The sequence below is a fragment of the Neorhizobium tomejilense genome (genome assembly GCF_964254135.1).
Classification (GTDB): Bacteria; Pseudomonadota; Alphaproteobacteria; order Rhizobiales; family Rhizobiaceae; genus Neorhizobium; species Neorhizobium tomejilense.
Genome location: NZ_CAXUSO020000002.1, coordinates 1,359,605 through 1,474,947 on the forward strand (window position 1 = coordinate 1,359,605; position 115,343 = coordinate 1,474,947).

A 115,343-nucleotide genomic window follows, 5' to 3' on the forward strand; every position below is an offset into this window, starting at 1 on the left:
CAACCAGGAACCGTTTAATGAATACACCGCATCAGGTTTTCAGCGTTCTTTTCATTGGATTGCTTCCCGTCCTGTTCTCATGCAACGGCAGGACTGTATCGTCGGCGTCGCCCCAACGAATCTGCGCGCCCACTGCGGCTCAGGCACTTGCGGGGAAGCCAAGGCTAACTGATCAGGAAGTTATGCGGTTGACGGGTGCAACCATTGTCCGTCAGATCAGGCCGGACCAAATGGTCACTCACGATTTCAGGGGGAACCGCGTGACCATCGAGACGGATCCAGCAACGGGCCGGATCGTCAGGGCGACTTGTGGCTAGGCGATATTCCTCCATCTGCACCCGCGCGATTTGCTTTTAGCTGGCTGTAGCCGAGCACACGTCCGTCGAACGGAATGGTCGGCCTCTGTTCCCGCACCGGCAGCTAAAATCACGGCCGTTGATGGTGCAACCGGAACGAGCCATTCCGATGAAAACTCTACGATAGGACTATTAAGCTAGGAATGTCCTTCAACTGAATGGCTCGACGCTGGCGTGAGGTGGCGCTGAAACCAAAGCTACGCGTTGTGAGAATTTAGGCTGAGACTTTCGATGCGGGCCAGGCGGTGCAGCATCCTGAGGTCAACCAGGAAATCCCACTCCGATGAACAGATACCGATCCGCTAGTCACCTTTTCGGCCCAGGCGCTTAATCCGTTCCACTAACAGTTGGGGATGATAGGGATGGTCAAGCGGCCCGTCTTCGCATAGATCGCCGGCAACAGCCGCGATCTTCTCTACCGTGTGCGTCAAGATAATCTTGACCTCCGGTTGTTGTTTGCGAACGAAAGATGACACCGCGAATCCGCTGTCGTCCTTGAGGCCAACGTCCGTCACAACGATATCCACTTTGTGATGTGCGATCGCTTGTCGGGCCTCATCGGCACCCGTTGCCTCAAGAACGCGGTAGCCACACTCGCGCAGATATTGCGCGACCGCTGTCCGCTGGGGCGTATTGCTATCGACCAGCAAGATTGTTTCAGCGATGCTGTGGTCCATCACCGGTAGCTTTCATCAACTCTAACAGCCGTTGAACGGCATCCGAAGCAGGCTTGCTCATGACAAGGTGGCAGAGGTCCTGAGATTGCTCAACCAGATATGCTGCGCCAGAGACGATCGCGATCTTCATGTCGGGAAATTGCTCGCGCACATGGCGGGCGAGATCCAGCCCGTCCTTCTGGCCCGGCATCTGGATGCCGGTCACCAGGAGATCGAAATGCAGAGGATGGCGCAGCAGCTCAATGGCTTCGTCAGCCGAAGATACTTCCACAACTTCCCAACCCAAATCACGAATGCTCTGGGCAAGATCGAGCCGAACCAAGATCTCGTCTTCAGCGATTAGAACGCGAGGAGCGCCGCACGCTTCAATTTCTGTCGCGCTCACGTCATCAGGCGCCATTGCATCCCCTCTTCGGCCGTTGAGGCCAACGAAGAAGTCTTCACAGGACGATTAGTTCCTGCCTACAGCATTTTCCAGTCTGATTAGGGCCGCACTCAGTTGAACGGACCAAAGGAGAAGTCTGGCCGCTTGCCGAGGTCCTATCGGCCCCGTCGCTGCGGATACCGATGTGGCAATGGAGCGCTAAGCGCGGCTGTTTAAGGTGCTCGACGTCGGCAGGCGCTGCCGCTGCTTCGGGTGGAGGTCAAAACTCAGATGAGCGTCAGCCTGGTTGGACATCGATGTTGAACTCCAGTTTCTCAACGTTGATTCCCTCCCCTCGACTTTTTGAACGGTCGGATGCAAGCAGCCTCGCGCACGGCGCAGGAAACGCGCCGAGGTAATTGCAGGCACTTCTAGATAGATCCAGATTGCTATGCGATAGCGTGTTGGCATCTGAAAAGTGGGGCTGGTATGGTCCAGGGGCGTTTTGCAATCCGGTGCTGGGTCACGCCGCAATCCGCGGAACCTCCAGACGCCGAAGCTTACTTCGATGACATGCGGAAGCTGGAGCACTCAGTCGTTCGTCTCCTGCGTGGAGGGAAGTACAAGGTGGTCGTTGTCTACGATTGGGACCCGGCAACGAGGGGACAAACCGAGCTCGGCACATACACCTTGGAGGACATTGGCCAATTTTCTTGCACGGAAAGAAAGACCGGACCCTAGCCTGCTCATACCTCTGAGCGGCGCTGACCTAGCTCAGGTCAATCGCGGACGCACCAACGGATGCGGCATCTTCGAATGCAATGAAGGAATGCGAGGCCGTCGGTAGTGCGACGTGCGAGGTCATGCCGACCTTCGAACAGTGCGGCGCCTATATAGGCAACAAGGCGAGCTACGCGACGGGCATAGGTAGCACAGAAGCAGCAGCGCAGAAGGCTGCGAAGGCCGAATGCCCCGAGTGCTCATCGTCTCTGACTGCCATTGATGGAGCAAGCCCGCTGGCTTCAACCGGCGGACTGTCACTTTATCGTTTGAACCTGCTTAACCCGCCGCCCGTGAGGCGACGGGTTTGAAGGGGAGACACACCATCTGACGAAGCCGTTTGAATGGTGCCAGGGACGCTATGGCTTCGCGTACTCGCCAGATAAACCCCTCTGCTTCTCGCATGTTCCGGCGTCGGACTTCAGTCTGACTAACGAGCCTCTAACGTAGGACCGTTGTGTTTTGGTCTCATCTTAGGGGTGGATGCCTTGGCAAGCTGCTCTAGGTAGGGCGGCAACACCGGAGGCCCGATCATGGATTTCGTCTATGCGCCCGCTCTCATGTGCGGTTCGATCATTCTGGGAATTGCCCTCATCTATTTCGCGCTGAAGTAGATGAGCCTGCTTAGGCTAAGTTGGTCTCGGACCGAGGCTTACTCCGAAAAGCTGATTTGTGCATTGCGAGCAATGCTGGTTCTATGCTCGGCGGCTGGGGGAGAACTAGCCGGGGAATAGCATCGTGCGTATATCAGTGAGCGACAGCATCGACCTTGAGCAACAGGTCCGGATGTTCACCGACGTCATCAAGGATATGAGAGCCAGGCAGACCGAGCCAGCACCCTGTAAACGGATCGCCGACTACGAAGAGATTGTCGGCGAACTCAAGGAAGCCATCGCTGCCACGATATCCGCACGGCTGCACTAGGCTTGCGGAAAATTTGGAGACCCGTGTCGATTTGATTTCCGGGAGGAGATCAGGATGTACCCGACACCGCCCAGTCAGCACGAATTCCTGTTTTGCGTCCGCCAGACGGACGTACTCGGCTGTCTAGTCTCAGGAGCGTCGTGGTTGGCGTTCAACTAAGAGCGATGGGCATCCGAAAGGTAGCTATAGACGTTGCTACTTTAGGTGATCTAGCCGGGACATTGCTGGCGAACTACGTTCGGCGGCATGACAACCAACTCAAGAATTGCTGGTCGCCGAGCGGGGATTGGTGCTGGTGGGATAGTCCTGCTAGGCGCCGTCGTCGCCGGCTCCTATTTCGTGTCTATAGAGCGAAGCAGGCCGAGCAACTGCCGCCCATTCCTGGCGCAGCTATCGTGTCGCCTGCCCGCTGGAGTGAGCGTAAAAGGCCAACGCTTGCGGCTCAATCCCGACGAACGTCGAGATAAGGAAACCGCCGATTCCTCGTTTAGCGAGCGGTGGTTATAAAAGGGCGCACCTCAGGATCGGGTGCTGGGGCCGAACCACCGGCACGTATTCCATCACGAAGGCCCAGCCTGTTGCGATGCCCATCACGCCTTCAACGTGACGACCGCCCCTTCCAGATTATTCGCGGAGAACGACAACCTAGCCATGGCATCCTACATCTGCCCTTTGAGGCACTTGCCACCCTGAGGATCCCGCTCGGCGATGAAGTTGCCTCGTCATCGCTGCCGGAATCAACGTCGGAAGGCATGAACAGCTGGCAAGGAGATACGGGCCGCCGGGTGGAGATAACCAGAGTAGAGCGGGCGAATGAGAACGGCCGAATAGAACCTCATGGCCGTCCTCGGGATCCCGCTAAAGTAGATTTCGAAGCCCGACATGATGACCACACCGACCTTCGGCATCACGCGTCTATTAAAATCATGCCACGACCGCGGCCGTTGTCTTTGAACCCCTGAGGGCGTTCAAGCTCCAGATCCCGGGCCCGGCCGCGAATATGTAGAGAAAGACGATGCAATACAACATAGCGGGTTCGCCATGGTTGAGAACCGGGAAGAAGCCACCCGAGCCATGCGCGATAAAATAGGCGAACGCTATCAGGCCGGACAAAATGAACGCAACCGGCGGGGAAAAAGGCCAAACACCAGAAGGAATCCATCGGACGGCGGCGTGCGCGGATAAGAGTTGCTAGAATGGGGTCAGAACAAGGTAGTTGCCGTCCTCCCCTCACAGCATTGCAAAATGCCGAGGTGATGTGGTTGTAGCCCCCAGGACGGAGAAGACGGCAAAATGAAAGACAGGGTGATTAATGGCGGAGGCGGGGCACGAAGCCGCTATCCAATGGACTGATCTTCTGTTTCCTCGGCAGGCCATATTGCGAAAGCCAGCGATGTCCGCCTTGATGGGATCTGAACCGACGGCCCCGCTATTCCTATTTTCGCTTGGTGACAGATTGTCTATGCAGAGCAAGATCTTGGTTCGGCAGGACGGATGTGAACCGGCGACTGACAACCAATGATTCACTCGCGAAGCTCTGGCTTTTGCGAATGAATTTCGCGACAGAGATTCCCCCTAAAATTCAGCGGCGGCGATATTGACTCGAATGTTAGGAATTTCGCGACAATGCGGCCAACAGTTCGGCCAGTTGATCGGCTTGGGCGTCGTCCAGCTTGTCGCCTAGATGTCGCTGAATCGCCGCCGCATAGACGTTCCACATGCGCGCCTGCATGGCCCGGCCGTCCTCGGTGATGATGACCCATCGACCCCGTCCATCCTCGGAAAACACCTCGCGCTGAACAAGACCGGCCTTGTCTATTCGGTCGAGAAGCCGGGAAAGATTGTGCTGCGCCAAGAGGGTGCGCTCCTCGATCTCGTAGGGCCGCAAGCGACCACCCTCGGCCCGCGACAGCTCCAGCAGCACGTCATACCAGCCAAGCGAGGGAAGATCGGCCGCCTTTAAATCCTGCTCGATCGCGCCAAGCACGAGCTGCTGGGCGCGCATGAGACGCACCCAAGCCCGCGTGATGGCGGGAGAGGGCTGCTGTGCTTTGGTATCTGAACAATCGGACATAAATGCAGATACATGTATCTTGACGGACAAGGCAAGCCCTCATATAGATGCAAGTACATCTATAATCGGAGATCGTTTTTCATGACCCAAGAGCAATTAACGGACTACGGGGTAACGCTGCTGCGCGTCAGCCTCGGCGTGATGTATCTCGCCCATTCCATCGCGCTCAAGCTGTTCACCTTCGGCCTTGCCGGTACGGCGGGCTATTTCGAGTCCATCGGCCTGCCCGGATGGCTGGCTTATGGGACCTTTGCCGCCGAAGCCGTGGGCGGCACGATGCTGGTTCTCGGCATCTATGCGCGTTGGGTGGCCGTGGCCCTGATCCCGGCACTTCTCGGCGCGATCATCTGGGCGCATGGCGGCAATGGGTGGGTGTTCAACGCGCCGAACGGCGGTTGGGAATATCCACTCTACCTCATCGTCCTGTCTATCGCGCAATTTCTGCTTGGCGACGGCCGCCATGCACTCCGCCCCTCCCCCTCCCTTCGCTGATCTGCCCAAGGAGATTTCACCATGTCCAACGTAAAGCTGACCCTCATCAGCCATCACCTCTGCCCCTACGTGCAGCGGGCCGCGATCGCCCTGACGGAGAAGGGCGTGCCGTTCACGCGCCGCTATGTCCATCTGGCCGCAAAGCCGGACTGGTTCCTTGCCATTTCCCCGCTCGGCAAGGTGCCCCTGCTGATCGTCAAACAGGACGGTGGCACGGACATCGTGCTGTTCGAAAGCGCCGTGATCTGTGAGTATCTTGAAGAAACGCAGCCCGGCGCGCGCCTCCATCCCACCGATCCGCTGACGCGGGCGAGGCATCGTGGCTGGATCGAATTCGGCTCATCGATCCTCTCGGACCTCTGGGGCTTCGAGACCGCCAAGGATTCCGAAAACTACGAGGCCAAGCGCAACGCCCTGATCGACAAGTTCGGCCGTGTCGAAGCCGAGCTGGGCGACGGTCCATTCTTCGCCGGCTCGGCGTTCAGTCTGGTCGATGCGGTCTTTGCGCCGATCTTCCGCTATTTCGATGTGTTCGACACCATCGCGCCGACCGGCGCGTTCGACGCGCTGCCCCGCGTGACGGCATGGCGAAAGGCACTGGCAGCGCGCCAAAGCGTCCGCGAGGCCGTCACACATGATTACGCTGATCGCCTCAAGACCTTCCTGAAGAACCATGACGCATGGCTGCTGAAAGCCACCGCCTGACGAATTCGCAAAAGTCCCAATTAAAACGACGCTTGTCTTCCTGACTTTAGCGACATCGCAGAATAGGGAGTTTCGTGGCAGCCGGAATGTCCGGTGTTGGCGGTTCCGGTCAATCCGAAAGATTCCAATGATCCTGGCAGGTAATAACTGGAACACGAGTTGGATGTCCAGTTGTTCGACCGCACCCGTCGACGTGTCGCGTTGACTGACGCCGGCCAAAGTCTACTTGAAGAAGGTAGCGTCGCGCTCAAACAGCTGACTCTCGCCGTGGATATGGCGAAAAGAGCAGCACAGGGCCGTGTCGGAAGGCTGACGATCGGTTTTGCTGATGCTGCGGCGCTGAACGTTCTGCCCACACTGACGTCAGAATTTGCGCGGCTTTTTCCGGAGGTCAACATCATCCTCCATGAGATGATATCGGCCGATCAGGTCGAGGCTCTTCGAGCGGGCAGGATTCAGATCGCCTTCCTTCGCCCCGTCTTCGACGAAGAGGACCTTGAGACCGCTTTGCTGCTGCGTGAGCCCTACGTGGTTGCCATTTCGGGATGATCGGACAGCGACGGCATTGCGCTTCATGGAGATGGCAAAGAAATTCTACCGGCCGCCGCGATAACACTCACGGTGACGCGCCTTCATTGGCGAAGACGCTTGCCCGTATCCTTGTCGAAGAACAATGTCTTGTCAGCTTGCGGCTTGATTTTCAGGACGTCACGCTGCCGCGCCCCGATCCTGCCCTTAAAGACGCAAACAACGCCCTGCCCCCCAGGCTTGCCCAACTGCGTCTCCAACGCGGTCCGACTAGAGTCCGCCGCGCAACTTTGGCCGCGATGGGAACCAATTGCATGCGTGGGACCGCTGCTAAAACCGCTTCTCCCTTCGTCGAAACGTTCGACCTAGCTCCTAGTGAACCTTTGTTAGGGACAGATTTGAGAGCTTTTCCGGATTGCGTACCACGAAGATATCGGTGACCTCGCCATCAGCGTTGTAAGCAAACGTCAGTGCGCCAACGGGCTTCCCAGCATCTAGAAGGATCAGCCCCGGTGAACCGTTGATGTCTTCGACAGCGAGCTCATACGAAGACCACCATTGACTGAGATTGTCCGTAACAAAGGATAGGACGTCTTGCCCGATCAATATCTCATTGAGGGTCACAACCTTGCCGCCACCATCCGCTGTGAGCCGGACGTCTCTTGACAGAAGGTGAGCCAGGGGTGTCGGGTGCCCCGTTCGAACAGCCGTTTGGAACGCGGCGAGGAGTTCCTCCTGCCTCTCCACGGTCGGGTTGTACCGTCGGTGATCGTCGCCGATGCGGCTCTTGGCGCGGGAGACGAGCTTGCGGCAATTCGTTTCATTCATGTCGAGTGACGCCGCAACATCGGCATAAGACATCTCGAAGATCTCGTAGAGCAGGAAAGCCGCCCGCTCTCTCGGGCTCAGTCGTTCCAGCATCAGCAAAAAGGCTGTAGAAAGGGAAGACGCTAGATCCATTTGTCTCTCGGCCTCGTTCTCAGTGACGGCGTGCAGTGGTTCAGGGAGCCAATTGCCGACATAGTCGACCCTGCGGCGGTATGATGCTCTCAGGAGGTCCACGGAAATGCGGGTACAGACCGTCGTCAACCAGGCTCCCGGCGAAGCGACATCTGCCTTGTCCGCGGCTCGCCAGCGCAGGTATGTGTCCTGGACGGCGTCCTCAGCCTCCGCGCGCGAGCCGAGGATCCGGTATGCGATCCCCAGAAGTCGGGGCCGCATGGTTGCAAAGACCATCGTGTGTTCTTCATTGCAGCAGGCCGACGCGAGATCCTCGCGCCGACCCGAACTTTGCTCACTCACTTGCAAGACCTTTCATCCACTTCGGGGTCGCCGAGCGGAACTCTGACGGTCCCGCAAGCAGTGCCGCCGTTTCCCGCTCATATTCCGGGTACCATGGCTGTTGAGTAAAGTCGCGACCACTCGTCTGATCGGCGTAGAGCTGGAACACGACGATAACGTCAGGATCCTTGTCATCGATGCAGTAGAAATAGGCCGGTTGCTGGCTGTTAGCCGCCACATAATCACGGACGTATCTTTCCCAGATTTCCTGGACTTCGCTACGCTTGCCAGGCTTGGCAGTATGCCTTACGAAAAGGGCTGTCTTACTCACGCTTTTCTCCTAAGTTTTCATGCTTTGCTGAGGGTGACGGAAAGGGTGAATGGGCCAAACGCTCTGTCTGCGCGGTTAGTCTGTCTGTGGGATCAACAATTGCTTCTGGCGTGTCGAAGGACTCGTTGGACCACCAGCAAGGCGATCAGCGGTGCTAGCGAAAAGCCAAGGAACAGCGCTCTTGCTGCCGAAGAGGCGCCAGTTATGCCGCCCGGATCGATCAACCCACCCAGGTTGGCGGTCATACCGGCGATGGCTACGCCGAGCGCGGTCGCGGAAAGCTGCACGGTCGTCACACCACCCGCGGCCAAATCCCGTTCCGACGGGGGCGCGTTCTTGAAAACACTCGTTACCAGATGAGGCCAGACCAAGCCGATACCGAAGCCCACGAGAACAAGACCAAAAGAAATCGGAGCCAGGATGATGATTTGCCCTTGGCTGCTCAGGGGAAGCGTGGCGCACAGGATCAGCAGGCCGATGAAGACCGTCAGCGGACCGATGATTAGCAGGCGCGATGTGGATTTGTTTTCGACCGTGCCAGAGCTGACTATCGATGCTGCTGTCCAGCCCATTGCCATCAACGCGGCAAGATAGCCGGCGGCTAGCGGCGATTGCCCGTGAAGGATCTGCAGAAAATAGGGGACAAAGACATCCGGCTGCATGCTGATGACGAGAAAGGCGACCGTCGCGTAGAGGGCGGCGAGAGGACTGGAACTCGCGAGAGTTCCGGTCGGCAGGAGCCGTACGCTCGCGATGCGCTCTATCCTGAAAAGCAGACCGATGAGAAGCCCGGCAACGAGAAGCCCGGCGATGTTGATGCCGAGAATGGTGCTCGTGCTGCCGGCCGAAACACTAAGCACGGCAACAGTGAGCAGAAAGAGTTGCCGGCCAGGCAAGGCCGAGCTGTCACCTTCTGCCCCAGCCTTGCGGCCAGGAAGAACAAGCCAGGCGATCATTCCAAATATCCCGATGATTGGCACCAGCGACCAGAAAGCGGCGCGCCACGCGCCCGATTCCGCGAATGCACCGCCGACGGCCGGGCCGATGAGAGTGGAGACGCCCCACATGGCGGAGATCAATCCGATCGCGCGAGACCACAGATGCTGTGGGTAGACCTCCCGGATGACGGAGTAGGCGAGCGCGTAGAGGAACCCTCCTCCCAGACCCTGTACTACCCGCCCACCGAGAAGGATCGGCATGCTTGGAGCGAAAGAGCAGAAGGTAGTGCCTATTCCGAAAAGAATCGCTGCCGCCGCGTACGCCCCGCGAGCCCCGGTTTTACGGAGCAGTCGCACCGAGAGAGCGGAGCCGAGGATCGAGGCGACGACGAAAAACGTCGTGCTCCAGGCGTAGTAGTCGAGTCCTCCGATCTCGGCGACAACCGAAGGCATGACCGTGGTAACGATGTAGATGTTGATTGCGTGAAGGGTGACACCACCAGCAAGTGCAAGCGAAAAGACCCCGTTTCGTCCGCGGAGAAGCTGTGCCCAGCCACCGGAAACGGGCGGAGAGGAGATGTTGGCTGTCATAGTGCCTCCAAAGGGTCTGCCATCCATCTGGAGGCAGCAACAGGTTACTTTGCTGGCATGACGAATGGACTTGGAGGTTTGTGACGCACCCAGAAAATTTTTTTGGCCAACCTGGCCGTAAGCCATCCGGTGCCAAACTCCCTTGTTAGTCTCCCCGGAGATGAGCCTCGGTTCTGTGATCCGGAATCAGCCGCCCAGTCAGCCACATTGCTTCAACGCACGTTCGAGCCGTCCGCCAAAGTGGATGCTGTTCAGATATCCGTGCAGAGCTTCAGAACGTACCCATACGGGTCTGTGGAAACGGAACCCGTTGTTGTGTTCAACAGCGATCCCGATGCGATCGGGGTAGGCGCAGGCCCTGCGGTTTGCTGATCCTGCCGCCCCCACTGCAACTGCCGATATCGGCTGTTTCAGCCGCACCGATTCCGAGCTGGCTGCGAGCATGGCATGGCGAGGGTCCCGTATCGGGTTCGGTTGGCCCGGGGCCTTCCTCTTGGTAGAAACGGGCTCCTTACCCCTCGTGCGGTCACGATCGTTGCTCAAGGTGCTTATGCTTAAAGGTGCGGGACCGCAGGCTGTCGCCAAAATGGATCGGTGACCGAAGGGTCCACACTCCCGGCTCTCGGCTCGTCAACGCTTTTCGCGGGGATCGAGTAGCGCGAAATTGCGGAATGCTACTACTCTTCAAACCGGAAGAAGGTTCGGTCGCCTTGATGGGAACTGAGCCCCGACACGTTATTCTCCGTGCCGTGAGACCTACCACGCCAACGCTGTACGCCAAGACGAACGCGCTTTGAGTTTAAGGATTTTGAGCACCTCTGCGGTTCAACGTAATCGAGTATACACTGGTCGTCGCAGTCATGAACAGCTGATGTTTCGCGTGGCCGCCAAAGCAGAGGTTGGAGACTAGTTCAGGAACAAGTACCTTTCCTATCAGGTGCCCATCCGGGGAAATGCAATGCACGCCATCTGCCGCCGAGGACCACATATTGCCATCGCTATCCATTCGGAAACCGTCTGCGCATCCTGGGCTGATGGTGTGAAACACCTCGCCGCCGGAAAGCGCGCCGCTGGAGGCAACATTGAAAACCCTGATATGTTGGGGGTCTGAGCCGAACATGCGTCCGGTATCGGCGACATAGAGCCGGGTTTCATCGGGACTGAAGGCGAGGCCGTTGGGGCAGTTGAAATCCGCCAAGGCGACTTCGATCTCTCCAGAAGGATCGACGCGGTAAACGTGGCACGGCAGTTCCTGCTCGGCCAGAAAGCCTTCGTAGTCCGTCATGATCCCGTAGTGCGGATCGGAGAACCAGATGGAGCCGTCCGATTTCACCACCACATCATTGGGAGAGTTCAGGCGCCTGCCCCGATAGCGGTCAGCCACAATAGTGACGGAACCGTCAAGTTCCGTGCGCGTCACACGGCGCGTGCCATGTTCGCACGTTACCAGCCTTCCCTGCCTGTCGCGCGTATTGCCGTTGGCAAAGTTCGAGGGCTGTCGGAACGTGGAGACCCCAGCGCCTGGAGACCAGCGGAGGATGCGATTGTTCGGAATGTCGGAAAAGAGGAGGCATCCTGCATCACCGAACCAGACCGGGCCCTCGACCCAGTCAAAGCCCGTCGCAATCTGTTTCACCGGCGCATTGCCAAGGACGTATCGGCCAAACAGCGGATTGACCACTTCAAAGTACGACATGCCGGCCTTCCCTTTCTGGAAGCTGTGAGAACGCTATCGATATCACCCGATACCCTTGATATGAACAGGCAAGGGTGACGAGATGTCTGAAGGCCCCGCCTGCGGCACCTCAATGGCCGCCGGGACGGCAGCGCCCTGGTCTGCCGGTCTCGCAGAAGACAAAGGCGGCGCTGATCCGGATCGCCCCCTTTTTGTTCCGCCAGAAGACCTCTCTGCAAGTCAGATAAAGGCGATCTGCGCCTTCATCGCCTGGCTCCGGTCACTCGCCAGTTCGAAGGCTGTGACGGCCTCCCGCAAGGGGAGCGTGTGGGTGATCAGCGGCTTCACGTCGATGAGACCCTTCTGCATGAGCCCGACTCCGATGGCGAATTCTTCATGGAAGCGAAAGGATCCGCGCAGATCCAGCTCCTTGGCCGTGATAGCCATCATCGGGACTGCCATATCTCCGCCAAGCCCCAGCTGGACGATCACCGCCCGCGGCCGCAAAACAGCGATGGCCGCTGCGAGCGCCGCTGCGGCGCCGGAGCACTCGTAGAGGACATCGAACGTTCCTTTCCCTGCCCCATAAGAGGCCAGCGCGTCGGGTTCTCTCGCCATGTTGATCGTCCGGTCGGCGCCGGCTTTGCGGGCGAGCGACAGGGTGAATTCGGAGAGGTCCGTCGCGACGATTTCAGCGGCCCCAGCACGGCGAGCCGCCAGAATCGCCAGAACGCCGATTGGCCCGCAACCCGTCACCAGAACCCGTTTGCCCAACATTTCTCCAGCCCGGCGGGTCGCGTGGAGCGTCACGGCCAGCGGTTCGGCCATTGCCGCCTCGCCCGGCGTCAGGCCATCGGCCGAAACGCATTGGATCGCGTCCGCAACGAGAACCTCACGAAAGGCGCCTTGGACATGCGGAAACGGCATGGCGCTTCCGTAGAACCGCATGTTGAGGCACTGGTTTTGGTGCCCCTCCTGGCAGTAGCGGCAGGTTCGGCACGGACGGGACGGCGAAACGGCAACGAGCTGTCCCAACTCCAATCCTTCTACACCCTGTCCAAGGGCATCGACATGTGCGGAAACTTCGTGTCCGAGAATCATCGGTTCGCGTAGCCGGACGGTGCCGAAGCCACCGTGATTGTAATAGTGGAGATCGCTGCCGCAGATTCCACCAGCGGCAAGGCGAAGGCGCACCTCTCCTGGGCCTGGTGTTTCAATCGGACGCTCCTCGATGCGCAAATCCTTTGCGCCGTGAACAACGATAGTTTTCATCGCGGCCTCCTCAAAGGACTGGCGTCAACAGTGGCTGACCGGAAAAATGCGCCGTGAGATTATCGCGGACCAGTTTCCCCATAGCCTTGCGCGTCTCAATGGTTCCCGAGGCGTGATGGGGCTGCAGGAGGACATTGTCCAACGCCAGAAAACGCGGGTCGAGTTTTGGCTCTCCCTCGAACACATCAAGAGCCGCCGAGCCGAGTGCACCACTTTCCAGTGCAGTGAGCAATGCCTCTTCGTCGACATTGGAGGCGCGAGAGATATTGATCAACATCCCCTCCCCGCCCAGTGCCGCAATCACCTCGCGACCGACGATGTGGCGGGTGACTGGGGAAGCAGCCAGGGTGACAAAGAGGAAATCAGACCGCGAGGCGAGCGCCACGGGATCAGCAATATACTCCCAATCCGAAGCGAAATCCTTTGGCGCGACATCGGAATAGGCGATCCGCATGTCGAAGCCCTGGAGGCGCTTTGCAACCTCATAGCCGATGCGGCCAAGGCCGAGCACGCCTGCGCTTCGCCCCCATACGCGGCGCTTGAGCGGATAGAGGCCCTTTTCGACCCAGCTTCCATCTCTGACCCAACCTTCCGCACCGACCAGGCCACGCGACTGACATAGCATCATCGCTATGCCGAGGTCTGCCACATCGCTCGTCAATACATCAGGCGTGTTCGTGACGCGGATGCCGCGTTCCCGGCAGGCCGCGAGATCAACGGCATCGAAGCCGACCCCGTAGACGGAGACCAGTTCGAGCGCCGGGCAAGCCTCGATCATCGCCCGGCTGGCGCCAAGTTCGCCCCTTGTTGCAATGGCTTTGACGTTCGGACCGACAGACGCGAGGAAACCGGCCTTGTCGGCGGCCTCGAAATACCGATGGACCTCGAAGCTGGCAGTGAGTGGCGCCTCGTCCCATTCCGGATAGGGTCCGACCTGGAGGATCTGCGGCTTGTTCATTTGGTTTCTCCGTCTCTTGACAATCAATGTTATCGATAACATAAGAGACAATATTGTGGATGTCGAGAGAAAACGGAGAGATCAATGGGGCGAAGCTTGTTTGACTTGACCGGTTGCCGGGCCTTGATCACCGGCTCGTCGCAGGGCATCGGCCTTGCCCTTGCCCGTGGTTTGGCTGACGCCGGCGCAGAAATCGTGCTCAATGGACGCGATGCGGTCAAGCTGGCGCAAGCCGCGACAAGCTTCGGCGCCGGCGCCCATCAGTTGGTCTTCGACGTGACCGAACATGAGGCCGCGCGGCGCGCCGTTGACGAATTCGAAGCAAAAACGGGCGCGATAGACATCCTTGTGAACAACGCAGGCATGCAACACCGAACTCCGCTGGAGGATTTTCCGGCGGATGCGTTCGAACGGCTGATGCGCGCCAATGTTTCCAGTGTCTTCAACGTCGGACAGGCGGCTGCCCGGCATATGATCAAACGCGGCGCCGGTAAGATCATCAATATCGCCAGCGTACAGACTGCCCTAGCCCGCCCCGGCATCGCGCCATATACGGCCACCAAAGGCGCAGTTGGCAATCTGACCAAGGGCATGGCAACTGACTGGGCAAGATACGGGCTGCAATGCAATGCGATAGCGCCCGGTTATTTTGACACGCCGCTGAACGCCGCTCTGGTCGGCGACGCCGATTTTTCCGCGTGGCTGGAAAAACGCACACCGGCCGGCCGCTGGGGCAAGGTCGAAGAGCTGGTCGGCGCCTGCGTGTTCCTTGCTTCGAGCGCCTCCTCTTTTGTGAACGGACATGTGCTCTATGTCGACGGCGGCATCACGGCCTCTCTCTGAGGCCAGGCAACAATTGATATTGATGGGTGTTGCCGGATGCGGCAAGTCCTCTGTCGGAGCGGCGCTCGCCGTCGGGTTGGGCGCAGCCTACCTGGACGGGGATGATCTGCACCCATTGGCAAACATTGCGAAAATGAGCCAGGGAATCGCTTTGGACGACGACGACCGCTGGCCGTGGCTGACGCGAGTAGGACGGGCACTCGCCGCCTCCGAGAACCCGTTGATCATTGGCTGCTCAGCGCTCAAACGTGCGTACCGTGCCCATATCGCGCAGGAAGCAGGAGCGCCTGTGATTTTCATCCATCTTTCGGGCACGCCCGAGGTTATCGCAGCGCGGATGAAAGCCAGATCGGGGCACTTCATGCCACAGGGGTTGCTGGCAAGCCAGTTTTCGACGCTCGAACCGCCGGGGTCGGAGGAAAATGCGATCACTGTGGATATCGACGAGCCGCTCGACGCAGTCGTCGACAAGATTATTGCACAATTGGGAGGAATGCGAGGATGACGAACAGAGTTGCATTGATAGGCGCCGGAGCGATGGGCGGAGCTATCGGCGCACGGCTCTTGGAGACCGGCAACAACTTGACGGTCTTTGACCTGGACAAGGCCAGGGTGCAAGAGCTGGTGGGCAAGGGTGCAAAAACCGCAGCGAGTGCGGCAGAGGCAGCGTCCGTTTCGGACTACGTGATCCTCAGCCTCAATTCTCCAAAGATCGTGAGGCTGGCTGTTTTTGGCACCGGTGGTGTCGCCGAAGGTGCCGCGCCCGGAACGCTCGTCATCGACATGTCCTCCATCGATCCGGAAGCAACGAAGGCGCTGGCATCGGACGCTGCGGAGGTTGGTTTGCGCTGGGTCGACAGTCCCCTCTCGGGCGGCGCTCCAAAAGCATTGGTCGGACAGCTCACGCTGATGGCAGGTGGCAAAGAACAGGATGTCGCAGACGCGCATCGGGTGCTGCAACATGTCGCCTCGAACTACACCCACATGGGGCCGTCAGGTGCTGGCCAGACGACGAAATTGATCAACCAGGTTCTCTGCGGTCTGAATTTTCTGGCGGTGGCCGAAGCCACGCAGTTGGCGCTCGACGCTGGCGTGGATGCCGCAAAAATCCCGCAGGCGCTGAAGGGTGGCCGCGCCGACAGCGCCATCCTGCAGGAATACATGCCGCGATTCGTTGCCAAGGACTACCGGCGCACCGGCCGGATTGACAACATGGTCAAGGATCTGAACGGCGCGCAGGATCTTGCACGCCTGACCAACACGGCCATGCCACTCACAGCTACCTGCGCCGAAGTGCATCGGATGCTGACGGCCGCCGGCCTCGGTGGTGAGGATCAGGCCGCTCTGATGGAATTTTTCAAGGGTCCCAACAAGGATATCGCACAATGATCACACGCTATGCTCTCTTCGAAGGAACGGTGAAGGAAGGTCAGACCGAAGCGTTTCGGACCGCCGTCCTGGAGAATATCCTGCCAAAATGGAAAGCCTTCCCAGGTGCGCTCGAAGTAAGAGTGACCTTTGCGGATGCCCGGGACGAAGGGGCGCCGGAAATCCCGATGATCCTTGCGATCAATTATCCCGATCTTGCGACGGTTGAGACGGCGTTGGCGAGTCCAGCCCGCACTGCTGCCAAGGCGGCCACGGAAGAAGTCCTAGCCCGGTTCTTCGACGGACGCATTCACCACCATGTGACACAGGCAAACGAATTCCCACTGTAGCCCGCAAGATGCCCCGACAAGCGAGGCCCTTCAACGCTTCGCTTCTCTTTGTTTCCGCCGCATCAAGCTTTGCTCCCGTCCAATCACGAGCGACGCCACAACGGGCTTGCAATCCTGCGACAAACTCGCTGTAGTGCCGGTGATAACGATAACATGGGCCAAAATGCATAATATTCGCAAGCCAATCACGATGGCGGACATTGCACGCAGCACCGGCGTGTCGCCGATGACGGTGTCGCGCGCCTTCAAGCAGGACGCCTCCGTCAGCCAGGAAACCCGCGAAGCCGTGCTGCGTGCTGCGGAGGAACTCGGTTATGTCTTCGACAGCACCGCCGCAAATTTGCGTTCGCAACGCACTGACTTCGTGGCGGTCACCATTCCTTCAATCAACAACGCCAATTTCGCCGATACGGTACGTTCGCTGAGCGATGGCCTCGCGGAGAGGGGTCTGCAAATCCTCCTCGGCTACACCAACTACGACACGAAGGAAGAAGAACGGCTCATCGAGCAGCTCTTGCGGCGCAAGCCAGAAGCGATCGTGGTAACGGGGGGCAAACACACCCCACGCGCCCGCAAGCTCCTGTCGAACGCGGGAATCCCGGTCATCGAGACCTGGGACCTTCCTGAAGAGCCGATCGGTCACGTCGTCGGCTTCTCCAATGCACTCGCGGTGCGCGAGATGGTCAATCACTTCGTCTCTTCCGGCTATCGAAAGATCGCCTTCATTGGCGGTGACGCCGACCGCGACACGCGTGGCACCGACCGCCGGGCCGGCTTCATCGCCGCAATAAAGGATCACGGTCTGGATGCGGAACGCCTGATTGCTGCCGGCCCTCCGCCGATTTCGATGCGGGAGGGCGCGAACGCGATGGGACGGCTGCTGGAACAATTTCCTGACACCGAGGCGGTGATTTGCGTCTCCGACCTTTCCGCCTTTGGCGCGCTCACGGAATGTCAACGTCGCGGCCTTGCGGTGCCCGGACAAATCGCGATCGGTGGTTTTGGCGACTACGAGATCGGCGCAATCTGCGTTCCCAGCCTGACCACAATCAACGCGTTCGCGGCTGAGATCGGAACAAAGGCGGCGAAGCTCATTATCGACGTCCTGGACGGACGGCTGGCGAATGAATCGGGACGCGTGACGATCCGGCCGGACTTGATCCTGCGAGAGACCAGTCGCTGACGACCCCGGCCCTTGCTGTTGCGATACCAAGCGAACATTCGACAAGGTGCGGCGTCCACCACCCAACCCGATCTGCTCCTGCCGCCTGAGGGGCTTGCCCTGCGGCGGCAGGATGTTTGATGCGCTTTAACCCGGTTACTTAACGTCGGACTTCACGAACTGCCGCAACTCCTGTGTTTGCGGATTGGCAAAGAGCTCCTTGGACGGCCCCTCTTCCCAGATCGTACCTTTGTGCATGAAGATGGTTTTCGTCGCCACCCTTCGGGCGAACGCCATTTCGTGCGTTACAAGGATCATGGTCATCCCGTCGCGAGCGAGCGTCTCCATCACCGTCAACACTTCTTCGGTCAGTTCCGGGTCGAGCGCCGAGGTCACTTCGTCGAACAGCATCACCTTTGGCCGCATGGCAAGCGAACGGGCGATCGCCACCCGCTGCTGCTGGCCGCCGGAAAGCTGATCCGGGTAGGAATCGAACTTTTCCAGGAGGCCCACGAGCTGCAGCACCTCCCGGGCGATTTTCTGCGTCTCGGCCTTTGCTATGCCCTTCACGATGCGTGGCGCAAGCATGATGTTCTCACCGACAGTCAGATGCGGAAACAGGTTGTAGCTCTGGAAGACGATGCCGACATCGGTGCGCAGGCTGCGCAATGCTTTAGCATCTCCCCCAAGCGTGTGGCCGGCAATTTCCACGTGGCCGGAATTGATCTTTTCCAGACCGTTCATGCAGCGCAGCAGCGTGCTCTTACCGGAGCCTGACCGACCGATCAGCGCGAAGACCTCTCCGCGCCCGACACTGAGCGAGACGCCCTTGAGAACTTCGAGCGCACCGAAGCTCTTGTGAACCTTTTCAACGATTACTTCCGGCATGGAGCCTCCTTTCCAGCCAACGCGACAGCTGGGACAATGGGTAACAGACGACGAAATAGAGAACTGCAACCGCGACGAAGACGCGGAAGGGCTGGAACGTCGCATTGTTGATGAGTTGCCCCGCGCGAGCGAGTTCAACGAAACCGATGATTGAGGTAATTGAGGTGTTCTTGACCACCTGCACCGCGAAACCGACGGTGGGAGGCAGCGATATGCGGACAGCCTGCGGCAGGATGACGTAGCGATATTGTTGCAGCCGGGTCATGGCGAGGGACTCCGACGCCTCCCATTGCTGCTTCGGCACTGCCTGAATGCAGCCACGCCAGATTTCCGCCAGGTAACCCGATGCGTAGATCGTCATCGATGCACCCGCGGCAATCAGCGGCGGCAACTCCAATCCGGCAAGGCTCAGGCCATAATAGGATAAGAACAGGATCATCAGAACAGGAATGCCCTGGATGACCTGGATGTAAGTGCCGGCAGCAATACGCACCGCCTTTGTGCGCGAGGTGCGGGCAAGTGCCACGGCAAAGCCGAGAAGACCGCCCCCGATCAGTGCAATGACCGTCAGGACGATGGTCCATTGCAGTGCTTGCAGCAGGAAACCGAATTCATTGAAACCGAATGTTCTAAGCGTCATGCCTGTACCTCCGGCAGGGACGTCATGGTACGGCGGGCGACACGGCGGCCGAACAGCCACATACCGACGAGCGCCAGACAAGCACGCAACGCAAGCGCAAGCGCCAGATAGATCAGCGTGACGACGATATAGACCTCGAACGACCGGTAGGTCTGCGATTCAACAAAGGCGGCCGAAGCTGCCAGTTCATGCGTCGAAATCGCCGAACAGATACTCGAGGCCAGCATCATCAGCACGAACTGGCTGCACAGCGCCGGATAGACCTTGGCGATCGCCGGCACGATGATGACGTGGCGATAGATTTGAAAGCGGGTGAAGCCGAGCGCCTCGCCTGCTTCGATCTGTGACTTATGCACCGCCTCAATTCCGGCGCGGATGATTTCCGTCGAATAGGCGGCAAGATTGATCGTCATACCGATCAGCGCAGCTGTATCGGCGCCGACGCGCAGGCCGAGGCCGGGTAGACCGAAATAGACGATGAAAAGCTGGACCAGGAATGGGGTGTTGCGAATGATCTCGACATAGGCATCGACAAGAAATCGCGCGGCGCCGCCTTTCACTGAGCGGATAGAGGCAAGGACGACGCCCGCCGCCGAGCCAAGAAGGATCGAAAGGACTGAAAGTTTGATCGTCAGCCAGATGCCGTTCAGAATTTCATCCTGATACTGTGCAAGCACGCCGAATTGAAACGTATAGGACATAAGCGAGCTCCGTCGATGTTTCGTGGCCCGCCGACGGTTCCGCCGGCAGGCTCTCACGCAAACCCACTTAGAAGGACGGAAGCGTCGGCATTGGACGGCCTGTCCATTTGGTTGCAACCTTGTCGAGGTCACCGGAGATCTTCATCAGGTAGATCGCCGTGTTCAGCCATTGGCGCAGTTCGAAATCCTGCATCTTGGTCGCCATCGAGTTGCCCTGCTGGAAAAAGGTGAAGCCAACCTGCAGTCCGGCGTCCGGGCGCTGTTTGATGATCGCTTCACCCACTGTCGAAGGCAGCGCAACTGCATCGGCCTGTCCGGCGATGAGGGCCTGCGCGCTGGTGGAGTCGTCCTCAAATACGACGATTTGCATGCCGGGTACCGCGGCCTTTCGTAGCGCAGTCTCTTGCGACGAACCGCGATTGACCGCCACGCGCTTACCCTTGAGATCGGCAAGGCTCGCGAACTTTTGGTCAGGGCCGGAGATGATGTCCATGTTGAAGGCGCTGTACGGCTGCGTGAACATGACGGTCTTCGCCCGTTCGCCGGTCGGCGCAAGTGTGGCGACGAGGAAATCGACCTTGCCTGTCTGAAGTGCGGGAATGCGGGCGGGCGGGGTGAGCGGCACAAGTTCGACGGGTAACGACAGATACCCGCCAATCAGATTGGCGACGTCGACGTCATAACCTGTCGGGTTGCCCTTCTCGTCCACCATCCCCATAGGCGGTGCACCGGTCAGGACACCTATCCGGACTGAGCCGCGCGACACGATGTCGTTCAGCGTCGTCGCGCTAGCCTCGGCAGTCGCGGCCAGGCTTGCTATTCCTATTCCGATCGCAGTCAGCGTCGTCCGTACATAGTTTGAGATTTTCATCGTTCTTCCTCCACTTGTCATAATGATTGCTGCAAGGCATCTCGCCACGGAGCATGCGTTCACGGTCGCGAGCTCGCAGTTCCGCTCCTTCGGAGCGTCGTTCTCCTCCCAAACCGCCTGCCCGGACTTAAAACCGTCGCATCTGGCGTTATGGGGTTATCGCTAACCTAAATTGATGTTATCGATAACAATCGGGAGCGTCAAGTCTGTTTGTGCATCCCTGCAAAGAGGAGAAATATGTGAGGCAGAAACGCGCGAAGACCGTCACTCTTGTTGAAGTGGCCGCCAGGGCGGGCGTCAGCAGAATGACCGTCTCAAAGGTGATCCGGGGCGTCGGAAGCATCTCAGAGGAGACGCGAGCGAGAGTCAGGCGAGCGGCGGACGAATTAGGATATCTGCCCAACAGCCTCGCAGGATCGCTGAGTTCGCGCAGAAGCCGTATGGTGGCGGTCATCATCCCCTCGATCAGCGATATCGTCTTCTCCGAAGTGCTCAGCGGGGTGAACGCGGTGCTCAGACCGAATGGGTATCAAACGTTCATCGGCGAGTCGCATTTCGACCCGATCGTGGAAGCCGATCTTATTCGTGAAATGCTCTCGTTTCAGCCGGCCGGACTTTTGCTGAATGGCGGTATGGAGCGGAGCGCCGCTTCCATGAGGTTGCTTGAAAACCGCAACTGCCCAGCCATTCAGCTTTGGGATTGCGATAACTCCGGCCTCGATTTCGGGGCAGGCCCATCCCATGCGGAGGCAGGCCGTCTCGTTGCAATGCATTTTCTCGCGCGTGGCTTGCAGAGGATCGCCTACGTTGGTGCCGAGCTGGAGAAGGATCTTTGTGCCCGCCGCCGCTATCTCTCACTGCAGTCTTCGCTTGCCGCCGCCGACATCGCCCTGGTGAGCGTAACGTGCGAGCGGAAACCGAGACAGGCCGCGACCGGGCGCGTTTTGACGGAGCAACTCATGCGGACGCATCCCGACGTACAGGCCATCCACTTCCTGAATGACGCAATGGCGTTGGGCGGCCTGTCATATCTTCACGAAGCGGGTATAGCTGTCCCGGGCCAGGTCTCGGTAGTGGGGTTCAACGGTACGTCCATTCCCAATACGGTGCGCACCCGGCTCACCACGATCGATACGCCGCGAGAGGCGATCGGAGAGACGGCCGCTCGCGCGCTACTGGACATGCTTCGGAACGCGAACGCTCACCCCAGCAGGTCATGGCAAGCAGCGCTGCATTTGGTCCAGGGCAACACCACAGAAAAAATCTAGTTGCAGGTTTCCAGCTGATCCGTCAGGGAGTTTTATTGGGGTGTCTGTTAGAAACTGAAAAAATGGGCACCATTCGCGGTGCCTAGTTTGTTTGGGAGACGGTTGTTACATCTTGCGCCAGAGTTTCTTGTATTCGTCACGGTAGCCGTTATCTGGGTCGAAGCTGTTCTTCGGTCCACCGTCGAACTCGACATTGCCCGACGTGACGACGTGCAAGGGCGATAGGTAGCCGGACCAAGTTTCGCCGGCGAATGCGCGGTTCAGCTCATCGACGAGCTGCCATCCCTGCAGGTTCAAGGGTTCGGCGACCGTCACCTTCTGGAACTGACCGGCACGGATGCGCTGATAGGCTGATTCCGAACCATCGCCGGCTGCCACATTGATCGGTGCATCGGTGCCGCCCTTGCCCGCGGCTGCAAGCGATGGACCCATGAAGTCGAAATAGAGATCGTTGATGGCCAGCGAGTGGGTCCATTTGTCGCCGTATTTCTGCAGCAGCGACGTGGTCAGCTGCGGCATGCGCTGCGACGTTTCGGCGATCGGCGTGTCGACATAGGCGAGAACCGTGCCGCCGAGTACCTCGATCTCAGCCTTCATCTTGTCAGCCTTTGCGATGGCGATGGCATAGGTGCTGTCGGTGAAGATGATCACGCCCGGCTTGCCCTTGGCATCGACATAGGCGTAGTCGGCCGCCGCCTTGGAGACTTCCATGGCATCGGTGCTGACATTGGCGAAGAGACCTGTCTTTTTATCGGGGCCGATGACTGGTCCCGCATGCCAGGCGACGAGCGGAATTCCCGCAGCCTTCACTTGCTCCAGGGCCGGGGCCTGCTCGACGGCATCGAAGCCGTTGATGATGATGCCGGCGGGCTTCAGGGCCAGTGCCTGGCCGAACGCTGCCGTGCGGCCGCCGATCGAGCCGGCGCCATCCAGCACCTTGACCTCCCAGCCAATTGCCTTCGCGGCCTCCTCGACGCCGGTGGTCACGCCCAGGATGCCGCCATTCTTGAGATCGCCGGCCAGCACGACGATGGTCTTGCCTTCCTGCGCCTTGGGGCTGGTCTTCGGGCCGTCCCAAGCGGTGACGCGGGTGGCGTATTTGTCCACCACGGTCTTGGCATTGGCCATGGCATCGGCCAGCGCCGGGCCCGCCAGCATCAGTGCCAGCATGGCGACCGAGTTCTGGATCAGTGTTCTGCGTTGCATATTCTTTCCTCCCTTGAAGATAGTGCGGTTCGTGGAAACCTTTTTCGTCAGCTTGTCTGCGTTTTTGCGGGCAACGGGCCGGGGACCGCCGCCTTGCCGGCTGCGCCCCGTTTGCGCTGCGCATAACCGGCGATGCCGATAGCCACGAGCAGGGTGAGACCGTTGAAGAGCGGCTCGACAAAGAATGAACCGCCGATCTGCTGAATACCGGAGATGCCAACCGCCAGAATGACGACACCGATCATCGTGCCCCAGACATTGACGCGACCGGGCTTGATCGTGGTGGAGCCGAGAAAGGCACCGACGAGCGCCGGCAGCAGGTATTCCAGCCCTACGCTTGCCTGGCCGATGCGCAGTTTCGAGGCGAGCAGGACGCCAGCAAGCGCCGCAAGCGTCCCCGAAGAAACGAAGGCGCCGATCACGAAGCGGCGGACCGGGATACCGTTTAGCGCAGCCGCCTTCGGATTGGCACCGATGGCATAGACATAGCGGCCGATCGGCAGATATTCCATGATGATCCAGAGCGTGACGGCAATGGCCATAACGTAGAAGCCGGTGATGGGCAGACCAAACAACATGGTGCCGTTGAGCGCATAGAAACCATTGGGCAGAACACCCACCACCTGCCGACCGCCGGTATGCCACAGCGCCAGCGCATAGAGTATGGTGCCGGTGCCAAGCGTGGCGATGAAACTGTCGATCCGCGCCACCTCGACCAGAAGTCCATTGAGGAAACCGGTGAAGGCGCCGAGAGCCAGCACAATGGCAACAGCGATCGGCCACGGGACACCGAACATGGTCTGGAGACTGATCGCCAGAATATGCCAGAGCACGATGCCGTAGCCTACCGTGAGATCGATGCGACCGGAAGCCATCGGGATCATCGCCGCCAATGACAGAAGTGCGATGATCGCCTTGTCCGAAACGATCGAGCGCAGATTCAGCAGGGTCGGGAAGGTTGCGGGCAGCAGGACCGAAAACAGGAGGATCAGGAAGACTGTCAGAATGACGAGACCATAAACTGGGACATAGCGAGCGATCTTCTGACCAATGGTTAGCCCGGCCAGTTCGCCGCGCGTCGGCTCAAGCGCCGTGGATTCGATCGATTGCATGGTTCGTGGCTCCTGTGGTCTACAAGGCTTGCGGTCTAGGCCGCTTCCGATGCCGAAGCGGCGGAAATGACGGCGGATGTGGTCAGGGCCTCACCCTGAAGTTCGGCGACGATGCGGCCGCGCGAAAACACCAGCGCGCGGTGGCAGATGTGGGCGATTTCTTCGAAATCGGTGGACACGACAACGACGGCTAGACCGGCTTCCAATGCTTGGGCGATCAGTTTGTAAATCTCAGCCTTGGCTCCGACATCGACGCCGGCGGTCGGGTCTTCGGCGATTAGCAGTTTGCGAGCCGTGACTAACCAGCGGCCGACGACGACTTTCTGCTGGTTGCCGCCTGAAAGGGCTTCGATTGGAAGTCTCTGGTCGTTCGGGCGCAACCCTACCGCTTCACCGATCTTGCGGGCCCGCTTGGCCTCCTCGGCCGGCGACAGGAAAGAGAACAAGCCACGGCCGGATGCACCGGGGTTGATGAAAGTGTTTTCCCGGAGCGACAGCGACATCGCAACAGATTCCTCCGCCCGGTCGCGGGCGATCAACCCGATGCCGGATCTCATCGCTGCGACGGCGCTCGAAAGGTCCGGGGTTTCGTCGTCCAGGTGAATGGTGCCGCCAAATGCCTCGCAGCCAAACAGGGTGCGGCCTATGATTTCCTGACCGGCGCCGCGCAGTCCGACAAGGCCCAGAAGTTCGTTTCGGCGGATATCGAAGGATACGGGTCCTGTGCCGGCGCAGGTCAGGTTTTTCGCTGCAAGGACGGTCCTGCCAGGTGTGCAGGCGGCCTTGACGAAAAGCTGGTTGGCCGGGCGGCCGACGATCATCTCGATCAGGTCGTCCGGCCCCGTCTCGCTGACTGGCCGCTGGCCCACCAGCTTGCCGTCGCGCAAGACTGCGACGCGGTCGGCGATGCGAAAAATCTCGTCCAGCCGGTGCGACACGTAGATCATGCCAACGCCGCGTTCCTTCAACGGACGAATGGCGTTGAACAGCCGCTCGACTTCGTCGGCTGGAAGGCTTGCGGTCGGTTCGTCGAGAACCAGAACGTCCGCCTCGACGGCAAGCGCGCGGGCAATTGCAACAAGCGATTTTTCCGTGCGGGTGAGGTCCTGGACGCGGGTGCTGGGGTCGAAGTCGCAGCCGACCAGTGCCAGCGCCTCGCGGGCACGATCTTCCGTTCCGCGCCAGTCGATCAGCCGCGAACGCATGGAAAAGCCCTGCGCCAAACCAACATTCTCGCCGACTGTCATCCATTCGATCAGACCGAGATCCTGATGGATGAAGGCAACGGGTTGACGCGTGTTGGGTTTCGGCGGGCGGTGACTGTAAGGCTCACCGCGAAAGAGGATTTGGCCGCTATCCGGCCTGTAGATGCCGGCGAGCGTCTTGATCAGCGTCGACTTTCCGGCGCCGTTTTCGCCGAGGAGCGCCAGGATCTCGCCAGGGAGCAAATCGATGGAGACGTTCTCGAGGGCGCGAGTGCCACCAAATACCTTGGTGATGTTCTGGAACTCGATGAGTTTGCGATTGTCCACCCCTGCTCCTCCCAAAGCTTGCTGCCACCATCATATACTATGTTATCGATAACATCGACGTCAAGAGCATTTTCCGCTCCTAGTCAGGAATAGATCCAACGCAGCTCGTGTTGGTGTTCCGCCCATGTCAGCGCTCGGTCCATATTGGCGCGTGGATCGTCGCGGCGATTTTCGCGCTCGCCTTCCCCTTATGGGCCTCGCCATCCTGGCAATGGTCACGATCGATCAGGTGATGATCCGTTTGGTCCCTCCGCTAAAGCGCGCCATTTCGTAAGGAGACGGCGATGAAGAAATTCATTTATTGCCGGCCTGCTATGGTCTCGACCGTCACAGGGGCACTTGCGGCCGACATTCCGATCGACCTAGCGGCATTGCTTTCTATGGTTCCGCGCGTCGATGTTGGCGGCGGCTACCTCACGATGTCGCATCTTGGCGTGGTGCCTTTTGAGCTGTGACTCTCGCGGTCAGCCCCGGCGTTTCTGAATCCGGCATGATGTTGGCGGTGGTTATGATGCTGGGAGTGGTTTTGACACTTAGGACCCGCACAGGCGCAATGGTTGTTGGACGCATAAATCTCATCCACCAACCTATCGAAGGTTTCACGGTTCTTAAGGCTTGCACGCCTTGAACGTATTCGAACCGTCGACACGGTGGAGATGTCGTCCGCTCAGCAATGATTTCCGATATTTAACAAGCGGCTGGATATGGTGGGTCAAATGGCGTTGTCACTCGCTGTTTCGTTTGATCGGAATTACTTCTCCTCTTGCCCCTCCGAGGTTGTCCCGCGGCGTCGCGACGGGCTTAAGCTCCACGATTCTCGCAGCCTGCAGGCTTAGCCATCCGGATGGCAGACCTGTCAGACTTTCGACGTCGTGCGGAAACAGTGGTAGATCTTCACGCAAATCTTCTTTTGTGACTTGTCCCGCATCGACCAATGCCTTGAACACGTCCGCGAGCAATGTCGGCTCCTGCATCGGCCAAATGTCGTCAAACGGCTCCCGCCTGGAGTAGCCCTTTGCGCTGTATATTTTGTAGAGACGAATTGCGGAGCTTAGGCTACCGTGGGGGCGACGCCATCGTACATAAAGCGTCCCGTCGGGTAGAAGCGATTTCGGTGTTGTGAGGATGGATATGCGCATGCTTTGGGCCATTGGCGCAAGGCCGTCTGGATCAAGCGCTCGGCTTGCCGTTGGTCTTGGGTGTGTAGGGTCTGGTGCGGATGTGCTTGAGACCGAGGGCCTGCACGCATTCGCGAAGTCCCTGGCCTTGAAGCGCGTCAGAGCCAGTTCTTACTGAAAACTTTGAGGCTGGGCCGGGTCAAGATCTCATTCGAATTCGAAGTGGACCGTTCAATCGAAACTATCGAGCTGTCCCGACAGCGAAGTGGCCGTGCTAACGTCACCGCCACTTCGCATTTGGCCGGATTAGACCGGCCAGACAGACTGCAGCTTCTCGCCCGACAAGATACGATCTCTGGCCACGGTCTCATGCTTTCCAAGCGTGTCGGCCTGGTCGGCGACAGCGGCCAGGTGCTCCTTCGGGATGCAGACGACACCATCTACATCGCCAAAGATCACGTCGCCGGGTTTAATGGTGACGCGGCCGATCTTGATCGGGATCTGCGATTCGATTGGTTCCTTCTTTCCGGTCACGCCGACCGGGCTCGGCTCGGTGCCGAATAACGGGTAGCCGAGTTTTCGGACCTGTGCGAGGTCGCGTACCGTGCCGTTAACGATCGTGGCCGCCGCACCGCGTGTCTTGGCGCCCGAACTCATTAGCTCGCCGGAGCAGGAGCCCGGCGCACAGGAAGCTTCGCAGACGAGGACCCCGCCCTTCGGCGCGTTGTCGACAGCATTGTGATAGACGTCCTGTGGCTCGCCTTTGCGGTCTGACAAACCAAAAAGCACAGTCACGGCCGGTCCGCAGATCACCTCTCCTTCCGCCAAGGCACCCAGCAACTTGATGCCTTCCAGATGTCCCCAGAGGCCGAGCGCCTCCATGCTGTCGTGCACGTCACCCGAATACCAATTCTTCAGGCGCTCGATCGCGCTCCAGTCGACATCGGAATAGTCAAAATCAGGCATTACGTCTTTCCTCCCTTGGATGCTTTTTCAATGGCAATGCGCAGGTAGTTCGCGCTGTTGTCGATCTGGGCGCGGACCAACGCCTTTGCCCCAATTTCGTTGTGGTCGCTGATCATCTGATAGATCGCGGCGTGTTCGTCGTAGGCCTCGTCAAGCGACTTGGTCGGCACACGGCTCGTTACCTGGATGACTTCACTAATGAGGCTGGCGAAATTGTCATAGATGATCGACAGGATGCGATTGCCCGCCGAGTGGACGATGGCCAAATGAAAGGCCGCGTCGGCCTCTACGAAACCGGAGAAGTCCGTTTCATCCCGCGCCCTGCGCATGCGATCCAGATTCTCCTTAACCGCAGGAGCGATCGGCGCATCGGACGCGCAGACGATTTCGAGGATCTCCGTCTCGATCATGCGACGCGCCACCATCAGCTGCTGCAGATATTCCGGCTCCGCCGCCAACCGCTGACGGACCGTCACGGCCAGCGTATCGAGAAACTCGTTCACGTCCTCGCGCACCACGGTCGTGCGCTCACCGTGACGACGCAACAGGAGACCCTTGGTTTCGAGCGTGTGGATTGCCTCGCGCACGGCGCGGGTGGAGACACCGAACTCCTTGGCGATTGCGCTTTCGGAATCCAGCTTGTCGCCGATCTTCAACTCGCCGCTCAGAATGCTGGCCTCCAGCGCCGATGCCACCATGATGTGCAGGCGGTCTCGCTTCGGAACTGTGGATGTTTCAGCAGTCATCATGTCGGGCTCCCGCAGTCGTGTTTCGCTTTGACCTTTTGCAGATTGAGCGAAGTGGTTGACGCATCACCAATCATGCGCTTACAGTACTTATGTCATAAGTCATATGTCAAGTGTCGGTTCAGCGGGAGGATAGTCGCAGCGCCGCACGCAACAGGGAAACGGGAGGAGACATCGTGTCTTTAATTAATAAGTTCTGGCGCCATGCCGCAGCCGGAGTGGCTGGCGTGGCAGTGGTTCTGAGTGCTGGCGTCGCCATGGCCGAGTGGCCGGAGAAGGCCGTCACCGTGATGGTACCGTGGGCAGCTGGCGGCGGCACCGATGCCACCGCCCGGGCTGTGGCCGAGGGCCTGCAGAAGAAATTCGGTCAGCCCTTCAATGTCGTGAATCGCACCGGCGGTGGCGGCCTCGTTGGCCATTCTGCAATCGTCCAAGGCGCGCCCGACGGTTATACGCTCGGCGTCGTCACCATCGAAAGCGCGATGTACGAAGCGCAGGGCCTCAAGGGCGTGACGCCTGCGGACCTGACCTTCATAGGTCGCTTCAACGCCGACGCCATTGCCGTGAATATCCGCCCCGACGCCCCCTATTCAGATCTCAAGGGCCTGATCGAAGCCGTCAAAGCTGACCCGGGGGGCGTCGCAGCTTCCGGCGCAAACCGTGGCGGTCTCTCGCATCTTGCCTGGGTCGGTCTGCTGCAGAAGGCGGGCATCGATCCCGTTGCCGCAAACTGGGTTGCTTCGGATGGCTCAGCGCCGGCGCTGCAGCAATTGACATCTGGCGCCATTGCCGTGGTTTCCACCTCGCCCGCCGAAGCAAAGGCGCTCGTTGAGGCTAACCAAGCCAAGACCATCGCGATGATCTCGAGCGAGCGCAGCCCGCTTTATCCCGACCTTCCGACCTCGGACGAAATGCTCGGGATCAAGTGGTCGCCTCTTCCCTTCCGCGGCCTGGCCGGACCCAAGGGCCTGCCCGACGACGTCGTACAGAAGGTCAGCGCCGCATTGAAGGAAATCACAGAGGACGCAGAGTTCAAGAAGTTCATGACCTCGCGCGGCTTCTCCGTTGCCTATCAGGACGCCCCGACCTTTGCCGCGACCGTAAAGGCCGCTCATGACGGACTGAGCGAGACCATGAAAGCGGTTGGTCTGGCCAAGTAGCGGCCACAGCAAGAGACATTGACATGAAACTCAGCGAAAGACTGATCGGCCCCGGGCTGATCTTGTTCGGCGGAGGCGTGATCATCGCCTCCGCCGACCTGCCGCAAGTGCCCGGAGTCCGCTTCGGCGCTGACCTCATGCCGTCCATCACAGGTGGAGCGCTGATCCTTTTCGGCGGGCTGCTTGGCTGGAAAGCCTGGTCGAAGCCCCTGACCGAACCGCTGGTCGATACCAGCGAGTGGGAGGTGTCCCTGCGAAAACGGCTCACGGCGATCTGGACCATTGGTGCCCTGCTGGCGGCAACGCTGCTGTTCCAGTCCGTGGGCTTCCCGCTGATCGGCCTGATCTTCATGACCGTGCTGATGGTTCTGATGGGTGCCCGACCGCTCACCATCGCCATTGTCGCACCGCTGTTCGTCTTGGCGCTGCATCTGAGCTTCACCAGGATCATGCATGTGGAACTTCCTGCCGGGCCTCTGGGAGCATTCCTATGATGAGCTTCGAAACTTTCGAGACGGCCTTTTTTATGGTGATGGCGCCAAGCGTGCTGCTCGCTATTCTGATCGGCTCTGTTTACGGCCTGTTCATAGGTGCGCTGCCGGGACTGACTGCCACCATGGCGACAGCTCTGCTGGTGCCGATCACCTTCTACATGGAGCCGTTGGCGGCGATCGCGCTGATCGTGTCCAGCACGGCCATGGCGATCACCGCGGGTGACATTCCCGGAGCCCTGATCCGCATACCCGGCACGCCGGCCTCGGCCGCCTATACCGAGGAGGCCTACGAAATGACCCGGCAGGGCAAGGCCGGAGAGGTCCTGTCGCTCGGTTTCTTCTTCTCCGCCCTCGGCGGCCTGATCGGCGCCACTGTCCTGCTCGTCTCTGGACCGGCATTAGCGCAGGTCTCGCTGAACTTCTCCAGCTTCGAGTTCTTCTGGCTGGCGACGCTCGGCCTCATGACATGCGCACTGGTCAGTTCCGCTAATCCGGTCAGGGGTGCTGTCTCGCTTGTCATCGGCCTACTGTTGTCAACAGTCGGACTCGACGTGACCACAGGCCAGCCGCGCTTCACCTTTGACGTACTGGAGCTTTCGGGCGGCATCAGCTTCATCCCGGTCATGATCGGCATGTTCGCCCTGTCGGAAATCATCCGGGGCTTCACCGCTCTGGAGCGTGAGCTGCCGCCAGCGCCGAAGGTGGGCGACATCAAGCCCTATCGCGGTATGTTCGCGCTGCTGCGCAGGTATCCAATGAGCGTCGTGCGCGGCACTTCACTCGGCTCCGCCGTCGGCGCGTTGCCAGGCGTGGGCGGTGATCTTGCGGCCTGGATAGCCTACGGCATGAGCCGCAAGTTCTCCAAGACGCCGGAGAAATTCGGGACCGGCCACCCGGAAGGACTGGTAGAGGCAACCTCATCCAACAATGCCGGGCTTTCCTCCGCCTGGATCCCGGCGCTGGTGTTCGGGATCCCAGGTGACGCGGTCACTGCGATTGCGGTCGGCGTTCTGTTCATGAAGGGAGTTTCGCCCGGCCCGCGATTGTTCATCGAAAACCCGACAATGCCGACGGCAATCATCCTGACGTTTTTCGTCGCCAACCTGCTGTTGCTGCCGCTGGGCTGGTTCGCCATCAAAGGTGCGCGGCATGTTCTGTCGGTACCCCGCGCCGTCATCGTGCCGATGATCCTGCTGTGCTGCTTTGTCGGCTCCTATGCCGTCAACAACACGCTGTTCGACGTCTGGACCATGCTGGTCGCGGGTGTCGTTGGCTACCTGCTGGAGCGCAACGGCTTTCCCATCGCCCCGATCATCCTGGGCCTCGTTCTGGGACCCGTACTCGAACGGAACTTCATCATGTCGATGCAGATTGCCCGCGGCGACTTGCTTGGCTTCTTCGAGCGGCCGGTCGCCGGCGGCCTCGGCATCGTGGTTTGCACCATCCTCGTGCTTGCCATCCACCGCGCCTGGACGCGGCGCGGCCAAGGGCCGGATGCCAGTGATCCTGCCACAGTCCTGCCCGACGTCCCCAATTCAACAAAAGGAAATTTGCAATGAAAGATGTATTCTCCGTCAAGGATCGCGTCGCCGTAGTGACCGGCGGTCTCGGCCAGCTCGGCACCCAATTTACCAAGACGCTGGCCGGAGCAGGCGCCAAGGTCGCGATCTATAGCCGCCGCCCATTCTCGCGCCAACAGGTCGTCGAGAAATTTGGCGAACTCGCCGACAACGTCCGCGTTTACGAAGCCAGCGTGCGCGATAAGGAGAGCCTGATCAAGGCAACCGACCAGCTGATTGCCGACTGGGGCGTCCCGCACATCCTGATCAACAACGCCGGCATTGACAGTAAGCCAAATGGCGACGCTGATCAGAACGCGCCATTCGAAGACTATCCGCAGAAATATTGGGACGAAGTGATCGACACCAACCTTACGGGCGTGATGCTGACCACCCAGGTGATCGGCAGCAAGATGGCCGAAGCCGGCTGCGGATCCATCATCATGGTCGGCTCGATGTATGGTCTCGTGTCACCCAACCAAGCGCTCTATGCCTATCGCGAAGCACGCGACGGAAAGCCGTTCATCAAGGCGATCTCCTACGCCGCATCGAAATCCGGCTTGGTCAACATGACCCGCTATCTTGCCACCTACTGGGCGAAAAAGGGCGTGCGCGTAAACCTGGTTACCTTCGGCGGCGTCAAGACCGGCTCCTTCGACAAGGAATTCATTGATGCCTTCCTCGAGCGCGTCCCCATGGGCCGCCAGGCGGAGATCGACGAGTTCGGCCCGATCGTGCAGTTCCTCGGCTCCGACGCCTCCACATATATGACCGGCGCCAACCTGGTTCTGGACGGTGGCTTCACGGCCTGGTGACCGCAGGCGCTTATCTGACCCCCAACCCGCTTGGCCGGCTGAGCGGGTTTAATTTAGCAAACTCCAAAGGGAGTCCCTTCCGCGCTAGGTCTCAACGGTGAACCGACGTGTGGACCCGCTTTGACAAGCGCTCACTATTATGAGGTTAGCACTTGTATCGGCTAGAACAATCGGTAGGCGTTCACCTACTACCCACTTCGGGCCGCAAAGCTGCCGAACCCTCGCCTTGATGGGAACCGAACCCGCGGCACCCACATTACGGCTTAACCGGCTTGGAGAATCTACATCAAGTGCAACATACGCGATTGGAGGGTAGGGGATCAGCCTGTTTCACGCAAATGGGCGATGAACACTTCGGCGGGTGTTTTGTATCCGAGGCATTTGCGTGGCTGCGCATTCAGGTGATGGGCGAGGTCGACGAGCTGTTGCTGCGTGATGTTGGATAGGTCGGTGTCACCAGGCAGGAAGCGGCGGATCCGCTTGTTGGCGTTCTCGACAGCACCTTTCTGCCAGGGCGAGTTCGGGTCGCAGAACCAGCTCCTGGCGCCGATCCCGTCTTCCAAAGCCCGGAAGCCGGCAAACTCGGTACCGCGGTCGAAGGTAAAGCTGCGACGGGCAAAAGACGGCAGCGGCGAGAACGCATTGATGATCTTGTCCATGATCGGCCGCGAGTGGCGGCTGCGGTTCTTGATCAACACGGTGTAGCGGCTCTTGCGTTCGACGAGCGAGGTGATGTTGGCCTCGCCAAGCTCGCGTTTGAAGATCAGCAGATCGCCTTCCCAATGGCCGAACTCGGACCGATCATCAACAAAATCAGGCCGTTGCGAGATCCGGCACTCAAACGGGATGAGCCCGTCACGCGGCTTGCGGGATCCACGCGGCAAGCGTCGGCGACGTCGCTCAGGCAGGTGCTCGTAAAGGCCAAGTGGATAATCCTCCTTGCAGTAGATGAAGCGATAGATCGTTTCCGGGCAGATGCTGACTGGGCTGATCCCGTCAATCAACAGCCGGCCGGCAATCTGTTCCGGTGACCATTTGGCCTTCAGTCGATCGATAATCAGGTCTCGCAGCTGTGGATGTCGTCTGAGCTTGCGCAGCCGTCGGCGGCGCTCCTTGCTCATGTCGTCGGCAATGGTGCCGAAGTAACCAGTGTAATCTGGAAACTCGCGGTCGTGAAACGTGTTGCGCCTGAGCTCGCGATATATGGTCGAACGATGACGGCCGAGTTGGCGGGCGATCTCACCAACCGGCAGCTTGCGTTCCTTTAACTGATACAGATGGCGGCGATCGGACAGGGTGAGCTGCGAATAGCAGGGCGACATGCAAATTTCTCCAAGGCGAAGCCATTGATGTTATTGGCATGTCGCACTTGAAAATAGAATGTACCGCTGAAGCATCGTTTGCGGCGTAACGCTTGTTATGGAACTCACGCACAGCCTCGCTGCGCGGCTTTAGCATCTTGACCGGAGCGCCGTCCAAGCTCGCCTTTGTAGACGCTGGCGGGAATATCGCCTTCCATTGCGACGGCGACCGACGGCTGGCGATCAACCGAGGTTGAGCCGCTTTCGCAGATCGGCATTTTCAGCACGCAGCTTCTCGGCCAACTGCGTGCGCAGTCTTTGGTTTTCCTCTTCCAGCTGAAGAAGGTCCGCAAACTCGTCAACTGCCGCCACCGACGGTGCGGTCGCTGCCAGCACCGCCTTCGCAGCACGTTTGACAGGCGCACGTTTGGCGCTTGGCGCACCTTCGTCAGCCTTTGCCTTGCGTCCTCTCTTCGGCTTGACCGTTGCGGGCGCCGCAACCGTCGGCGTGTCAGCATCAGTCATCGTATTGTTTTCGTCGGCCATTATGGTCTCCTGTAGAGCCGGTGCATTTGTCTCCTGCTCGATCGGCGGTGTCAACAACGCCGCCGCCCGTTGTTCTCCGGCGAAAGACATTCCGGTGCTGTGAACCTGGGAAGTTTCCGGCAGGAACGGCATCGCCTCGTCCTGCAGATCCTGCGCAACGGACTTGAGATCCATGTCTCCCCAGATCGAGTTCGGATTGGAATTGAGTTTTCGCCGGCCCGATCTGTACTCGACGGCAAAGCTGCGCTGGACTTTTTTCACTTTGAGAGGCCTTGGATGTCTGCGGTGATGTTTCGGCGACGCTTTCAGCATCGCAACAAGCCATGCAGATAACCCCTATCGCCCTGGCGGTCCAGACCCATGGCCTCCGCAGCAAGCCGCATGACCTTTCGGACGCTATTGCCGTCAATGACGCATCGGGCACAGCCGCGGAAGATGATGGATAAGCCGTTGGGCATGTCGGCTCGAAGAAGAAATCATCTTCGATGCCATGCCGCCGGCGAATTGATCGGAGCCACAAACACCCCTTGTGTCGCCGTTGTATCCTTAGTCACATCCACATTCGAACGCTTTCGTCGTCCCCTCAAATCCCGGTGGCAATGTTATACAAGGCGCGCCGGGAACGTGCGGGAGCATGGCAGCTTCCGCCGTCTCGATCTAGCGCTATCCAGTCCCGCAGATGCCTCGAGCGTCTTTAACGCTGCGCAGAGGCGAATTCCCTCACGAGATCCCGCGTTTCCTGCTGCGCGATTATTACGGTTTGTTACGGCGGGGCCGCCTCCTCGGCCGACGGCAATAAGCGTAACAAAAAACACCCACCGGAGGGCTTCACCGTGAAACACAAGCCGTCGCAGGTTCCTCTGTTGGAGGACTGATTGCATCCGTGGCCTCGGCGACATCGACTTCGCCGCAGCCTGTGGGCCATCGGCCAATCTCTCCGAAGTCAAGACGGCGTCGCAAACCCGCATTACAATCCTTTGATAAAGTGCACGGGCCAAAGCGAAACCGACGGAACATACGTAATTACCATCAAAGCGGCGAATACCGTCAGAACGAACCATAAGAGTTGCGGAATGACTTTTTCGATCGGCAGATTGGCGACTGCGCAAGCGGCGAAGAGATTGACCCCAAGAGGCGGTGTGATCATGCCGAGCGCTAGATTAACCACAATGATCAACCCAAAATGAACTGGATCGACCCCATAAGCAACTGCGATAGGTGTCAGGATCGGCGCCAGCACGAGTATGGCGGCCGCCGTTTCGATGAACATACCAACAAGAAGAAGCAAAAGGTTGATTGCTAGCAGGAACGCGAACCTACTTTCGAACATCCCTTTGACCAAGGCCGCGATCTCATTGGCCAAGCCGGACCGGGCGATTAGGAAGGAGAATAGAGCTGCGGCCGAGATAATCAGCATGATCGCCGATGTAGCAAGCACTGTATTCTTCAGGATCGGGTAGAGGTCCCGCAATTTGAGTTCGCGATAGAGCATTGCTCCGACGACGACCGCGGCCAACACGGCAGCGGCGCTGGCCTCCGTAGGTGTGAACATTCCCGAATAGATGCCACCGAGAATGACGACGGGAACAAGAAGCGCGGGCATCGCCGCGCTCAGAGACGGCAGAAAACGCGGACGATCGCCCTTCCCAAGTTTTCCGATCCCGCGGATACGGCATAGAACCAGCACCAGCGCCATTAGCGATCCTGCAACCAGAATACCCGGCCCGAGGCCGGCAAGAAACAGATCCCCAATCGAGGTTTCGGTCGCAACTCCATAGAGGATGAGTGGGATCGAGGGTGGGATCAGCACGCCAAGTTCAGCCGAGCTGGCCTGTATCGACGCAGCAAACGGCGCAGGATATCCCTGTTTGACCATTGCCGGTATAAGGATCGCACCGATTGCAAAGGTTGTCGCGACGGAGGACCCCGAAACTGAGGCAAAAAGCATGCAGGTCAGAACGCATGACACCGCCAGTCCGCCCTGGACGCCACCGACTATTGACTTAGCGAGCTCCACCAGTCGGAAGGAGATGCCTCCGGCTGACATCAGATTACCAGCGAGAATGAAAAGTGGAATCGCCATCAGCGGGAAACTATCCAGCCCTGTGAACATCCGTTGCGCCACTAGCAATAGAGGGAGGCGACCCTGGACCTCAATGCCGATGATCGATGCCAGACCGATTGCGACAGCAATCGGCACGCCGACAAAAAAGAAAATAACGAGCGAAAGAGCGATTGCCGTGTTCATTTCGATGGCTCCGGACGCTCGAGCCACCCACCTTGAATGGCGCGCATAGCACTTGCCGCGCCTGCCAACACGATGAAGGCGGATGCAACCGGCACAGCGGCGTAGGCCCAGGACATTGACAAATCGAGCGCGGCGACTTTCTGGCCCGCGACCCGTTCGGCCATCGCCCATCCCTGCCAAAACAGGATCGCAAAGAAGACGATTGTAAGCAGCGCGGCGACCATGTGGAGCGCGAGGCCAAACTTCGGCGGCAGCGCACGCTGGATGATATCTACCGCGATCATGCCGCCTTCGCGAATAGCGGGCGCCACCCCCATGAAGACGCTCCAGATCATCGCAAACCGGGTTATGACCTCGGACCACGTCGAGGGATGACCAAAAATCAAACGCGTTAACACCTGATAGACCGCAAGTGCAGTGGCCGTGAGCAAAAAGGCAATGGCTAGCGCGAGAGCCAAGCGGGTAGTAAGCGCTTCGAGACGCAGAAAAAGCTTCATATGATGTCCTGTTCCGAAAAGTGGACCGGCGTTCGAGGCACCGGCCCGTACACGGCATACGGATTTAATGAACAGCCTTGATCCGTTCGACCGTTTCGGTGCCATATTCTTTCGTGTAAACAGGATAGGACGCTTTTTCAGCCAATTCGGCGAAAGGTGTTTTATCGATGTCGGTGATAACCTCCATCCCTTTCTCTCGCATTAAGGCAACGCCGGCGTCCTCCAGTCGATTGACCTCGGCTCGGTTTGCCGCAACCCCGGCCTTGGCCGACTCGTAGAACCATCCCTTTTCTTCTTCATTCAGGTCGGCAAACATTGAGGCAGACGCGAGAAAGATCGCCGGCGAATAAACGTGCCCCGTCAGCGAGGCATATTTCTGCACCTCCCAGAACTTTGATGCCGAGATAACGGTTACAGGATTTTCCTGCCCGTCCACGACGCCTTGCTGTAGCGCACTGAAAACCTCAGGAAAGGCCATCGGCGTCGGAGACGCACCCATGCCAGTAAACGCCGCCATATGGACCTTGTTTTCCATCGTACGAAGCTTCAGGCCGTTCAGATCGCCAGGCCTACGGATCGGATGAGTGCTATTGGTAATATGCCGGAAGCCGTTCTCGCCCCAAGCCAGACCGACCAGGTTGTTGTCGTCGACCTTTTTCAGAATCTTCTGACCGATCTCTCCGTCAAGCACCTTGCGCGCATGATCATAGTCGCGGAACAGAAACGGAAGGTCGAACGCATAGACATCTGGAACAAAGTTACCAAGGGGGCCCGTTGAGACGATTGCCATGTCGATCGCCCCAATTTGTAGCCCTTCAATTAAATCGCGCTCACCGCCAAGTTGCCCAGCTGGCGCCTGTTCACCGGTGAACTTGCCTTTCGAGAGCTCCTCTAACTTGTCAAAGAAAGCTTCAGCGCCAATACCGAAATGTGATGTGGGTGACGTGATCGTAGCAAGAATGATCTTCTGCTGAGCTTGTGCCGGTCCTGCCAGTGCGATCGCGACTAATGCGCCGATTATAAAGTGTTTCATCTCGTTCTCCTCCACTATTTGTCACTTTTGACTTCGTTCTTTGGGAGCCCCCGCTCACATGCGAATGCTCGATTAACGCCACTCGCCCCCCGGGCGGCACGCCGCGAACGAGCGGGCGCTGTCTGGGATAGCACCCCACCCTTCCGGGATGGGTGAACTGTAATCGTCAATGCACCACATCCGGCAGCACGAGGACCTCGTAGAGACCGAGTTCCGGTAGCTCAAACACAACCCCTGCGCTTTCGATACGGCCTTTGATTTTAGTGCCGGACTTCAAGAGGTGAGCGGGTCCGCCGTGTCCCTCAACTCGCAATACCCCTCCTGAAATCGGCAGGTGGGGCCCGAAGGATCGGGTCCGCATACCGCTCTGATTGATCAGATGAATGACGAGGCCGGCCTCCGAGCGCCCCAACACGATCTCGACCTGATCGGGCAAATCGGCAGTGACAACTGGAGTCGCAAGACCGGCTACACAATCTAGAAAGAAATCACGAATCTCGGTTGTACCGAATTCGCGATATGTACAACCTATGGTCCAGGGGAATTGCGTTACGCTACCGCCATTTTCCAGCCGGACAACAGCGGGACGTTTGCTTGGCACGTGGCCATAGCATTTTTCGGGTGGGCCGAAGGGTGCCCGGGGGAAAAGACATCCGATTTTCTCAGCACGGGGCTTCCAGATATAATCAGCATAGGCGCCATGGACCGCCACGATCCGGGGTGTAAAAGCAAAAGCGTTGGCTTCGCACTGCTCGACATCCGTCACGAAGGTAGACCAGAGCTCGCTCCCGGTGGTCGTCTCTCCAACGCGCATAACTGAGGGGCCGGTAGCAAGCTCGCCTTCGCCCTCACCGGTAGTCGCGCTGCTTCCGGTCAACACCAAATTTCCTCCAGCGTGAACGTAAGCATCCAACGCCTCGGCCACGTTGGAGCCAATTTGGCCGAGATTGGGCAGCACGATCATTTGGAATTGGCTTAACCGGCCTTCCGAAGCGATCTTCGAAATAAACTCGGCGGCTATCACGTCAAAGGGGAGATTACGTTCCGTCATTGCAGAGAATAACCCACGGAACTCCGATACCCTTTGCGGATAATCAGGGTCTGAGCGGCGAACCGGATCGGGTCGGACCAATGCTATGTTAGAGGCTGGCCGAAGACCGCGATATATCGCGTGATGGTCGCGGTGAAAGCTTTCGATATTACCTGCGAGCGGCAGGTTCACGAAAGGAATACGCCCTGGCGCCCCCATAATGTAGGTCGACGGATTACCGCCGCGCGCCATAGCCTGCAGCAAGTACTGCGCAAACATTTCTGGCTGCTCCCCCGACATTCTGTAAGGCATGTCAATGAATGATACCGAGTTCACCAATAGAGAGATCTCTGGCAACCCGGTCATATGCGCGCTAACGTTCTCTGATGTATTATGATGCCAGGGCTCGCGACCAATCGCGTTGTTCGCCTCGTAATAAACAATCGGAGCGCCACGCTTCAGGACCAGCGCCGCATCGGCGCGTCGAGAACTGATATGCGCAGCAATCCGGGTGCAGAGGGTCGTAGTAACCTCCTCAGCGAAATGCAGCCATTGCGCATAGTTCGGGTGAGTTGGACCATCTGGGAGGCACTTCCCATCGGAGTACGTCGCGAAACGTTCCTGACACGTCCCGCAGTTGCAGACGCCGTGATAGACGCGACTGTAGTCCATTTCAGAGAAGTCGAACCAGTTGAAAAAGAAGCCGTCAACCGAATACCGGTCCATTATCTCGTCGAGGATATCAAGCGACCTAATTTGATAATAGTCACGGTTTGGACATGTGCTGTAGAGGGTGTTGTAGATCTGCGGCGCACCTGTGGGAGACACGAACAACCACTCTGGATGCTCTAACGCGATGCCGCGGGACACCTTGGAAAAATCCAAACGCGACAAGATTTTGATGCCACGTTTTTTCGCCGCGGAAACGGCGTCTCCAATAAGGTCGCCCGAAGGACGGTCCGCAAGAAACGGATTGCGGGTTTGATAGGGCAGATCGCTCGGATAAAAAGAAGAGATACCCCCAGTGTTAAGCAACCATGTTGTCGCGCCCTGGGCTTCGATCCTATCCAGAGCCTGCTCAACGTCCATCGTAGCGTCGATTTCCTGCAGGTTGGTCTGGAACACCGAGAATGGGCGCCGCCACCACCTTTCAAAAATCGGGTTCGCGTGATCGGCAGTATGATCCAGTACGGTATCCGGTGGCATACTAGTCTTTCCTGGCACGTTGGGCGCTAGCTGAAGGCGACAGAGACGAAGATCCGCACGCGCCACGTCATTCTCGCCACGATCAAAATCTTTGCTCAGAGTATCTATTAGAACTCGGACTGCAGGGCTGTCAGCCATCGGCCCGATATGGTGGCAACACACACTCTCGGTGGACTCGTCATTTCTTGCGCCATATCTCCATCCTCACCGTTGCCGGCGACTTCTCCAGTGGTCATCACACTGCAGGCGGTTCACAGGCGACTTCTACCTTTACAACTTTTGCCATGTTTGAATATCTGTATTTATTTGTCAAACGAAATGTGTGACTTTGCGGGCAACCAAATGATCGGCTCCGGTATCGACCCAGGAGATCTATGGGAGTCGGGACTACTAGATCTTTCGCACACAACGTAATATCGTCCGCGCAATAGATTGCGGTGTACTGGTACCACCTGCGTAGATATCCTGTAGAATATCAGGCGGAATTGGCTTTCACTATTTCAAGACTATATGAGTTCATTTTTTATTTCACCGGCGTGAGAATTTTCCTATATGTGCAAAACAATGCGGAGTGATCTTTATGTCTTCTCCCTGTCCTATCGCCGCCTTCATGGTTTGGACGACGCCAGCTGTGCATGGAAGCGCCATATCGAGCTGTCCAGCAGTAATAATCGCAATGTTTAGGTCTTTCCGCGTAGTGCCATCTTGAAACCGGGTTCATACATCTCGTTGATCATCCGCTGATCGTGCAGCTCCAGAATACGCGATCCAGCAAAACCGCCCAGCCTAGCGTCGCGAACCACCTGAAGGTCCACGCCTGCAAGCCGCGCCAGAACAAGAGCTTCGCTCACCGCCTGGATGGTTAGTGCGACCCCGATTTGGTTCGCGACCTTCACAGTTTGCCGAGCACCGATATCTCCAACGCGGGATGTTCTTGCCCAAGACTTCAAGCACCGGGCCCAGAGCAGCAACTGTGTTCACATCTCCGACCATCATCATTGAAAGGTCCTCGCACGTGCGCCAGTTCGCCACCCGACACAGGCGCCTCCACGTACCACGCCACAATCGCTTGATTTTGTTTCCAAACTCTTTTCGCAATAAGCGTCCTTGCCACGCCATTTTGGGGGAATAGCACCGCGCCCACGTCAGGCGCGTCGGGAACAATTAAGATCCCTATATCGCCGCCCTCTGGGACTTCCGAAGGCGAGTCGCAGACCGTCGCCCCGAGCCCATCCAATATCGTGAAGCTTCTTTTGCACGAGCGATCGAGTTCGTGACCGGCTTCAACAAGCCGTCGACCAACGGTCGCCCATCATTCCAAGCCCGAAAAAAGCGACCATTGACATCTAGGGGCCTCCCTGAGCTTCTCGAAGGGCCGCTCCTGCATCGCGGTTGGGGAAACACTTATTTGCTCGCCCCAGCAGTATCGATATGACAACTTTTGACTAATCGCTCAGCTCTTATATGTATTTCTCCGAATCTGTTGTACCCTTGAGGGTGCGAGCGATTGGCTCGCACCCGGGAGCCTATGGGCCTCTCTTGTGCGGTCTTGGTTGGCTGTACTGATCCAGGTTCACAGAGAACAAAAGCATGGACACCGATAGGAGGAGAAGCGTGACAGATAGCGAAACGACTCAGAAGCTGTCGGACCTCTCCTATCAGGAAATGATTGGCCTCATCCGTGACGGGACCTGGGCGGCAAATACGCGCCTGCCATCGGAATACGAGATGGCGAGCCAGTTGGGAGTGTCACGCCCCGTCGTGCGCCAGGCCCTCGCCCGGCTGCGCGAGGACGGTTTGATTATGTCGCGCCGAGGTTCCGGCAGTTTCGTGACGCGCGAGCCTTCCGCAGAATTACAATACCCGGCGATTGCGAGCATCGCCGATCTTGAGCCTTTCGCCAGCTTCCGCGAAGGGGTCGAAGGCGAAGCAGCCGCTCTAGCGGCTGAACGACGCAGCGATCATCAACTGGGCGGGCTGCGTGCCATGTCCTCCTGCCCCCACGGCATTTCAGGCGAAGAGGGCGCCAACCATGATTTTGATTTTCATGTCAAGGTCGCGGACGCTTCGAGAAACCCTTTTTACGCCAACACTTTATTGTCGCTTCGAACCCAGGTCACTCTGTTCATGACTTTGACTTGGAAGGTCGCGGCACTCAGTGTCGGGTTCAGCACCAAAGTGAACCAGCAGCATCAAGACATTGTAGACGCTATCGAAGCCCGGAATCCCGAGCAAGCGCGCGCGGCCATGCGTTACCACATTAGATGGACTCACAGCAGGTTGATGAACGGCCAGTCGGGTGAGGTCGAATAGTTCCATAGTCGGAGTTTGGCGCAGCGCCGCAGCTATTAGATGAGAAAAAGGTACGACTCAGTGACCTACGGGAACGTTCAACCATGAATACGCGCGCCTATTGTTTTGAGTACCGGATCGGGGTCGAGGGCGAGGCGGCGGCAGCGGCGGCACTCCACCGGACCGAATTAGATATCGCCCGGCTGGAAGCAGCGATGATCGAACTTGAGACGCTGCACTCTGCTTCGCAGTTTTCTTTTGAGGCGGACTTCGAGTTCCACCTGTCGGTTGCGCGGGCAACCCACAACAGCTATTTCTTGAGCACCCTTGAAGCCATGCGATTGACAATCCGAAGCGGAATGTTGCTTGCTATTGCACCATCCAGCCTGATGCTTGAGACGAAGGGTAAGGCTATCCGCCAACAGCACCTCGCCGTATTCCGGGCGATCCTAAGGCGCGATGATGTGGGAGCGCGACAAATGATGCGCGAACATCTGTCTCGATGCCGACAGTCGACTAGGCACTGGGACGATGTAGAGGATCCGGTTGAGTTTGACCGACAACATTATTGAGGTCGCTTGGACTTGTTTTAGATATTGCGGAAAACCTTCGTTCGCCCCCAACTTCCTGCGCATGCTCTTTCCAGAGGGTTCCGCTGTTGCAATCTCGCGGAGCCAGATATTGCGCTTCAGGGTGACTGTCCTCAGTTTGTGATGATCTTCGTTCACCCTCGTAACCACGCACTACCGATGCCAACGTACTGGCGGCGAATTTCCAAGACACGCGATCCTAGCCGCTGGCCCATTGCACTCGGAAACCAGGCGTCAGCAGCACGTCTGGTACCGGGTACCTGCTTTGAAGGCTGGTGAAAGCCAGCCATAATGGTCGTTCCCCGAAAACAGTTACTGCCGCCGAGACCTTTGCGAGGGCAGCCTAGGTGCCCGGGAGGAGGCTGGGAGCTCGAACCTTGTCTTCATTATTCGCGAGCTATGTCTTAAAATGTCCGATTACGGGGGCCCCCTGAAAGCGCTTCGTCGGCACATCAGAGTGATAGTTGGTCGAAGGCCAACGATTTCGTCAACTTCTGAAACAAATCGGCGCCAGCTTGCGCGCACGCGCTATCTTCTGCAGGTGTCCCAGAACTAAGGCCGATGCCGCCCACAACCTCGCCGTCGACGATGATTGGAAGACCACCGGCCACCACAACCAGACGGCCGCCTATTGCCGTGTTGATTCCATAAGCCGGACTTCCCGGTTGGCTGGCAAGACCATAACTCTCAGTTGTTCTTCTGGCACCTGCTGCAGTAAAGGCCTTGTCCTGCGCGATGATCGTGCTCGTAACCTTGCCTCCGTCCATTCGCTCGAAGGCAACGAGTTGTCCAGATTCGTCAGAAACGGCGATGCACATAGGCACCCCGATTTGCTCCGCCTTCGCCCGCGCACCGGCGATGAGAACGCGGGCCTCGTCCAGACTGACTCGGTTGATCTTCAGCATAGTTTATCCTCCTGGGAGCGGTGAAGGTTTAAGACCGGGCTCGATTGAGGCGGCACGCTGAAAGGCAGCTTCAATAGCTATTCAGCTGGGTCGGACTCAGTCGTCGATAAAACGGTTGAGCATCTGGCGAGCGAACGAGATTCGGAGTTTGGAATTAATCCGCAAAAAGCTTTACGTGCAGATGGCCGTTTCAGTTTTTCACGATCCGGAATACGCCTGCCACCGCTCGTTTTTCTAGACGCGTTGTTGAGGCGCGGCTTCCTGCAGATGTTGCTTTTTCGATCACGTCTGCCGTTGTTTGGATCTACTTCATGGCAGCTTGGCTTTCAGCTCGATACGGCGGCGATGGAGGACCGGCTCGGTATAACCGTTCGGCTGCTCGCGGCCCTTGAGCACGAGTTCAAGCGCGGCCTGGAAGGCGACGGAACCGTCGAAATCCCTGGCCATCGGTGTGTAGAGCGGATCGCCGGCATTCTGGCCATCGACGACGCCGGCCATGCGTTTCATCGTCTCGACGATCTGCTCTTCGCTGGTGAGCTTGTGATAGAGCCAATTCGCCATGTGCTGGGCCGAGATGCGCAGCGTCGCGCGGTCTTCCATCAGGCCGACATTGTTGATGTCCGGCACCTTGGAGCAGCCGACACCCTGATCGATCCAGCGGACGACGTAACCGAGGATACCCTGCGCATTGTTGTCGAGTTCGCGCTGGATTTCCTCCGCGGTCCAGTTCGGCCGAACGGCGACCGGCACGGAGAGGATATCCGACAGTTTGGCGCGGGGGCGGCTCTTCAGGCCGGCCTGAACGGCGGTAACGTCAACCTTGTGATAGTGGGTGGCATGCAGCGTGGCCGCCGTCGGCGACGGAACCCAGGCGGTGTTGGCGCCGGCCTTGGGATGGGCGATCTTCTGCTCAAGCATCGCCGCCATCATGTCCGGCATGGCCCACATGCCCTTGCCGATCTGCGCATGGCCGGACAGGCCGCATTCGAGGCCGATATCGACGTTCCAGTTCTCGTAGGCCGCGATCCACGCCGCCTGTTTCATGTCGCCCTTGCGGATCATCGGGCCTGCTTCCATCGAGGTATGGATCTCGTCGCCGGTACGGTCGAGGAAGCCGGTATTGATGAACACGACCCGCTCGCGCGCCTCCCGGATGCAGGCCTTGAGGTTGATGGTGGTGCGGCGCTCCTCGTCCATGATGCCCATTTTCATGGAATTGGTGGGAAGACCGAGCGCCTGTTCGACACGGGCAAAGATCTCGCAGGCGAAGGCGACCTCTTCCGGCCCGTGCATCTTCGGCTTCACCACATACATGGACCCAGCCCGCGAGTTCTGGCGGCGACCGTTGGGGCCGATATCGTTGATGGCGATCAGCGCCGTCACCATGGCGTCCATGATGCCTTCCGGCACCTCCCTGCCCTCGCTATCCAACACTGCCGGATTGGTCATCAGGTGACCGACATTGCGGATCAGCATCAGCGAGCGGCGCTTCACGGTGATCTCGCCGCCCGCAGGCGACTTGAAGGCGGTATCCGGGTTGAGCTTGCGGATGAAGGACTTGCCGCCCTTGGCAACCTCCTCCTGAAGGTCGCCGTTCATCAGGCCGAGCCAGTTGCGGTAGACGACGACCTTGTCTTCGGCATCGACCGCGGCGATCGAATCCTCGCAGTCCATGATGGCGGTCAGTGCCGATTCCAGCCAGACATCGGAAATCTTGGCCGGGTCGTCCTTGCCGATCGCCGTCGTGGCGTCGATCAGGATCTCGATATGCAGGCCGTTCTTCGTCAACAGCAGATGGGTCGGATCGGCAGGCTCGCCGAGATAGCCGGCAAACTGCGCCGGATCGGCAAGGTTGACCGTCTTGCCGTCCTGGGCTGCCGCCGCAAGCGTTCCGCCCGTCACGATAAACGAGGTGACGTCCGTCCAGCTTGCTCCAGATAGCGGCACCGACTGATCGAGGAAGTCACGCGCCCAGGCGATGACCTTGGCGCCTCGGATCGGGTTGTAGCCCTTGCCCTTTTCGGCACCGTCCGTCTCGGGAATGGCGTCCGTGCCATAGAGTGCATCGTAGAGCGAACCCCAGCGGGCATTGGCGGCATTCAGCGCATAACGGGCATTCATGACCGGTACGACGAGCTGCGGACCGGCGATCTCGGCGATTTCCGGATCAACCTTGTCGGTCGAAACCGTAAAGTCCGGCCCTTCCGGCAGCAGATACCCAATGTCGCGCAGGAAGGCCTCATAGGCGGCCAGATCGCTTGGCGCACCGTTCTCGCGGTACCAGCCGTCGAGCTTTGCCTGGAAGGCGTCGCGCTTGGCGAGAAGTTCGCGGTTCTTCGGCCCCAGATCGTGGACGATCTTCGAAAACTCGGAGAAGAAGCGGTCGGCGTCGACACTGGTGCCCGGCAGCGCTTCCTTGACCAGGAAGTCGTGGAGCTTCTCGTCGATTGCGAGACCATTTTTTTCGATACGGGCCATCTTCATTTCCTGTCATTTCACTGCGGCGAAGAGCATTGATCCGGAAGATGTGCTTGCAGCGAGCATGGGAAGGACCCCGCCCTGCGAAGGCGGGAGTTGGTGGATTGACCAACAAAATTAAAAACTCGCACACGTTACAGCAAGGGATGGCGGTTTCATCCGCCGATCGAAAGCTCGCGCACTAAATTTAACGACCAGTCTTTTCGCGCCAAGCTCGATAGTCGATGAGGCTCTGCTCATCTGTAGCTGGATAGAGACCCAAGATCGACCGTCCGTTCAGCACCTCCTCGGCAACAAAGTCTTCGTATGCCGTCATCTCAGTGGCCTCGTCAGCAATCTCATCAGCGAGGTGCGCCGGAATGACGACTACGCCTTCACAATCTCCGACCACTATATCACCAGGGAACACCGGCGTGTCACCGCAGCCAATAGGCACGTTAATGTCGATCGCCTGGTGAAGAGTCAGATTTGTCGGCGCGGAAGGGCGATTGTGGTACGCTGGTATTCCGAGCTTCTCAAGGTCAGGCGTATCTCGGAACCCGCCGTCTGTCACGACACCCGCGACGCCACGAACCATAAGCCTAGAGATCAATATCGACCCCGCGGATGCGGCTCGCGGATCCTTGCGGCTATCGATCACGAACACCGCACCAGCCGGACATACCTCGACAGCTTTTCTTTGAGGGTGTTCTCGATCGCGAAAGACCTCTAACTGATTAAGATCTTCGCGGGCCGGCATATACCTCAATGTAAATGCTTCTCCGACCATCGTACCGGCTTGCTTGTTGATACGGTGTACGTCCTGGATCCATTGGTTCCTCAGTCCCCTCTTGTAGAGGGCCGTCATCAGGGTCGGTGTCGAAACAAGTTTCAACTTTTCCCGTGTTTCGACCTTAAGGTTTGTCAATTCTAGCTCCTCGCGAAAGCAGTCGCCGCGGCGAACGGCTGAGATACCGGCGGTCAATCCCCGCCGTTTTGGAATTTGAAATGGGAACCTTCCACCAAGGCTGTCAAGGAAGAGCTCGACCGCCCTTTCTGAAAGACGGTTGCTTCATTGAACCCTGGTTTATTGTTCGACTGGTTGTCCCACCATGGGGTCCAGAGAAGCCGATCTGGGTAAATATGTCAATAGTTGTCTTTTCTCGTGCATATTTGTGGTGCCGCAGGACTTCACTAGGGCAGCGTGTAGGTGGTCTTCACCACGGTGAAGAATTCAGCGGTATACCTGCCCTGTTCGCGCGGGCCGAAGGACGAGGCCTTGCGGCCGCCGAACGGCACGTGGAAATCGACGCCGGCTGTCGGGAGGTTGACCATCACCATTCCAGCTTCTGAATTGCGCTTGAAATGCGTCGCGTGCTTCAGGCTTGACGTGGCGATACCGGCGGAGAGGCCAAATGGCGTGTCGTTGGCGACCGCCAAGGCTTCGTCGTAGTTCTTTACCCGGATGACGGAAGCGACGGGCCCGAAGATTTCCTCGCGCGAGATCCGCATCTGGTTGGTCGCTTCGGTGAACAGCGTCGGCTGCAAATAGAAGCCGGGCGTGTCGCGCTTCACGAGTTCGCCGCCGAAGGCGAGCCTGGCGCCCTCGTTCTTGCCGATCTCGATATAGTCGGTGTCCTGCTTCAGCTGCTTGTCGTCGACGACCGGGCCCATATGGCTGCCGGCCTTCATGGCGTTGTCGACGTTGATCGTCTTCAGCTTCTCGGTGAGTGCTGCGACGAACTTGTCGTGGATGCCTTCCGTCACGATCAGGCGCGAGGAGGCGGTGCAACGCTGGCCGGTCGAGAAGAAGCCCGAATTGGCGGCGGCTTCGACGGCCACGTTGAGGTCCGCGTCGTCGAGGACGACCATCGGGTTCTTGCCACCCATTTCGAGCTGGAACTTGCGGTTATGCTCGATCGAGGCGAGCGCGACGCGCTTGCCGGTGCCGGTGGAGCCGGTAAACGTGATGCCGGCGAGGTCCGGGCTGTCGAGCATGGCCTGGCCGACGACCGAGCCGCGGCCCATGACGAGGTTCAGGACGCCCTTCGGCAGGCCGGCGCGGTGGAGGATGTCGACGATCGCCCAGCCGCAGCCAGGTACGAGATCGGCAGGCTTGAAGACGACGGTATTGCCGTAGCAGAGCGCCGGCGCGATCTTCCATGCGGGGATGGCGATCGGGAAATTCCACGGCGTGATGATGCCGATGACGCCGAGCGGTTCGCGCGTGATCTCGACGCCGATATTCGGACGGGCAGACGGCACCAGTTCGCCGGTCAGGCGCAGCGCTTCGCCGGCAAAGAAATCAAAAATCTGGGCGGCGCGGATGACTTCGCCGGTCGCTTCGGGAAGGATCTTGCCTTCCTCGCGGGCGAGAAGCGCGCCGAGTTCGTCCTTGCGGGCGAGGATTTCGTCGGAGGCCTTTCTGAGGATCGCGTGGCGTTCGAGGATGCCGGAGCGCGACCAGGCGGGGAATGCTGCCTTTGCCGCGGCGATCGCCTGTTTGGCGTCTTCGGCGCTGCCCTGGGCATACATGCCCACGACATCGTTGGTATCGGATGGATTGATGTTCTTGGAAGCGTCCGAGCCGACCCATTCGCCGGCGATCAGGTTCTGGTAGATGGTCATATCGCCTGTCCCTCTCTCTATTCATAAATTGGTTGGGAGCAACCGCGCGACAAAATTAGACAGGATGCCCAGAAAACCCTCATCGGCGCAGGAATTGACACAGATTTGTTATTTGTGCAATTAAGTTGCGGAAATTTGTTTTGAGCTTGGATGCTCCCAAGGAGGTTACGATGTCGAATATCGGATTCATCGGTCTGGGGACAATGGGACAGCCAATGGCAGAACGGCTGATTCAAGCAGGCCACAAACTCCGACTGAATAGGGTCAAAGAGGCATCGCAATATCTTGTTGATCTGGGGGGTGAGGCAGTGGAGACGGCTGCACAGGCAGCAACAGGGGCGGAGTTCGTAGTCCTGATGCTACCCAACACCGGGGACGTTGAAAAAGTATTGTTTCACGAGGACGGTGTTCTAGACGCTCTAGCTGCTGGGTCCGTGGTGATCGATATGAGTTCAATCGACCCAGTCGCCACGCGCGAGTTTGCAGAACGCGTAGAAGCGAAAGGCGCCTTTTATCTCGACGCTCCGGTTTCTGGAGGCGAGATTGGTGCGAAAGCCGGCACCCTTTCCATCATGGTTGGCGGTCGGGAAGCCCAGTTCCAGCGAGCACTTAGCCTGTTCGAGGTCATGGGTAAGAACATTACGCTCGTCGGGGACAATGGTGTGGGCCAGGTGGCCAAGGTTGCAAACCAAATGATCGTCGGGCTGACGATCGAAGCCGTCAGCGAAGCATTCGTCCTTGCTGAACGAGCAGGTGCCAATCTCGAAAAAGTCAGAGAGGCGCTGCTGGGCGGGTTTGCCCAATCGCGCATCTTAGAAGTACATGGCAAGCGGATGATCGATCAAACGTTCAATCCAGGCTTTGCGATACGCCTTCACCACAAAGATCTGAATTTGGCCACGAGTGCCGGCACCGCATTGGGTGTTCAGTTGCCCAATACGACGACCACGCGAGAACTGATGGCTTCGGCGATCGCAAAAGGAAATGGGGGCCTCGATCACTCCGCCCTTTTTCTTGAAGTTCGAGAGTTAGCCGAATAGCGCTCACTGTGAGCCAAAAAAGTCGGTGAGCCCAAGAGTGAAGCGTGGCCGCGAGGTCAGACAACCTGACCGACTTCAAGGAGACCAATGTGCAGGATGAGAGCGAAAGATCAGGATCTGTTCAGTCCGTAGACCGTGCAATGGTGCTCCTTGAGTTGCTCAGTCAGCAAAGTGAAGGATGCCGGCTGTCGCAGCTCGGCCGAGATGCCGGGCTACCTGCCTCCACCACACATCGCCTCTTAACGACGCTTGAGAAGCGGCGACATGTCCAGTTTGATCATGCTACCGGGAGATGGAATATCGGGCTGGGAATGCTAACGATAGGAGCAGCGTCCATAAGGCGTAGCGCGTTCGTATCGGTGGCCCAGCCATTTCTCCATCTTTTGCGGGATCGCACGAAGGAAACCGCGAACCTCGGGATGGCAGATGATGGAGAAATTACCCTCATTTCCCAGATCCCGAGCCGCCAGATCGTAAGATCGATCGGCGTAGTCGGCGGGCGGGTCCCGATGACCTCGTCCGCCATGGGAAAAGCGATACTCTCTACTTATCCGTCCGACGATATTGATGAGTTGATTTATCTGCGGCGGCCGACGAAACATACCCCGCGGTCGATCTTGCGATTGGATGTCCTGCGCCAGGAGTTGAAACTGGCCAGAGAACGAGGATACGCTGTCGACGACGCCGAAAACCAGAGCAATGTCAGGTGCATCGCAAGCGTGGTGTTCAATGAGCGAGGTGAGGCGATATGTGCGATCTCGATCTCTGGCCAAGTTGATCGCATGTCTCCGGATCGGATCGACAAAATTGCGCCAAAAGTCGTCGATACCGCTCGCAAAATTACCGATGCAATAGGTGGCATCAATCCCCTCTAAAACCAACAAGACGGTTTCGTTGCGGGAGATGAGTTCCAGCCAGCACTCATTTGAGAGCAACCTAGACTGACGAGAAATGGTGGTGCGTCTGGAGAGGCCCGCCGCTCTGCAGATGGATTGGCGCAGACTTTGGCGAAACACATTAATATGGAGATAGAGAGAACATGCTGACGATAAAGCGACTGAGCTTGGATGACGCTCGGATCTTGATAGAGGGCGCGGCCATCAAAGCAGCCGAGATTGGCGTCCCGATGTGTATAGCTGTCACTGACGAATCAGCACAACTGATTGCTTTTGAGAGAATGGACGGGGGCAAGGTCACGAGCACAACCATCGCAATGGATAAAGCCTTCACAGCGGCTGGTGCAAAACGAACGACAGAGAGCTACGGAGCCGCAAGCCAACCGGGAAGCCCTGCGTATGGCATCAACTCCGCGATCGGAGGCAGACTGATGACCGTCGCTGGAGGCATACCGGTTACCGTGGACGGTGACGTCGTTGGCGCAATTGGGATCAGTTCAGGCACTCCAAGCCAGGATGCAGAATGCGCTCAGGCCGGCATTGACCACTTTCTCTCAAGCATCCGATAAAGTGTGGGCTATCAGATATACAATTAGCGCTACGCGGGCATGTTCGGCCTCAGAACCTGCCCCGGTAGCGGTGCAGATATCTTCGCCTCGACCGCGAGTACCAACTCGTCCAGGAGCGGCGCGTTATCTAGCCGTCGCCGAGCGTAAAACCTCGATTGCTCGAAAGCATTTACAGTGATTAGGACAGCATCCTGCCCGAGGGCGTATCCCGAAGGAGGTATCGGGATCAAGGTGCATTTATACCGATGTGCGTTGCGTCCAATAGGACGATCTTTTCCGGCTTCGGGCCTCCATAAGCCCAGTCCAGAAGCTCCACTGTGTGCAGGATCGGGATTGTGGTGCCGGAGGCGATTTGGGTGATGCAGCCGATATTGCCGGTGGCGATCACATCGGCCTTGGTGGCTTCGATATTCCTGACCTTGCGGGCCTTCAACTGCGCCGAGATGTCCGGCTGCAGGATGTTGTAGGTGCCGGCCGAACCGCAGCACAGATGCCCCTCGCCCGGATCGCGGACAGTGAAGCCCGCCGCCTTCAGCAGGTTCTTCGGCGCCATGGTGATCTTCTGGCCGTGCTGCATCGAACAGGCGGAGTGATAGGCGACGTTGAGCCGTTTCGGTTCGAGCCTCGGCAGGTCGAGCGCCGACAGATATTCGCTAATGTCCTTGGCAAGGCTCGAAACCTTGGCCGCCTTGTCCGCATAGGCCGGATCGAGGCGAAGCATGTGGCCGTAGTCCTTGATCGTCGTGCCGCAGCCCGACGCGGTGATGATGATCGCATCGAGGCCGCCATTGTCGATCTCGCGCGTCCAGACGTCGACATTGCGGCGGGCAAAATCGAGCGCCTGCTCCTCGCGGCCCATATGGTGGACGAGCGCGCCGCAGCAGCCCTCGCCTTCCGGCACCACGACTTCGACACCGAACCGGGCGAGAAGCCGCAGCGTGGCGTCGTTGATGCCCGGATCGAGTACCGGCTGGGCGCAGCCTGACAGGATCGCTACGCGGCCGCGCTTCTCGGCACCAGGCGCGCGAGTGCCGGGGCTCGCGGAGTCGGAAACCTTGGCGGCGGATTTCGGCGCGAGGTCCAGCATCGCGGTCAGCGGGCTCAGCGCAGGAATACGCTTCAGGAGCGGCGCGAAGGGGCGACCGAGCTTCGCGAAACCAAGTGCCATGCGGAAGCGGGCGGGATAGGGCAGAACGGCGGCGAGCAGGTCGCGGATCAACCTGTCCATCAGCGGGCGCCGGTAGGTATTCTCGATATGGATGCGGGCATGGTCGACCAGGTGCATATAATCGACGCCGGACGGACAGGTGGTGACGCAGGCAAGGCAGGAGAGACAACGGTCGATATGGGTAACCACTTCCTCATCCGCCGGGCGGCCGTTTTCCAGCATGTCCTTGATCAGGTAGATACGGCCGCGCGGGCTGTCGAGTTCGTTGCCGAGCGTCACGTAGGTGGGACAGGTGGCGGTGCAGAAGCCGCAATGGACGCAGCGGCGAAGGATCTGCTCGGATTCGGCCACATGCGGATCGGCGAGTTGTTCGGGCGTGAAGGAAGTTTGCATCAGAGGGCTCCCGCCATCTTGCCTGGGCTAAAGATGCCCGCGGGGTCAAGTTTCTGCTTCACTCGGGCCGAGAGTGCCGCAACCGCCTCGGATTGCGGCTCGAAAGCGGCCGTCACCGTCTTCACCTGTTCCGGTGCCCGCATGAGCGTCGCATGGCCACCGCCAAGCGCTTTGATATAACGGCGCAGAAGCTCGGCTTCCGGATCAGCCTCCATGCGCATCCAGATCAGCCCGCCCTGCCAGTCGTAGAAGGCATCGACGCCTGCGTCGAGGCGAAGGGCAGCGACGAGTTGATGACCAACCGACGGCGCGACGGAAACGCGCCAGAGAGGTTTCTGGGTGCCGTCAGCATAGGGATGGACGTCGCGAATCTCGCGCCAGAGGGCATGGCTGTGATCCATGCCGAGCCGTGAGACTGGGCCAAAGCCTTTCATAACGGCTGCGAGCTTTTCTGCCCTTACCGACACGGAGGCGGCAAGCCCTTCGAGACGAAGAACGGTCGCCTCCCCTTCCGACAAAGAACCGCTGGCAAAGCGGCCTTTGACCGTTTGCGGCAGGTGGGCCGCGCCCGATACTTCGACCGGCAGCGCCATCGCCGCCGCCATCGCCTTTGCGGCGGCCGCGTCGTCGAGGCCGGAGATGACGATGGTCTCCACCGTCTGCGGCACCGGCAACACCCGGAAGGTCACTTCGGTCAGGAACCCAAGCGTGCCTTGCGAGCCGGCGAGCAGTTTGACCAGATCGAGGCCGGTGACGTTCTTCATCACCCGGCCGCCGGCGCGGATCGCCTCGCCCCGGCCGTTGATGAACCGAATGCCGAGCAAGCTGTCGCGGGCAGCGCCGGACACGAAACGGCGCGGGCCGGAGACATTGGCCGCAAACACGCCGCCGATCGTCGGCTCGCCGAGCGTGCCCATCACGCCGCGATGATCCATCGGCTCGAAAGCCATCATCTGCCGGTTGGCGGCAAGCGCCGCCTCGATCTCGGCGACCGGCGTACCGGCTTTGACCGTCATCACCATTTCCGCCGGCTCGTAATCGACAATTCCGGAAAGGCCGGTCGAGTTCATCATTTCGGCAGGCTCGCCGGAGTTGCCGAAACCGGCGCGGGTGTTGCCGCCGCACAGCGCAAGCTTCTTGCCGTCGCCGGCAGCATTGCCGATGATATAGGCGGCGTCCGTTTCGGAATTCGGGATCAGCGTCATGCGGCAGGCCGTCCATCGAGCGGAAAGACCTTGGACGGGTTAAGTATCCAGCCTTCATCGAAAGCGTAGCGCACCGCCATCTGCTGGTTGAGGTCAGCTTCCGAATACTGGTGGCGCATCAGGTCGCGTTTCTCGATGCCGACGCCATGTTCGCCGGTCAGGCAGCCACCGGCATCGACGCAGAGTTTCAGGATCTCGTTGCCCGCCTCCTCGGCCCTGGCCGCATCCTCGGGGTCGTTGGCATTGAACAGGATCAGCGGATGCATGTTGCCGTCGCCGGCATGAAAGACGTTGGCGACCCGAAGCCCGAAACGATCGACGATCTCGGAGGTCTTGTTGAGCACATAGGAGAGCTTGCCGAGCGGCACCGTGCCGTCCATGCAGATGTAATCGGCGATGCGGCCGGTGGCGCCGAATGCGGACTTGCGGCCTTTCCAGATCAGCGCCGCCTCGGTCGCCGACTGGCTTTCGCGCACCGTCTTGACGCCGTGGCGTCCGGCGATCTCGACGATCGCCTTCAGCATCGCGTCCATTTCGGCCTCGGAACCCTCGACTTCGACGATCAGCAGCGCTTCCACGTCGAGCGGATAACCCGCATGGGCGAAGGCTTCGCAGATCTCGATCGCCGGCTTGTCCATGAATTCAATGGCGACGGGGATGATGCCGGAACCGATGATATCGGCGACGCAGGCGCCTGCATGCTCGGAGGTATCGAAGCCGAACAGGACGGGACGAGCGCCTTCCGGCTTGGCGATCAGCCGAACCACGGCCTCGGTGACGATGCCGAGCTGGCCTTCCGAACCGCAGACGAGGCCGAGCAGGTCGTAACCCGCCGCATCCAGATGTTTGCCGCCAAGCTCGATCACCGTGCCGTCGACCAGCACCATCTTCACGCCGAGCAGGTTATTGGTGGTGACGCCATATTTCAGACAGTGGGCGCCGCCGGAATTCATGCCGATATTGCCGCCGATGGTGCAGGCGAGCTGCGAGCTTGGATCCGGCGCATAGAAAAAGCCGTCGATGCCGACCGCTTCGGAAATGTTGAGGTTGGTGACGCCGGCCTGCACGGTGGCGGTGCGGTTGGCGTAGTCGACTTCCAGGATGCGCGACATCTTGGACAAGCCGAGCACGACCGCATCCTCCTGCGGGATCGCCCCTCCGCAAAGCGATGTACCGGCGCCGCGCGGAATAACAGGGATACCCCTTCGGTGGCAGAAGCTAAGTACGGCAGCTACTTGTGCTGTCGTTTCAGGCAGCACGACTGCAAGCGGGACGCGTTTATAAGAGACGAAGGCATCGGTCTCAAAGGGTACAAGCTCCCGTGCTTCATGCACGAGGCTGGTGAGGGGCACGAGAGAGCGCAAGTCGGACAAAATCGATTGCCGGTTATTCAGCACGGCTGTCCGTGCGGGGAGAAATTGTATCTTACTCATGACCACCCCGAGGTTCACTACGGTTATAAAAAACGATATCGCCTGGCCGATTTGAAATCGCTGCCTGTTCATAGGCTTTCCACAATGCGGAAATCCCGACAACCGTGGTTCAGTCGGCGCTTTATGAAGCGTATGGGAATCCCAGTGCGGCAAGGCAGCGCCAGATGCCTGATACCCAAGGTTATTCCCCATGGACGATCGAGATTTCCTAGCCCGCCTTTTTACAGCCGCGGTGAAGGCTGCCGATCCGCTGACAGGTATTCGCAGACACCTTCCTGCTCCCCCAAAAAACGGTCGAACTGTTGTGATTGGTGCCGGAAAAGGGGCGGCGCAGATGGCCGCAGCGCTTGAGAGTGTCTGGGACGGACCACTTTCCGGAGTGGTCGTAACCCGTTACGGCTACGGCTGCAAAACGCGATCCGTCGAGGTCCTGGAAGCGTCTCACCCGGTCCCGGATACCGCAGGACTTGCGGGTGCCAGACGCCTCGTCGAGACAATTTCAAACCTGTCCGAAAACGACCTCGTGATCGCGTTGATCTGTGGAGGAGGCTCAGCTCTCCTTCCATCACCGCCTGCCGGACTTACTCTGGAAGACGAGATTGCAATGAACGAGATGCTGCTGGCATCCGGAGCCCCAATTTCGGCTATGAACGTGGTAAGAAAGCATCTCTCCACCATCAAGGGCGGGAGGTTGGCGGCGGCCACCAAGGCTCGTGTTGTAAGCTTGATCGTCTCTGACATTCCAGGCGACAACCCGGCCTTCGTAGCTTCTGGTCCAACAGTGCCGGACGCCACGACGCGGCACGACGCACTGGCGGTCCTGGAGCAGTACCGGTTGAGCCTGCCAGATGCGATGATCGCACATTTGAACTCGGCCGCCGCCGAGGCGCCGAAACCGGGCGACGCAGTATTTGCCCAGCACACACACTTTGTTATCGGGTCGGCTGGGGTATCGCTGGAAGCCGCCGCCGAACTCGCCCGAGCAGAGGGGGTGACACCGTACATTATCTCCGACTCCGTGGAGGGCGAATCCAGGCAGGTGGCGCTAGTGCTTGCGGCAATCTCCCGCGAGATCGCTCAGCGAGATCGTCCATTCCCCAAGCCCGCAGTTGTCATGTCTGGCGGAGAAACGACCGTCACCATTCGCGCCAAAGGCGGCAAGGGAGGACGCAACAGCGAATTTGCGCTAGCATTTGCACTAGCGATTGATGGATACCCGATTTCCGCATTGGCCGCCGACACAGATGGGATTGACGGATCGGGGGTTAATGCAGGCGCATTTGCCGATGGAACGACCGCGCGCCGGCTGCGGGCCGCCGGGTTTGACGGGCGCAAGCTTCTCGACGCCAATGACAGCTTTTCCGCATTCGACGCAATCGGTGATTTATTCTCGACCGGGCCCACAGGGACCAATGTAAACGATTTCCGGGCTGTGCTTGTTCGTTGAATGGCGCCTTAGGTTGCATGAGACACCGGAGATTCCCCGAACGAGGTCAACCCCAGGAGCGCATACTGGTCCTTGTTCGTCATGGCCAGAGTGACGGTAATCTCAACGATATGTTTACAGGATGGAAGGATCCGGGATTGACGCCCCAAGGGGTATTGGAGGCCAGGTGGGCCGGTCGTGTTTTAGCGCACGAACACTTGTCTTTCAGCATAGCCTTCACCTCCAAACTCAAGCGAGCGCAGCACACGCTTGACATCATACTGAACGAAGTAGGGCAGCCGTCGCTCAATGTTATTCAAGCCAAGGAACTAAACGAGCGTGATTACGGGGACCTCACTGGTTTAAAAAAAGAAGAGGCCCGCTCGGTATGGGGTAAAGAGCAGGTCGAGAAATGGCATCGATCATATGTTGTGGCACCGCCCGGTGGAGAAAGCCTGCGCGACACCGGGGCGCGTGTCCTGCCCTACTTCATTACGGAGATCCTGCCGCGCACGCTGCGAGGCGAGAAGGTTCTTATTGTTGCGCATGGCAATTCCTTGAGAGTTTTGATCATGGCTCTCGAGCGAATATCCGATGTGCAGGTTGCGATGCTGGAGGTCGCCACCGGCGTCCCGAGGGTCTACACGCTCAATTCCGACAGCACCGTGGCATCACGACGCATCCTTTGCGCTAACAAGGCCGCCGCTGACGGTTAAGATAGAGCTTTCCTTTCCACCTCGTGGAAAACCGCAACGGCGCTGCCCGCTCATTTGCCCCTCCCCTGTAAGTCTTCTTCCGTCGCCACTCTTCAATCGTGAAGAACCCGTGGGCTCAACCACAACCATTCCGATGGTGCGACATGTGCTACGAGAAAGGTTGTTGAAATGATAGACGAGCAAAGGGGCGCAGGTATCGGTCCATTTGTCACGGACCAGGAAGCACTCGATTTCCATTCGGAAGGCCGCCCGGGTAAACTCGAAATCAATCCCACCAAGCCGATGGCCACCCAGCGCGATCTGTCGCTCGCTTATTCGCCAGGCGTTGCCGTGCCTGTCCTGGCAATCGCCGCAAACCCGGCAACCGCCTATGACTACACGACGCGCGGCAACATGGTTGCCGTCATCTCCAACGGCACGGCGATCCTTGGCCTCGGCAATCTCGGAGCGCTTGCCTCGAAGCCGGTGATGGAAGGCAAGGCCGTGCTGTTCAAGCGCTTCGCCGACGTCGATTCCATCGACCTTGAAGTCGATACGGAAAATGTCGACGAGTTCATCAACTGCGTGCGGTTCCTCGGCCCCTCTTTCGGCGGCATCAATCTCGAGGACATCAAGGCGCCCGAGTGTTTCATCATCGAGAGCCGCCTGCGCGAGCTGATGGATATCCCGGTCTTCCATGACGACCAGCACGGCACTGCAATCATCGCCGCCGCCGGCCTGATCAATGCGCTGGAACTGACCGGCCGGGATCTCAAGACCACCAAGCTCGTCTGCAACGGCGCTGGTGCTGCGGCAATCGCCTGCGTCGAACTCATCAAGGCGATGGGCTTCAATTCGGAAAATGTCATTCTCTGCGACACCAAGGGCGTCATCTATCAGGGCCGCACCGAAGGCATGAACCAGTGGAAGTCCGCCCATGCGGTGAACACGACCAAGCGGACCCTCGCCGAGGCCATGAAGGACGCGGATGTCGTGTTAGGCCTTTCCCAGAAGGGCGCCTTTACCGAAGAGATGATCCGCTCCATGGCCGAAAGGCCGATCATTTTCGCGATGGCCAACCCCGATCCGGAAATCACGCCGGAAGAAGTCGCCCGCATCCGCGACGACGCAATCATGGCGACCGGCCGATCGGACTATCCGAACCAGGTCAACAACGTGCTCGGCTTCCCCTATATCTTCCGTGGCGCGCTCGATGTGCGGGCCAGCCAGATCAACGACGCGATGAAGATCGCCGCCGTCAACGCGCTCGCCAATCTCGCCCGCGAAGACGTGCCGGACGATGTTGCCGCCGCCTACCAGGGCAACCGCCCCCGTTTCGGCGCGCAATACATCATCCCGGTCCCGTTCGATCCGCGCCTCATCTCGGCGATCCCGGTCGCCGTTGCCGAAGCGGCGATGGAAAGCGGCGTCGCCCGCAAGAACATCGCCGACCTTGCCGCCTACGCCTCAGAGCTCTCCGCCCGCCGCGATCCGATCGCCGCGACCACACAAGGCATCTACGAGCGCGTCCGCCGCTTCCCGAAACGCGTCGTCTTTGCCGAGGCCGAAGAAGAACAGGTCATGCGTGCGGCGATTTCCTTCACCAACCAGAAGCTCGGCACTGCCATCCTTCTCGGGCGTGACGACGTCATCCGCGCGACGGCGGAAAAGGCCGGCATCGATCTCGACCGTCCCGGCATCGAGGTCGTCAATGCACGCCTCTCCAATCGTGTCGATGCCTATATCGACCACCTCTATGCGCGTCTGCAGCGCGAAGGCTTCCTCCATCGCGATGTCCAGCGCCTTATCCATAACGACCGCAACCATTTCGCCGCGACCATGGTCGCCATCGGCGACGCGGATGCGATGGTGACCGGCACGACCCGCAATTATGCGACGGCGCTCCAGGACGTCCGCCGCTGCATCGATCCGAAGCCGGGGCACAAGATAATCGGCGTATCGCTGGTGATCGCCCGCGGCCGGACGATTTTTGTCGCCGACACCGCCGTCCACGACATGCCGAACGCCGAGGATCTCGCCGACATCGCGGTCGAAGCCGCCCGCGTCGCAAAGCGGATGGGGTATGAGCCGCGTGTCGCACTCGTTGCCTATTCGACGTTCGGCCAGCCGATCGGCGAACGGTCGGAGCGGGTTCGCGAGGCGGTCAAGATCCTCGATCAGCGCCGCGTGGATTTCGAATATGACGGCGAAATGGGCGCGGACGTGGCGCTCAACTCACACCGGATGGAGCAATATCCGTTCTGCCGGCTCTCGGGCACAGCCAACGTGCTGGTCATGCCGGCGATCCATTCCGCCTCGATCTCGACCCGCATGTTGCAGGAACTCGGCGCTTCGACAGTGATCGGCCCGCTGCTTGTCGGTCTCGACAAGTCGGTGCAGATCACCTCGATGGGTGCGAAGGACAGCGACATCGTCAACATGGCGGCAATCGCTGCTTTCAAAGCTGACGAAGGTTAGGGCGCATAATACAAATCATTACAAACCGCCTCAAAAGCCTCAGATTCCCACGCAGGGCTAAACAGAAAAAAACAAGATTGACAAAGTTGTCATTAGTTGACATTTGTAGTCTGCGACGGACCTGAGCTCAAAGCGCCAGAAAATCGATCTTTTCACCTACCCGGATGCACGCTTCAAAGGCGAGCGGGAGGAGCCGGAGGCTATTATCGTGAATTCAACTACCCCCATGCGAAGACGGGAACGCCGCAGGCAAGCGATTGAGGCGTTCTTGTTTTTGCTTCCGTGGTTTGGCGGAGTACTAATCTTCACAGCGGGCCCGTTGCTCGCATCATTGTATCTGTCATTCACCAACTTTGATCTCCTGCAAGCGCCTGCCTGGATTGGGATTGAGAACTACGTCGAACTCTTTACGAGCGACCCTCGATATCTCAGAGCTCTGCGCGTGACATTTACCTATGTTTTGATCGGGGTCCCGCTCAATCTCGTATTCGCGTTGCTGATTGCTGTTCTCATGAACCAAAAGGTCGCGGCACTGGGATTGTTTCGCTCCGTTTATTATCTTCCCTCGCTCCTGGGCGGAAGCGTTGCCGTAGCAGTCATGTGGCGGCAACTTTTCGGCCGCGAAGGCGCCATCAACGATCTGGTTGCGCTGGTGGGAATAGAGCCTGCAAACTGGATTTCTGATCCCCGCTACTCGCTCTACACACTGATCCTACTGCATGTATGGCAGTTCGGTTCAGCAATGGTGATCTTTCTTGCCGGGCTTCAGCAAGTTCCAAAGGAGTTGTATGAAGCTGCCGAGGTCGACGGAGCAGGTCCACTGCAGAAGTTCCGGAATGTAACTTTTCCTCTTCTGACACCCGTTATCTTCTTTAACTTGGTGCTTGGAATTATCAACTCCTTCCAAGCCTTCACCTCGGCCTACATCGTCAGCGGCGGAAGCGGCGGACCGGCAGATTCTACCCTCTTCTACACGCTATATCTCTACCAGGAAGGCTTCATGAACTTCCGGATGGGGTACGCCTCGGCGATGGGCTGGATATTGCTGCTTATCATAGGCGCGTTCACGGCCTTGAACTTCTTCGCATCCAGCCGATGGGTCTTCTACGGAGACAAAAACTAATGACCATAGCTGATGAAGCGGTGAGCATCTCGGACCGAGCACTGCGTCCCGCACGATTCAACGCCTCACGCGTTGCAACCTACGTAATTTTGATCGCCGGCGCCACGCTGATGATCTATCCGCTGTTGTGGATGGTCCTCGGGTCCTTCCGCACGGACCAGGAGATTTTCTCAAGGTCCCTGGCTCTCCCTAGCACGTTAAATTTCTCGAACTTTGTGGACGGTTGGACGGCAACAAACCCATCTTTCACTCGGTATTTCATCAACTCGTTCATTATCTGCCTTGGATCTGTGATCGGCAACGTGCTGGCTTGCTCGCTCACGGCATTCGCGTTCGCACGTCTCGAATTTCCGATGAAGCGAGCGCTTTTCGGCATCATGCTGTTGACGTTGATGCTTCCGTCTCACGTTTTGCTCATACCCCAATACGTCCTATTCGTGAACCTCGACTGGGTGAACACCTATCTGCCTCTGATCGTCCCTAAGTTTCTGGCGACGGACGCATTCTTCATCTTCCTCATGGTTCAGTTTATTCGAAAGATTCCCAAGGAACTGGATGAAGCCGCGAGGGTCGATGGCTGCAGCACCTTTAGAATTTTCATAAGCATCATCTTTCCGTTGATGCAGCCGGCGATCATCACCACCACCATCTTTACGTTCATCTGGACGTACAACGACTTCTTCTCGCAACTGATCTACCTGACATCGCCGGAGATCCTCACGGTCCCAGTAGGCCTGCGTTCATTGGTCGACTCGTCAGGAGGATCCTATGGTCAGTTGCTCGCGATGTCGGTTCTCAGCATGATTCCGGTATTCGTCGTTTTCCTTTTCTTCCAGCGTCGTCTGGTTGAGGGCATCAGCACATCCGGACTGAAGGGATAATCGACTGCACTGACGAATAGGTCAGCTCTACAACCACGAAGTATTCCAAAAGGAGGAGGAATATCATGAACATTAAATCTGCTTCTCTCGCCATGCCCATAAATCGACGCCGGCTGCTTGCCGCCGGCGCTGGCGGCATCGCGTTGGCCACGATGGGACCAATTCGGTCGTTTGGAGCCGGCGAAACGGTTCGCTTCGGCATCTTCGGCAATGCCGAGAAACTCGCGATCCGAGGGCGAGCCGTTGCACGTTACGCAGAACTCAATCCGCAGGTAAAGGTCGTCTATGAAGGCGTTCCCAGCGACAGCTGGCCTGACAAGATCGCTGCGATGGTTGCGGGCGGTAACGCGCCCGACGTAATTACCATGGGTTACGACGACTTCGGCCAGTATGCGAAGCGGGGTGCCATCGAGCCTCTGCAAGGCTACGCCCCTCACCTTCTGCGGACAAATCTGTTCGATGAGCCGGTTCTTCAGCTCGGCCACCGAGACGGGAAGCTCTTTGGCATACCGATCGCCGTGAGCATCCAGGCCCTTTGCTACAACAAGACCGCTCTCGAGCGACTGAAGATGGGCTCCCTGCCTGAAAAATTCACCTTTGCAGAATACGCGAAGTTTTGCGCCGAGATTAACAAGGCTGACAAGAAAATCTACGGTAGCCACGACATGGCGTCGAGGATTGAAGACTTCCAGATGTATCTCGTCGCTCAAGGGCGGCAGATTTACAATGGGGAGCAACTCGCAGTGAAGGCTGATGACGTCGCTGCTTGGCTTGAGATTTGGGACCAAATGCGCAAGACCGGCGCAGCAGTTCCGGCAGACCTTCAAGCTCAATTTTCGGGTACGGAATGGCCAAACGCTCCCCTTGTTCGTGGTACTGCAGTTTTTGCGCGTATCACTTCGCAAGACTTGGCGGGCGGTTTCCAGGCTTTGACCAAGGACGAGCTCAACCTCATGACGCCGGTGTGCCCGAGCAAGGATACTGGACCAGGATATTATCCACGTCCATCTAGCTCACTTACGATCAACGCACGTAGCCAGAACAAGGAAGCTGCCGCAAAACTCATCGACTGGTTTGTAACTGATCCGGAATCGGCCAAGATTCTTGGTTTGGTGAGCGGGCCTCCTGCATCCCGGCCGGCGTTGGAAACTGTTCTCAAACTGCAAAATCTGAGTTCTGCTGACCAAAAGGTCTTGCAATACAGCCAGGAGGCCTTGCCCAAAGCGAACAAGGAACCCCAAACGCACCGAGCTCAACGCGCGATGACGGACTTGATGCGCCGCATCAACGAAAGCGTCGGCTTCGGGTCGTCCTCGGTCAAAGATGCCGCTCAGGAGTTCATCACTCAGGCGAACTCAATTTTGAAGAGAGCGTGAAGCAAAAAAACTCGATGTCCATGCCCGCTGCGGGCATGGACATGTTGCCTTAGCGCCGCCTGATGCAACGTCGCATCAGTGTTCAGACTGGGAAAAACGTATGCTTGAGAATACTGCCAAAACGGACATGCCTGCACGGCAGAAATGGTGGAGTCGGCCGTTTTCGAACATCCAGACGAACCTTCAGGAAATTGATGCAACAATGAGCGTCGATCACGCTCTCGATTTCATCGAAGCCCAAGGAGCAGACACCTGGCTTCTGAACGTCGGCGGCATCGAATCTTTTTATCCGACAGATCTTCCGTTCCAGGCACGAGTGCCTTTCCTCGCCGACCGGCCCTCGGGCGATCTTGTCGGCGACGCATGCGAGGCAGCGCAAAAGAGGAATATCAGGATTCTTGCGAGAATGGATTTCTCGAAAGTCTCCGCGCGGATTGCAAGGGAACATCCTGAATGGCTTTTTCAATCCCCGAAGGGTCAATATCAGGTCTACAATACGCTCTATAGCACGTGCCCCTGCGGAGACTATTATCAGGAGCGCTCCTTGGATATCATCGACGAGGTCGTCTCACGCTACCCCGTCAAAGGCTTCTTCATTAATTGGTTTAAGTTCTCGGAGGTCGACTATAGTCGCGTATATCACGGCGTCTGTCACTGCGAGAGGTGCAAAACCGCTTTTGCGAGCTATACCGATGATGCGGAGCTTCCTGACGGCCCTCAACACGGCAACTATTCCGTCTGGCTGCGTTTCGCGGCTAAGACACTCCAGGATCTTGTCGATAAGATAGCGAGACATCTCGACGAGAAATACCCTGATGTCGGGCTGATCATGAGTCGCGAGTCGCCTCTTATCTACTATGAGGCAAATAATGCCTTGGGACGTGAGCTTTGGCATCATGCCACATCCGAAGCAGTGAGCGTTTATCGGACAGGAATACCGGAGTCGGCAGTCCTGGTCAATTCGACATGCTTCGTAGATATGCCCTACAGAATGGCCGGAGAGCAGCCTGAGCACTTCGCACAATACCTGTTGCAGGCGCTCGCACGCGGAGGCAATCCTTCAACCTATTTGATGGGTTCGCCAGGTCGAATACCTTACCCAAATTTGCCGCAAGCGAGCGAGATCCAGCACTTTTTTCAGTCGAACCGCGATATATATGCTGCCTACCGTCCCAGCTCACGCGTAGCGCTGGTCCGGCCCGACCCCTTGCGCAGGGCAGACGCCGACTACGGGGAAGCGGTCTCCGAATACCGTGGGATCTATAACGCGCTTAAAGAGAAGCATATCCCGTTCGACGTGGTCGGCGCCGAGTTCATCCAGCGAATGGCAAAAGCAGGTAATTTGGCTCGCTACACCCTTGTCGTTTTACCAGACATTCGCGACATCGGAACGGGTACGGCAGATTGCCTGGACACCTACGTCGCCGCTGGCGGCAACTTGGTCCTGACCGCAAACAGTGGCGTGACGCAAGACGGCAGCGTCGAACTTGCCACGGCACCTTCGGTGATGCGGATCGAAGCCCCGAAATCGGGGATGGATTTGTGGGCAACGTATGTTGCGGAGACGCCGCAGCTCGACAGCAGAAAGTTTAGGTATGACGGGCAAATTTTGCCAGTCTTCGGCAGCTACGCCAGATACATTTGGAAGCCCACCGGCAAGAAGCTGGGAAACCTGCTTCCCCAGGCACCCTACGGCCCACCCGAGAAGTGCTACGGTCACATAAGCAGCGACGAACCAGGAGCGGTTCGCCTATCGCACCCCGCGGGATCGGTCTTGCAGTTCCCCTGGGCGATAGGACGCACTTATCATGAATTCGGGGCAGCGTCGGTGAGAGATTATTTCCTACGTATAATCGATGACCTCATCGAGACCGATGTAACGGCTGATTTGCCTGAACAGGTCGAGATGACGATTGGTCGAATTGATACCGGTGTGGTCATTCACCTCATCAATCAGACCGGTGCGCGCCGCAAGTCGTTCGGGCCGCATATTCCTGTCTCGGGTGCGACCATCCGTGTCCGCAACGGCACGGGCACCCCCAAGCTTTTGAAATCGCGCACCACACCGAGCACGCGGTTTGAAGAAGATCACATGCTGATCGAGTTACCTGAATTGGAGCTGTTCGAGGTCCTCTATGTTCCGACCTCACAGTAATCGCGCCTCTCAAACATCATCCAACGAAAGCTGACCTATGGCAAATCTCGAAATCAAACACGCGGAAAAGTACTACGGCAACTTCCACGCACTGAAGAACATCTCCGTTTCGATTGAAGATGGAGAGTTTGTTGTGCTTGTGGGTCCGTCGGGCTGCGGGAAGTCCACGCTTTTGCGTATGATTGCGGGCCTGGAAGAAATCAGTGGCGGCGACGTGGTGATCGGCGATCGCGTTGTTAGCGAGCTTCCCGCCAAGGAGCGTGACATCGCCATGGTTTTTCAGAACTATGCCCTCTACCCTCATATGACTGTTGAGCAAAATATGGGGTTCGCTCTGAAACTGCGCAGGATGCCGAAGACCGAGATCGAGACTCGCATTCGACGTGCTGCCGAAATTCTCGGGCTGGGCGCTCTTCTGGGGCGCTATCCTCGCCAACTTTCTGGAGGACAGCGGCAACGCGTGGCCATGGGGCGGGCTATCGTTCGAGATCCCTCGGTCTTTCTATTCGATGAGCCTCTATCTAATCTCGATGCCAAACTGCGCGTGCAAATGCGCGCGGAAATTAAGCAACTACACCAGAGGCTCAAGACGACTACGGTGTACGTAACGCACGACCAGGTCGAAGCCATGACGATGGCTGACCGGATCGTCGTTCTGCGTGACGGCGTAGTTGAGCAAATCGGTACCCCACTTGAACTGTACGACAATCCCGCCAATGAATTTGTCGCGGGTTTCATGGGAAGCCCGGCAATGAATTTCGTAAGGGGTGAACTGACAGAGAACGGGTTTAGGACCTCTGACGGCATCATTCTTCCCTACGGAGCAGGGTCTCGGACGGCGGTCACTTACGGCGTGCGCCCCGAACATCTGAAGGTAGATCCCGATGGGGTTCCATTCACAGTCTCCGTCATTGAGCCGATGGGTTCCGAAACCCAGGTAATCGGAACTATTGGCACGCAGAACGTAACCGCGCTTTTTCGCGAACGGATCCCTCTTTCTCCGGGCGAAATCATCCGCCTAAGGCCGATGGTGACCAATGTGCACCTCTTTGACGGCGGCGGCCGGCGCGCGGCTTGACAGACCGCATGATCGGCAAAAGCCGCCCTTGCTGATCACAGTGTCTCCGTCCGCGAATCGATACGGCAAATTTGCAAGACACTCGGTGTAAGGGGCGTCAAGCCATTCGAGATAGGGCACCGCAACGACGCCTTCCGGCCAAGAGAAAGTTTGTTGCGGTGCCCTATCTCGAATGGCTCGCTGCGCAATGGGCTACCAACAAGCGGAACGGTGGAAGAAGATCACCAATCTACACACCCCGCATGTTTGCGACGCGATTTGGGGTAAGCTACCTGGAGAGAGAGAGAGAGAGAAGCAACGGCACGAGCCTGGTCCGTCCTGAAACCACATCAGGCTGTACGCGCATTGCGTACAACTTGACCGAAAGGCGCTGTCATCTGCCTTAGTTCCGATGCACAGGTCATCGATCCAGTTAACCTAAAGAAATCGGGGGCGGCGAAGCGGAATCACGGGCAAGTCCGGACACGAGTCGGCGTTATAGCCGCTCCGCGCGATTCTTTCTGAGGCTAGTCAACCCTTCCGCCGCCGAGTAACAGCAATGTGACTCGACCGATTTTGTTACCATGTTAAGTAAATTGGCGACTGGGCATTGCGAAGGGGGTGACGTGGCCTTCCAATTGAGAAACAATCATGCTGCTGCAAATCCTATTGACGACGGTCGTCGTACCCTTCCTCTTTGGAACCTTCATTGCAGCCTTCGCAATCATCATTCCCGGCCAACGCAGGCTGCAGATCGCGCTCCTGATCCCGCTGGCGGCCGTGGCGATCCATGTCCTGCTTGAAGGGATGCCGGCCCTGCCGCCGGTTTCCGCAAAGCACAAGCTCCCCCTGATCCTTCTCGGCGGCGCCTTGATCTTCGGGTTGCAGGCCATGGTGCGGCGACCGTTGAAAATCCACATGAGCACAGTACTGACGGTCGTCGTGCTCGGCGGCTCGACCTGGCTTCTCGGAAAGAACGTGATGATGGCCGATCCGACCAAGGCCGGTGCCGCCATCGTCATCCTTTTGATTGCATCGGTCGCGCTCGGAGCAGTCGTCGCCAGACCGCGGGCCGGCCGGCCGGGTGGAGAATCTTGCTTAGCGGTGGCCTTACTTGCTGTCTCGCTAGCGGCTGCACTTAACGCTGCTTTTGGTGCTTTTGTAGGCATGGCGCAGATCGACGGGGCCCTGGCGGCGCTCACTGGTGGTTGGTTGCTGGTTGGCTATGTCCGCTATCTGATGGGCAATGACGACGCGCTAGCACTGCGTGGTGCCGAAGGACTGGCCTTTGGCTTTGTCATCTCGGTGCATGTGATAATGACGGCGCTCTTCACCCCGAAGGCATCGCCCATCGCCCTGGTGCTGGCAGTCTTGCCGCTGGCTGTCGCGTATTTTCTCGTTCGGGGCGCTGGCCTCGGCCGCGTTCCTCGGGTCCTGCGCCCCTTTGCCGCCGGCCTGCTCGCGGCCCTACCCGCAATCATTTCAATTGCCATCGCCGCCACGCTTTTTGACGGATGACGGCCACCTAGGTCCTGCCCATCGGGGCACATGAGAGGAGAGAGAATATGAAGCAAGTAGCCTTCGCTGCGGTCCTTTTTAGTGGACTCAACGCACAGGCGGCCTTTGCCGCCGACATCTACGAAATCGACCCGACCCACGCCTGGGTTTCGTTCAAGACCAATCATGCAGGCTGGTCCAACGCCCATGGCACATTCAAAGCTGTGAGCGGCACCATCGCTTTCGACAAGAATGATGTCGCCAAGAGCAACATCTTCCTGAAGATTGATGCCAATAGCATCGACACCAATTTTGAACAGCGAAATTCCGACCTGAAGAGCCCTGACTTCCTCAATGTCGCGGAATTTCCCGAGATTACATTCACCAGCACCGCCGTCGAAAAGACTGGCGACAAGACTGCCAAAGTGACGGGTGGCCTGTCGCTGGCCGGCACCGTCAAGCCCGTAGTGCTGGATGTAATCTGGAATGCGGAATCACCGTTGCCGTGGGATGCCAACACCATAAAGACCGGATTTTCGGCGACCGGAAAATTCAGCGGCCTGGATTTCGGCATCAATAAGCTGACAGATTTCGGGCTTGGCCCCGACCTGTCACTCGATATTGATATCGAAGCTATCAAGAAGTAACGCAATCGATCCGCTTGTTCCGGTGACCGGCGAAGTACGGCTTTTCCGGTCCCATCACCTTTGCATAGATCATGACGGGCAAACGGGAACGGGCAAAACTCAGCTGGCTTGACCATCGGACGGCAAGTGTGCCCCCTCGATTGTTCCGTTCTCTATGTCCGCATGCCTCTTCTCTTCGAGGGGTTGGCGCTGTCGCGCCTCGATGGGCGGCTTTTCCGATTAGTCGCCCAGTTCGCGCGTGTTCACTTGATAACCCTCTATCACCCGGGAACTCACGCTCAGCGATCAGCAGCGGCTCGATCTCCTGCAAATCTCGAAGAGCGCTACTGCCGGAAATCTACTCTGAACACCGCTGAATTCCCCGTTGCGCAGTGATCGAAGCGCGAAACGCCGAAATCAATAGCCAATGAATCAACCAGGCGAACGAAAGACGATCCCGCGAGACTGCTCGCTATTTAGCGAAACGACTGTTCGGGACTTGCCGGAATCGTTGTCCCGTCAATCCGAAAGCCGCACATCCACCGGGGGTGGAAGCTGAAACATGCCTAAAGACGGCGCATGGTGGCAGTCTAAGCGACTGTACTGGAAGAAGAGAAAAAAATGTGACACGCCAGTCAGGAAGGCAGCGGACCCGAGCGATCCGCAACCTGCCTGTATGACCTATTGGGCCGCCCACGTCGCAAAGCGAGTGTTGAGCGCGTCGATGTTGTCAATCCAGTAGTTGGCATCGAGCTTCAAGCCCACCGCCAAGTGTTCTGGCGCGGTCGGTAGAGTGGCCGCGAGAACCGCTGGAAGCTTTTGCTGCGCCTCAATACTGCCGACGCCGTAGCCAAGCTTCGCCGGCCATTCCACTTGCCTGTCCGGACGGCCGAGGAATTCGACGAGTTTGGTGGCCTGGTCCTTGTTGGGCGTACCCTTCAAGATGACCCAACTGTCGACATTGAGAATGTTGCCGGCCCACATGATGCGGAAATCGCGCTTGTTGTCGCGATTTGCGGCGCCTATGCGACCGTTGTAGGACGTAGTCATGGCAACTTCGCCCGAGCCGAGAAGCTGCATCGGCTGATTGCCGGCGGTCCACCAGACGATATCCTTCTTGATGGTGTCAAGCTTAGCGAAGGCACGGTCCACGCCCGCCGGCGTCGACAGAACCTTGTAGACCTCCGACGGCGCAACGCCATCGGCTATCAGCGCGAATTCAAGGTTCATTTTCGGGCCGCTGCGGAACGCGCGCTTGCCCGGAAACTTGGTTGTGTCGAACACATCCGCCCAGGTCTTCGGTCCGGCCTTGATGGATGCGCCGTCATAAGCGAGCACGATGCTGAAGATGTTGGCCGGAACACCGCATTCGGTCACCGACCCGGGTATGTAACGGTCGAGGCCGCCGATGAGAGCAGGGTCCATGGTTTCGAATAGGCCTTCCTCGCAGCCGAGCGCTTCCTCCTCGGACTCTACCTCAACGACATCCCAGTTGTTTGCGTCGCCGGAACCGACCTTCGAGCGTAGGACGCCGATTCCGCCGTCCCAACTGTCTTCCGCAAGCGGAATGTCAGCTTGCTTGCGAAACGGGTCGAAGTAGACCTGCCGCTGCGCATCCTGAAAGATGCCGCCGGCAGACACGACCGTCAAGTCGCGCGCATGCGCTGCGACGGACGCCGCGAGAAATGCACTCGAGAAGATTGTGAAAGTTAGTTTGTTCAGCATTTCAGTTCTCCCTTGCTCCGGTTAGAGCGCTTCCCCGTTGTTGTAGATTCGGTAGCGCTTCGTCGTAATAGATCCGCTCAGTTGCGTATTGCCCTCTTCAGCCTCATCGCAGCTAAGGGGCCATTCAGAACGTTTGCGGAAGGGCAGCTGCCGGAATATCAGTGATGACACTAATGGCTGCGCCAACCGTGCTGTTGCCGGTTTTCCACGTATGGGAATCCGCGCCGTAGACTTTGCCGATGGTTCGCATCGCGCGATGGTCCTCCACCGTCACGGCCAGGCACGGCACGAACTTTTCGCGCCAGCACATCAGGTACAGATCGTCGTCGAGTTCGAAATAGTCGGCCTCGTCATAGTCACCGATGCCGGCGTCAGGACCATGCCAGCAGTACCAGAAGTAGAACTTGTCGTTGATGTAGAAATGGTCGTAAACGTGTGTGTCGCTGTAAACGAAACGCAAATACTTGCCGGAAAGACGGGACGTTCTGGCAAAAGTCGGCAGCGGCGCGCCATTTATCGACGCTGACTGGTAAGTAATGGTTGGGACACTCTGCGACCCTGTCTTTTCCACGCGTGATACAAGATTTTCTCCATCGGCCTCCCGATTGACGACCGATCCTTTGATGACCATCGCCTTTCCGAGTGAGAGATCCAACCAGAGGCTAACCGACTGGGAGTCATCGTCCACCCGGACATAGTCTACGAAGTATTGCCCCGGGCGTACGAGAAAGGCTTGGTAGGGCTGCGAAGCATGCCCGCCATCACCGCTATCGCGCCAAGACAGGATCGCCCCGCTGCGGAAGGTCAGATCGAGAGTCGAACCGGCGGCGAGAGTAAGTGCAATGTGTTTGTCGATGAGTTCATCCGTTGGATCCTGCCTTCCGCCGGAATGGTTCTGCAGAATGTCTCCAATCTGCGGCCAGCTTGCTTTTGCGGCTTCTTTTTTTTGCATGACTTTTCTCCTCTTGTTAACCCCTGTGTCTAATCCGAAGGCACCTCAGCGCTTGTTGAGGTTGAGATGAAGAGCATTTCTGATCGTGGCCAAGCCCATCAAAGGCCTTTCCGGGCGTCCACGCGCGCCAGACTTTCATCAGGCCCCAATTCGAATGATCGGTCAGTCGCATCCGTTGACCTCGGCGTATATTTTGACGCACCGTCTCGCGAATTGCGACGCCAACATCTCCATTCCCTTTCAAATATCGCATCTCATCATGCACGATAATCGAACCAATGTGTCCGTTATTTGACGCTACAGGAGGCGCGTCCGTGCGTCAAGCGAGGTCGGAAGGTTATTTGCCGGGCGCCACTGCCTCAGAAATTATCCTTATATAACAAATATATAAAGACAAAACTCCGCTCTCCCAGGTTGCGCAAACATCTGGACTCGGCAAAGTGACAAGTTTGTCATCGATTGGCTTGACCAATCCAAACAGTCCCCATATTGTGTCGACTATCGACCGAAGGATGTCCGATTATCGACCGCCGTAACTGCGTACGGAGAGAGACACCTGGAGAATGGCCGCCGACTGAGAAACCACATAAGGAAAGACTTGGGGATGAGTCAGATCGCAGAGAAAATAAGCGGCCTAACTCGGTCATTCCGGATGAGCTTTTCTGCGGCGCCGCGCCCCAGGCTGGACGCGACAATGTCGCGGGTGGGTACCACACATGTCCTGTATTTCAACCGCCGGCCGCCGGTCTCCTATAGCTTCGGAGACAAGGTTGTTCGCTGGCCTTCGGAAGAATCCACCAGATAACCTACCCGGCTGGAGCGGCTACCTATCAGGCACTTCAAAGTGCAGCAGGGGCAGCGAGCCGAGGCGAGGGGCCGGCTGGGATCCGGAAATCCGAGCGATAAGCCAGGTGCTTGTCGGCGCCACCGGTACCTCGGTTAACGAAACCAAGCACTCAGCGGATAGGGCCCCGCAGGGAGAGAGTACATCATGAGCGAGCGAAACGAAGCAGCCAGGCGCATTCCACGCGGCGAGCTCTACATAGGAGGTAGATGGGAGCCATCGTCCGATGGGGCCACGCTAGTCGCCATCAATCCGAGCACAGAGCAGCCGCTCGGCATGCTTAGCCTGGCGACTGCGGCGGATGTTGGAGCCGCCGTTAATGCGGCGCGCAACCAGTTCGACAGCGGAGAATGGTCGCGCCTTTCCGGCACGGACCGATGCAAGCTGCTCTGGCGGCTCGCAGACCTAATCGAGGCGAACCGCGAACATCTCGCCTATCTCGAGGCTGCCGATATCGGGCGGCCTTTTTTCGAGCCGTTTCAGATCGAAATACCGCTCGCAGCCGATACCTTCCGGCACTTTGCTGGCTGGGCGGATAAGATCACCGGACAAACCTTCGACCTGCCAGACTTCAATGGACGCTCGCGCTATTCGTACACGCTCCGCCAGCCGATCGGCGTGGTGGCTGCGATAACCCCGTGGAACGCCCCCACCATGATCGCGTCGTGGAAGCTGGCAGCCGCGCTCGCCGTCGGCAACACGGTGATCATCAAGCCTGCTGAAGATGCCTCTCTTTCTACCATACGCCTGATCGAGCTGATCGAGGAAGCCGGCTTCCCGGGCGGTGTCGTCAACCTGGTTACCGGGACAGGCGCTATCGCCGGCGATGCGCTCGTCAGGCATCCTGGCATCGACAAGATCTCGTTTACGGGGAGCCCGGAGGTCGGGCGGCGGATCGCAGCCATCGCCGGGCAATCGTTAAAGAAAGTAGCTCTTGAACTGGGCGGCAAATCGCCCCAGATCGTCCGCGCAGACGCCGATCTCGAGATGGCGATAGGGGGCGCGGCCATTTCCTTTTTCGCCAACCAAGGGCAGACCTGTGCCTCCGGTAGCCGCCTGTTCGTTCATCGATCCGTCGTCGGCGAATTCACCGAACGGCTGGTCGCCGCAGCAGCGTCCATCGTGGTGGGTGACCCGTTCGCGTCCGACACCCAGATGGGCTCGCTGATCAGTGCGCGGCAGCTGGAGCGCGTGAGCGGTTATGTGGCGAAGGGTCAATCGGAAGGCGCGACGCTTCTCACCGGCGGCACGCGGCTAGATCGCCCCGGATTTTTTTTCAGGCCGACGATCTTCAGCGGCAGCAACGACATGACGATCGCGCGGGAGGAGATTTTCGGCCCCGTCGGCACCATCATCCCCTTCGCCGACGACGACGAAGCACTTCACCTTGCCAATGAGACCGACTATGGACTGACGTCGGTAGTCTGGACGCGCGATCTGGCAACGGCCAATCACTATATTCGGAAGCTCCGCTCGGGCTCGGTTTGGGTCAATGCTTGGGGGCCGCCGCATCCGGCCTTGCCGTGGCTCGGCCGCAAAACCAGCGGTATCGGCGAGGAACTCGGCCGGTCGGGTCTGCTTGCAAACACAACCGAAAAAACCGTGTCGATTGTCAGTTGACGGCCGTGATAGACTAATCGCAGAGTAAAATACGGGCGAATATCGCTAATAAACAGCTCGGTCCAACCGAGCGATAATCAAACTCGCCATCCCAGAAGCAAATCTAGGATTGGATGCCGACGTTAAATCGATCAAACGCTGCTTCTATCTCAGATCGACGATGACCTATTACGGCGAATACTGTTGACATCCTGCTGTTGCAGGCCACCTTGCCGGCGCACAGCAACACGATCGAGATGGAGCTATATTGAATTCCGTCAGCTACGTCCAACGATCGAGTATACGATGCCATCGTGGGCCTTCAGCATTGGCTCATCAGGCAAACAATCTCAGCAATAACCGAGATGGCGATTGCAAATGGACTTGATTTGCCAACCGAGATCCCGATGGGCGATCTAAACTTTGCGATATCAAGGTCATTCAAGCCGTCTTGTTTCAACCAGTCGACTTTCAGCGGCCGCTGCCGCTTTGCACCGATCATCCCAACATAACCCACTTGAGACCGCAGCGCTTGGGCAATGTTCTCTCTATTAGATTTAAAGTCATGATTGGCGAAAACGACGGCAGCGCGACGATCCAGGCCAAATTCTTCGAAAACCTTCCCCGGCTGCGTGGGGCGATAGACCTGGGGTGCGACAGGGGGTGGTAGAGACGGTCCGAGGGGTCGGACGAAGATGATTTCGAACTCCGCTTCTTTCCCGAGTTGAGCGATCGCAAGGGCAGTCGGATCAGACCCTATGATGAAAAGCCTTACCTGAGGGCGATAGCGCACCCAATAATGCACAGCATCGATCTGGCCTCCGGCTCGCGGTGAGGAAAAAGCTTGCTCAGCGAATTTGAGCCATCTGGGACCGAAATCGTGAGGACGTGACGCCGCGATCCGCTCCTCGCCGTCGGATATCAAGATTATATCCTCTCGCCTCGCGGCCATGTTCATGAGATTTTCAGCAACCGGATCGGTGGGCCGCATCCGTTCGATCGCAATAGTGACGGAAGCATCGCCAAATTGGCTCCCCCGACCATAGATCAACTTGCGCGGCTCTCCGTCAAGAAGGGTAGCCTTCGCGTGAAGAGCAACGTCGGCCTCTATGCATCCTCGCGAAAGGAACCCGGTCATGTTGTCGTCGGTAAAAGCCATCTGCGTTCCCGGCGGACGTGGCGAGCCTCCATCGGTGTGGATGAGTGTGGCAATCGCAACATCAGCACCAGCAATCAAATGCGCCAGAGCGAATTGCAGGACGTTCTCGCGAATTCCAAACATCGGCCAGTCTGGGTAGATCGCCGCGGTATCGGTCATGAACATTGGGGATACCTTTGAACACAGGAAGGCGCGACCCGCCGTTTAGGAGTTGGTCTGAACGCAGCTAAAAAGGTCAGGACCGCAATGAATTATCAGCCCTCGTCATTCGCAAATGGCTGGACACCACACCTGCGCACCGGCAATGAACAGTGCACGATACTATTCACCAGGAAGCTCCGATCGCTTCGAGTGCCGTATCCTTGGCGTTATATTCGTTCAGCGGATCGTCAAAGTTTTGAGGTACGCGATAATGTCTGCACGGTCGCCAGGTTTCGCGACACTTGTGGTCATGCGTGTGCCCTTTAACATCTTGGGTGGACCCGACAAGTAGGTCTCGAGTGCTTCATCGGTCCATACTACGTTCGAACCCATGATGGCATCGGAATAGCGAAAACCTTCAAACCCTCCGGCTTTCCGACCGAACACGCCATTCAAAGCGGGTCCGGTTTTATTCTGCCTGTCGATTGAGTGGCAAGCTGTACATCGATTGAAAAGTTGCTTGCCGCGGACCGCGTCCCCGTCTGCCGAAGCAGATGTAGGAGAGGTGATCCAAACCGCCGACAATATGGTGAGGATGCGGAAGGTTTGCATCAGCTTAGCCCTCCTTGAGGTATTCGGTATTGACCGGCAGCGTTCGCACGCGCTTGCCTGTTGCAGAAAAGATCGCATTGGTGACAGCAGGAAAGACCGCTGACGTTGCTGCTTCCCCTATCCCGCCGGGTGGCTCGGCGCTCGCAACTATGTGAGTTTCAACGTGGGGTGCCTCTTCGATGCGAAGCGGCAGGTAAGTGTCGAAATTGCTCTGTTCGACACGGCCGTTCTTGAACGTGATCGCGCCATAGAGAGCCGCGGTTAGGCCGTAAAGAGCGCCACCTTCCATTTGGGCCGCAATCGTATCGGGATTCACAGTCATCCCGCAGTCGACTGCCGTAACGATACGTGTCACCCGGACAGAACCGTCTGTTCCAACCTTGGCTTCGGCAATCATCGCGAGATACGTGCCGAACGCGAACTGCACGGCGACGCCGCGGCCCTCCCTGGACGGTAATGGCTTACCCCACCCAGCCTTTTCCGCGGCAAGTTTTAACACGTTCAACGCACGAGGATTCTCCGCGAGCAATCGCTTCCGGTACTCAACCGGATCGGCCTTCGCAGCATCAGCGAGTTCATCAATGAAACTCTCGACCACGAACACGTTGTGCGATGGCCCGACACCACGCCACCAGCTTGTCAGCACGCCTTGCGGCTCGACCTGCTTGAACTCGACTTGTATCGCCGGAAGCTGGTATGGGGGACGGGCTGCACCTTCTACACCATCGGGATCCACGCCGTTTTGCATGGCGCGCGGCGCAATACGAGCGAAAATCGATGATCCAGAGATACGATGCATCCAGGCGACAGGGTTTCCATTGGCATCAAGCCCCCCCGACATACGGTCGTGGTAGTATGGCCGGTAGTAACCATGCTGAATATCTTCCTCGCGGCTCCAGATAACCTTGACGGGGCCCTCGACCTGCATCGCCACTTTGAGAGCATGGACGATACCATCGACTTCGAGGCGGCGGCCAAATGCGCCGCCGACTATATAGTTGTTGATGATGATCTTCTCCGGCGCGAGGCCGGTAACTGTTGCGGCAGCTTGTTTGGCTGCGGAAAGGCTCTGAGTTCCGACCCAGAGTTCACATGCATCCTCTCGCACGTGAACGGTACAGTTCATCGGTTCCATTGCGGCGTGGGAAAGGAAAGGCAATTGGTAAACTGCGTCGATCCGCTGCGCGGCTGTTGCCAACGCATTGATCACGTCGCCTTCGCTCCGTGCGACGGCCCCTGGCTTGCGCGACTCCTCGTCTAATTGCCGTGTGATGTCGGCACTGGACACTTTTGCGTTTGGGCCGTCATCCCACTCGATGGCGGCTGCCTCCAGGCCCTTTTTGGCCGCTCCTGTATGATCCGCCACGACTGCCACCGCGCTGTCCGTCAGCACGACTTGGCGTACCCCCTTGATCGCCAACGCAGCCTTTTCATTAACTGATTTTGGCTTCCCGCCGAGAACTGGGGATACGGCGATCGCCGCAATCCTGGTGCCGGATGGTGATGCGTCGATACCATATTTGAGGGCGCCATTGACCTTGTCAGGTGTGTCCAGGCGCTTCGCGGACGTTCCAAGGAGTTTGAACTCGCTGGGGGATTTGAGGGTTACGGTTTCGGGTGAAGGCATGGGAAGCGACGCGGCAATATCGACTAACTCGCCGTAGGGCAGCCTCCGCTTTCTGGCCTCGTCGAAAATGAAGCCGTCTTCGGCGCGGCACGCCCCGGGATCTACATTCCACTTCTTGGCTGCAGCCTGAATGAGCAGCGTTCTGGCTGTCGCACCGGCCTTTCGCAGGGGCGTCCAGAACGCACGGATTGAGGTGGAGCCGCCTGTCATCTGACGCCCCAGCATTGGATGAGCGTAGAGAGCCTCGTTAACGGGCGCGTGTTCGAGCTTGACACCATCAAGTGCCACTTCCAGTTCTTCGGCGAGCAGCATTGCTTGAGCCGTATAGATTCCCTGGCCCATCTCCACTTGCGGCATTACGAGCGTGACAAGGCCCTTCCGGTCAATGCGAATGAACGCATTGGGAGCGAAGACACTGGTGGCGGCGATCGAAAGGTCGGGCCCGAACGCCAGGTTGACGACGAGTCCCCCGCCGACGCCAATGCTGGCCTTCAGGAAATGGCGCCGGTTCAGTTGTGGGCCGAGACTATCGTTCGACATGATTTTCTCTCCCTTACGCACTTGCGCGTTTGATGGCGGCACGAATGCGTTGGTAGGTCCCGCAGCGACAGACGTTCCCTGACATCGCGTTGTCGATGTCTTCGTCGACCGGTTTTGGCGTTTCGTTCAGCAACGCGGCGGCTGACATCAGCTGCCCTGACTGACAGTAGCCGCATTGAGCGACTTCAAGCTCAATCCATGCATCTTGAAGCGCCTTCCCATGGGCGATGGTATGCAACGCTTCGATCGTCGTGATCTGGCTTCCTCCGACGCTGTCCACAGGGGTGACGCAAGATCGCGTTGGCACGCCATCGAGATGGACCGTACAGGCTCCGCAAAGGGCTTGCCCGCAGCCAAACTTCGTACCAGTCATTCCAAGTACGTCGCGAAGCACCCATAGGAGTGGGGTGTCGCCTTCTACGTCAACTGAGTGGGTGCGGCCGTTGATTTGGACCGAATGTGCCATGCGTCTGCTCCAGCTGTGGCCGTTTGCTCGGCAGAAGATGGCCAGATTAGTGGCAGAGATAAATGGGGTATTGCTGCACTTAGTGTATAGCTGAGCTAAACAATCCCTGTGGCAGACCTCGATCCCCAGTCGCGGTCAGATCAATGAACGTCTAAGCTCGGAACAGATGTCAATGAAGGCACGCAGCTTTGGCTGATTTTGCGTGGTTTTGGTAAAGTACAGGAACAATCCGTCCGTCCCCGGTGAGTAGTCGAGCAGAACGGGCTCAAGTTGGCCTGCTATAACTTTTCGCGATGCGTGAAACGTCGAGGAATAGATGAGCCCCAGGCCGCGCACAGCGAGATTCTGCATGAGTTTGCCGTCATTCACCGTCAAGGGACCATTGGGTTCGATACTGATATTTTGCCCGTCCTCAAGAAACTCCCAGCGGTAGATGTCGCCTTTGGCCGGCCGCCGAAATCGAATGCATTTGTGTTTTATGAGATCCCCCGGGGCTTGAGGACGCCCATATTTCCGGAAGTAGTCAGGCGACCCGAACACCGCCCATTTGAAGGGCGGCGAGAGTCTCACCGCGATCATCTCCTTGGCTATATACGATCCGATGAGAATGCCCGCGTCGTAACCCCCAGCAACGAAATCCCGATGCGTATTGCTGACCGTTACATCGACTTTCACATTCGGCCAAGCTTCGCAAAAGGCGGGAAGTATCGGTTCTATGACGTGGGACAGCGCAAGTCGCTCGACGATGAGCTTCAACGTTCCCGACGGCTCGCGTGATGACTGGGATGTCTCCCCCAAACTCGTCTCGATGAGTAGCGCCGCTGGGGAAATTTTCTCAAGCAGGGTCACCCCCGCTTCCGTCAAAGAGATCCGGCGCGTCGTGCGGTGAAAAAGCGGAGCGCCTAAACGCCGCTCCAGCTTTTGCAGCGCTTGGCTGATCGCACCCGGTGTCACCTCGAGATCGAGAGCGGCCTTTCGAATGCTCTGCTGCTTTGCAATCGCTAGGAACTCGGGCAATCCATCGAAAGTGTTTTGCCGACTCATTTCATTTCTCCACGCAGACGCACTCAGAGTACCGTAGAGCAGAAAATCAACTGTCTATTTAATGTTGTTCGACAGCGGCGAAAATTTTAAACGTTTCGTCCGCAATTCGATCCTTCGACCCGCACACGACAGGCCGGCAATCATTCCAAGATAGCGACCCTGAGCACGATGGGAGGTCGTACCGCATCGGACACCTACGATCTCTGGACCGGTGATATGCGACGACGACGATCACGTCGGGTCTGTGATGCAATGCCTCCAGGTAAACGGCCGGGATCAGATTGGAAAGCCAAAAATGGTTTCGCGCCGCGCAGCTTCTCCTTCAGAAACCAGCCCAGTGGAATCCAACACATCATGAAGAATGTGTCAGCCCCCATATTCCGCGCAGAAACTCACCGCATTGAGGATGGGCACCCCATGAGAAACGCTAGTGTGTTTCCAACGCGGATGGCGAAGACGCAAGCAAGGATTTGGTGTACTCATGCCGGGGGTTTTCAAACACGGTGGCTGTGTCGCCAGTCTCGACAAACGTCCCCTTGTTCATCACCGCGACTTTGGTTGCCACAAGTCGGACCAGTGGTAGATCATGAGAGATGAAGATATATGCGAGAGCGCGCCGCTCCTGGAGTGTCATCAGCACCTTGATAACCTGGGCCTGCACGGACACATCCAAAGCGGAAACCGGCTCGTCGAGAATGAGAATTTTGGGCTCGAGAGCAAGTGCACGCGCGATGGCCACTCGTTGCCGCTGTCCGCCAGAAAGTTGGTTTGGATAGTAAGATGCAAAATGGTGCGGCAGATTAACTTCAGTGAGGAGCTCTTGAATGCGAGCCGGCCGCTCAGCCCTGTTAACGACGCCACTATGTATCTGCCAAGGCTCTGAGATCAGTTCGGCAACTGTCCTGCGGGGATGTAACGAGCCGTATGGATCCTGGAAAACCATTTGCATAAAGCGGCGTTGCCGCTGCATGTCGGCATTTGAAAAACGCAGGATGTCGTTCCCCTGATAGAGAACGGCACCGCTGTCTGCGTCGACGAGCCTAAGAAGGGTTCGGGCCAAGGTAGATTTGCCAGAGCCGGATTCACCCACAATTGCCATGCACTCGCCTGCCTCGAGAGTGAAGCTGATGTTGTTGACAGCGACAATCCCTCCAGGAGATCTGCCTAGCCCCCCGAAAGTCTTCCGGAGGTCCCTGACGTGGAGCAGGGGTGCACTAATTGCGGCTTGCCTATTACCATTCATCGAAAAGCTTCCCTATTGGCTCAGAGTGACCTGAGGGACAGAGTGTGGCATCCCACCACCAGATGAGGGATCTGTGACGAACGCATCCGGAATCGGTTCAAGTTGGCGCCACGACCGCGCGCGGGCCGGGTGCGCTTTCAAAAGAGCCTGCGTGTACGGGTGCTGAGGCCTCTGGAAAACCTCCTCGGTATCGCCTTCTTCGACGATCTGGCCTGCATACATCACGATCAGCCTTTTTGAAATCAGTCGCGCAACGGCCAAATCGTGGGTGACAAAGATAAGGCCCATGCCCGTTTCGGCTTGAAGCTCCTTGATGAGGTTCAGAATGCCCGCCTGCACTGTCACATCCAGAGCTGTGGTCGGTTCATCCGCGATCAGGATTTTCGGTTTCATACCGATCGCCATCGCTATGCAGATACGCTGTCGCATACCTCCAGAAAATTGATGAGGATAGTCGTCAAATCGTTCTTCCGCGTTTCGGATGCCAACTAGCTCCATCAGTCGGATCGCCTCTGCCCTTGCTTGGGTGCGATGCATTGCCAAACGAACCATGAATATTTCGCTCAATTGAGAACCGATCGTATAGACCGGGTTTAGGCCGTCCAAGGCATCTTGGAACACCATCCCAATCCCCAACCCACGAACCTTCTTCAGTTGCTTCTCATTGCGGCCGACGATTTGGGAGCCGTTGAACAATATGCTCCCACGGACGACACCAGGGGTATCAACCAGTCCCAACAATGAACGGCCAAGAACGGTTTTGCCCGAGCCGCTTGCGCCAACAACGGCTATCGCATCGCCCATCTCCATTGAAAAAGATACGCCACGAACAGCGTCTACTTTGCCAAAACCGCTCTCAAAGCTTATTTGGAGATCGGACACCTGAAGCAATGTCATGATCCGGCGACTCCCTTTTTCTTCTTTTTAGCCCTGAAGAATAGCGTGCTCTGGGCAGGATCTTCGACAGCGCGAAGCCAGTTGGAGAGAATATTTGCCGAAAGAGCGGTCAGTACAATGACGATCCCCGGAAATACCGCGACGAACCATGCAGACTTTAAATAGGCTCTTCCGTCGGAGACCATCATCCCCCAGTCCACATCAGGGCGTTGCAGGCCGATTCCGAGGAAAGTCAAGCTGGCCGCGGCAAGGATAACAGCAGCGACTTCCAGCATAGCGAGCGTCCTGACCGTCGGCAGCACCAGCGGGGCGATCTCACGCGTGATGATCCGCCAATTCGAAGCCCCGAGCGAGCGAGCAACCTCAACGAACATGCGCTCTTTGATTTCCATCGTTTGAGTGCGGCTCGTCCGAAGATATACGGGGATGCGCGTGATGCCCAATACGATGATGAGGTTGAAGATGCTCGGCTGGAGGACAAAGAGAACGACCAAGGCCATCAAGAGCGATGGGACCGTGTGGATGATGTCGGCAATACGAAGGAGAATATTGTCGACCCAGCCGCCAAAAAATCCCGATATCAAACCTATTGCATAACCTAGCGCCGAAGAAATCCCGACCGCGAAAACAGCGATGAGAACTGATGTGCGCGCGCCGACGATCAGTTGGAGCATGATCGGGCGACCCAAGCTATCTGCACCAAGAAAGAAGGAGAAGCCCTTGCTGAGCTGGAACGGCGCGAAGAACCGCAAGGAGATCGTCTGATTGTTCGCCTGATCTATAACCAGGGGGGCGACAGCGAACGCCAGTACAACCACCAACAAGAGCCATAATGCCGAGGCAACTGCTAGAGGCGATGAGACGAACATCTGCCATTTGGGAGATGTACGCCACCGCGAAAGCCTGTTTCCAGTCGTTGAGGGAACAGTAGTTTGCAAAATCCTTACTCCCTCAACCCAGCCTGATGCGCGGATCGACGATCATGCAGATGACGTCGATCAGAAGATTCAGGATGATCACCGAGACCCCGATAACTGCCACGCTTGCTTCCAGGACAGGGAAGTCTCGGTTGAGGATTGCCCCAACGATTAATTTCCCGATACCTGGAAATGCGAAAACCACGCCGACGATAACCGCGCCGTTGACCATACCCGCGGCTATGTCGCCGGCGACAGAAATGATGGGCAATGCGGCATTGCGAAGCGCGTGCCTGTAGACGATGCGACGTCCCCCGAAACCCCGCGCTCTGGCGTTGCGAATGTATCCGGAGGAAAGCACATCGATCATGGCACCGCGAACAACTTGGGTGAGGACACCTATCGGTCCAATACTGACTGTTGCCAAAGGTAAGATCCACGATTGCCAGCTGTTGCTTCCTGAAGTCGGCAGAAGTCGAAGCTGAACGGCAAATATCAGAATCCCGACAAGAGCAAACCAGAAGTGGGGCATGCTGCTGGTCACAAGGGAAACAATCGTGATAACGCGATCGATCGTTCGAAAGCGATAAACCGCGGCTAAAGAACCGAGCACCAAGGCGACGAGGATCGAGATAGTCATGGCTAACCCTGCCAGCAGTAAGGTCATCGGCATCTCGGTCAGGGCAGCCTCCATTGCTGGCCGCTGCTGCCAGATCGAGGTACCGAAATCGCCTTGTGCGATATTGCCAAGGAATATCCAGAATTGTTGGATGAGAGACTTGTCGAGGCCATACGCGCGGTTGAAAGCTTCGATCTGCGCAGGTTCGGCCCCTTCCGGGAAGAAGAGATCGATTGGCGAACCAGTCAGTCTGGACAGAAAAAAGACGACTACGACCACGCCGAGAAGCGTTACAAGCCCCGAGATGAGCCGCCGACCTAAGAACGTCAACATGTTATATTGTCCTCTGCTGCGGGAGCCGGTCACAACCTGACTCCCGCATTTGGCAGTAGTAATCAGTTATCGAGGCGAACGTCCGCAATTCGCACCTCGAGGCCAGAAAGCGGGTTCGGCTGATAGTGAACGCCTTCACCGAGCATGATCAATCGAATCTGCTCTGCAATCCCGATCATCCCGGCTTCTTTGAGAAGCAGCTTGGATGCCGCTTGGTAGAGCTCTGCTCTCTTGTCGCCAGCCGCGACCTCGGCTCCCGCAACCAATTTATCCAGCTCAGGGTTACAGATGGCGGAGTTGATGCCCTTGCACGTAATATACTTGGGATAGCTGAAGCTAGCATCGCCCGAGGTATTGTCGTGCGAGATCATTTGGAGCGTTGGGCGCTGTTCCGGCGGGAACGGCTGCCGCAAAAATTCGCGCCAAGCCGTATTCTCCATGCTCTTGATGTTGGCATTGAGGCCCACTTCCTTCAGGTTTTGCGCGATCGCCTGCACCAGTTCGCCGCCGTCGGGAAGGATATCCGGTCGCGTGATGATGTCGAAAGAGGTCTCAACGGGGTGCCCGTCTGCCTTGGCCGCTGCGATGAGCACCTTCGCCTTGGCAGGGTCGAACTTCATCGCATCGTTTTCGTTGTAGCCCGGAATGAACCCGTTCACCTGGGGGCCTAGCATCTGGTAGTAAGGCGCTCCGGTCATCCCAAGAATTGCTGGAACAATCGTGTCACGGTCGACCGCGTATGAAAGAGCTTGACGAACTCTTGGGTCGATAAACGGTTCCTTGTGGGTGTTGGGGCGCATCACGAAGATGCGGTTGTCCTTAAAGGTTACGGTGCGATCGTCGTCGGTCGCGTCCTGTGCTTGGATGCTGAGCGCAATGTTGGCCTCTCCTGTCTCAACCATGCTGGCTCTGACGGACGGCTCCTTGCGGACGATGTAGGTGACGTCTTTGATCTGCGGGGCACTTCCCCAATACCCATCAAAACGGGTTAACTTGACGGATTCGCCCTGCTTCCTGCTGACGAACTTGTAAGGGCCGGTACCGGAGGGGTTAAGAACCTTTGCGGCCTTCTTTTGGCTGGCGAGATCACCTATGTCGATGTAGGAGAGGCGCAGCGGAAGGATTGGATCTAAAACCTTTGTCGTCACCCGTAGAGTTAGGTCGTCAACGGCCTCAGCTTTGACGGGATCTGGAATTTGGCCGCTGTTCAGGCAAGCCAATCCCGGGTAGTCCGCCCCACCTTGCGTTCGCATGATGTTAGCGGCGGCGGCAGCGGCGGTAAAATCAGTTCCGTCGTGAAATTTAACGCCCTTTTTCAGTTTAAATTCCCAAACAAGGTCGCTCGTCTGTTTCCACGACTCGGCCAGGAGAGGCTCGACCTTCCCTTGCGTTGGGTTTACGTGGGTCAACGATTCAAAGATGTTCCCCCGGGTAATGTTTGCGTTTTGCGCCGGTTGTGTGTCGCATGGGTCGAGTGAGTCCAACTCCACCGCAAGAACCACGGTGATGGCTTTGTTCGACGTCTCTGCGAGGGTCGGCAGTGTGGTGAAGGTCGCCGCGATACTGGCGACACCTATTGCTGACAAGAATTTACCGTGCTTCATTACATCCTCCCTGATGTTAAGCGGGCAACCGCGGACGCGGCGCTTAGATGAGCCTTCTCCTCACGCTTTCGGCGTGAAAACGTCTTTCTCCGACAGTGCGTTGAGCAATGACTTCCCGTCGCGGTACCGGCGAATATTCTCCAAGATCATGTTGATTGAACGCCGCCGCTTGTCGGGCAGCCCCGGCGTCATATGTGGCGTCACCAATACGTTCGGCTGATCCCATAACGGTGAGTCGCCGGGTAAAGGCTCTTTGGTAAAAACATCCAAACCGGCCCCTGCAATCTCACCTGCCTCAAGTGCCTTGATCAAAGCAACTTCATCGATCACAGGACCGCGCGCCATGTTGATAATGAATGCCGTGTCTTTCATTCGAGAAAATTGCACAGTGCCAAACATATGGTACGTGACATCAGTAAGTTGGGTAGCCAACATGATGATATCGGATTGATCGACCAAAGCGTCGATGCTTTCACCACGTTCAGTGCACAGCATCAAATCGACATTGGTTGGCGACGTTACAACACTGCGATTGTAGGCAATCACTCGCATTTGGAATGCTTTGCCGAGAGCCGCCATTTCGGCACCAGTCTGACCGTACCCGACGATTCCCAGGGTTTTCCCTGCAAGCCCTAGCTTGTCTTCATAGCCTGGAATCGCGCGCCACGCGTGTTCGGCTTGCTTGGCAATGAGCTGTTTGGCATCGTAAGTTAGCGCGAGCGCGAAATAGAAAGCATGTTGTGCAAGGGCTGCAGCCGATCTCCCGGCTGAGCCCGTGACCAGAAGGCCTCTTTCAAAGATCTCTGGGCGGGCTGACTTCGTAAGGCCAGAATGATCGCAATGCACCCATTTGAGGTTTGGGGCGGAAACAAACCGCTCGTCCAAATCACCGGCGATGATCGCGACATCAACCGTCTGTAGAGCGCGAGAGATAGTGCGATCGTCGGTCGGCGAGCAGTGAATGAAATCCGCTGCGTCTACTGCGCTTTTCAATTCCTGCAATTCTTCTGGGCTGTAAGGCACGGTAGCCAGAACAGACTTGATCTCACGACGAGTCGACAAGCTAGGTTCGGCCGCTGACTGTTGCATCTCTCGTTAGTCCTCCCATTGATTGGAAAGCGGCCATTCTCCTAGCGAAAGGCACGTCATCCAAATTGATGTTATCTGTTCGACAACAAAATGCAAGTGCAAACAACTTCCCCCGGTGCCGGGGATGAGTTTTTTCGTAAGGGGAGAAGCCCCTTCACACAGCTTGGGGTTCTGGTCCTCTGCTCGACTGCAGCCCGAATTTGGCTATTGGCGCGCCCGGTACATCGACTGGAAAGGCGATCACCGTCCCGGCGACCCCTGGACTGTCCCCTAAGGTAAGCGAAGTGACGAACATGGTCTTCAGGTCGGGGCCGCCAAAGCAAGGCATGCTCGGAGCGGGAATCGGAAGAATAATCTTTCGATCAAGGCGACCATCCGGTGCGATGCGGTTTAAACATCCTGCAGTGACACCAGCAGACCAGTAAAATCCGTCGATGTCACATGCAGCGCCGTCCGGCCTGCCGTCAGCATCGTCCAGCTGGATAAGTTGCCGGCGATTGCTGATCCCACCGGAACCGAGGTCGTAGTCAAACGTCTGAACATAGCAGCCTCGACTATCCGAGTGGTACATTGTTCGTCCATCGGGCGACCAAGCAAGGCCGTTTGAGACAAGGAGTTCGTCCAAAACACGATTTACCGATCCGTCAGGATCGATTCTGAACAAAGATGCTACCGGTTCTTTCGGGTTCCTGGTGTCCATGCTCCCGACAAAAAAACGGCCGTCGGGGGAGACCTTCGCATCGTTTAACCTATTGGTCGGCCGATCTTTTTCCGGATGGCAAATGAACTCAAACTCGCCAGACTTCGGATCGAAGAAATGCACGCCATTTCGCAGGGCGACAATGATCCTGTCGTCGAGACATAAGCCGAAACCGCCAATTGTTGATGGCATCTGCCAATGGTTTAGTTGCCGATCTCCGAGGCTCAGTCGAAAAAGGGCCGGCCCGCGGATATCGATGAAGTACAATGCCCCTTCGTCGGCACTCCACAGCGGCCCCTCCCCCGCCCCTATTGGGAAGTCAATGATGTGCTCGACCTCGGGACGATCAATGCGCACGTTTGAATCTATCACTCTCACAGACGCTCCAAGGGGTAACGATGATCTGCCTGACGGTCTCTCTGACATTGTAAAAGGAACCGAAGCGCGTGCTTGCTTCGATGGGTGCTTTTAAGATCCTGAATCTTGGGCACGCATATCGGGCTTATCAGGTGTCAGAACTCGTCAATCTCAGTCGGGCTTGGCGCTGGAGCCGGGGCTGGAAATACACACATTCGGAAGCTGTACCGATCTCGTACGCGCGGCCATCGTCAGCGGGCATGTCTCCGATATTGCGACGACTAGGGTATTTGATGATCTCCTCTTCAACGAGTTCGACGCCCAGGCCCGGCGCGTTGGGCACAGGGAGGAACCCGTCCACGGCCTTGAGTACTGGCGTAACAACCTCGTACCGGCCAGGCCAATCGATCTCAACCCGTTCAAGCATTAATGCATTTGGTATTGTCGCCATTACATGCAGGGCCGCAAACTCGGCCACGGGACCAAGGGAGCCAGAATGGGGGGCCACACTGATGTAGTGGGCTTCGGCCATGGCGGCCATCTTTCGCATCTGTGTGATGCCACCAGCGCGACCAGTATCAGGCTGTATAACATCGACCAGCTCGCGCTCGATATAGGGGCGAACACCCCATATGTTGCTTACCCGCTCGCCCGCGGCCAGCGGCACATTCACCGCGTCGCGAACTCGTTGCAAAGCATCCAGGTTTTCCGGGGCTACCGGATCCTCCAGGAACAGGAGACCCAATGGCTCCAGTTGGCGGCCGACTGTAATCGCATCTTGCGCAGTCATCCATGACGGACCATGCGCATCAACCATGACATCGATCTTGGGGCCGACAGCTTCGCGAACCGCAGCAACTTTATCGAATTCGACGGCTCCGGTGAAACCGACCTTTACTGCCTTGTATCCACGATCCAGAAGCTCGCGGGCGCGCTCGGGCGTCTTGGCGTGTCCGTAAACGCCAATCTTGTCGCGGAAACGACCACCGAGGAGGTTCCAAATTGGCTGCCCCAGGACCTTGCCCTTGATGTCCCAAAGCGCCATCTCAATACCGGTCAATGCACCGCCGCCGACAGTCCCAAGCATGCCATGACCCATCGAGCCCACGAACATTCGGTGCCACAGTCGATCGATGTCACGGGGATCCTCACCGAGGAGAATAGTCCTGTAGTCCAGCACGGCCGTTTGGACCACGCGGGGCCAACCCGAGCACTCCCCAATACCAGAGACGCCTTCATCAGTTTCGATTTTTACGAACAACCAGTTCCGTGAACCCCGAAAATCAGCTTCACCTGCAACGCCGGTTGGCGACGCTCCGGGCAAGCCCGGCCGAGCACCAACCTGCATAAGATAGGTCTTAATATCAGTGATTTTCATCTTGTTACCCTTTGTCTTAAGCACCTTAGCTGGTGCGCGTTCATTTCGGGGTTGGCCCGACAGGCATCCCGGTTGGGCCTCGCCAAGCTTCGCGGGCTTCTCGACCAAGCGTGGGTCAGCGGGATTGGGATCGACAAAATGAAACGCCTCGAAACGGTGCCGCTGAGCGCCAGAGGGTATCCTGACCAGCCAACAAGCTGAAATCGGTATAACAGCTATTGACAGGAGTCAACAGGATTAGGCATATTCGGACACATTATGGCGTCATATTCATCGGCGTCAGCCGGCATTTCAGATCCTGCTGGCGTCCCTAGATTGAGACTGGATAATTCTGCCAAAGTTGTAAATGTTTGTGCAAGGTCGTATACACGGTGAGGAATTTTATCGTTCTGTGTTAGGTACATCAGAAGATCGGACCTCAGTGTGGGAACTGCCCCATGTGCAGCGGATGAAGGACAAAAGAGATGCCGTCGCGGGCGCCAAAAGCTGAGGTGGAACAGATGAATGACACGAATCTATATTTTCCTCTTCGAGCGAGCACATCGCCAGACCGGTTGAGCGATGTTGTGTACGATGGCATCGTCGGCTTGATCGCGCGGGGCGATCTCATCATTAATAGCCGGCTTCCTTCAGAAACCGACCTGTCGGATCGGTTTGCAGTTTCGCGAACCGTCGTCAGAGAAGCTCTCGGGAGGCTTCGAGAAGATGGCGTTATCGTATCGCGACAAGGCTCCGGATCATATGTGACGCGCAAACCCGACATGGCGGTGCTCCGTTTTGCGCAAGTCGGGTCCTTGGCGGACGTGCAGCGGTGCTTTGAGTTCCGGGCGGGGCACGAAGCTGCAGCGGCCGTGCTTGCTGCCGAGAAGTGGCAGGACGAAGATCTTCAACGAATGAAAGATGCGCTCGACCTTCTTGAAAAATGCCTCTTAAATGGGACGGTCGGCATCGAGGAAGATCGACTGTTTCACGAGGCAGTAGCGCAGGCAACACGCAACCAATACTATATATCAATCCAAGTTTCACTTGCGTCCCATATCGCCACCGGGATGAATATAACGCGTCAGCTAAGTCTGATGCGAACACCTGAGCGGCTTCGTTCCGTCCAACAGGAGCACGATGCAATTTTCGAAGCAATCCGGCAGCGTGACCAGAGCGGCGCCGGGCGGGCGATGCAGCAGCACATCCTGAACGCACGTCAGCGGATGTTCGAGGGAGTTTGACGTATGCCGGTTCGAGACAAGATTCCATCTGACGCAGATCCTGCGCCAGATCGAGGAATAATCTCCTCGAACAAGATGGTAGCATTGATCGGCGGATCGGGAAGGGTCGGCCAGCGGCTACGCCACGCCCTTCGAGGCAGAGTTCGGTCACTCCGCATACTCGACCTAGTCGATCCAGGTGCCCTGAGTGAAAACGAAAGCTGGTCCCAATTGGATATCTGCGATCAGGCCTCCACCACGGACGCTCTACAGGGAGTCGAAGCCATTATTCATTTGGCGGGCTTTCCTGGCGAAAGGCCAATAGAGGAAATTATCCGCGTCAACGTGCTGGGAACGCACAACGTTTACGAGGCCGCTAGACGTCTAGGGATATCGCGGATCATCCTTGGTTCAAGCAACCACGTGACCGGATTCTACCCCAGGGATCAAATAGTCTCGCCCGATGGGCCAATGCGGCCTGATAGCTTCTATGCTCTGGGAAAGTGCTGGAACGAGCTTGAGGCCGGTCTCTATTTTGAAAAATTTGGTATCGAGAGCTTCATAATCAGGATCGCCAATGCATCGATCGATCCAGAAGATCCGCGAAGTGATGACCGGAGCCGCGCAACCTGGATCAGCGCCCGCGATCTCGCCCAGCTTGTTGTCATCGGTCTTGAAGAACCAGGCATCGATTGCACCGCGGTGTACGGCGTTTCGCAAACCCCATATGAGTGGTGGGACAATGCCCGAGCCTATGAACTTGGATATCGTCCCCTCGACCGTGGAAGCGATTTCACCCAGTCAGCCAATATTCAGTCATCCTCGCCGCAGAACTCGCACATTGCTGGAAAATTCCAAGGCGGCCGCTTCTGTTCGATCGACCATGACGGTACCGTTCGCACACGCCGGTCGGTAGGGGGCACCCACAGCCGGCCGAGCGGCTCGGAGCAAAACCAGACCTGATACACACTTTTGCGGGCGAAGGAGGCGAACTCTGCCTTGCTCCTCGCAGGATCTCTCTTGATGAGCGTGATGATCAAAAGCGGTCCTTTCGAGGCCTTTTTCAGTCCTGAGAGCGGAGGGCGGCTGACCCGCCTATCGCACCGGGAATACGGAGAGGTTGTGGTACCAATGGCCGAGGGGCCATTCGATCCCCTTGATTGGCCGAAGGCCGGCGCCTTTCCGCTTTTTCCATACCATGGGCGGCTGACTGGTGCGATTCTTACCCATGACGGACGGCGGTTCGAACTTGAACGCAATCCAAATCGATACCCGGACGCCATGCACGGCCCAGGGCAAAGGCGACGCTGGCGGGTTGAACAAAAGTCACCTCATGCGCTGACAATGGAGTTGGATTATACGGCAGATCAAGATTGGCCGTTCGACTTTCACGCTTCGCAGCGTTTCGCGATTAGCGAGGAGCGGCTAGATGTCGAGCTTACGCTCACAAATCGGTCGCCAAGTTCCTTCCCAGCGGGGATCGGCTGGCATCCTTACTTTGTCGCTTCTCTGGACGACACTATTCTGTGTGATGCTGCGAAGCTGTGGGTGCCCCCAACCGGGGATCTTCCTATCCTTGAGCAACCCCGGCAAATGACTCGAGTTCCGCTCGCGCATGAAGCCATAACCAACCACCTCTCAGAGTGGTCACAGGCGACAATCGTTGCTGGCGACAAGATCACGACACTTTCAAGCGGTCCATCGCTCGACTATCTCGTCTTTCATCGCACGGCAGGTTACGCCTGTCTTGAGCCCGTTTCTCATCTAGCCGGTGCATTGTCTCTTCCCTCGCACGATCACGCGGCCGCCGGGTTGCTGATTTTAGAACCAGGAGAAAAGATGGGTGAACGACTATCGATCTTGATTAAGGGGAAGGAAGCATCGAACGCGTAGTCCACGTGACTCTGCCTAAATCCTAGTTCTGGAAACTTCCGTTAATGGCGCTAGAGACAAACTGAGCGTCACGTCGCCCCGGCGCTGGATTTGAAACCGGGAGGCATCTGGATTACGAACTCGAAAACTGTCTCACGCTAAATGGAGTGCCATCTTCGGGTTGCGGCACGGCACCTCGAACTGATTCGTCAGGGATCGCGCCGTCAGGCGCTCCGGTGTCGGATCGTCCACAACGTTGGGAAGCGATCGCGCCCGACGTCGGCGAACTGATCATGGACGAATCCAGCCACTAGGCCTGAGCCTTGGTCTCCGGTCAAAATCGACACTTTTGAAACGGTACGGTGAGCCTGTCTCCCCGGTCGCAGCACGGTTATCCCCGGGACAAATGCCCGACCTGCTCGGGGCAAGCGAGCATTGACTTGCCGAACATGTCGAAATATGGCAATTGTTGTCCAAATTAATTCCTAATCGTTGGTTGCGTTCTTGATCAGGTAGACATCTGTCCGCAATTGGCCGAAGAGAGCCCGAATGGGTTCGGATATGCCGAGGTTTGCGACCCAATAGGATCGGCCGCCGTTGGGGGAGCAACGGAGGCCGTGCAGCTCGAAACAGTTTTATGTCCTGCTTTGCAGGCTCGTATTTACATCTGGGAGGAGATCAAATGCGCGACGACGAAAATATGTCTTCCGGCGTTACCCGCCGAACATTCCTCGCAGGCGTTGGCGGGGCGGTTGCCCTGTCAGTTGCGGGCGGCAGCGCCAGCGCGGCTGCGACCAAGGAGGCGCCGCAGCTTGCGGCCCTCGTCAAGGACGGCAAGCTTCCGCCGCTTGCCGAACGTCTTCCGAAGAACCCGATGGTCGTAAAACCCTGGGAAAAGATAGGCACCTACGGCGGCACGCTGCGGCGCGGCCTTCGCGGTTCGTCTGACCATAACGGCATCCTGCGCATGGTCGGCAACCAGGGCCTGGTGCGCTGGAACATGGACTTCACGCAAGCTCTGCCGAATCTCGCGGAGAGGTGGGAAGTCAATGCGGATGCCTCGCAGTTCACCTTCTACCTCTTGAAGGGCGTGAAGTGGTCGGACGGCCATCCGTTCACGGCCGACGACGTGGTGTTCGCAATCGAAGATGTCGTCAAGAACAAGGAACTCTACAGCTCGACGCCGGCGCAGATTTCCGTGGCCGGCAAGCCGGTCGTGGTCGAAAAGATCGACGACTATACCGTCAAGTTCACGTTTGCCGCAGCCAACGCGCTCTATCTGGAAACTCTCGCCACGCCGCTCGGCCAGCAGCCCACATTGTTCGCCAAGCACTACTGCAGCAAGTTCCTGCCGAAGTACAACCCGAACCTCGACGCGGACGTGAAAGCGGCCGGTTCATCGAGCTGGCCGGACCTCTTCCGCGCCAGGTGCGGTGATACCGAAATCCCATCTCGCTGGGGCAACATCGAGAAGCCTACCCTTGATCCATGGGTTGTCAAAGAGCCCTATTCGGGCGGAGCGACCCGGGTGGTCATGACGCGTAATCCCTACTTCTGGCAGGTTGATACCGAAGGCAACCAACTGCCGTACATCGACGACCTGAATTTCAGCATCTCGCAGGACGTCGAGTCGCTGATGCTCAACGTCATTTCCGGCAAGATCGACATTCAGGAGCGTCATATAAACTCGCTCGCGAACAAGCCGACACTGTCGCAGAACATGAAGAAGGGCGATTATCGCCTGATGGCGCTAGAGCCATCGTCAGCTCAACAGTGCCAAATTTACTTGAACATGACACATAAAGACCCGGCCATGCGCAAGATCTTCGGGGACAAAATTTTCCGGCAAGCCCTTTCGATGGGCATCAATCGCCAGGAAATTATTGACATTGTCTACTTCGGCCAAAGTGAGCCTTATCAGACCGGACCGCGCCCAGGCCATCCTTGGCATCATGAGCGGCTTTCTCGCCAGTTCACGGAATTCGATCCGGAGAAGGCGAGTTCGCTTCTCGATCAAATCGGACTCAACAAAAAAACGGCGAACGGTATCCGACTGCGGGCCGATGGTCAGCCGCTGTTCTTCGCGATCGACGTTATCCCGACGCTCAATCCAGATCTGGTGGATGCACTCGAGCTCGTGAAGTCTCATTGGCTGGCGATCGGTATCGACATAAAGATCAATACGATGGAGCGCGCGCTCTACTATACCCGGGGCGACGACAATGCGCACGATGCACAGGTCTGGTCAGGAGCCGGCGGTCTTGACCCGATGCTAGATCCACGCGATTATTTTGCTTTCCATCCCCAGGGATCACGCTACGCCATTCCGTGGACGCTCTGGTACACGTCCAATGGCACCAAGGGCGAAGAGCCCCCGGAAAGCCAGAAGAAGCGCATGAAGCTCTTTGACGAGGCTCGTGCCACCGCCAACCTCGACAAGCGAGGCGCGACTATGAAGCAAATCTTCGACTTGTGCGCCGATAGTTTTGAAACGGTAGGTGTTTGCCTCGCTGTTGGCAGCTTCGGCATCATTCGCAACAATCTGCGCAACGTTCCGGAGAAACAGCCGGACAGCTGGTCCTGGCCGAATCCCGGCCCGGCCCTGCCGCAGCAGTTCACGTTCACGAGCTGATTTGCTCCAACTGTGCCGTCGCCCGACCGGCGGCGGCAAAATGGTGCCGGCGCGACCGTCACGCGGATCGCAGTGTGCTGTAGGCGATGTCAACGAGCGCAAGGGAAAAGAAGGCCTGAGCGTGGCCGTATAGCCGCACCATTGGGAAACCCCGGCGGGAGAACCGTTTTTCAAGACCGCGTCCGATGGGAATGTCGTTAATTGGGGGTGTCGATGTAGCGGCACCTCCTGCCCTTTGGGAAAAGCGCGGTCCGCCCCACGTGCACGACATGGTCATTGTTCCAGACAAGCGTGACCTTTTTTGGATCGGGAATTTTGCTTTCTCAATCAAAGCGTCACGTCCTACAAAGTCATGATCGTAGTCTATCAGGGAACCATACCCAAGTTCGAACAGGTCGACATAATGGTATCACTCGACACAAAGCTTCCGCCCAGCCAACCGATGCGATCAAGGTGGTACGGCGAGAGCCACTCCGGATAGGGCTTCATGTTCTCGCCCTAATAGATGGCAGGCACCGGCATCGGCAGCCAAGCCGATTCCCGGGCGCTGGTAGGATAAGCGAGCGCTGCAATTTTCCGAAAGCCGAAATGTGCTCCGGCACGCTCGACCGCGGCGAACGTCCTGATGGTCGTCCCATTTTTCCGTAGATTTCAAACTCTGGGGTTTCCGGCATGCCATGCCTGAAGGCACGCACCATCTCTCCAACGATCTGAAACTCGCCAACCGAGAAGAATTTGATCTCCGGCAAGGTTCCCTTCGTCACCTCCTTCATGAGATCGGCAGCATGTGGCCCCTGGATCTGGACGCGGAATCCATAGCGAGGCCCTTGGCGACAGACCAGTTGCCGTCGACTTCAGACATCACGTCCAGGTGAGACCAATGCAGATAACCCTCATTCATGCCCTGCGCCATTCTGCGCCGCCTATCGAAGAGGCTTTCGCACGTCATTGGCCGCAGGCCAGGCTCAGAAATCTGCTCATGAGTCACTATCGAGCGATCTTAAGCTGGATGGATGGGTAACGCCTTCGATGTTCGATAGGTTTCTAGCGTTATCGCGCTATGCTGTCACCTGCCAGACGGACGCTATTCTGTTTTACTTGCTCGGCATTCGGACCATGCATTGCTCGGGCCGCGGCGGAGCTCGCCTCGCTTCCCGTGCTTAAGCCCAATGAAGCCATGATCGACGACGCAAGCAAAGCCGGACAACGGATTGGACTCATTGCTACTTTTGCCCCGACGCTGCAGACGCTTCCAGGTGAATTTCCATCATCGGTTCGTTTGAAAACGGCTTACGCTGACGGAGCGCTTGCAGCCCTCGACCGCGGGGATGGTGAAGCGCATGTTCAAATTGTGGTTGATGCAGCGCTTCGTCTCGTCGACTGCACCTTATTGCACTCGTTCAATTCAGCCTCGCACGAGCGGCGCCGGCGGTCATTGCGGCAACCGGCAAGAGAGTTTTGACCACTCCTGACAGTGCGGTACTCAAGATTCGTAGGCTGCTGACTCAAGGATTTTGATCGAGGACCTCGAATACGGTCCGCCCGCATCGTTCCGCGAGTTAACGGGGTGTCCTGCGACAGACTGCGTTTCACCGTCGCGAAGCTTCGTGCTGCGAGCGGCATAGGGCTAGGTTGGTTGATCGAATACGTTGCTGAGTGGGCCGAAACAGCCGCGGCTTTTGAGTCACGATGAAGATTTCGGTGTCGCGGCCGACTTTGCAGTCTAGAAGTGCTTCCCCGACGTGGCGGGCAGAACCCGAGGCGGCCAACACTGCCGAACAAAAACATGCTCTTTAAGGCATGAACTATCCTAGAGGATCGTCGCAAGACCGAGCCTCAAGCTTGTGCTTTGATATCAGCGCGAGCGCCTCCGCCATGCAGGTCAGCAATCTCGGTCTGTGCACGCTCGGTCAAAACTAACTGCAGACCTGGACACGACGGCGCCTCCACTTTCCGCCATGATAATCTCAATTTGAGAGGAGACATCATGCGCTTCAAGAACAAGACCGCCCTGATCACGGGCGGGGGGACGGGAATCGGTGCGGCGATCGCCCGGCGGATTCGATTGGAGGGTGGGAATGTAACGCTAGTGGGGCGACGTCCCGATCCACTCCACGCAGTTGCCGAAGAGATCGGAGCCACGGTGTTTGTCGCAGATGCAGCCGACGGCGCCAGCATGAAAGCTGCCGCCCTTGCCGTCGCCGAGCAGTTCGGCAACCTGGATATTCTCGTGGCCAATGCCGGCGGCCATGGTGTCGGCCCTACTGTCAACATGTCGGACGAGACTTGGGATCTGGCGACCAGGCTCAACCTCAACACGGCCTTCGTCAGTGCGCGCGAAGCGCTGCCGCATTTGATCAAGAGCAAAGGCAATATCGTCGTGCTCGCCTCGATTGCAGGGCTTTTTGCCGGTCCGGATGCCGCAGGCTACGTCACCATGAAACACGCTTGTATTGGCTTGGCGAAATCGCTGGCTCGGGACTACGGCCGCCTCGGCGTGAGGACCAACACCGTCTGCCCCGGCTGGGTGACGACGGCGATGGCCGACGAGCAGATGGAATTCATCATGGAAAAATTCAAACTGACGAGCATCGAGGACGCTTATGCCCTGGTGACGAAAGACGTGCCGCTTGGCCGCCCAGCAACGCCTGAAGATGTCGCCAATGCCGTCTGCTTCCTGGCCTCGGCGGAAGCCGCGATGGTCAACGGTGCCATCCTGACCGTCGACGGCGGAGCCGGGACCGTCGATCTGCCCACGCTCGCATTCACCTGAGGAGGAGACAATAATGAACCAGAATCCGAAAGACTGGAAAACCTACGATCAATTCGCATACGGGATCGACGCGAACCGTCTGCCGGCGACGAATGCCCTTTCCGGCTCATCCCACAAGATCGTTTTTGACGATGGCCGCAAGCTCGAACTCACCTTCCACGATGACAATGTGCAATGGTCGGACGGCGATGACAGCGCAACGGACAAGGTCGAAGTCATCGAGGTTGCGCCCGACACCTTCTTCGTCGAAGTCATTTTCGCGGGTCGACCGAAAGAAGCCGAGACCTTGATCCTGAACGTTTCCCGCCGCCGCGTTCTCTCGATCTATTCGATCGTGCGCGAAAAGGAGCAATCCATCGGAGAGCCGCAGGTGGCGCAGATTTTTCGGCCCGGCATTGTCGAAGGCGGTGCAGCAAGCGGACCGGCGCCGGCCGAAAGCCGCGATCTGATCGGGCTGAGGGCGCATTTTACCTACAGCCCGAACCACGTCTACGAACATACCTATCTGTCGTCGCAACGCTATGCCTGGCAATGCCTCGTCGGCGTGCAACGCGGGCACGGCGACGTCGACCTGACGACCACCTATAAGTTCGATGACGACCAGTACATTTTCACCTTCCGGGAATTCAAGATCGCCGTGGCATCGACATTCTTCTACGATTTCAAAGATATGCGTTCGACCGGCAAGTTCCTTGGCATCACTGGCGATGGCCGTATCCAGAACAGCCCGGCCGGCGCCTTCATCCGCAAGGCGTCGATGACCTATTATCTTCCCGGGCAGGAACCCGTTTGAAAGGCAGAATGATGCGCACAGCTTATGAGATCGTGAAGGCACACTACGACGCAAACGCGCGCCGGGATGTGGACGGCATGCTTGCCGACATCGCCGCGGATTGCCGATGGACGGAAATGGATGGCTTTCCCTGCGCCGGCACCTATGTCGGCCCGCAAGAGGTCGTCAAAAACGTCTTCGCTGCACTCGGAGAAGCCTTCGACGGATACACCTTCACCCTGGAGCGCCTGCTGGATGCAGGCAGCGACGTGATCGGCATCGGCGATTATGCCGGGACTCACAGGCAGACCGGCAAGTCCTTCAAGGCACGTGTCGTTCACGTCTGGGGCGTCGCAGACGACAAGATTCGGCGCTTCGAACAATTCACCGACACGCTGCGTGTGGCCGAAGCAATGCGGTGAACGCGTGGGGCGCTGCCTGCCAAAAATTCACGCGGCGCCGACCTTTCGCCATTTGGACGGTGAAAGCGCGTAGCGGCTACGAAAGGCCCGGGAGAAATGCGCGCTCGAAGAGAACCCGAGTGCAAAGGCAATCTCGGATATCTCGCCCGGACGGCACGTCGCGTCCCGCAGCCGGGCCGCGGCTCTCTCCAGCCGCAAGCTCCAGATATAGTCGGCCGGTGTCGTGCCCTCGGCTTCGAAGGCGCGATAGACATAGCGTACGGAGCAACCCATACGGCGTGCGATCATGCCGATATCCAGATCTGGCCGCGAAATCTGGTCCGAGACGAAGTCCTTCACACGCCGTCGCAACAGGTCGAGGGAATGGGCGCTTGATCGTTCCCGCTGCGGATCGACGCCGATCATCGTGCGAATGAGTTCGATCATCGTCTGACCTAGGCTGGCGCGCGCGGTGTCGTCCAACTCGCCGATCTCACGGATTGTCGAATCCATCAGCGAAAGCAGGATTCGCTGCATTCCAGCATGCTCGGACATGGCGACAAAGGGATCCATCAACCGGGTGACCGCTGCGGCCGGCAGCGCACGCCGTGGCAATTGCAGGAGAAGCAGGCGGACAGCCGTGCTGTTGGTCAGGGTATAGGGACGGCTTGGATCATACATGACGAACGCGTCGGCCCCCACGGGGACATTGCGGCCATTTTGAGCGAGGGAGGAGCAGCCATGTGTCTGGATGACCAGTTTGATGGCGTCGGGATTGTCCGAGCCGAGGGTCACGCGATCGCCGAAAACGGTATGCGTATCCGCCTCCAGCCGCGTCAGGCGGCAGGTGCCGAGCATTGCCGACACCAGCCGGCATTTTTCTTCATCGCCACGTTGAAAATCGAGCCGCACGTTACCGAATATACTGCGGGCAACGCTTGGAAAATCCCTCCCCTTAGCGACCTCGACGGATGAGAAAACCGATTCCATGATGCCCTCCTCATGAGGTCTGGTAGCCGCCGTCGACCGGCAGGCAGACGCCGGCTATGTAGCGTACTGCCTCGGACGACAGGAAGACGATTGCGTCGGCGACTTCCGCCGCCTCTCCCCATCGCCCCGCCGGTATCCGGTTCTTGATCGGCGTCGAGACGATTTCATCGGCAAACAATGCGCGGCTCAGTGGCATTTCGATCCAGCCCGGCGCGACAGCGTTGACGCGAATATTGTCCGCCGCGAATTCCTGCGCCAACGACTTGGTCAATTGAACGATCGCCCCTTTGCTCGCCGAATAGCCCGGCCGATCGGCGGCGCCGAACGTCGAATACATGGAGGCGATGTTGATGATGGACGATCCGGATTTCATCCGGCCGCGGCCCAGGCGACAGCAGTCCATGACGGACGTCAGGTTGATTGCGATGACCTCGTCGAACTTCTCTTTCTTCCATTCGTCACGATCGCGGCTGACGCCGGTGCAGCTTACAAGGACATCGACCTGCTCGAGGGTCGCAAAGAAGTCGTTAAGAGCGCCGGGCTGAAGGACGTTGATTTCCCGGCTTTCGATCCGGTCGCTGTGCGGTCCGCTGGAGGCGCCAAGGCCGCAGCAGACGACGTAGGCACCGAGCTCGGCAAAACGATCGGCCGTCGCAGCCCCGATGCCCGATGTTCCGCCGGGAATTACGACCGTGCGGCCGGCAAAAAGACAGTTGGCAAAGGTCATCGTCTCTCCTTGATATCAGCTGGCGAGATAGGCGCCATGCAGGATTTCGGGATTGGCCTTCAACGTCGCTGAGGCACCGTCATAGACCAGCCTGCCGCGCTCCATGACCATCGCGTGGTCGGCAAGGTCGAGCGCAAGATTGGCGAACTGTTCGATCAGAAGCACGCCGATGCCATTTCGGGCCGCAATCTTCAGCGCTTCCGCCAGTCGCTTGACGACGGCCGGCGCCAGCCCGAGCGAAAGCTCATCGACGACCATGAAGCCGGGCTTGGCGATGAACGCCTGCGCCATCGCGACCATCTGCTTCTGCCCCCCTGAGAGATCGGAAGCCAGCTGGCGTTTGCGCTGGGCAAGTTCGGGAAATATCTCATAGGCCCTTTCGAGCCCCTCGCGGCGGACGGATGGCGACCCGTCGAGGGCGGCAACGAGAATGTTGTCTTCCACCGAGAGTTGACCGAGCACCCGATGCCCTTCTGGCACCAGCGCCAGGCCGGCCCGGCGGATGCGATCGGGCGAAAGCCCGTTCAGTGACATCGCGTCGAGCCGCATCGTGCCGCCAGCGACAGGCAGGACGCCAGCGAGCGCCATGACCATGCTGGACTTACCGGCGCCGTTGGCGCCCAGCAATGCCGTGATTTCTCCGCTCCGTATTGCAAAGGAGACATCGTGAACGACCCGTTTTCCACCGCGCTCGACGGCGAGGTTTTCGACGGCCACGGATGAGATCGCGGCCATCTCAGAATTCCCCCAGATAGGCGCGACGGACGTTGGGGTCGGCAAGCACGGTTTCCGTCGGCCCCAGCGCCAGCAGTTTTCCATAGTCGAGCACCATCGTTTCGCTGCACATGGCGCGAATGAGCTCGACGTCGTGATCGATCACCAACACCTGCGCCCCGACTTCGGCGGGGATGCGCAATACGAGTTCGCGAAACATGCCGCCCTCCTCTTCGGTCAAGCCGGCCGCGGGCTCATCGAGCAGAATGAGTTTTGGATTGCCTACCACGCATTTGCCGAGCTCGACCAGACGGCGCTGGAACAGATTGAGCGACTGGCCCGACTTGTCGGCCACGGTGCGAAGGCCGACAAAATCAAGAGCTGCATCGACAGCCGCAGCACGTTGAAGTGGTGCGATCACGTGATCCGCGATTGCGATGAGATTGCCCGACACCGACAGATCCTCGACGACTTGCTCGGTCTGGAAAGACCGGCGAAGGCCGGCGCGAACGCGCTGCAGCGGGGCAAGGTCAAGGAGTTGATTGCCATTCAATGCGACGCTGCCACGAGCCGGCCTGACGAAACCGGAGAGAACATTGAGCAGGGTTGTCTTCCCCGCGCCGTTCGGGCCAATCAGGCCGGCGATCGGCGCAGCGAGTGTCGCCGTCAGTTCATTGATCGGCCTGACGCCGCCGAACTGGACGACGAGTTTTTCGATGGCGATCATCGCGCCCTCTCCTTTGCCCAACGGAATTGCAGCCGGGTGACCAGTGAGGCGATCTGCCCGGCAATGCCGGACGGTGCCGTCGCCAATGCCTGGAACAACGCAACACCGAAAATCCCGATGGTCACATACCCATCGATGCCGAGATCGGTCAGCAATGCCGGCACCGCCCGCAGCAGCAGCCCGGCTATCAGCGCCCCGTACCAGTTGTAGACGCCGCCGACGATTGCCAGCGCGAAGAGGTTCAAGCTCTCGAAGGCACCGAAGGCGCGGCCGTCTAGCTGACCGACGTTTCCGGCCAGCAGTGCACCGGCGACACCAGCGAGGAAGCCGCTGAGCGCGAATGCCCATGCCTTGTAGGTCAGCACATTGACGCCGCTGGCAATGGCGACCGTCTCGCCTTTGCGGATCAGAGCCCAGGCGCGGCCTGGTCGCCCCAGCTTATGCCATTGCGCGATCAGCAGAGCGATCGTCGCCGCAAGACAAACATAGAGAAAGTAGCTGACCGCTCCCTCGGCAATTCCAGGCCGTGGCAGCATGGCGCGGCCGGAACCGTCGGCGCGGCCGAGAAAACCATCGCCGCCGTCGGGAAAGCCCCAGGCGCTGATGATGATCTGAAACGCGCCCGCCAGCATCAGCGTGACAAGGGCAAGATAAAGCCCTCTCAGGCGCAGCGCCGGCAAACCGAAGGCAAGGCCGACCACGGAAGCGACGATACCTCCGGCCAGAAGGCTGACTTCGAACGGCGGGTGAAAGGCGTGGCCGACACGAAGGGTTACCCAGCCGCCAACCCCGACGAGCGCGAATTGGCAAAGCGAGACGAGACCGAGCTGCCCATAGAGAATCGCCAGCCCCGCCACCGAGAGCGACAGCGCCACCGCCGACGTTGCGGCCGACAGCCAGTAGGAATTGGCAAAACACATGACCACGGCGGCAAACAGTGCCATCGTCGCGGGAACATGGAGAAGCTGTTTAGGAAAGCGGCCCACCCAGGCGCGCCCCGGTGATGCCTGTATCGTCTGCTGCGAAGCCATCATCGGTCCTTCAACACGGCCTTGGCCGTACTCCCCAAGATCGTGACGGCGACAAGCGCGATAATGAAAGGTGCGGCTGCGCGATAGGGCGATATCCAGGCGACCGGCGTGAGCCCAGCTTCGGCAATACCGATCAGAAGCCCGGCTACGGCCGTTTGCCACAGCGAGCGCAACTGGCCGAGAATTGCAGCCGCGATCGCCGGGATGACCAGCAACGTCAGGAACGTGCCCTGAAGGCGAACGAGGTCGGCGAGCAGCAGTCCGGCGAAACCGGAGAAGACGCCGGTAATGACCCAAGCCGCCGTCTCGGTGTAGAGGATGCGAACGCCGAGGATTGCGCTCAGGTCCCGGTCGTTCGCCAGGGCTCGCATGTCAAGGCCAAGGCGGGTCCGATCGAGCAGCAGCGTGATCGCGCCGACCATGACGACGGCAAGCAGGATGGCGATGATGCGCGTGTAGGTCAGACGAACGCCGAAGAGGGAAACGAACATCTGATCGGTCGGAAACTGCAGGCGACGCGGCAGTTCCCCCCAGATGATCCCCATCAGGGCGATGAGCACGAGTGCCGGCGCCAATGTCCCGACGGCACGCACGACCGTATCGCGATGCGACAGCATGGGTGCAAAGATGCGCCCATAAAGGAAGCTGATGGCCGTGGACACGACGACGGCCGCCAGGATGGCGACGGCAAGCGGCATTTTCCATTCGAGAAGCTGCCAGGCGCAGTGAGCGCCGATAGCACCAAACGCGCCGAAGGCGAAGTTAAGGACCCCGGTTGCCCGAAAGAGGATGACAAGGCCGACGCCTGACAAGGCATAGACGGCCCCAATTCCGAGACCCGATATCAGAAATGGTAAAAAGGTCATGAGCGGATTCCGATGTGCGGCCGAAGAGACGGCGGGTAGCGTATCCCGTGGCTCGGACCACGGGATGTGCGCAATGCCCCAATTTACGGAGCTATTCCGGCGCTCTTTTCAAAGGCGCGGATGTCGGCCAACTCCGGATCGGGCGATGGCGCGCAATCGGAAATCACCTTCCACTTGCCACCCTCGCTGACCGCCATGCGCGTTGTCGAATTTGCATTGTGGCGCGGTTGACCATCGCCGAAGTACCAGGGCGCGCAGAAAATATCGCTGGCAAAGCCCTTGACCTGCCGGATGGCGGAACTGGTGCTTTTGCGCGTGATGTCCTTGGGATCAAGTGACATCAGTGCCTTCTCGGCAATCCGGGCGGCAAGATATCCGGCCTGGGCGAACGTGTCGCGCGGGTCGGAAGGCTTGCCATATTTGTCCATGACGGCAAGCCAATTCTGATTGTCGGGCGTCGCTGCTTCGAGATCGTTGAACTCCATGTTGACATAGAAGTTTCCATCCCAGCCTGCGCCGATTGTCCCAGGCACCGAAAGGTCGTAGGCCGATGCGGCACTCAGGAACTTGATGGTCTGGTTGAGCCCCTGTTCTTCGGCCGCGGTCAGAAGCGGGATTGTGACGCCCTTGGGTAGGCCGAGGATAATGACATCAGGCTTGGAAGCCGCCGCCTGCAGGATGATCGAGGTCGAGTCGGCCGTACCGGGATCCATCAGGATCGTATCCGCCGTGAAGCCTTTTTCCTTGGCCAGAGACTTAATGCCGTCGCAGGACCATGTACCGACGTTCGGGATGTTCGGACCGATGCAAACCACCGACTTTGCCTTGAGCTGATCCAATGCGTAGCCCATGGCGCCCAGCGTGGAGACGCGCGGTCCGGCATTCGTCGCGGCGTAGTTCTCGGCAAAGAAGCACTCGCGAGGAACGCCGACGCCAGCGACGACGACAATGCCGGATTTCTTGTAAAAATCCGCGTTCGCGCCACATTCGACAAAGCTCGAATTGCCGACCATCAGCACCGCCTTCTCGTCGTTGACGAGCTTGGCGGCCAGCTGAGCGGCCGTCTCAGGATTCCACTGATCGTCTTCGACCAGATATTTCACCGGGCGCCCTTTGATCCCGCCATTGGCGTTCAAGCAGTCGAAATAGGCCTTGGCGGCCCTTGTCGAGTTCGAAAAATCGTCCGGGCCGGTTTTGCCGGTGATCGCACCGATGACAATCGGTTCGCCGGTCGCGGCCTTGCCGGTGTTGTCGCCGCAGGACGCAGCGGCATGAGCACTGACTGCCGAAAGAAGCATCAGGCCGAGGCCGACCGCCAGCCCCCTCATATCTATTCTCATCGTTTCCTCCTCCAGTTTTCGTTGCTGCCCGCACTCCCCGCGGACGTCTTCCATCTTGGAATTCCTGCGTCAGCCGGCAATCGCCTTGCCTGTCATGAAGGCGGCGGCACGCGCGGCAATCATCATCACCGGCGCGTTGGTGTTGCCCGATACCAGCGTCGGCATCACCGATGCGTCGCATACCCTCAGACCCTCGACGCCGCGCACCTTCAGATCTGCCCCGACCACCGCCATCGGATCGTCTGGCCGCCCCATGCGTGCCGTTCCTGCCGGATGGAAAACGGTCTTGGCCGTCTGCCGGATGTAGTCTCGCAATGCCGCGGGATCACTTTCGACCCCGGGTTTCGGCAGGACGCGTCGCTTGATAAGCTTCGCAAGCGCTGGCGCATCCAGAATGCGGATCGCTGTCTCGACACCGCGCACCAGCGTATCTAGGTCGGCCGGCTCGGAGAGAAGATTAGCGTTGAAATCTGCCCTGTCGTTCGGATCGGCGCTTCTGAGGCAAATGGTACCGCGCGAGCGCGGCCGGAGGTAACAGGGACCGATGCTGAGACCATGGCCGGGTTCGGGATCGCGATCGACGAAGCCCACAAGAACCGGCAGGACATGGAACTGGACATCCGGCTGACCCGTGCCGGCCGTATCCACGAAGCCACCGCATTCGACGACGTTCGACGCAAGCAGGCCGCGATGCGACAGCAGATAGCGCGCCATATGCCCGACGGCGCGAATCCCGCTGTCATGCCCGAGGATGGAGATCGGCTCGTGCGTTTCACCTTGAACCGGCACTTCAAGATGATCCTGATAGTTTGCGCCGACGCCTGGCAGGTCCGCCACCACGTTGATGCCGTGGGAGCGGAGATGCTGGGCCTCGCCGATGCCCGATAGCTGCAGGATCTTGGGTGTCGCGATCGCACCTGCCGTCAGGGCGATTTCCTTGGAAGCGCTGAATATGGTGCCGTCCTGCAACTCGACGCCCGTGGCGCGCCGGCCCTCGAACAGAATGCGGGCGACCTTTCGTTCGGTCAGGATCGTGACGTTCGGCCGTGTCTCCGCGTCGCGTAGAAACGCCTGCGCGGAACTCCAACGACGCCCCCGGTATGTCGTACTCTGATAGAACCCCACGCCTTCCTGGTCCGCACCGTTGAAGTCCGAATTATAGGGAATGCCTACTTGAGTGGCTGCCTGGATGAAGGCTTCACTCAACGGATGGCGGTGACGAGGGTTCGAGACGTGCAGGCCACCGCTCTGGCCATGAAATTCGCCACTGAGGCTCTCGTTATTCTCCAGCGATCGGAAAGCCGGCAGCACATCGTCGTAGGACCAGCCGTGGCACCCCATCTGCGACCAGGTATCGTAGTCGTTCTTGTGGCCACGGATGTAGATCATCGCATTGACGGAACTGCCGCCGCCGAGCACGTTTCCCTGCGGGGTAATGCAAGGGCGGCCGTTGAGGCCCTTCTCCGGCTCGGAGGCATAGGGGTGAATGTCGACACCCTTGCCGAGAACCTTAAAGAAGGTCGCTGGAACATGGATCCAGCGGTCGGTGTCACGCCGACCGGATTCGATCAGCAGGACCTTATTTTCAGGGTTCTCGGAGAGCCGGTTTGCCAGCACACAGCCGGACGATCCGCCACCGACGATGATATAGTCGAAGTTCGCCATGGCTCAGCTCAACACCGTCTGGATCGTGGTGAATTCCTTCAGCCCTTCGGCGCCGAACTCGACACCGATGCCCGATTGCTTGACGCCGCCAAAGGGGGCGTTCGGCTGGATCGTTCCGTGCTTGTTGATCCATACCGAGCCGCATTCGAGCTGCATGGCATAGCGCTTGGCTTTTTCGGCGTCCGCCGACCAGACAGAGCCGCCAAGCCCGGCGGGATTGGTGTTGGCGCGGGCGATGACCTCGTCGATATCGGTGTAGCGAATGATCGGCAGTGCCGGCCCGAACTGCTCTTCGTCGACGAGACGAACACCATGGTCGACGTCGGCAACAAGCGTGATCGGATAGAAGTAACCCGGCCGATCGATCGGCGTGCCGCCGGCGAGAATTCGGCCTCCGTTGGCGCGCGCATCATCGACAAGTTCGCGAACTTTGTTGAACTGCATTTCGTTCTGGACCGGGCCAAGAATGCTGGTTTCGTCAAGGCCGTCGCCGATCACGATCCTTCCGGCGTAGTCGGCAAGCCGTGCGCAGACGTCTTCATAAATGCTGTCGTGCACGTAAAGGCGCTTCAGCGCTGCGCAGGTCTGGCCGTTGTTGATGAACGCTCCCCAGAACAGGCCCTCGGCGATCTGCGCAGGATCGGCATCGGGAAGAACGATACCGGCATCATTGCCGCCAAGCTCGAGCGTCAGGCGTTTCAACGTCGCGACTGCCGAAGCCATGACCTTCTTGCCGGTCTCGGTCGAGCCTGTGAAGGTCATCTTGGCGATGCCGTCATGAGCGGAAAGTGCTGCACCGATGCTGTTTTCGCCGGTGATGACATTGACGACGCCGGGCGGCAGCACTTCATTCATGATCTCGACAAGACGGATGGTCGAAAGTGGCGTCAGCGGCGAGGGCTTGATGATGACCGTATTGCCCGCTCGCACCGCCGGGACAATATGCCAGCAAGCGATCATCACCGGCCAGTTCCAGGGTGTGATCGAACCGACGACGCCAATCGGCTTGCGATGCAATTCGACACGGCCCTCATTGTCGTCCTGCAGGATTTCGATGGGCAGATTCAGCTCTGCCGTATGGCGTGTCCACGCAAGCGCGCCGCCGATTTCGAACCGGGAGCCGAGACCATTGAGAGGCTTGCCCTGCTCCAGCGTCAAAAGCCGCGCGAGCTCCTCGCCATTGGCTGCGATCTTTTCGGCAATGGCGCGGCAGGCGGCCTGGCGCTCTTCTTCCGACACCTGGCTCCAGGTCCGAAAGGCGACTGAGGCTGCGGCAACGGCATGGTCGAGATCCGCCGGCGTCGCCAGCGGCATCTGACCGACGATGTCGCCGGTCGATGGGTTGCGAACGTCGGCATAGGTTGCGGTGTCGATGCGTGCTCCGCCGATGAACAGACTGTACTGCTTCACGATTGGCTCCTCCCTGAGCTTTGGAAGGAGTATGACGGGCCAGAAGAAAGCCGTCTTGGGCAGGAGCGCGCCGCGACTTGGTCTGAAACGCAACAGGCCGGCGGCTTATCAAGTATTCAAACCGCACTATTGTGCGGTTAATGTCACCGGCCTGAGCAGATCGGTCGGCGCGCAGTCGAACAGATCCTTGAAGCTGCGATTGAAATAGGAAATATCATTGAAGCCGGCCGAATAGGCGACTTCCGCGATCGTCCTTGGGCTTCTTTGATCTTTGATCTGCGCGATCTTTTCACGCACGAGGCGCAACCGCTTGTCACGGATGACCGTGGTGCAGGTCATGCCAATACCTTGAAAATCCTGCTGCAACGTGCGGATGGATACCCCGATCCGTGTCGCCAGCCACTTGGCGCTGAGATCGCTCTCGGTCAGGTGTCGGTCGATCAGTATGTCGACCATTTCCAGCCGCCGCGAAGCGCTGTCGTTGAGAGCGGACATGGCGTCGCCGTTTGAGACGAAGGCCTGTCGCGTTGCATTGAACATCAGGTGCCGCAGATTGGCAGACGCTGCATCCGATGCCGAATTGGACATGATCTTCGCCACCAGCGCACGCAGCATCATTGCCATCGGGTCAAAGGCCTCGAGTTTGCGGGCGATGTCGAAATCGATCGGGCTTTCGGCATACATGATCTGGCGTGGCAGATGCAGCGACAGATGATTACTGAACTGTCCACCGAAATGAAATGTCGTGGGCCGGGTCGAGTCGACGAGAATGCAATCACCGACATCCAGGACTGCCTGGTGGCCGACGTGCTCGAGACCACAGGACCCTTCCAGTTGCATGATGAGAAAAAGGTGTTCATTGGCGTCTCGGCGAATGTCATCCCAATCCCGATGGACGCGATCGAGATCATTGGAAACATGGGCGAACTCCATCCCGCAGACATCGATACGTCGGGCTGCCCCCGTTACGGCCTTGCCGCTCTCCATTGCTTTCGGATTGAAGTTGCCGCAGATCGATTGGAGATCACTGGTCCATTGATCATAGGGAACGGTAGCCCATGCGTGTTGCATCAGGGCCTGATTGTTCAAGAGCTCCAACTCTGCCTCCCAACAGGGTCAGTCAACGACATGTCCGTCTCGCGCGGCTCTCCCACAAGCGCAAAAAGGCGGCAACACCTGAGACCGGTAGATGAAAGAGTGTCGAAGATCGATCGCCCTGTCAATATATTTCACATGTTAACTAGAAGTCGTCATCCCGACTCTTCTCACCAGCTATGTTTTGCCGCCGCCATTCACTGGGCGGCATACCGGTCCGCGCGCGGAAAAAGCGCGAAAAATAAGCGGCATCCTTCAAGCCCACCTCGTAGGCTATGTCCTCGAGCGATCGGATGGTGAAAAGCAACAGCCGCTTGGCCTCGAGCAGACGGCGCTCGGCAATCATGTCCTTGACGCCCTGGCCGAAAGCCATGTGCCCGGCCTTGGCAAGAAGATGCGGCGTGGTGCCGAGGCTCGAAACGTAGCGCGCAACCGGCCAGTTCTCACGAAAATGCCGGTCGATCAGCCGTCGAAGGTCACCAGCAAGCAGGCGTTGTGGCGATTGTGCCAGCATCGGCGCGTCGGACGCCAGGCGTCCGATCTGGGTCAGCATGGCGGCAACCAATGGTGAAAGGATCGTATCGGCCTGGCCTCTCCCCTCGGCGTACTCCTCCAGGATCAATTGCATGGTCCGCCGAAGTCTCTCCCATAGCGCCTCCGCGCCCTGCCCCGTTACCATCACCGGGCGATCCAGCGGCAGCGTCGTCTGACCGGCGATCGACGGCAGCAGACTGTCTGCGATCGACACGACGACCGCGTCTGAAACAAGCGGATCGACGTTGAAGCCGTGGATGACGCCGCTCGGCACGAAGCTGGCGGCAGGCGCCAAAAAGTCCAAACGTTGATCTTCTATGAAATAGGATCCGCTGCCGTTGGTCCAGAAAGTGACCTGTATCATCCGATCATGTTTATGGGCTCGAACCTGGCCGGAATGGAGATTTGCTCGCGCCATCACTGTTTCGACATGAAGAAACCCGATCTCCAAAGGGCGATCCGGCTCGCCGTAGACAAAGAAATTTGGGACGATGTCGTTCATGCTGGCCGCCGTAAAAAGTACAAGTGATTTCCCCATTCTGTCCATGGTGGAAGGCGAATGCAAGGACTAGCATTTGTCTCATATCAAGGGAGGACGACATGCGATCAGAAAATTTCCGGGCCGATACCAAGCGGCCCTTCACCGGTGAGGAATATCTGGCATCCCTGCGTGACGGGCGGGAGGTGTACATCAATGGTGAGCGTGTCAAGGACGTGACCGCGCATCCCTCGATGCGCAATTCCGCCCGCTCGCTCGCCAGGCTTTACGATGCGCTGCATGCGGAAAAGACCAAGGAAAGGTTGACATCGCCGACCGACACCGGCTCGGGAGGCTACACCCACAAATATTTCCGCGTCGCAAAATCCTGCGCTGATCTTGTCGCCCAGCAGGGCGCGATCGCCGACTGGGCCCGAATGTCCTATGGATGGATGGGCCGGACCGCTGACTACAAGGCGGCATTGATGAATACGCTGGGCGCCAATGCCGACTGGTATGGTCCCTTCAAGGACAATGCGCTCGCCTGGCACAAGCGCGCCCAGGAAGCGGCCCTTTTCATGAACCACGCAATCGTCAACCCGCCGATTGACCGCCACAAGCCGTCCGACGCGGTGAAGGACGTGTTCGTTCATATCACCAAGGAAACCGATGCAGGCATCTATGTCTCGGGCGCCAAGGTGGTCGCGACGTCCTCGGCGCTGACACACTACAATTTCCTGGCGCAAAGCTCGGCGACGGTTACGGAAGACCCGTCGCTATCGGTGATGTTCATCGTCCCGATGAATGCGCCCGGCATCAAGATGTTCTGCCGCGTCTCCTATGAGGAAACGGCAAATCGTGTCGGCACGCCGTTCGACTACCCGCTCTCTTCCCGCTTCGATGAGAACGATGCCATCCTGGTTCTGGACAACGTCTTCATCCCTTGGGAGGACGTGCTGGTTCTGCGCGATGCGCCGAAAATCCTGTCCTTCCATCCCGCTTCCGGCTTCATGCACGGCTACTGCTTCCAGGGCTGCACGCGTTTCGCCGTCAAACTGGATTTCCTGGCAGGCCTGCTCGCCAAGGCTTTGCGGGCGACCGGCGGCGATGCCTTCCGCGGCAATCAGGCCGCGCTTGGTGAGGTCATTGCATTGCGTCACATGTTCTGGAGCTTCTCCAACGCGATGGCCTACAATCCGATCCCGTGGGCAAACGGCTCGGTGCTGCCCAATCTGGAGGCGGCTCTTGCCTATCGCACCTTCATGTCGGAAGCCTATCCCCGCGTCATCGAGACGGTGCGCAAGGTCGTTGCCTCGGGCCTGATCTACCTGCCATCCTCGGCCAAGGATTTCGGCAATCCGGAGATCGACCGTTATCTCGGCCAGTATGTGCGCGGCTCCAACGACATGGGCCATATTGAACGCATCAAGATCATGAAACTGCTCTGGGATGCGACCGGAACCGAGTTCGGCGGACGGCATGCGCTATATGAGCTGAATTATGCCGGTGCGCCGGAAGAAGTCCGACTTCAGGTGCTGAAGGGGGCCGAGCGTGGTGGACGGTTGCGCGAAATGGAGGCCCTGGTTGACACCTGCATGAGCGACTACGACGAAAACGGCTGGACCGGCGATACCTGGCTGCCGCCGATCGGTGCTGCAGACCCGTTCAAGTCTGCCGCTGAATAGGAGGCGACCATGGAGGAGGCCTTTTCCAAAACCGAGTTCCGCAACGCCATGGCGCGCGTCTGCGCGCCGGTCAACGTCATCACCACCAACGGACCCGCCGGTCGCGGCGGGTTCACCGCCACGGCCATGTGCAGCGTGACGGACGAGCCGCCGACGCTTCTCGTCTGCATGAACAACCGTTCAGCCCAGACCGCCCTCTTCGTCGAGAACCGCCGCTTCTGCGTCAATGTGCTGACCGGCGAGCACAAGGACCTTGCCGGATATTTCGCGGGCCAGCAGGCCGACATGGAGGCTCGTTATGCCGCCGCGGAGTGGATCAACCTTCGCTCCGGCAACCAGGCGCTTGCCGATGCGATTGTTTCCTTCGACTGCCGGCTGGTCGATGCGCGCCTCGTCGGCACCCACAACATCTTCATCGGCGAGGTCGTTGAAATCCGGACACGCAAGGATGGCCATGCGCTTCTCTATTTCGATCGCAACTACGTGCACGTGCCGACCCAGACGGGAAGCTTCGGTGGCTGAGGCGCGCTCGATGTCAGCCGCCCAGCCTGATATCGAGCGAGACCGGGTCCCGGAATTCCCAGCCCTTGACGACCACAGGCCCGACATCGCGAAGGGCGATGTCGGGCGCATTCTCGATAAGATAACGAAGCGCAACGGTGATCTGCTGGCGGGCAAACCAGCGGCCGGCACAGAAATGATGGCCGAAACCAAAAGCGGCGTGCGAACCTTCGGAGTGGCGGATATCGAAGCGTCCAGGATCGGTGAAGCGGCTCTCGCAATGGGACGCCGATGCAAGCACCGCCGCCACCGCCTGCCCGGCCGGGATCGTAACGCCGCCAAGACCGACGTCGTGCGTCGTCTGCCGCGTCTGGGTGCCGATCGGGGTGACCCAGCGCAGGCCCTCGTCGACGGCGCGCGGTAACAAATTGGCAATGTCCGCCTTCACCGCCGCGAACTGTTCGGCATTCTGCAGAAGCCCGGCCATGATCGAGCCTGCTCCGTGCCCGGGCTCCTGCATACCGCCGAGGAGAAGAACCTTGATGGTCGGCAGCAGGAATTCGAGGGCGCGCGTCTCGCCCTCGGGCATACCATCGTGCAGCATATGAGACAGGGCAGAACCGTCCGGCTCTGCGATAATGCGTGCCATGATCGGCTCCACGACCCTGCTGATCTCGGCGCTGACGGCATCGGCGATTTCCTGGCGTTCGGGATCGCACTCGAAATTGATCGCGCCTTGTGCCAACCCAAAGAACCAGCGGCGCAGGGTTTCGAGGTCCACATCCTGCAGACCGAGCGAGCGAGTGAGGCTGAGAATGGAGATCGGTTCGAAATAGTCCGCCATCAGATTGCCGCCCCGGGCTTCGCGCAGGCGCGATAGACGATCCTGCGCGATGGGAAGCACGAGATCATCCATATAGGTGGCGACCCGTTTCGGGTGATATTTTGGATCGACGCCGCTGCGCAGGTTCTTGTGAACCGGACCGTCGGTCGTGAGGATCGTGGGCTTCCCCCAGGTCCGGTCGAGCGGCGAACTCGCCACTTCGGCCGAGAACAGCTCAGGGCTTCTGGAGACCAGCTCGACATCCTTGAAGCGTGTCACGAACCAGAGGTTTACTGCGCGGGAACATAGGCGATCGGTGCCTCCCTTCGCAGTCGCTCGTAGATGGGATAAGGATCGGCCTCCAGTGCCTCAACTGTGATCTCCTTTGCGAATGTCATGGCGTGCTCTCCTCCCCCGAATGCTTTGCTCCGCACGAAGTCCTAGAGCTGGATCCAGGCCGTCTTCAGATTGTGATATTTGTCCATGGCATGCAGCGACTTGTCGTGTCCGTTGCCTGACTGGCGGATGCCGCCGAGCGGCACGGTGTTGTCGGCGCCGCCATAGGTGTTGACGTGGACGACGCCGGCCTTGACCCCTCGCACCATGCGATGGGCGCGCGACAGATTGCCGGTCCACACGGCTGAAGCGAGGCCATAGGGCGTGGCGTTCGCAATGTTGAGTGCATCCGTCTCGTCATCGAACGGGATAATGGCGAGGATCGGCCCGAAAACTTCCTCTTTGGCCAGCGTCATCTCCGGCGTCACGTCGAAAACGGTCGGCTGCATATAGAAACCGCCGGTTTCCTGAAGAATGCGCCCGCCGCCGGTTCTCAGTCTTGCCCCTTCGGACAGCGCCTGGTCGGCGAAACCGAGGTCCTTCTCGAGTTGGATGTCGCTGGAGATGGCGCCGGATTCCGTCGAGAGCAACAGCGGATCACCAACCTTTATCTTCGCGGCAATCGCTGAAACCCGTTCTGCGAAGGCTTCGTGGATCGACCGCTCGACCAGGAGCCTCGACCCGGCAACGCAAACCTGTCCCGAGTTTCTGAAGATGCCGAACGCCGACACCTTTGCGGCCTGTTCGAGGTCCGGAGCATCTGCGAAGACGATATTGGGGGATTTGCCGCCCAGTTCGAGATAGACCCGTTTCAGGTTGGAGCGCGCCGAATATTCGAGTAACCGGCGTCCGACGCCACCGGAGCCGGTGAAGACGAGAACATCGATATCGCCATGGAGGCCGATCGCTTCGCCGGCGACCGTGCCGCGGCCGGTGACGACATTGAACACTCCCTCCGGCAGGTCGGCTTCAGCGCACAGTGCCGCCAGTTTCAGAAGGCTGAGCGATGCGCCTTCGGCCGGCTTCAGCACGACCGAGTTGCCGGCCGCCAGCGCTGGCGCGATTTTCCAGGCGCCAATCATCATCGGGAAATTCCACGGCACGATAGCGGCGACGACGCCAACGGGCTCGCGGTGAATGAGGCCGAGAACACTTTCGGAGGTGGGCGCAATCTCCCCATAGACCTTATCAAGCGCTTCGGCGTAATAGCGGAAGGTGGCGGCCGCGCTGCCGGGCTCGGCCTTCAGGGCCATGCTGATTTCCGTCCCGTTGTCGCGCACGCCGAGCACCGCCAATTCAAGCGCATCGCGCTCTATCAGCTCGGCGATCCGGAAGAGGATTTTCTTGCGCTCGGCGGGCGCTGCCTTCGACCACGTGCCTTTCTCGAAAGCGGCGCGCGCAGCCTTGACGGCCAGATCGACATCGAC

The 115,343-nt window shown here is 58.3% G+C and carries 105 protein-coding genes and 1 pseudogene (2 of these 106 running past the window's edge); 44 read left to right on the forward strand and 62 right to left on the reverse strand.

Features of this window, described 5'->3' with window-relative positions; translation table 11 throughout:
* Both ACSQ3G_RS29175 and ACSQ3G_RS29180 read left to right on the forward strand, forming a co-directional pair.
* A protein-coding gene (locus tag ACSQ3G_RS29175; protein ID WP_436113258.1) for a hypothetical protein crosses the window boundary here: on the forward strand, positions 1–172 show its 3' portion. The gene continues 71 nt to the left of window position 1, outside the view; 172 of the gene's 243 nt are visible here — the last part of the coding sequence; the start codon falls outside the window, past its left edge; its stop codon occupies positions 170–172.
* Between the two features lie 10 nt (positions 173–182).
* Positions 183–317, forward strand: a complete 135-nt coding sequence (locus tag ACSQ3G_RS29180; RefSeq protein ID WP_245441356.1) for an I78 family peptidase inhibitor — start codon at positions 183–185, stop codon at positions 315–317.
* A gap of 341 nt (positions 318–658) precedes the next feature.
* Here ACSQ3G_RS29180 and ACSQ3G_RS29185 read toward each other — a convergent pair whose 3' ends face one another.
* Entirely contained in the window at positions 659–1,033 is a 375-nt protein-coding gene (locus tag ACSQ3G_RS29185) for a response regulator transcription factor (protein ID WP_105405424.1), read from the reverse strand.
* Positions 1,014–1,433 carry a response regulator gene (locus ACSQ3G_RS29190; protein WP_436112770.1) on the reverse strand — a complete coding sequence of 140 codons (420 nt, stop codon included), beginning with the start codon at positions 1,431–1,433 and terminating at the stop codon, positions 1,014–1,016. The genes ACSQ3G_RS29185 and ACSQ3G_RS29190 overlap by 20 nt, the downstream gene beginning before the upstream one ends.
* Before the next feature lie 746 nt (positions 1,434–2,179).
* Between ACSQ3G_RS29190 and ACSQ3G_RS29195 the strand changes: the two genes are divergently transcribed.
* Positions 2,180–2,488, forward strand: a complete 309-nt coding sequence (locus ACSQ3G_RS29195; RefSeq protein WP_436113227.1) for a DUF4189 domain-containing protein — start codon at positions 2,180–2,182, stop codon at positions 2,486–2,488.
* A gap of 427 nt (positions 2,489–2,915) precedes the next feature.
* A complete protein-coding gene (locus ACSQ3G_RS29200; protein ID WP_172746226.1) occupies positions 2,916–3,101 on the forward strand; it encodes a hypothetical protein in 186 nt (61 codons plus the stop codon).
* Between the two features lie 1,609 nt (positions 3,102–4,710).
* Here ACSQ3G_RS29200 and ACSQ3G_RS29205 read toward each other — a convergent pair.
* Positions 4,711–5,106, reverse strand: coding sequence for a MarR family winged helix-turn-helix transcriptional regulator (locus tag ACSQ3G_RS29205; RefSeq protein ID WP_436112771.1), 396 nt, complete (start codon positions 5,104–5,106; stop codon positions 4,711–4,713).
* Between the two features lie 150 nt (positions 5,107–5,256).
* Here ACSQ3G_RS29205 and ACSQ3G_RS29210 point away from each other — a divergent pair, with 150 nt between their 5' ends.
* From ACSQ3G_RS29210 to ACSQ3G_RS29220, 3 genes are all read left to right on the forward strand, one after another.
* Positions 5,257–5,667 carry a DoxX family protein gene (locus ACSQ3G_RS29210; RefSeq protein WP_436112772.1) on the forward strand — a complete coding sequence of 137 codons (411 nt, stop codon included), beginning with the start codon at positions 5,257–5,259 and terminating at the stop codon, positions 5,665–5,667.
* A 21-nt stretch (positions 5,668–5,688) separates the two neighbouring features.
* Positions 5,689–6,372 (forward strand): glutathione S-transferase family protein, encoded by a 684-nt coding sequence (locus ACSQ3G_RS29215; protein WP_436112773.1) that lies wholly within the window; start codon positions 5,689–5,691, stop codon positions 6,370–6,372.
* Between the two features lie 171 nt (positions 6,373–6,543).
* Complete coding sequence (locus ACSQ3G_RS29220; RefSeq protein WP_436112774.1) at positions 6,544–6,921, forward strand: LysR family transcriptional regulator; 378 nt, start codon at positions 6,544–6,546, stop codon at positions 6,919–6,921.
* 351 nt (positions 6,922–7,272) lie between these two features.
* On the opposite strand, the gene sigJ is transcribed toward ACSQ3G_RS29220, so the two are convergent.
* The 6 genes from sigJ to ACSQ3G_RS29250 form a co-directional block, all read right to left on the reverse strand.
* A complete protein-coding gene (gene sigJ, locus ACSQ3G_RS29225) occupies positions 7,273–8,136 on the reverse strand; it encodes an RNA polymerase sigma factor SigJ (RefSeq protein WP_436112775.1) in 864 nt (287 codons plus the stop codon).
* 58 nt (positions 8,137–8,194) lie between these two features.
* Positions 8,195–8,512, reverse strand: coding sequence for a putative quinol monooxygenase (locus ACSQ3G_RS29230; protein WP_436112776.1), 318 nt, complete (start codon positions 8,510–8,512; stop codon positions 8,195–8,197).
* A gap of 92 nt (positions 8,513–8,604) precedes the next feature.
* On the reverse strand, positions 8,605–10,041 hold the full coding sequence (locus ACSQ3G_RS29235; RefSeq protein WP_436112777.1) for an MFS transporter: 1,437 nt from the start codon (positions 10,039–10,041) through the stop codon (positions 8,605–8,607).
* A gap of 799 nt (positions 10,042–10,840) precedes the next feature.
* Positions 10,841–11,737, reverse strand: coding sequence for an SMP-30/gluconolactonase/LRE family protein (locus tag ACSQ3G_RS29240; protein WP_436112778.1), 897 nt, complete (start codon positions 11,735–11,737; stop codon positions 10,841–10,843).
* 219 nt (positions 11,738–11,956) lie between these two features.
* Positions 11,957–12,988 (reverse strand): L-idonate 5-dehydrogenase, encoded by a 1,032-nt coding sequence (locus tag ACSQ3G_RS29245; protein ID WP_436112779.1) that lies wholly within the window; start codon positions 12,986–12,988, stop codon positions 11,957–11,959.
* Positions 12,989–12,998: 10 nt separating this feature from the next.
* Positions 12,999–13,946: a 2-hydroxyacid dehydrogenase gene (locus ACSQ3G_RS29250; RefSeq protein ID WP_436112780.1), complete on the reverse strand. Its 948-nt coding sequence runs from the start codon at positions 13,944–13,946 to the stop codon at positions 12,999–13,001.
* Positions 13,947–14,030: 84 nt separating this feature from the next.
* On the opposite strand from ACSQ3G_RS29250, the gene ACSQ3G_RS29255 reads away from it, so the two are divergent.
* The 5 genes from ACSQ3G_RS29255 to ACSQ3G_RS29275 all read left to right on the forward strand — a co-directional run bounded on the left by ACSQ3G_RS29255 (position 14,031) and on the right by ACSQ3G_RS29275 (position 17,690).
* A complete protein-coding gene (locus ACSQ3G_RS29255; protein WP_436112781.1) occupies positions 14,031–14,789 on the forward strand; it encodes an SDR family oxidoreductase in 759 nt (252 codons plus the stop codon).
* The gene (locus ACSQ3G_RS29260; RefSeq protein ID WP_436112782.1) at positions 14,758–15,294 is read left to right on the forward strand and encodes a gluconokinase; all 537 of its coding nucleotides are present in this window, start codon (positions 14,758–14,760) and stop codon (positions 15,292–15,294) included. Before ACSQ3G_RS29255 ends, ACSQ3G_RS29260 begins: the two co-directional genes overlap by 32 nt.
* Positions 15,291–16,178 (forward strand): NAD(P)-dependent oxidoreductase, encoded by an 888-nt coding sequence (locus tag ACSQ3G_RS29265; protein WP_105403715.1) that lies wholly within the window; start codon positions 15,291–15,293, stop codon positions 16,176–16,178. Before ACSQ3G_RS29260 ends, ACSQ3G_RS29265 begins: the two co-directional genes overlap by 4 nt.
* Complete coding sequence (locus tag ACSQ3G_RS29270) at positions 16,175–16,507, forward strand: hypothetical protein (RefSeq protein WP_105403716.1); 333 nt, start codon at positions 16,175–16,177, stop codon at positions 16,505–16,507. The genes ACSQ3G_RS29265 and ACSQ3G_RS29270 overlap by 4 nt, the downstream gene beginning before the upstream one ends.
* A 163-nt stretch (positions 16,508–16,670) precedes the next feature.
* The gene (locus tag ACSQ3G_RS29275; protein ID WP_436112783.1) at positions 16,671–17,690 is read left to right on the forward strand and encodes a LacI family DNA-binding transcriptional regulator; all 1,020 of its coding nucleotides are present in this window, start codon (positions 16,671–16,673) and stop codon (positions 17,688–17,690) included.
* Positions 17,691–17,825: 135 nt separating this feature from the next.
* On the opposite strand, the gene ACSQ3G_RS29280 is transcribed toward ACSQ3G_RS29275, so the two are convergent.
* From ACSQ3G_RS29280 to ACSQ3G_RS29295, 4 genes are all read right to left on the reverse strand, one after another.
* A complete protein-coding gene (locus ACSQ3G_RS29280) occupies positions 17,826–18,557 on the reverse strand; it encodes an amino acid ABC transporter ATP-binding protein (RefSeq protein ID WP_105427522.1) in 732 nt (243 codons plus the stop codon).
* The gene (locus tag ACSQ3G_RS29285) at positions 18,538–19,197 is read right to left on the reverse strand and encodes an amino acid ABC transporter permease (RefSeq protein WP_436112784.1); all 660 of its coding nucleotides are present in this window, start codon (positions 19,195–19,197) and stop codon (positions 18,538–18,540) included. The genes ACSQ3G_RS29280 and ACSQ3G_RS29285 overlap by 20 nt, the downstream gene beginning before the upstream one ends.
* Entirely contained in the window at positions 19,194–19,898 is a 705-nt protein-coding gene (locus ACSQ3G_RS29290; RefSeq protein ID WP_105403720.1) for an amino acid ABC transporter permease, read from the reverse strand. Before ACSQ3G_RS29290 ends, ACSQ3G_RS29285 begins: the two co-directional genes overlap by 4 nt.
* Positions 19,899–19,965: 67 nt before the next feature.
* Complete coding sequence (locus ACSQ3G_RS29295) at positions 19,966–20,769, reverse strand: transporter substrate-binding domain-containing protein (protein WP_436112785.1); 804 nt, start codon at positions 20,767–20,769, stop codon at positions 19,966–19,968.
* A gap of 239 nt (positions 20,770–21,008) precedes the next feature.
* On the opposite strand from ACSQ3G_RS29295, the gene ACSQ3G_RS29300 reads away from it, so the two are divergent.
* On the forward strand, positions 21,009–22,037 hold the full coding sequence (locus tag ACSQ3G_RS29300) for a LacI family DNA-binding transcriptional regulator (protein ID WP_436112786.1): 1,029 nt from the start codon (positions 21,009–21,011) through the stop codon (positions 22,035–22,037).
* A gap of 105 nt (positions 22,038–22,142) precedes the next feature.
* Here the strand turns inward: ACSQ3G_RS29300 and ACSQ3G_RS29305 are convergent, their stop codons facing one another.
* Genes ACSQ3G_RS29305 through ACSQ3G_RS29315 form a run of 3 tightly spaced genes read right to left on the reverse strand, consistent with a single transcriptional unit; the run spans position 22,143 to position 25,887 of the window.
* Positions 22,143–23,243 carry an ABC transporter substrate-binding protein gene (locus tag ACSQ3G_RS29305; RefSeq protein ID WP_105403723.1) on the reverse strand — a complete coding sequence of 367 codons (1,101 nt, stop codon included), beginning with the start codon at positions 23,241–23,243 and terminating at the stop codon, positions 22,143–22,145.
* A 47-nt stretch (positions 23,244–23,290) separates the two neighbouring features.
* Positions 23,291–24,355: an ABC transporter permease gene (locus ACSQ3G_RS29310; RefSeq protein WP_436112787.1), complete on the reverse strand. Its 1,065-nt coding sequence runs from the start codon at positions 24,353–24,355 to the stop codon at positions 23,291–23,293.
* 35 nt (positions 24,356–24,390) lie between these two features.
* A complete protein-coding gene (locus tag ACSQ3G_RS29315; protein WP_436112788.1) occupies positions 24,391–25,887 on the reverse strand; it encodes a sugar ABC transporter ATP-binding protein in 1,497 nt (498 codons plus the stop codon).
* A 284-nt stretch (positions 25,888–26,171) separates the two neighbouring features.
* On the opposite strand from ACSQ3G_RS29315, the gene ACSQ3G_RS29320 reads away from it, so the two are divergent.
* On the forward strand, positions 26,172–26,342 hold the full coding sequence (locus ACSQ3G_RS29320) for a hypothetical protein (protein WP_436112789.1): 171 nt from the start codon (positions 26,172–26,174) through the stop codon (positions 26,340–26,342).
* Positions 26,343–26,612: 270 nt separating this feature from the next.
* Here ACSQ3G_RS29320 and ACSQ3G_RS29325 read toward each other — a convergent pair whose 3' ends face one another.
* The 4 genes and pseudogenes from ACSQ3G_RS29325 to ACSQ3G_RS29340 all read right to left on the reverse strand — a co-directional run bounded on the left by ACSQ3G_RS29325 (position 26,613) and on the right by ACSQ3G_RS29340 (position 28,720).
* On the reverse strand, positions 26,613–26,861 hold the full coding sequence (locus tag ACSQ3G_RS29325) for a hypothetical protein (protein WP_105403649.1): 249 nt from the start codon (positions 26,859–26,861) through the stop codon (positions 26,613–26,615).
* 72 nt (positions 26,862–26,933) lie between these two features.
* Positions 26,934–27,158: pseudogene (locus ACSQ3G_RS29330) on the reverse strand (integrase core domain-containing protein); the annotation flags it as partial.
* 153 nt (positions 27,159–27,311) lie between these two features.
* Positions 27,312–27,971 (reverse strand): RraA family protein, encoded by a 660-nt coding sequence (locus ACSQ3G_RS29335; RefSeq protein ID WP_105403650.1) that lies wholly within the window; start codon positions 27,969–27,971, stop codon positions 27,312–27,314.
* Positions 27,971–28,720 carry a FadR/GntR family transcriptional regulator gene (locus ACSQ3G_RS29340; RefSeq protein WP_105427083.1) on the reverse strand — a complete coding sequence of 250 codons (750 nt, stop codon included), beginning with the start codon at positions 28,718–28,720 and terminating at the stop codon, positions 27,971–27,973. Before ACSQ3G_RS29340 ends, ACSQ3G_RS29335 begins: the two co-directional genes overlap by 1 nt.
* 173 nt (positions 28,721–28,893) lie before the next feature.
* On the opposite strand from ACSQ3G_RS29340, the gene ACSQ3G_RS29345 reads away from it, so the two are divergent.
* From ACSQ3G_RS29345 to ACSQ3G_RS29360, 4 genes are read left to right on the forward strand one after another with little or no spacing between them, the layout of a single operon-like run.
* A complete protein-coding gene (locus ACSQ3G_RS29345; RefSeq protein WP_436112790.1) occupies positions 28,894–29,877 on the forward strand; it encodes a tripartite tricarboxylate transporter substrate binding protein in 984 nt (327 codons plus the stop codon).
* A 23-nt stretch (positions 29,878–29,900) separates the two neighbouring features.
* Positions 29,901–30,371 (forward strand): tripartite tricarboxylate transporter TctB family protein, encoded by a 471-nt coding sequence (locus ACSQ3G_RS29350; RefSeq protein ID WP_105403653.1) that lies wholly within the window; start codon positions 29,901–29,903, stop codon positions 30,369–30,371.
* A complete protein-coding gene (locus tag ACSQ3G_RS29355; protein WP_436112791.1) occupies positions 30,368–31,930 on the forward strand; it encodes a tripartite tricarboxylate transporter permease in 1,563 nt (520 codons plus the stop codon). Before ACSQ3G_RS29350 ends, ACSQ3G_RS29355 begins: the two co-directional genes overlap by 4 nt.
* On the forward strand, positions 31,927–32,745 hold the full coding sequence (locus ACSQ3G_RS29360; RefSeq protein WP_105427080.1) for an SDR family oxidoreductase: 819 nt from the start codon (positions 31,927–31,929) through the stop codon (positions 32,743–32,745). Before ACSQ3G_RS29355 ends, ACSQ3G_RS29360 begins: the two co-directional genes overlap by 4 nt.
* Before the next feature lie 320 nt (positions 32,746–33,065).
* Here ACSQ3G_RS29360 and ACSQ3G_RS29365 read toward each other — a convergent pair whose 3' ends face one another.
* The 7 genes from ACSQ3G_RS29365 to ACSQ3G_RS29395 form a co-directional block, all read right to left on the reverse strand.
* Entirely contained in the window at positions 33,066–34,067 is a 1,002-nt protein-coding gene (locus tag ACSQ3G_RS29365; RefSeq protein ID WP_436112792.1) for an IS30 family transposase, read from the reverse strand.
* A gap of 222 nt (positions 34,068–34,289) precedes the next feature.
* Positions 34,290–34,853, reverse strand: a complete 564-nt coding sequence (locus ACSQ3G_RS29370; RefSeq protein WP_436112793.1) for a transcriptional regulator — start codon at positions 34,851–34,853, stop codon at positions 34,290–34,292.
* A gap of 706 nt (positions 34,854–35,559) precedes the next feature.
* A complete protein-coding gene (locus ACSQ3G_RS29375) occupies positions 35,560–36,840 on the reverse strand; it encodes a TRAP transporter large permease (protein WP_436112794.1) in 1,281 nt (426 codons plus the stop codon).
* Positions 36,837–37,337: a TRAP transporter small permease gene (locus ACSQ3G_RS29380; protein ID WP_436112795.1), complete on the reverse strand. Its 501-nt coding sequence runs from the start codon at positions 37,335–37,337 to the stop codon at positions 36,837–36,839. Before ACSQ3G_RS29380 ends, ACSQ3G_RS29375 begins: the two co-directional genes overlap by 4 nt.
* Before the next feature lie 64 nt (positions 37,338–37,401).
* Positions 37,402–38,370: a TRAP transporter substrate-binding protein gene (locus tag ACSQ3G_RS29385; protein ID WP_436112796.1), complete on the reverse strand. Its 969-nt coding sequence runs from the start codon at positions 38,368–38,370 to the stop codon at positions 37,402–37,404.
* Positions 38,371–38,536: 166 nt separating this feature from the next.
* Positions 38,537–40,606: an alpha-amylase family protein gene (locus ACSQ3G_RS29390; RefSeq protein ID WP_436112797.1), complete on the reverse strand. Its 2,070-nt coding sequence runs from the start codon at positions 40,604–40,606 to the stop codon at positions 38,537–38,539.
* A gap of 680 nt (positions 40,607–41,286) precedes the next feature.
* Positions 41,287–41,502 (reverse strand): NAD-binding protein, encoded by a 216-nt coding sequence (locus ACSQ3G_RS29395; protein WP_436112798.1) that lies wholly within the window; start codon positions 41,500–41,502, stop codon positions 41,287–41,289.
* Between the two features lie 718 nt (positions 41,503–42,220).
* Between ACSQ3G_RS29395 and ACSQ3G_RS29400 the strand changes: the two genes are divergently transcribed.
* Positions 42,221–42,919 (forward strand): FadR/GntR family transcriptional regulator, encoded by a 699-nt coding sequence (locus ACSQ3G_RS29400; RefSeq protein ID WP_436112799.1) that lies wholly within the window; start codon positions 42,221–42,223, stop codon positions 42,917–42,919.
* An 83-nt stretch (positions 42,920–43,002) separates the two neighbouring features.
* Entirely contained in the window at positions 43,003–43,470 is a 468-nt protein-coding gene (locus ACSQ3G_RS29405) for a FadR/GntR family transcriptional regulator (RefSeq protein ID WP_436112800.1), read from the forward strand.
* 470 nt (positions 43,471–43,940) lie between these two features.
* Here ACSQ3G_RS29405 and ACSQ3G_RS29410 read toward each other — a convergent pair whose 3' ends face one another.
* From ACSQ3G_RS29410 to ACSQ3G_RS29425, 4 genes are all read right to left on the reverse strand, one after another.
* A complete protein-coding gene (locus ACSQ3G_RS29410; protein ID WP_436112801.1) occupies positions 43,941–44,393 on the reverse strand; it encodes a GlcG/HbpS family heme-binding protein in 453 nt (150 codons plus the stop codon).
* Between the two features lie 309 nt (positions 44,394–44,702).
* A complete protein-coding gene (locus tag ACSQ3G_RS29415) occupies positions 44,703–46,871 on the reverse strand; it encodes a malate synthase G (protein ID WP_436112802.1) in 2,169 nt (722 codons plus the stop codon).
* 187 nt (positions 46,872–47,058) lie between these two features.
* Positions 47,059–47,778 carry a ribonuclease activity regulator RraA gene (locus ACSQ3G_RS29420; protein WP_436112803.1) on the reverse strand — a complete coding sequence of 240 codons (720 nt, stop codon included), beginning with the start codon at positions 47,776–47,778 and terminating at the stop codon, positions 47,059–47,061.
* 266 nt (positions 47,779–48,044) lie between these two features.
* Entirely contained in the window at positions 48,045–49,478 is a 1,434-nt protein-coding gene (locus ACSQ3G_RS29425) for an aldehyde dehydrogenase family protein (protein WP_436112804.1), read from the reverse strand.
* A gap of 170 nt (positions 49,479–49,648) precedes the next feature.
* Between ACSQ3G_RS29425 and ACSQ3G_RS29430 the strand changes: the two genes are divergently transcribed.
* From ACSQ3G_RS29430 to ACSQ3G_RS29440, 3 genes are all read left to right on the forward strand, one after another.
* Positions 49,649–50,518 carry a 2-hydroxy-3-oxopropionate reductase gene (locus tag ACSQ3G_RS29430; protein WP_436112805.1) on the forward strand — a complete coding sequence of 290 codons (870 nt, stop codon included), beginning with the start codon at positions 49,649–49,651 and terminating at the stop codon, positions 50,516–50,518.
* 44 nt (positions 50,519–50,562) lie between these two features.
* Positions 50,563–51,393, forward strand: coding sequence for an IclR family transcriptional regulator (locus ACSQ3G_RS29435; protein WP_436112806.1), 831 nt, complete (start codon positions 50,563–50,565; stop codon positions 51,391–51,393).
* Between the two features lie 164 nt (positions 51,394–51,557).
* Positions 51,558–51,983, forward strand: a complete 426-nt coding sequence (locus ACSQ3G_RS29440) for a GlcG/HbpS family heme-binding protein (RefSeq protein WP_436112807.1) — start codon at positions 51,558–51,560, stop codon at positions 51,981–51,983.
* 226 nt (positions 51,984–52,209) lie between these two features.
* On the opposite strand, the gene glcF is transcribed toward ACSQ3G_RS29440, so the two are convergent.
* Genes glcF through ACSQ3G_RS29455 form a run of 3 tightly spaced genes read right to left on the reverse strand, consistent with a single transcriptional unit; the run spans position 52,210 to position 56,182 of the window.
* On the reverse strand, positions 52,210–53,544 hold the full coding sequence (gene glcF, locus ACSQ3G_RS29445) for a glycolate oxidase subunit GlcF (RefSeq protein WP_436112808.1): 1,335 nt from the start codon (positions 53,542–53,544) through the stop codon (positions 52,210–52,212).
* Complete coding sequence (locus tag ACSQ3G_RS29450; RefSeq protein ID WP_436112809.1) at positions 53,544–54,749, reverse strand: FAD-binding protein; 1,206 nt, start codon at positions 54,747–54,749, stop codon at positions 53,544–53,546. Before ACSQ3G_RS29450 ends, glcF begins: the two co-directional genes overlap by 1 nt.
* Positions 54,746–56,182: an FAD-linked oxidase C-terminal domain-containing protein gene (locus ACSQ3G_RS29455; protein ID WP_436112810.1), complete on the reverse strand. Its 1,437-nt coding sequence runs from the start codon at positions 56,180–56,182 to the stop codon at positions 54,746–54,748. The genes ACSQ3G_RS29450 and ACSQ3G_RS29455 overlap by 4 nt, the downstream gene beginning before the upstream one ends.
* 190 nt (positions 56,183–56,372) lie before the next feature.
* On the opposite strand from ACSQ3G_RS29455, the gene ACSQ3G_RS29460 reads away from it, so the two are divergent.
* From ACSQ3G_RS29460 to ACSQ3G_RS29505, 10 genes are all read left to right on the forward strand, one after another.
* The gene (locus tag ACSQ3G_RS29460; protein ID WP_436112811.1) at positions 56,373–57,629 is read left to right on the forward strand and encodes a glycerate kinase type-2 family protein; all 1,257 of its coding nucleotides are present in this window, start codon (positions 56,373–56,375) and stop codon (positions 57,627–57,629) included.
* A 17-nt stretch (positions 57,630–57,646) separates the two neighbouring features.
* Entirely contained in the window at positions 57,647–58,324 is a 678-nt protein-coding gene (locus ACSQ3G_RS29465; protein WP_436112812.1) for a 2,3-bisphosphoglycerate-dependent phosphoglycerate mutase, read from the forward strand.
* A 168-nt stretch (positions 58,325–58,492) separates the two neighbouring features.
* Positions 58,493–60,781, forward strand: coding sequence for an NADP-dependent malic enzyme (locus tag ACSQ3G_RS29470; protein WP_436112813.1), 2,289 nt, complete (start codon positions 58,493–58,495; stop codon positions 60,779–60,781).
* 226 nt (positions 60,782–61,007) lie between these two features.
* A complete protein-coding gene (locus ACSQ3G_RS29475; protein ID WP_436113228.1) occupies positions 61,008–61,904 on the forward strand; it encodes a carbohydrate ABC transporter permease in 897 nt (298 codons plus the stop codon).
* Positions 61,904–62,785: a carbohydrate ABC transporter permease gene (locus ACSQ3G_RS29480; protein WP_436112814.1), complete on the forward strand. Its 882-nt coding sequence runs from the start codon at positions 61,904–61,906 to the stop codon at positions 62,783–62,785. Before ACSQ3G_RS29475 ends, ACSQ3G_RS29480 begins: the two co-directional genes overlap by 1 nt.
* A 65-nt stretch (positions 62,786–62,850) precedes the next feature.
* The gene (locus tag ACSQ3G_RS29485) at positions 62,851–64,161 is read left to right on the forward strand and encodes an ABC transporter substrate-binding protein (RefSeq protein WP_436112815.1); all 1,311 of its coding nucleotides are present in this window, start codon (positions 62,851–62,853) and stop codon (positions 64,159–64,161) included.
* 100 nt (positions 64,162–64,261) lie between these two features.
* Entirely contained in the window at positions 64,262–66,316 is a 2,055-nt protein-coding gene (locus ACSQ3G_RS29490) for a beta-galactosidase trimerization domain-containing protein (RefSeq protein ID WP_436112816.1), read from the forward strand.
* A gap of 37 nt (positions 66,317–66,353) precedes the next feature.
* A complete protein-coding gene (locus tag ACSQ3G_RS29495; protein WP_436112817.1) occupies positions 66,354–67,394 on the forward strand; it encodes an ABC transporter ATP-binding protein in 1,041 nt (346 codons plus the stop codon).
* Between the two features lie 630 nt (positions 67,395–68,024).
* Entirely contained in the window at positions 68,025–68,891 is an 867-nt protein-coding gene (locus ACSQ3G_RS29500; RefSeq protein ID WP_436112818.1) for a hypothetical protein, read from the forward strand.
* 47 nt (positions 68,892–68,938) lie between these two features.
* Entirely contained in the window at positions 68,939–69,517 is a 579-nt protein-coding gene (locus ACSQ3G_RS29505; protein ID WP_436112819.1) for a YceI family protein, read from the forward strand.
* A 660-nt stretch (positions 69,518–70,177) separates the two neighbouring features.
* Here the strand turns inward: ACSQ3G_RS29505 and ACSQ3G_RS29510 are convergent.
* Both ACSQ3G_RS29510 and ACSQ3G_RS29515 read right to left on the reverse strand, forming a co-directional pair.
* Entirely contained in the window at positions 70,178–71,221 is a 1,044-nt protein-coding gene (locus ACSQ3G_RS29510; protein WP_436112820.1) for an ABC transporter substrate-binding protein, read from the reverse strand.
* A gap of 124 nt (positions 71,222–71,345) precedes the next feature.
* Positions 71,346–72,173: a MoaF C-terminal domain-containing protein gene (locus ACSQ3G_RS29515; protein ID WP_436112821.1), complete on the reverse strand. Its 828-nt coding sequence runs from the start codon at positions 72,171–72,173 to the stop codon at positions 71,346–71,348.
* Positions 72,174–73,164: 991 nt separating this feature from the next.
* Here ACSQ3G_RS29515 and ACSQ3G_RS29520 point away from each other — a divergent pair.
* Positions 73,165–74,637, forward strand: coding sequence for an aldehyde dehydrogenase family protein (locus tag ACSQ3G_RS29520; protein WP_436112822.1), 1,473 nt, complete (start codon positions 73,165–73,167; stop codon positions 74,635–74,637).
* Positions 74,638–74,938: 301 nt separating this feature from the next.
* Here the strand turns inward: ACSQ3G_RS29520 and ACSQ3G_RS29525 are convergent, their stop codons facing one another.
* The 13 genes from ACSQ3G_RS29525 to ACSQ3G_RS29585 all read right to left on the reverse strand — a co-directional run bounded on the left by ACSQ3G_RS29525 (position 74,939) and on the right by ACSQ3G_RS29585 (position 89,342).
* Positions 74,939–75,940 carry an XdhC family protein gene (locus ACSQ3G_RS29525; RefSeq protein WP_436112823.1) on the reverse strand — a complete coding sequence of 334 codons (1,002 nt, stop codon included), beginning with the start codon at positions 75,938–75,940 and terminating at the stop codon, positions 74,939–74,941.
* A 213-nt stretch (positions 75,941–76,153) separates the two neighbouring features.
* Complete coding sequence (locus ACSQ3G_RS29530; protein WP_436112824.1) at positions 76,154–76,528, reverse strand: c-type cytochrome; 375 nt, start codon at positions 76,526–76,528, stop codon at positions 76,154–76,156.
* 4 nt (positions 76,529–76,532) lie between these two features.
* Positions 76,533–78,695: a xanthine dehydrogenase family protein molybdopterin-binding subunit gene (locus ACSQ3G_RS29535; protein WP_436112825.1), complete on the reverse strand. Its 2,163-nt coding sequence runs from the start codon at positions 78,693–78,695 to the stop codon at positions 76,533–76,535.
* Positions 78,696–78,708: 13 nt separating this feature from the next.
* Positions 78,709–79,161: a (2Fe-2S)-binding protein gene (locus ACSQ3G_RS29540; RefSeq protein WP_436112826.1), complete on the reverse strand. Its 453-nt coding sequence runs from the start codon at positions 79,159–79,161 to the stop codon at positions 78,709–78,711.
* A gap of 135 nt (positions 79,162–79,296) precedes the next feature.
* Positions 79,297–80,205, reverse strand: coding sequence for a LysR family transcriptional regulator (locus tag ACSQ3G_RS29545; protein ID WP_436112827.1), 909 nt, complete (start codon positions 80,203–80,205; stop codon positions 79,297–79,299).
* A gap of 427 nt (positions 80,206–80,632) precedes the next feature.
* A complete protein-coding gene (locus ACSQ3G_RS29550; protein ID WP_436112828.1) occupies positions 80,633–81,448 on the reverse strand; it encodes an ATP-binding cassette domain-containing protein in 816 nt (271 codons plus the stop codon).
* Between the two features lie 12 nt (positions 81,449–81,460).
* Positions 81,461–82,345, reverse strand: a complete 885-nt coding sequence (locus tag ACSQ3G_RS29555) for an ABC transporter ATP-binding protein (RefSeq protein ID WP_436112829.1) — start codon at positions 82,343–82,345, stop codon at positions 81,461–81,463.
* A complete protein-coding gene (locus tag ACSQ3G_RS29560) occupies positions 82,342–83,214 on the reverse strand; it encodes an ABC transporter permease (protein ID WP_436112830.1) in 873 nt (290 codons plus the stop codon). The genes ACSQ3G_RS29555 and ACSQ3G_RS29560 overlap by 4 nt, the downstream gene beginning before the upstream one ends.
* Positions 83,215–83,296: 82 nt before the next feature.
* Positions 83,297–84,214, reverse strand: a complete 918-nt coding sequence (locus ACSQ3G_RS29565) for an ABC transporter permease (protein ID WP_436112831.1) — start codon at positions 84,212–84,214, stop codon at positions 83,297–83,299.
* A 62-nt stretch (positions 84,215–84,276) separates the two neighbouring features.
* On the reverse strand, positions 84,277–85,818 hold the full coding sequence (locus ACSQ3G_RS29570; RefSeq protein ID WP_436112832.1) for an ABC transporter substrate-binding protein: 1,542 nt from the start codon (positions 85,816–85,818) through the stop codon (positions 84,277–84,279).
* A 60-nt stretch (positions 85,819–85,878) separates the two neighbouring features.
* Positions 85,879–86,907, reverse strand: coding sequence for a D-2-hydroxyacid dehydrogenase (locus ACSQ3G_RS29575; protein ID WP_436112833.1), 1,029 nt, complete (start codon positions 86,905–86,907; stop codon positions 85,879–85,881).
* 154 nt (positions 86,908–87,061) lie between these two features.
* Complete coding sequence (locus tag ACSQ3G_RS29580; RefSeq protein ID WP_436112834.1) at positions 87,062–87,964, reverse strand: SMP-30/gluconolactonase/LRE family protein; 903 nt, start codon at positions 87,962–87,964, stop codon at positions 87,062–87,064.
* Positions 87,965–88,112: 148 nt separating this feature from the next.
* Positions 88,113–89,342, reverse strand: coding sequence for a mandelate racemase/muconate lactonizing enzyme family protein (locus ACSQ3G_RS29585; protein ID WP_436112835.1), 1,230 nt, complete (start codon positions 89,340–89,342; stop codon positions 88,113–88,115).
* Between the two features lie 500 nt (positions 89,343–89,842).
* On the opposite strand from ACSQ3G_RS29585, the gene ACSQ3G_RS29590 reads away from it, so the two are divergent.
* The 8 genes from ACSQ3G_RS29590 (at position 89,843) to ACSQ3G_RS29630 (ending at position 99,015) form a co-directional block, all read left to right on the forward strand.
* The gene (locus ACSQ3G_RS29590; protein ID WP_436112836.1) at positions 89,843–90,565 is read left to right on the forward strand and encodes a FadR/GntR family transcriptional regulator; all 723 of its coding nucleotides are present in this window, start codon (positions 89,843–89,845) and stop codon (positions 90,563–90,565) included.
* Between the two features lie 75 nt (positions 90,566–90,640).
* Positions 90,641–91,507: an NAD-dependent epimerase/dehydratase family protein gene (locus ACSQ3G_RS29595; protein ID WP_436113229.1), complete on the forward strand. Its 867-nt coding sequence runs from the start codon at positions 90,641–90,643 to the stop codon at positions 91,505–91,507.
* Positions 91,508–91,567: 60 nt separating this feature from the next.
* Positions 91,568–92,437, forward strand: a complete 870-nt coding sequence (locus tag ACSQ3G_RS29600; RefSeq protein ID WP_436112837.1) for an aldose epimerase family protein — start codon at positions 91,568–91,570, stop codon at positions 92,435–92,437.
* A 661-nt stretch (positions 92,438–93,098) separates the two neighbouring features.
* Complete coding sequence (locus ACSQ3G_RS29605) at positions 93,099–95,048, forward strand: ABC transporter substrate-binding protein (RefSeq protein ID WP_436112838.1); 1,950 nt, start codon at positions 93,099–93,101, stop codon at positions 95,046–95,048.
* 1,177 nt (positions 95,049–96,225) lie between these two features.
* Entirely contained in the window at positions 96,226–96,510 is a 285-nt protein-coding gene (locus ACSQ3G_RS29615; RefSeq protein ID WP_436112839.1) for a hypothetical protein, read from the forward strand.
* A gap of 525 nt (positions 96,511–97,035) precedes the next feature.
* Positions 97,036–97,821 (forward strand): SDR family NAD(P)-dependent oxidoreductase, encoded by a 786-nt coding sequence (locus tag ACSQ3G_RS29620; RefSeq protein ID WP_436112840.1) that lies wholly within the window; start codon positions 97,036–97,038, stop codon positions 97,819–97,821.
* Between the two features lie 13 nt (positions 97,822–97,834).
* Positions 97,835–98,614, forward strand: coding sequence for a MoaF C-terminal domain-containing protein (locus tag ACSQ3G_RS29625; protein ID WP_436112841.1), 780 nt, complete (start codon positions 97,835–97,837; stop codon positions 98,612–98,614).
* An 11-nt stretch (positions 98,615–98,625) separates the two neighbouring features.
* Entirely contained in the window at positions 98,626–99,015 is a 390-nt protein-coding gene (locus ACSQ3G_RS29630; RefSeq protein WP_436113231.1) for a nuclear transport factor 2 family protein, read from the forward strand.
* 27 nt (positions 99,016–99,042) lie between these two features.
* Here ACSQ3G_RS29630 and ACSQ3G_RS29635 read toward each other — a convergent pair whose 3' ends face one another.
* The 11 genes from ACSQ3G_RS29635 to ACSQ3G_RS29685 form a co-directional block, all read right to left on the reverse strand.
* Positions 99,043–99,984 carry an AraC-like ligand-binding domain-containing protein gene (locus ACSQ3G_RS29635; RefSeq protein ID WP_436112842.1) on the reverse strand — a complete coding sequence of 314 codons (942 nt, stop codon included), beginning with the start codon at positions 99,982–99,984 and terminating at the stop codon, positions 99,043–99,045.
* A gap of 10 nt (positions 99,985–99,994) precedes the next feature.
* Positions 99,995–100,711, reverse strand: coding sequence for an SDR family NAD(P)-dependent oxidoreductase (locus ACSQ3G_RS29640; protein ID WP_436112843.1), 717 nt, complete (start codon positions 100,709–100,711; stop codon positions 99,995–99,997).
* A 15-nt stretch (positions 100,712–100,726) separates the two neighbouring features.
* Positions 100,727–101,446 carry an ABC transporter ATP-binding protein gene (locus tag ACSQ3G_RS29645; RefSeq protein WP_436112844.1) on the reverse strand — a complete coding sequence of 240 codons (720 nt, stop codon included), beginning with the start codon at positions 101,444–101,446 and terminating at the stop codon, positions 100,727–100,729.
* A gap of 1 nt (position 101,447) precedes the next feature.
* Positions 101,448–102,152, reverse strand: coding sequence for an ABC transporter ATP-binding protein (locus tag ACSQ3G_RS29650; RefSeq protein WP_436112845.1), 705 nt, complete (start codon positions 102,150–102,152; stop codon positions 101,448–101,450).
* A complete protein-coding gene (locus ACSQ3G_RS29655) occupies positions 102,149–103,186 on the reverse strand; it encodes a branched-chain amino acid ABC transporter permease (RefSeq protein ID WP_436112846.1) in 1,038 nt (345 codons plus the stop codon). The genes ACSQ3G_RS29650 and ACSQ3G_RS29655 overlap by 4 nt, the downstream gene beginning before the upstream one ends.
* Entirely contained in the window at positions 103,183–104,049 is an 867-nt protein-coding gene (locus ACSQ3G_RS29660) for a branched-chain amino acid ABC transporter permease (RefSeq protein ID WP_436112847.1), read from the reverse strand. The genes ACSQ3G_RS29655 and ACSQ3G_RS29660 overlap by 4 nt, the downstream gene beginning before the upstream one ends.
* 83 nt (positions 104,050–104,132) lie before the next feature.
* Positions 104,133–105,389 carry an ABC transporter substrate-binding protein gene (locus tag ACSQ3G_RS29665; protein WP_436112848.1) on the reverse strand — a complete coding sequence of 419 codons (1,257 nt, stop codon included), beginning with the start codon at positions 105,387–105,389 and terminating at the stop codon, positions 104,133–104,135.
* A 69-nt stretch (positions 105,390–105,458) separates the two neighbouring features.
* On the reverse strand, positions 105,459–107,054 hold the full coding sequence (locus ACSQ3G_RS29670) for a GMC family oxidoreductase (protein WP_436112849.1): 1,596 nt from the start codon (positions 107,052–107,054) through the stop codon (positions 105,459–105,461).
* Positions 107,055–107,057: 3 nt separating this feature from the next.
* A complete protein-coding gene (locus ACSQ3G_RS29675; RefSeq protein WP_436112850.1) occupies positions 107,058–108,464 on the reverse strand; it encodes an aldehyde dehydrogenase family protein in 1,407 nt (468 codons plus the stop codon).
* 126 nt (positions 108,465–108,590) lie between these two features.
* On the reverse strand, positions 108,591–109,535 hold the full coding sequence (locus ACSQ3G_RS29680) for a helix-turn-helix domain-containing protein (protein ID WP_436113232.1): 945 nt from the start codon (positions 109,533–109,535) through the stop codon (positions 108,591–108,593).
* Positions 109,536–109,704: 169 nt separating this feature from the next.
* Positions 109,705–110,640 (reverse strand): helix-turn-helix domain-containing protein, encoded by a 936-nt coding sequence (locus tag ACSQ3G_RS29685; protein ID WP_436113233.1) that lies wholly within the window; start codon positions 110,638–110,640, stop codon positions 109,705–109,707.
* A 53-nt stretch (positions 110,641–110,693) separates the two neighbouring features.
* Here ACSQ3G_RS29685 and ACSQ3G_RS29690 point away from each other — a divergent pair, with 53 nt between their 5' ends.
* The gene (locus tag ACSQ3G_RS29690; RefSeq protein ID WP_436112851.1) at positions 110,694–112,256 is read left to right on the forward strand and encodes a 4-hydroxyphenylacetate 3-hydroxylase N-terminal domain-containing protein; all 1,563 of its coding nucleotides are present in this window, start codon (positions 110,694–110,696) and stop codon (positions 112,254–112,256) included.
* Positions 112,257–112,265: 9 nt separating this feature from the next.
* Positions 112,266–112,778, forward strand: coding sequence for a flavin reductase (locus tag ACSQ3G_RS29695; protein WP_436112852.1), 513 nt, complete (start codon positions 112,266–112,268; stop codon positions 112,776–112,778).
* A 13-nt stretch (positions 112,779–112,791) separates the two neighbouring features.
* Here ACSQ3G_RS29695 and ACSQ3G_RS29700 read toward each other — a convergent pair whose 3' ends face one another.
* Together ACSQ3G_RS29700 and ACSQ3G_RS29705 are read right to left on the reverse strand one after the other, a co-directional pair.
* Positions 112,792–113,859, reverse strand: a complete 1,068-nt coding sequence (locus ACSQ3G_RS29700; protein ID WP_436112853.1) for a cytochrome P450 — start codon at positions 113,857–113,859, stop codon at positions 112,792–112,794.
* 161 nt (positions 113,860–114,020) lie between these two features.
* On the reverse strand, positions 114,021–115,343 hold the 3' portion of the coding sequence (locus ACSQ3G_RS29705) for an aldehyde dehydrogenase (RefSeq protein ID WP_436112854.1). It continues 156 nt past the right edge of the window; only the last 1,323 of its 1,479 coding nucleotides appear in the window; its start codon lies beyond the right edge, outside the window — the gene reads right to left on this strand; the stop codon is at positions 114,021–114,023.

Excerpts from the sequence above, each read along its gene's own strand:
- ACSQ3G_RS29180 (WP_245441356.1), top strand. The coding sequence starts at position 183 with ATGCGGTTGACGGGTGCAACCATTGTCCGTCAGATCAGGCCGGACCAA.
- ACSQ3G_RS29185 (WP_105405424.1), bottom strand. The coding sequence starts at position 1,033 with ATGGACCACAGCATCGCTGAAACAATCTTGCTGGTCGATAGCAATACG.
- ACSQ3G_RS29190 (WP_436112770.1), bottom strand. The coding sequence starts at position 1,433 with ATGGCGCCTGATGACGTGAGCGCGACAGAAATTGAAGCGTGCGGCGCT.
- ACSQ3G_RS29205 (WP_436112771.1), bottom strand. The coding sequence starts at position 5,106 with ATGCGCGCCCAGCAGCTCGTGCTTGGCGCGATCGAGCAGGATTTAAAG.
- ACSQ3G_RS29210 (WP_436112772.1), top strand. The coding sequence starts at position 5,257 with ATGACCCAAGAGCAATTAACGGACTACGGGGTAACGCTGCTGCGCGTC.
- ACSQ3G_RS29215 (WP_436112773.1), top strand. The coding sequence starts at position 5,689 with ATGTCCAACGTAAAGCTGACCCTCATCAGCCATCACCTCTGCCCCTAC.
- sigJ (WP_436112775.1), bottom strand. The coding sequence starts at position 8,136 with ATGGTCTTTGCAACCATGCGGCCCCGACTTCTGGGGATCGCATACCGG.
- ACSQ3G_RS29235 (WP_436112777.1), bottom strand. The coding sequence starts at position 10,041 with ATGACAGCCAACATCTCCTCTCCGCCCGTTTCCGGTGGCTGGGCACAG.
- ACSQ3G_RS29240 (WP_436112778.1), bottom strand. The coding sequence starts at position 11,737 with ATGTCGTACTTTGAAGTGGTCAATCCGCTGTTTGGCCGATACGTCCTT.
- ACSQ3G_RS29245 (WP_436112779.1), bottom strand. The coding sequence starts at position 12,988 with ATGAAAACTATCGTTGTTCACGGCGCAAAGGATTTGCGCATCGAGGAG.
- ACSQ3G_RS29250 (WP_436112780.1), bottom strand. The coding sequence starts at position 13,946 with ATGAACAAGCCGCAGATCCTCCAGGTCGGACCCTATCCGGAATGGGAC.
- ACSQ3G_RS29255 (WP_436112781.1), top strand. The coding sequence starts at position 14,031 with ATGGGGCGAAGCTTGTTTGACTTGACCGGTTGCCGGGCCTTGATCACC.
- ACSQ3G_RS29260 (WP_436112782.1), top strand. The coding sequence starts at position 14,758 with ATGTCGACGGCGGCATCACGGCCTCTCTCTGAGGCCAGGCAACAATTG.
- ACSQ3G_RS29265 (WP_105403715.1), top strand. The coding sequence starts at position 15,291 with ATGACGAACAGAGTTGCATTGATAGGCGCCGGAGCGATGGGCGGAGCT.
- ACSQ3G_RS29270 (WP_105403716.1), top strand. The coding sequence starts at position 16,175 with ATGATCACACGCTATGCTCTCTTCGAAGGAACGGTGAAGGAAGGTCAG.
- ACSQ3G_RS29275 (WP_436112783.1), top strand. The coding sequence starts at position 16,671 with ATGCATAATATTCGCAAGCCAATCACGATGGCGGACATTGCACGCAGC.
- ACSQ3G_RS29280 (WP_105427522.1), bottom strand. The coding sequence starts at position 18,557 with ATGCCGGAAGTAATCGTTGAAAAGGTTCACAAGAGCTTCGGTGCGCTC.
- ACSQ3G_RS29285 (WP_436112784.1), bottom strand. The coding sequence starts at position 19,197 with ATGACGCTTAGAACATTCGGTTTCAATGAATTCGGTTTCCTGCTGCAA.
- ACSQ3G_RS29290 (WP_105403720.1), bottom strand. The coding sequence starts at position 19,898 with ATGTCCTATACGTTTCAATTCGGCGTGCTTGCACAGTATCAGGATGAA.
- ACSQ3G_RS29295 (WP_436112785.1), bottom strand. The coding sequence starts at position 20,769 with ATGAAAATCTCAAACTATGTACGGACGACGCTGACTGCGATCGGAATA.
- ACSQ3G_RS29305 (WP_105403723.1), bottom strand. The coding sequence starts at position 23,243 with ATGCAACGCAGAACACTGATCCAGAACTCGGTCGCCATGCTGGCACTG.
- ACSQ3G_RS29310 (WP_436112787.1), bottom strand. The coding sequence starts at position 24,355 with ATGCAATCGATCGAATCCACGGCGCTTGAGCCGACGCGCGGCGAACTG.
- ACSQ3G_RS29320 (WP_436112789.1), top strand. The coding sequence starts at position 26,172 with ATGAAGAAATTCATTTATTGCCGGCCTGCTATGGTCTCGACCGTCACA.
- ACSQ3G_RS29325 (WP_105403649.1), bottom strand. The coding sequence starts at position 26,861 with ATGCAGGAGCCGACATTGCTCGCGGACGTGTTCAAGGCATTGGTCGAT.
- ACSQ3G_RS29335 (WP_105403650.1), bottom strand. The coding sequence starts at position 27,971 with ATGCCTGATTTTGACTATTCCGATGTCGACTGGAGCGCGATCGAGCGC.
- ACSQ3G_RS29340 (WP_105427083.1), bottom strand. The coding sequence starts at position 28,720 with ATGATGACTGCTGAAACATCCACAGTTCCGAAGCGAGACCGCCTGCAC.
- ACSQ3G_RS29350 (WP_105403653.1), top strand. The coding sequence starts at position 29,901 with ATGAAACTCAGCGAAAGACTGATCGGCCCCGGGCTGATCTTGTTCGGC.
- ACSQ3G_RS29355 (WP_436112791.1), top strand. The coding sequence starts at position 30,368 with ATGATGAGCTTCGAAACTTTCGAGACGGCCTTTTTTATGGTGATGGCG.
- ACSQ3G_RS29360 (WP_105427080.1), top strand. The coding sequence starts at position 31,927 with ATGAAAGATGTATTCTCCGTCAAGGATCGCGTCGCCGTAGTGACCGGC.
- ACSQ3G_RS29365 (WP_436112792.1), bottom strand. The coding sequence starts at position 34,067 with ATGTCGCCCTGCTATTCGCAGCTCACCCTGTCCGATCGCCGCCATCTG.
- ACSQ3G_RS29375 (WP_436112794.1), bottom strand. The coding sequence starts at position 36,840 with ATGAACACGGCAATCGCTCTTTCGCTCGTTATTTTCTTTTTTGTCGGC.
- ACSQ3G_RS29380 (WP_436112795.1), bottom strand. The coding sequence starts at position 37,337 with ATGAAGCTTTTTCTGCGTCTCGAAGCGCTTACTACCCGCTTGGCTCTC.
- ACSQ3G_RS29385 (WP_436112796.1), bottom strand. The coding sequence starts at position 38,370 with ATGAAACACTTTATAATCGGCGCATTAGTCGCGATCGCACTGGCAGGA.
- ACSQ3G_RS29390 (WP_436112797.1), bottom strand. The coding sequence starts at position 40,606 with ATGCCACCGGATACCGTACTGGATCATACTGCCGATCACGCGAACCCG.
- ACSQ3G_RS29405 (WP_436112800.1), top strand. The coding sequence starts at position 43,003 with ATGAATACGCGCGCCTATTGTTTTGAGTACCGGATCGGGGTCGAGGGC.
- ACSQ3G_RS29410 (WP_436112801.1), bottom strand. The coding sequence starts at position 44,393 with ATGCTGAAGATCAACCGAGTCAGTCTGGACGAGGCCCGCGTTCTCATC.
- ACSQ3G_RS29415 (WP_436112802.1), bottom strand. The coding sequence starts at position 46,871 with ATGGCCCGTATCGAAAAAAATGGTCTCGCAATCGACGAGAAGCTCCAC.
- ACSQ3G_RS29425 (WP_436112804.1), bottom strand. The coding sequence starts at position 49,478 with ATGACCATCTACCAGAACCTGATCGCCGGCGAATGGGTCGGCTCGGAC.
- ACSQ3G_RS29430 (WP_436112805.1), top strand. The coding sequence starts at position 49,649 with ATGTCGAATATCGGATTCATCGGTCTGGGGACAATGGGACAGCCAATG.
- ACSQ3G_RS29440 (WP_436112807.1), top strand. The coding sequence starts at position 51,558 with ATGCTGACGATAAAGCGACTGAGCTTGGATGACGCTCGGATCTTGATA.
- glcF (WP_436112808.1), bottom strand. The coding sequence starts at position 53,544 with ATGCAAACTTCCTTCACGCCCGAACAACTCGCCGATCCGCATGTGGCC.
- ACSQ3G_RS29450 (WP_436112809.1), bottom strand. The coding sequence starts at position 54,749 with ATGACGCTGATCCCGAATTCCGAAACGGACGCCGCCTATATCATCGGC.
- ACSQ3G_RS29455 (WP_436112810.1), bottom strand. The coding sequence starts at position 56,182 with ATGAGTAAGATACAATTTCTCCCCGCACGGACAGCCGTGCTGAATAAC.
- ACSQ3G_RS29460 (WP_436112811.1), top strand. The coding sequence starts at position 56,373 with ATGGACGATCGAGATTTCCTAGCCCGCCTTTTTACAGCCGCGGTGAAG.
- ACSQ3G_RS29465 (WP_436112812.1), top strand. The coding sequence starts at position 57,647 with ATGAGACACCGGAGATTCCCCGAACGAGGTCAACCCCAGGAGCGCATA.
- ACSQ3G_RS29470 (WP_436112813.1), top strand. The coding sequence starts at position 58,493 with ATGATAGACGAGCAAAGGGGCGCAGGTATCGGTCCATTTGTCACGGAC.
- ACSQ3G_RS29475 (WP_436113228.1), top strand. The coding sequence starts at position 61,008 with ATGCGAAGACGGGAACGCCGCAGGCAAGCGATTGAGGCGTTCTTGTTT.
- ACSQ3G_RS29480 (WP_436112814.1), top strand. The coding sequence starts at position 61,904 with ATGACCATAGCTGATGAAGCGGTGAGCATCTCGGACCGAGCACTGCGT.
- ACSQ3G_RS29485 (WP_436112815.1), top strand. The coding sequence starts at position 62,851 with ATGAACATTAAATCTGCTTCTCTCGCCATGCCCATAAATCGACGCCGG.
- ACSQ3G_RS29490 (WP_436112816.1), top strand. The coding sequence starts at position 64,262 with ATGCTTGAGAATACTGCCAAAACGGACATGCCTGCACGGCAGAAATGG.
- ACSQ3G_RS29495 (WP_436112817.1), top strand. The coding sequence starts at position 66,354 with ATGGCAAATCTCGAAATCAAACACGCGGAAAAGTACTACGGCAACTTC.
- ACSQ3G_RS29500 (WP_436112818.1), top strand. The coding sequence starts at position 68,025 with ATGCTGCTGCAAATCCTATTGACGACGGTCGTCGTACCCTTCCTCTTT.
- ACSQ3G_RS29505 (WP_436112819.1), top strand. The coding sequence starts at position 68,939 with ATGAAGCAAGTAGCCTTCGCTGCGGTCCTTTTTAGTGGACTCAACGCA.
- ACSQ3G_RS29510 (WP_436112820.1), bottom strand. The coding sequence starts at position 71,221 with ATGCTGAACAAACTAACTTTCACAATCTTCTCGAGTGCATTTCTCGCG.
- ACSQ3G_RS29515 (WP_436112821.1), bottom strand. The coding sequence starts at position 72,173 with ATGCAAAAAAAAGAAGCCGCAAAAGCAAGCTGGCCGCAGATTGGAGAC.
- ACSQ3G_RS29520 (WP_436112822.1), top strand. The coding sequence starts at position 73,165 with ATGAGCGAGCGAAACGAAGCAGCCAGGCGCATTCCACGCGGCGAGCTC.
- ACSQ3G_RS29525 (WP_436112823.1), bottom strand. The coding sequence starts at position 75,940 with ATGTTCATGACCGATACCGCGGCGATCTACCCAGACTGGCCGATGTTT.
- ACSQ3G_RS29530 (WP_436112824.1), bottom strand. The coding sequence starts at position 76,528 with ATGCAAACCTTCCGCATCCTCACCATATTGTCGGCGGTTTGGATCACC.
- ACSQ3G_RS29535 (WP_436112825.1), bottom strand. The coding sequence starts at position 78,695 with ATGTCGAACGATAGTCTCGGCCCACAACTGAACCGGCGCCATTTCCTG.
- ACSQ3G_RS29540 (WP_436112826.1), bottom strand. The coding sequence starts at position 79,161 with ATGGCACATTCGGTCCAAATCAACGGCCGCACCCACTCAGTTGACGTA.
- ACSQ3G_RS29545 (WP_436112827.1), bottom strand. The coding sequence starts at position 80,205 with ATGAGTCGGCAAAACACTTTCGATGGATTGCCCGAGTTCCTAGCGATT.
- ACSQ3G_RS29550 (WP_436112828.1), bottom strand. The coding sequence starts at position 81,448 with ATGAATGGTAATAGGCAAGCCGCAATTAGTGCACCCCTGCTCCACGTC.
- ACSQ3G_RS29555 (WP_436112829.1), bottom strand. The coding sequence starts at position 82,345 with ATGACATTGCTTCAGGTGTCCGATCTCCAAATAAGCTTTGAGAGCGGT.
- ACSQ3G_RS29560 (WP_436112830.1), bottom strand. The coding sequence starts at position 83,214 with ATGTTCGTCTCATCGCCTCTAGCAGTTGCCTCGGCATTATGGCTCTTG.
- ACSQ3G_RS29565 (WP_436112831.1), bottom strand. The coding sequence starts at position 84,214 with ATGTTGACGTTCTTAGGTCGGCGGCTCATCTCGGGGCTTGTAACGCTT.
- ACSQ3G_RS29570 (WP_436112832.1), bottom strand. The coding sequence starts at position 85,818 with ATGAAGCACGGTAAATTCTTGTCAGCAATAGGTGTCGCCAGTATCGCG.
- ACSQ3G_RS29575 (WP_436112833.1), bottom strand. The coding sequence starts at position 86,907 with ATGCAACAGTCAGCGGCCGAACCTAGCTTGTCGACTCGTCGTGAGATC.
- ACSQ3G_RS29585 (WP_436112835.1), bottom strand. The coding sequence starts at position 89,342 with ATGAAAATCACTGATATTAAGACCTATCTTATGCAGGTTGGTGCTCGG.
- ACSQ3G_RS29590 (WP_436112836.1), top strand. The coding sequence starts at position 89,843 with ATGAATGACACGAATCTATATTTTCCTCTTCGAGCGAGCACATCGCCA.
- ACSQ3G_RS29595 (WP_436113229.1), top strand. The coding sequence starts at position 90,641 with ATGGTAGCATTGATCGGCGGATCGGGAAGGGTCGGCCAGCGGCTACGC.
- ACSQ3G_RS29600 (WP_436112837.1), top strand. The coding sequence starts at position 91,568 with ATGAGCGTGATGATCAAAAGCGGTCCTTTCGAGGCCTTTTTCAGTCCT.
- ACSQ3G_RS29605 (WP_436112838.1), top strand. The coding sequence starts at position 93,099 with ATGCGCGACGACGAAAATATGTCTTCCGGCGTTACCCGCCGAACATTC.
- ACSQ3G_RS29615 (WP_436112839.1), top strand. The coding sequence starts at position 96,226 with ATGATCGACGACGCAAGCAAAGCCGGACAACGGATTGGACTCATTGCT.
- ACSQ3G_RS29620 (WP_436112840.1), top strand. The coding sequence starts at position 97,036 with ATGCGCTTCAAGAACAAGACCGCCCTGATCACGGGCGGGGGGACGGGA.
- ACSQ3G_RS29625 (WP_436112841.1), top strand. The coding sequence starts at position 97,835 with ATGAACCAGAATCCGAAAGACTGGAAAACCTACGATCAATTCGCATAC.
- ACSQ3G_RS29630 (WP_436113231.1), top strand. The coding sequence starts at position 98,626 with ATGCGCACAGCTTATGAGATCGTGAAGGCACACTACGACGCAAACGCG.
- ACSQ3G_RS29635 (WP_436112842.1), bottom strand. The coding sequence starts at position 99,984 with ATGGAATCGGTTTTCTCATCCGTCGAGGTCGCTAAGGGGAGGGATTTT.
- ACSQ3G_RS29640 (WP_436112843.1), bottom strand. The coding sequence starts at position 100,711 with ATGACCTTTGCCAACTGTCTTTTTGCCGGCCGCACGGTCGTAATTCCC.
- ACSQ3G_RS29645 (WP_436112844.1), bottom strand. The coding sequence starts at position 101,446 with ATGGCCGCGATCTCATCCGTGGCCGTCGAAAACCTCGCCGTCGAGCGC.
- ACSQ3G_RS29650 (WP_436112845.1), bottom strand. The coding sequence starts at position 102,152 with ATGATCGCCATCGAAAAACTCGTCGTCCAGTTCGGCGGCGTCAGGCCG.
- ACSQ3G_RS29655 (WP_436112846.1), bottom strand. The coding sequence starts at position 103,186 with ATGATGGCTTCGCAGCAGACGATACAGGCATCACCGGGGCGCGCCTGG.
- ACSQ3G_RS29660 (WP_436112847.1), bottom strand. The coding sequence starts at position 104,049 with ATGACCTTTTTACCATTTCTGATATCGGGTCTCGGAATTGGGGCCGTC.
- ACSQ3G_RS29665 (WP_436112848.1), bottom strand. The coding sequence starts at position 105,389 with ATGAGAATAGATATGAGGGGGCTGGCGGTCGGCCTCGGCCTGATGCTT.
- ACSQ3G_RS29670 (WP_436112849.1), bottom strand. The coding sequence starts at position 107,054 with ATGGCGAACTTCGACTATATCATCGTCGGTGGCGGATCGTCCGGCTGT.
- ACSQ3G_RS29680 (WP_436113232.1), bottom strand. The coding sequence starts at position 109,535 with ATGCAACACGCATGGGCTACCGTTCCCTATGATCAATGGACCAGTGAT.
- ACSQ3G_RS29685 (WP_436113233.1), bottom strand. The coding sequence starts at position 110,640 with ATGGACAGAATGGGGAAATCACTTGTACTTTTTACGGCGGCCAGCATG.
- ACSQ3G_RS29690 (WP_436112851.1), top strand. The coding sequence starts at position 110,694 with ATGCGATCAGAAAATTTCCGGGCCGATACCAAGCGGCCCTTCACCGGT.
- ACSQ3G_RS29695 (WP_436112852.1), top strand. The coding sequence starts at position 112,266 with ATGGAGGAGGCCTTTTCCAAAACCGAGTTCCGCAACGCCATGGCGCGC.